This is a genomic window from Escherichia sp. E4930 (assembly GCF_005845405.1).
In the GTDB taxonomy this organism is placed as follows: domain Bacteria; phylum Pseudomonadota; class Gammaproteobacteria; order Enterobacterales; family Enterobacteriaceae; genus Escherichia.
Genome location: NZ_VCDZ01000009.1, coordinates 115,344 through 230,686, shown reverse-complemented (window position 1 = coordinate 230,686; position 115,343 = coordinate 115,344). Strand labels below are relative to the sequence as shown.

Below are 115,343 nucleotides of genomic sequence, written 5' to 3'. Positions count from 1 at the left end.
CTTGCGGGCGCGTCGGGAATTGATCCAGCTCTTTCAGCAACCAGTAAGGGTCCATTTCCGGCGACATAATCCCGGCGCGCGGTTTTACGGTGCGGTTACCGGCAATCAGTTCTTCATCACGAATCGAAATTTCAACATGTTCAAGGATATACGCTGTTGCTTTCGCCCGGCGCAATATTACCGGTTCGCCTTCGGTTTGCCGATGGCTGGCGGTATAAAGCAGCGCCCGCTCCAGCGAGATTTCACGGGTATTGGCAAACAGTGCAGTTTTGAGGCGAGAGATACGATTCGTCATGAGGAACTCCTGTGGGAAAGCGAACCCGCCCTTTACGGGCGGGATAAGAACTTAAGCGTTTTGCGTCAGGTGAGCTTCAATTTTGCTCATAATGGCGTCAGCGCGTTTAACCGCGTCGCTGATATTGACACGCACGATGGTCTTGCCTGCAAAACGCTCTTCAAATTTGATGCCGATATCTTTGGTCAGAATCACCATATCGGCGCTCGCCACGTCTTCCGCAGTCAGTTCATTTTCCAGACCAATCGAGCCCTGGGTTTCTACTTTTACTTCCCAGCCTTTCGCTTTCGCGGCACTTTCCAGCGCCTCTGCCGCCATGTAGGTATGGGCAACACCTGAAGGACATGCGGTTACTGCAATAATTTTCGTCATGGCTCGTTCCTCAATTAATTAATTTCAAAATCCAAATCCAGGTCATCTTCCTTCTCAGCAGTCGAAGACCCATTTTTACGCGCCAGACTTTTCAGCACGTTTACGCAGATTGCCGTTGCTACAGCCCCGACAGCCACTGCCACGATATACCCCAGCTTGCCGTCAACCACCGGCAGTACAATCAGACCACCCCAGCCTGCATAGCACTGCGCACCTACCATTGCAGCGGTCACCGTGCCACAGACAGTCCCCACCATAATGGAAGGAATGACACGCAACGGATCGGCGGCAGCGAAAGGAATCGCCCCTTCAGTGACGCCAACACAGCCCATTACCAGCGCCGCTTTACCGGTTTCGCGCTCTTCTGCGGAGAAATTTTTACGACCAATCAGCGTTGCCAGCCCCATGCCCAGCGGCGGAACACAGATCCCCACGGCAGCAATTGCCACCACGGTATAAACACCCTGAGCAACGCAAATCAGCATGAACGCATAGGCCACTTTGTTAACCGGGCCGCCCATATCGAACGCCAGCATCAGCCCCATGATCACCGCCAGCATCACCACGCTGCCTTGCTGCATCCCCTGAAGCCACTGAGTCAGGCTGTTGGTTAACGCACCGACAGGTTCCCCCAGCCCCCACATCATGACACCAGCGGTAATTAAGGTGCCGGCAATGGGAATAATGAAGATGGGCATCACCGAGCGCAGAACTTTATGCACCGGAATTTTCTTCAGGTAATGCACCACGATGCCGCCGATAATCCCGGCGATCAGCGCACCAAAGAAGCCCGCACCAAAGCTGTTACCAACCCAGGCACCGATAGCGCACGGGGCCAGCGCAGAGCGTTCTGCAATGGAATAACCGATGTAAGCGGCGAGGAAAGGCACCATCAGCGTCAAACCTGCAACGCCGATATCAAACAGTTTTTTCAAATTCGGATCGGCTACGGCATCCGGCACTGCGCCTTTGCCATACAACATGACGGAAACCGCCAGCAAAATACCGCCCGATACCACGAAGGGAATCATGTGTGAAACGCCCGTCATTAAGTGCTGACGAGTGTTTTTCAGGATCTGTACCAACTCATTCATAAGTCGCTCCCAGGCTTACCCAAGCCTATGTCCATATTTTTTGATGGGAGAAACAATAGGCAATCGCAAGCAGGTCAAACAGTGGATAAAAAGGCCATTTACTGGACTTTTGTAATGTCAGTACAAAAATGCGATCCGCCTCATAACTTGCGTTAACTCGGAATCATGCCGGAATGGCGCGTCTTGTGAGACGCGTCGCAAATTGGCGGTTACATTACATTTGTCCAGCTTTTGGCAGATTTGTCACATGGCAGGTCGTTGCCATGCGCTCTTATCCTGTAAACAGAAAACCGTACCGGGAGAGAGGCAATGGCCCTGATTGTGGAATTTATTTGTGAGCTGCCTAACGGCGTACATGCGCGTCCGGCAAGCCACGTTGAAACGCTGTGTAATACTTTTTCATCTCAAATTGAGTGGCATAACCTGCGTACTGACCGTAAAGGCAATGCCAAAAGCGCCCTGGCGCTGATTGGCACCGATACACTGGTGGGCGATAACTGCCAGTTACTGATTTCCGGGGCTGACGAACAAGCAGCACACCAGCGCTTGAGCCAGTGGTTACGTGATGAATTCCCCCACTGCGACGCGCCGCTGGCAGAAGTTAAATCTGACGAGCTGGAGCCGCTGCCGGTTTCACTCACTAATTTGAATCCGCGCATTATTCGCGCCCGCACCGTATGTAGCGGTAGCGCAGGCGGCATTCTGACGCCGATCTCTTCTTTAGATCTCAACGCGCTGGGTAATCTTCCCGCTGCCAAAGACGTCGACGCCGAGCAATCCGCACTGGAAAACGGCCTGACGCTGGTGATGAAAAACATTGAGTTTCGTCTGCTGGATAGCGACGGTGCCACCAGCGCGATTCTGGAAGCGCACCGATCACTGGCTGGCGATACTTCCCTGCGCGAACATTTACTGGCAGGCGTCAGTGCCGGATTAAGCTGCGCCGAAGCGATTGTCGCCAGTGCGAATCACTTTTGCGAAGAGTTCGCCCGTTCCAGCAGTAGCTACCTGCAAGAACGTGCGCTGGACGTACGCGACGTCTGCTTCCAGTTACTCCAGCAAATCTACGGTGAACAACGCTTCCCGGCACCGGGCAAGCTGACGCAGTCATCTATTTGTATGGCGGATGAGCTGACCCCCAGTCAGTTTCTCGAACTGGATAAAAATCACCTCAAAGGTTTGTTACTGAAAAGCGGCGGCACTACGTCACATACGGTAATTCTTGCTCGTTCGTTCAACATTCCGACGCTGGTTGGTGTGGATATCGATGCCCTTACCCCGCGGCAGCAACAAACGATTTATATCGACGGCAACGCCGGGGCAATTGTGGTTGAGCCTGGGGAAGCCGTAGCCCGTTATTATCAGCAAGAAGCCCGCGTACAGGACGCTCTGCGTGAGCAACAGCGTGTCTGGCTGACCCAGCAAGCGCGTACCGCTGACGGTATCCGTATCGAAGTCGCGGCGAACATCGCCCACTCCGTGGAAGCGCAGGCCGCATTTGGCAATGGCGCGGAAGGCGTTGGTTTGTTCCGTACTGAAATGCTCTATATGGATCGCACCAGCGCACCGGGCGAAAGCGAGCTGTACAACATTTTTTGTCAGGCGCTGGAGTCCGCCAACGGACGCAGTATTATTGTGCGCACTATGGACATTGGCGGTGACAAACCCGTTGATTATCTAAACATTCCGGCAGAAGCTAACCCGTTCCTCGGTTATCGCGCGGTGCGTATTTATGAAGAATACGCCCCGCTGTTCACCACACAACTACGCTCGATCCTGCGCGCCTCTGCTCACGGCAGCCTGAAAATCATGATCCCGATGATCTCCTCAATGGAAGAGATCTTATGGGTAAAAGAAAAACTGGCGGAAGCCAAACAGCAACTGCGTAACGAACACATTCCGTTTGATGAGAAGATCCAGCTCGGCATTATGCTGGAAGTGCCGTCGGTGATGTTCATCATCGATCAATGCTGCGAAGAGATTGATTTCTTTAGTATCGGCAGTAATGACCTGACGCAATATCTGCTGGCGGTGGATCGCGATAACGCTAAGGTTACTCGTCACTACAACAGCCTGAATCCGGCATTCTTGCGGGCGCTCGATTACGCCGTGCAGGCGGTGCATCGCCAGGGAAAATGGATTGGTCTGTGCGGTGAACTGGGGGCGAAAGGTTCCGTGCTGCCGTTGCTGATTGGTTTAGGGCTGGATGAGCTGAGCATGAGCGCACCGTCAATTCCGGCGGCGAAAGCGCGGATGGCGCAACTTGATAGCCGTGAGTGTCGCCAGTTGCTCAACCAGGCAATGGCCTGCCGGACTTCGCTGGAAGTGGAACATCTGCTGGCGCAATTCCGTATGACCCAACAGGACGCACCGCTGGTCACCGCCGAGTGCATCACGCTGGAAAGCGACTGGCGCAGCAAAGAAGAAGTACTCAAAGGCATGACCGATAACCTGCTGCTGGCTGGCCGCTGCCGCTATCCGCGTAAACTAGAAGCCGACTTGTGGGCGCGCGAGGCCGTTTTCTCTACCGGTCTGGGCTTTAGTTTTGCCATTCCACACAGCAAATCAGAACACATTGAGCAATCCACCATCAGCGTGGCGCGTCTGCAAGCGCCGGTGCGCTGGGGCGATGATGAAGCGCAATTCATCATTATGTTAACCCTGAACAAACACGCTGCGGGCGATCAGCACATGCGCATTTTCTCGCGCCTCGCTCGTCGCATCATGCACGAAGAATTCCGTAACGCGCTGGTTAACGCCGCCTCTGCCGACGCTATCGCCAGCCTGCTGCAACATGAACTGGAACTGTAAAAGGAAACATCATGGAACTGTATCTGGACACCGCTAACGTCGCAGAAGTCGAACGTCTGGCACGCATATTCCCGATTGCCGGGGTAACAACTAACCCGAGCATTATCGCTGCCAGCAAGGAGTCCATCTGGGAAGTGCTGCCGCGTCTGCAAAAAGCGATTGGTGATGAAGGCATTCTGTTTGCTCAGACCATGAGCCGCGACGCGCAGGGGATGGTGGAAGAAGCGAAGCGCCTGCGCGATGCCATTCCGGGCATTGTGGTGAAAATCCCGGTGACTTCCGAAGGTCTGGCCGCCATTAAGATGCTGAAAAAAGAGGGTATTACTACACTTGGCACCGCTGTATATAGCGCCGCACAAGGGTTACTGGCCGCACTGGCAGGGGCAAAATACGTTGCTCCGTATGTTAACCGCGTAGACGCCCAGGGCGGAGACGGCATTCGTACCGTACAGGAGCTGCAAGCGTTACTGGAAATGCACGCGCCAGAAAGCATGGTGCTGGCTGCCAGCTTTAAAACGCCGCGTCAGGCGCTGGATTGTTTGTTGGCAGGATGTGAATCCATCACACTGCCCTTAGATGTAGCGCAACAAATGCTCAACACCCCTGCGGTAGAGTCAGCTATAGAGAAGTTCGAACACGACTGGAATGCCGCATTTGGCACTACTCATCTCTAAAGGAGCAATTATGGACCGCATTATTCAATCACCGGGTAAATACATCCAGGGCGCTGATGTCATTAATCGCCTGGGCGAATACCTGAAGCCGCTGGCAGAACGTTGGTTGGTTGTTGGCGATAAATTTGTATTAGGTTTTGCTCAGGCAACCGTCGAGCAAAGCTTTAAAGATGCCGGGCTGGTAGTAGAAATTGCGCCGTTTGGCGGTGAATGTTCGCAAAATGAGATCGACCGTCTGCGTGGCATCGCGGAGACTGCGCAGTGTGGCGCAATTCTCGGTATCGGTGGCGGAAAAACCCTCGATACTGCCAAAGCGCTGGCACATTTCATGGGTGTTCCGGTAGCGATCGCACCGACTATCGCCTCTACCGACGCACCGTGCAGCGCATTGTCTGTTATCTACACCGATGATGGTGAGTTTGACCGCTATCTGCTGCTGCCAAATAACCCGAATATGGTCATTGTCGATACTAAAATCGTCGCGGGCGCACCTGCGCGTCTGTTAGCAGCGGGTATCGGTGATGCGCTGGCGACCTGGTTTGAAGCGCGTGCCTGCTCTCGTAGCGGCGCAACCACGATGGCGGGCGGTAAGTGTACTCAGGCGGCGCTGGCGCTGGCTGAACTGTGCTACAACACCCTGCTGGAAGAAAGCGAAAAAGCGATGCTTGCCGCCGAACAGCATGTAGTGACTCCGGCGCTGGAGCGCGTGATTGAAGCGAACACCTATTTGAGCGGCGTTGGTTTTGAAAGCGGTGGTCTGGCGGCGGCTCATGCGGTGCATAACGGCCTGACCGCTATCCCGGATGCGCATCACTATTATCACGGTGAAAAAGTGGCATTCGGTACGCTGACGCAGCTGGTTCTGGAAAACGCGCCGGTTGAGGAAATCGAAACCGTAGCTGCACTTAGCCATGCGGTAGGTTTGCCAATAACTCTCGCTCAACTGGATATTAAAGAAGATGTCCCGGCGAAAATGCGAATTGTGGCAGAAGCGGCATGTGCAGAAGGTGAAACCATTCACAACATGCCTGGCGGCGCGACGCCAGATCAGGTTTACGCCGCACTGCTGGTAGCCGACCAGTACGGTCAGCGTTTCCTGCAAGAGTGGGAATAACCTACTCCAAACTCCCGGCTTGTCCGGGAGTTTGAACGCAAAATTGCCTGATGCGCTACGCTTATCAGGCCTACGTAATCTCTACAATATATTGAATTTGCGTGCTTTTGTAGGCCGAATAAGGCGTTCACGCCGCATCCGGCACTCTGTGCCAGTAAACTAAAACTCCCACGTTGATTGGGAGTTTTTTTATCCGCTTCTGGACATTTTCTCCACAGAACAATCGTTAGCCCGGAAGGTCGAATCTGTGACTCTTATTTTCACGGATGAAACAGATGAAAGCTTCACTGGCGCTGGTCAGCCTGCTAACGGCATTTACCTGCCACTCCTTAAAATCTCCCGCCGTTCCACCAACCGTGGTACAAATCCAGGCCAACACCAACCTTGCCATCGCAGACGGTGCCAGACAGCAAATTGGCAGCACGCTATTTTACGATCCGGCGTATGTGCAGCTTACCTATCCTGGCGGTGATGTCCCGCAAGAACGCGGCGTATGTTCCGATGTGGTGATCCGCGCCTTGCGCAGCCAGAAGGTCGATTTGCAGAAACTGGTGCACGAAGATATGGCGAAGAATTTTGCCGAGTACCCACAAAAATGGAAGTTAAAGCGCCCGGACAGCAACATCGATCACCGTCGGGTGCCTAATCTGGAAACCTGGTTTACCCGCCACGATAAAACACGCCCCACCAGCAAAAACGCCGGTGACTATCAAGCGGGTGATATTGTCTCCTGGCAACTGGACAACGGGCTGGCACATATTGGGGTGGTGTCAGATGGCTTCGCCCGCGACGGTACGCCGCTGGTGATACATAACATTGGCGCAGGCGCGCAGGAAGAAGATGTACTGTTTAGCTGGCGGATGGTGGGGCATTATCGGTATTTTGTTAAATAAGCGATCGCCCCATATGAAGAAAAAATTCAGATCCTTTTTACACTGACGGCTTCTTTTTTCTTACGGCTCACCAGCGCCAGTGCCAGTACAATCAGCACAATACCGCTACCTTCAACCGCACCAGGATTTTCACCGAGCAGCCACCAGGAAAAGAGTACGCCGCAAACGGGAACCGCCAGAGTACTTAAGCTGGCAATACTGGCAGGCAAGTTTTTCAATACAAACAACCATAAGCTCCACGCCAGCGCCGTCGCCAGAATCGCACTGTAGGCCAGCGCCCAGAACACGGTGGGCTGCCAGTCAATTTCACGTTGCGGCACCAGTAAAGCGACCACACTCATCACCAGCGCCGCATACAGCATCTGCCAGGATGTTAACGACAATAAATCCACGCGCGGATGACGGGCATACAGACGTTTAGCAACAATCGCGCTCGCCCCCCAACTAACACCGGAGAGGATTGCCAACATGGCACTTTTCATCGAAGAGAAATCGAGTTGCCACGGCTGCAACACCAAAAATAAGCCGAAAGCGGCAATCAGAATCGCGAAATATTGCCCGCGTCGCAGGCGTTCACCGAGAAACAACGCGGCGAAAATCACCACCCAGAACGGCATGGTATAGCTCAGGATCGCCACCTTCCCCGCTCCGCCGCTGACCAGCGCCCACTGTGCCAGGCCAACCATCCCGCAGGTTTGTAACAGGGCAATGGCTAAGGTGTATTTAAACGGCGTCGGGCGCATTCCGCGACCACGTAACAAAAGAACGATGAATAAAACGAGAGCGCCGAAAATGCAGCGTAAGGCGGTGAAGTCGAAGGCACCGATGTAGCTGGTGACTTGCTTCATGAAAATCCAGCTATAACTCCAGATAAGTGTGAGCGCAACCAGGCCACTGATTGCCAGTGGGTTGCTCTTTCCTGCGGCAGACATGAGAGATCCAGTGTGTAGTTTTCCTGTGGACACTATACGCCGGTAAAGAAACTTCAGCGACTGCCTGAAAGGCAGTCGCTGAAGAAGGTCAGATTACAGCAGGTCGAAACGGTCGAGGTTCATCACTTTCACCCATGCTGCCACGAAGTCTTTTACAAATTTCTCGTGGGCATCGCTGCTGGCGTAAACTTCTGCCAGTGCACGCAGAACGGAGTTAGAACCAAATACCAGGTCCGCACGGCTGGCGGTGTATTTCACTTCACCCGTTTCACGATCACGGCCTTCGAACAGTTCTTTCGATTCGTCGGTCGCTTTCCACTCGTAACGCATATCCAGCAAGTTCACGAAGAAGTCATTGCTCAATACGCCCACACGGTCAGTGAAGACGCCGTTTTTGCTGCCATCGAAGTTGGCACCCAGTACACGCATCCCGCCCACTAGCGCGGTCATTTCCGGCGCGGTCAGCGTCAGTTGCTGTGCTTTATCAATCAGCAGTGATTCAGTGGTAGCCTCGCCCGACGCAGCGCGATAGTTACGGAAACCATCAGCAACAGGTTTGAGCAGCTCGAACATCTCGATATCCGTCTGATCCTGACGTGCATCTACGCGACCTGGTGTGAACGGAACACTGATGCTGATACCCGCAGCACTCGCCGCTTTTTCGACACCAACAACACCGGCGAGAACAATAATGTCAGCGAGTGAAGCCGTGTGTGAGGATTTATAGATCCCCTCCAGCACCGGCAATGCGCGTGCTGCTGCGGCATTAACCTCCCAGTCGCGCTGCGGAGCTAATGCCAGACGCGCACCGTTGGCACCGCCACGTTTATCCCCACCGCGGAAGGTGGAGGCAGAAGCCCAGGCAACAGAAACCAGCTCGCTCACAGAGAGACCAGACTCAGCAATCGCCGTCTTCAGGTTAAGGATATCTTCCTCGCTCGGGTTGAAGAACGCATGTGGCAGCGGATCTTGCCAGATCAGATCTTCTTTCGGCACTTCCGGTCCGATGTAACGAGATTTCGGCCCCATATCCCTGTGCGTCAGTTTGAACCACGCACGGGCAAAGGCTTCGTTGAACGCTTGCGGATCGTCAAGGAAGCGACGTGAAATCTTCTCAAACTCTGGATCAAAACGCAGCGTCAGGTCAGTGACCAGCATCGTCGGCTTACGTTTCTTCGACGGATCGAACGGATCCGGGATAATTTCCGGTGCATCTACGGCTTCAAACTGGATGGCGCCTGCCGGGCTACGAGTCTGTACCCACTCATACTTGAACAGGTTTTCGAAGAAATAGTTGCTCCACTGGGTCGGCGTCTGGGTCCAGACCACTTCCAGACCTGACGTAATGGCATCGGCACCGACACCGGAACCAAAATCACTTTTCCAGCCTAAGCCCTGGTTTTCGATCGGGGCCGCTTCAGGATCAGGACCTACGTGCGTTGCCGGGCCTGCGCCGTGAGTTTTACCTAACGTATGACCACCCGCGATCAGCGCAACGGTTTCTTCGTCGTTCATCCCCATATTGCCAAATGTCGCGCGAATAGCTGCAGCCGCAGAAAGCGGTTCGCCGCTGGCATTTGGTCCTTCCGGGTTAACGTAAATCAGCCCCATTTCGGTTGCTGCTAATGGGCGTTTTGCCAGTTCTTCCGGGTTACGGTGGGCAAGCCAGGTTTTTTCATCACCCCAGTTTACGTCGAGATCCGGTTCCCAGACGTCTTCACGACCGGCACCAAAACCGAAGGTACGGAAACCGGAGTTTTCCAGCGCCACGTTACCCGCGAGGATAAACAGGTCGGCCCAGGAGATTTTCTGACCATATTTTTGTTTGATTGGCCACAACAGACGACGCGCTTTATCCAGGCTGACGTTATCCGGCCAGGAGTTGAGCGGTGCAAAACGTTGCTGACCACGACCCGCGCCGCCGCGACCATCGATTGAACGGTAAGTCCCCGCGCCGTGCCAGGCCATACGAATAAACAGGCCAGCGTAGCTGCCCCAGTCTGCTGGCCACCACGGTTGAGACTCTGTCAGCAGATCTTTCAGATCTTTTTTCAGGCCGTAGTAATCTAGCTTGCTAAATTCTTTGCGGTAGTCGAAGTCCTCACCCAGTGGGTTAGAACGGTTAGAATGTTGGTTTAACAGGTCAACACGGAGTTGTTTTGGCCACCAGTCATGAGTGGTTGTTCCCGCACCGGCGCTCTGGTCATGACCGCCATGATGGAACGGGCATTTTCCGGCTGCTGTTGTGTTATGGATATCGTCTGACGTGCTCATCAATATACTCCCTCTACAGTGTTACCCTTACGATACACAGCGTTAGAGAGAAGTTATAATTGAATTAATCCACGGATGCGATAGTTGGGATCTTACATATCATTAGTTAAAGAGATGTAGATCAAATTGATCTTAAATAAGCCTTTTTGATTATGTCCGATTCCGGACAAATACCTTATAAAAAAGGATTTTATCCCTGTTTTCTCTCTGTTCTTTTAAGGAATGAAGGAGAAAAAGCGAGTCAATAGTTTTACTTGTCTGCCCCCTCGCTTCGAGGAGGCATTTTGTGCTTTGTTTTAATTTTGTGATCACCGTGTGATTTTTACAGAAACCAAAGCACTTATAAACCAGGTCGAACACCCAGCGTATGGCAAATCGCGTAACTCATTTCAGCGCGGTTAAGCGTATAGAAGTGGAAATCTTTCACCCCTTCACGGCTTAAAATCTTCACCATATCCATCGCAATATTCGCGCCCACCAGCTTGCGGGTTTCGGCGTCGTCATCCAGACCATCAAACATTTGCGCCATCCACGCCGGAATGCGTACGTTGGTCATGTCAGCAAATTTCTTCGCCTGTTTAAAGTTAGAGACGGGCAAAATGCCAGGAATAATTTCCACATCGATACCCGCCGAAACGCAGCGATCACGAAAACGCAGGTAGCTTTCGACATCAAAGAAGAATTGGGTAATCGCGCGATTGGCGCCGGCGTCCACTTTGCGTTTCAGGTTAAGCAAATCCGCCTGGGCGCTTTTCGCTTCCGGATGCACTTCCGGATACGCCGCCACGGAGATATCGAAATCCGCGACGTCTTTTAACAGCGTCACCAGGTCAGAGGCATACATTTCCGGCTTACCGCTTCCCGGCGGCAGGTCGCCACGCAGCGCCACGATATGGCGAATACCGTTATTCCAGTAGTCGCGGGCGATGGTCCGCAGCTCGGCAGGCGTCGCATCAATGCAGGTAAGATGCGGCGCAGCTTCCAGACCAGTACGGTCTTTAATGCCTTTAATAATACTGTGCGTGCGGTCGCGCTCGCCGGAGTTTGCGCCATAGGTCACTGAAACAAATTTCGGTTTCAGGCTACTAAGACGATCGATGGAGTTCCACAGGGTCTGCTCCATTTCACTGGTACGCGGCGGGAAAAATTCGAACGAAACATTAATCTGCCCCTGGACTTCGGCCAGGCTCTGATTCAGGGCATCCCGCTGGCTGGCGTGAAAAAAGCTCATACCTTACCTCATCAATCGCTTGTCGTTATATGTTGTGTTGTGAACATCTATCCATTTAGACGTCCAGATGTAAAGATGAAGGAAAAGCCGAGGGGCGTCAACCGAAAAATGCCCCATGATGGTGAGGAATAATCAGTGAAGATGAATTTTCTTCATTTGAATGTGGGAGTAAATGGGTTCTCTCGCATTATCGCGCGCGAAGTAATGAATAAACGGATAAGCCATCGGCTTCAAATTTATTTAAATAAGAGTTAATTAATATGCTCGTCAGTGTTAGCTGAACACTTATTTAAATAAAACAAATAGATACCATAATTTGCATTCAATACTGCATGTTTATTATTTGAACTACTTCAAACTATTAACAATTTCTCCAAAATTATGTTGCAGAGCAATTATGCATCCCCCACGATAAGTAGAACGTTCTACTAGAACGTTCTACTTATACAAAAAAAGACTAATTCGCGCAGATTTATGCGCTATTCGGGGGAAATCAGCATGAATCTGATGTCGAGTTTCGTGAAGTCACTTTCTAAATTGTCGATGATTGGTCGCGCCCTAATGCTGCCAATTTCGCTTCTGCCTGCCGCTGGGTTGTTACTGGCGTTCGGCGATAAATTCCATTTGCCTTTGATGATGAATGCAGGCGGCATTATTTTTGATAACTTGCCGATGCTTTTTGCTATCGGTTCCGCCGTAGGGCTGGCTTCTGAATCAGGAATTGCGGCGTTATCCGCAGCCGTTTCCGTTTTTGTCACCAATATCACCATCAGCACCGTACTTAGCATCACGCCAGAAATGGCCGGGCAAGGCGGCAAATACGCGATGGTGGTGGGGATCCCCACACTGCAAATGGGCGTTTTTGGCGGCCTGATATGCGGGATTCTGGCAGCGTGGTGTTACAACCGTTTTCATACCATGCAATTGCCAGAATTCCTTGGTTTTTTCTCCGGAAAACGCTTTGTCGCTATCGCGACGGCTTTTCTTTCCTTCATCCTTGGCTTGTTACTGCCCTATGTCTGGCAACATATTCAGTCGGGAATCGATGCACTATCAGTTATCGTCAATGGTGATAACCAGGCGGCATCGACCTTTATTTTTGGTGTAACTGAACGGGCGCTCATTCCGCTTGGCCTGCACCACATCTGGTATCCGTCGTTTTGGTATTCTTTTGGGGATTACACTACCCATGCCGGGCAAATGATTCACGGCGATCAGACGATTTGGTTCAAGATGTTGGAAGAAGGGGTGAAATCATTTAGCAGCGACAGTTATCATGACGCCGGTAAATTTATGCAAGGCGAATTCCCCCTGATGCTGTTTGCCCTGCCTGCGGCGTGCCTGGCGATGTACCATGAAGCGCACACAAAGAATAAGAAAATTGCCGCCGGTATTCTGTTCTCTGCCGCATTAACCTGTTTTCTGACCGGCATTACAGAACCCGTTGAATTTACATTTATCTTTGTCGCCCCTGTGCTGTATGTCTTCAATGCCATCATGGCGGGCCTTTCCTATATGGCGATGTATCTGCTGCATGCACATATTGCCAAATCCTTCTCGGCAGGGCTTATCGATTATATTTCGTTTGGCATCCTGCCATCCTTTAACGGCTACAAAACCAACTTCCTGAGCGCCATTATCGTCGGCGTGCCAATGGCGGTGATCTACTACTTCACCTTCCGCTTTGTTATTCGTCGTTTTGATGTGAAAACGCCTGGTCGTACTGAAACTACGGTTAGCGCTAATGATAAAACCGATGACGAGCTGGCAACAGAAATCATCACGCTACTTGGCGGTCAGCAAAACATTAAATCGGTAGGCTCCTGCATCACGCGTTTACGTCTGGAAGTCTCTGATAAAGAAGCGGTGGATCAGGATGGTCTGAATAATATTGGCGCCCGTGGCGTGGTTTTTGTCGGCAATAACGGCATTCAGGTCATTTTTGGCGCGCGAGCGCAATTTATCGCGCAAACCATGTCGACGATGATCGGTAAATAGCCTTAAGATTACTCAATGTCAGAGGTTCTGGTCCCTGACCAGAACCTTCTTGCTATTTAAAGAATCAACGTTGTTCAGGGAGTGAGTTTGAAGAAAGTCAGCATAATTGATGTTGCCAAAAGAGCCGGAGTTTCCGTCTCTACTGTGTCGCTAGTGTTGCGCCAGAAAGGGAAAATCTCGGAGGCGACCATCGGGAAAGTTCATGCTGCTATTGACGAACTGGGCTACGTGCATAATGTTGCCGCCGCCAATTTACGTTCCCACACTTCAAATCTTATCGGACTGATTTTACGTGATTTTAGCGATAGCTTTTCCATCAAAGTGATGGCTAGCATTGTTCAGGAACTGGAAGCCAGGGGCTATATGGTATTCCTCGGGCAACCACAGAACGAACATGAACATCTTGAACGTTGTTTACTTTCCTTCAAGCAACAAGGTGTTGCCGGAGTGATTTATCTGGCTTCCGATGCGCATCGTGAAACCCTCCCCACACTAATCCGCCAGTGTTCGCTTCCCCTTGTTGTCGCGTCACAAACGCCTATCAAAGATGAGTGCAACCTGGTGTTGCGTGACAACCAGCAGGCAGCAAGTCTTGCCACACGTTATTTAATTGAGCGCGGCCATCGTTACATTGCCTATCTCGGTGGCAGAGAAAGTGATCTTATCCGTCAGCAGCGACTGGTTGGTTTTCGCCAGACCCTGGCAAAATTTGGCATTGCTGGTCGTGACGAGTTCACGCCAGCCTGTGACGGTGACACCTGGGCTGCCAGCATGGCAACGCGCCAGCTGCTGGAAAATAACAACGCCATTACCGCCCTGCTCTGCCATTCGCCCGACGCTATGATTGGCGGCATCAACGGCATACATCAGGTGGGGCGCACCGTCGGGAAAGACGTCTTTCTGACCCAGCAGGTAGCGCTAATTGGTTTTGAAGATATGCTGCATATCAACCTGACCTCTCCTGTTTTCACCTATGTATCTTCCGCCAGTGAAGAAACCGGACGCCAGGCAGCGACCCTGATGATTCGCAAATTAAAAGACCCGGATTTGCAAACCCAAAGAATTGCGCTTTCCGGGCAACTGGTGGTGCGGGAATCGGCGTAATACAAATGCCGAATGAGATATACGTCGATATCATCATCCGGCAATAAGGTGTAAACCAACTCAATGCGTATGTTTACTTGATATCTTTCACACGCATACCGTTGAGTTGTTCATCCGTGATGGTATTGCCCGCTTTGAAGTAATCAACCACGGCGTGATAAACGTAATAACCGCCCGTTGTGTTACGCGCTTTCCCTTCGGTAAAGGCGGTGAAACCATCTCCACCATCAGCAAGGAAACTTTGAGTAGCAATAGGGTAAACCGTCGCATCTTCAATCGGTTTGCCATTCAGAGTCAGTGAGATAACCCGCTGACCAACCGGCTTACTGCTGTCGTACTTCATTTCCAGGCCTTTCGATACCTGTAAAACGCCATTACTTAAACTTGCGCCGTGTTCCATCAAACTGCGTAATTGTTTACCCGTGAGATCCATCGTCACCAGTTCGTTGGGGAACGGGAAGGTACTGATGACGCCGCCCATCGTAATCGCCCCTGCGGGGATCTCATTGCGAATACCGCCAGAGTTGGTTAACGCCAATTGGGTGTTTTTACCCGCCGCTACCAGTAAAGCGTCAGCCGCCAGGTTCCCGAGGGATGCCGATTCACCATAGGCACGTTTTAATTCAACCGGCGATTGCGCCACCGTTTGTTGCACCACTTCATCAAGCTTTTTATTCCAGCCGTCAATCACCTGTTTCGTTTGTGGATCGGGCTTCCACTCGTCGGCGTAAATGGTTTTAAGCTCGAAGCTTTTCACCGTAAATTTATGCGGCTTCTCTTTGTAGTCCAGCACCAGTTTACCCACATCAATCCCGCCGCTGTCCGTCGAGAGGATCAGCGTATTGCCGACTTTAATCGGTTCCGGTGTACCCACATGCGCATGTCCGGTGATCAAAATATCCAGCCCTTTCACCTGACTTGCCGTCTGAATATCTTTATCCAACGCGCGACGCACATCCGTGCCTCCCATACTGGACTGGCGGGCCGGAACACCTTCGTGGATCAGGGCGACGGTCAAATCAACCTTGCCTTTGAGTTCATCGATATAACGTTGTAGCCATTTAATTTCATCGCGCGCCTCAATACCCACTCGCGTGGCAGCGGATACCGTGTCATTAAAGGCAAATACTCCGTGCAAACCTATAACGCCAATTTTCACGCCGTCTTTTTCGATGATGGTATAGGGCTTATCCCAGAATGATTTACTGCTGTTCTGATAAAAAATATTGCCCTGCACAATAGGGAATTTTGCCTGACTCAACTGTAATAATGTGTTGTCCCAGCCGTGGTCAAATTCATGGTTGCCTATTGTGGCGACATCAAATGGCATGGTATTCATAATATCGATAATAGCTTTGCCTTTGGTCAGGCTGCTGATATAGGGCCCGGTAAAATAGTCACCCGCATCAAAAAACCATGTCGCTTTATTTTTTGTTTTTTCTTGTTTAACCAGCGTTGTGATATTTGCCCAGCCGCCAATATCCCGTTTACCGTCAGCGATCCACGGCACTTTATAAGGTTCTACATGTGCATGGAGATCGTTGGTATAAATGATAGTGACATCTTTGGCGCAAGCCCAGAACGGCAGTGTTAATGCGATACCCGCAGCAAGTATTTTAATTTTCATAAATAGTCCCTTTCAGTGATTTAAAGGATTGCTACATTACGTTCTGAAAGAGTTATTTATGTGAGAGTAATCACATCCACAAGGGAGCGTTGCCGGACAAAATCAACGACCTTGTGAAATCGTTGGTGATATATGTCGACTCTGTTTACGATTAATGCCTGCAAGTCGTTTGGTTGCCGTAATTTAGGACGGTCAACATCGACAGATTACAGCTGGCCTGACTATCGACTGGGTTATGCAGCATTGCACTGCCGGGCATGTGGAAGCTACCCACCGTTGTTTGACGAACAACAATTTCGTGACTGGTTGTCAGTTCACTTATCTACGTGGGCCTCTGAAAAGGGCCATTTCTGCCCGGTATGTTATGGCACAGAGACGATTTGTTATGGTCACAATCCACGAGGTTCGCAACGCATTCAATGCCGTAACTGCAAAAAGGTCTGGACGCCCAAACAATATCAGAAAGAAATAACGCCTCCCGAAATAATCGAAACGGTTGCTCTTCTGGTGCCATTTCAGGGAGCCAGCGGCGGGCAGAAACTGTATGTTTTAATGAGTTTCGATGCTATTCACGGAAATATTCTTCATCTCTCTACTAATTACACTCAGCATCAAGCTGGAGAAAGTCTGCATTACCGATTTAAAGGAAAAGCAGAATCAGAGCTATACGATAGCAATATCGTACACCGCGTTGATATGCGCGAAGCACAATTTCTACGCCGCAGTCAGTTTGATGAAATTCAGTATGGCAGCGCAGCGCTCAAGCGCAATGCCAAAGGCGCTATTCTGCGTCCGGTTATCACTGCACACGGACATTTCAGAGTACTGAATATTTTATTCCCGACAGTTAAAACTCATGTTATTTCACACGAGTGTTTTTTAAGAGGCGCAATTATTACGGTCTGGGCTGATCTGTTTCGCCAACAGCAAGGTGAAATTTGGTTCATTGAAGAGGAAATAACTGACTGTACCAATAATATGCCCTGGCGTTTTCAGGGAACAACTTATCACGGCTGGTGGAAAAATCAGTGGCAACTCTGGGAGCAGGGAAAAAATCGTAAAATGGTATGTGCATTAACGGGCGGAAAGAGTAGCAAAGCTGAAATGCTCTCTTTGGCAACCAGCAGAGAATTTATCCACTGGCTACATAAACAAGCAGTATTTACTCACAGCACCCCGCTTTCCGCAGGGCGCGTTACGCAAATACTGCTTTCTCTGGCTCAGGATTACAACAACTGCGCCAGACGGTTGATATCCGACTGAATCGCCCCGGCGGTGACATCACGCCCTGCGCCTGGACCGCGGATCACCAGCGGATTATCGCGATACCAGCGGCTTTCGATGGCAAAGACGTTATCGCACGGCAGCAAAGAAGCCAGTGGATGATCTTCCCGCACCGCTTCCACGCCTACACGCGCTTTGCCGTTGGCATCGAAACGCGCTACGTAGCGCAGCACCAGCCCCATTTCACGGGCCGCTTCCAGCCGTTGCACCATCTGCTCGTTAAGTTCATCGCCATTTTCAAAGAAGTGGTCGATGCTGCCGCCTTCGCAATGGGCAGGCACCAGCGACTCCACGCGTACCTGATCCGGTTCAATGTTGTAACCTGCTTCACGCGCCAGAATCACCAGCTTGCGCATCACGTCTTTGCCAGAGAGATCGTCACGCGGGTCAGGTTCGGTTAAGCCCTGCTGCCAGGCCTGATCCACCAGCTCGGTAAATGGCACGCTACCGTCGAATTGCAGGAACAGCCAGGAGAGCGTGCCGGAGAAGATCCCGCTGATCGACAAAATGGTATCGCCGCTGTCGATCAGATCGCGCACGGTATGGTTGATCGGCAAGCCCGCACCAACGGTGGCGTTGTATAGCCAGTGACGCCCGGTTTTTTCGAAGGCGTCGTGGATCTGGCGATATTTGTTGCTGTCGCTTGCTCCCGCCAGTTTGTTGGCACTGATGACGTGGAAACCGTGGCTGGCGAAATCGAGATACTGATCAGCAAGCTGCTGGCTGGCGGTAACGTCCAGCACCACTAAATCATCATACGGATGGGCGCGCATCCACAGGAACAGCGACTCTTCATCCTGCTCGACGGCTTCGTCGTTGAAGAAGGCTAACGCGCGGCTGGCGTCCAGGCCTTCGTAGCTCAACAGGCTGCGGCGGCTGTCCACCACACCTGCCAGCACAAATTCAAAGCCGGTGCGTGCCGAGAGCGTACTCTGCTCACGGGCGAACAGTTCCAGCCAGCGGGAACCGATATTGCCCTTACCGAACAATACCAGGCCGATGCGTTTTTCTGCGCGGAAGACGGACTGATGCAGGCCCTGAATCAGGCTTTCGGTCGGTCCGGTGCGCAGTACTGCCACCAGGCTGATGCCGTCATCAGACTGCCAGGTAAATTCGACCGGCTGGCCTTTCAGCTGCTGCCAGAAACGGTGGCAATGCAGCGGGTTACGGGTGACGCCTGCCCCGACCATCGCCACCAGTGCCAGCCCCTGACGCAGGCGCAGTTCGCCGGGTAATCCCGCTTCGTCGAGGATTTTCAGCGCACTGTCAGCGACTTCTGAGGTGTAGCAAAATTGCAGCAACTGGCGATCGTTATGCACGCCAACCGCCAGTGGACGCACTTGCGCGCGTTTCAGGATTTGGTCGATCTCTTTATGCGCCAGTTTGAAATCCTGACTGGTAGGCACCTGAAACTCAATCAAACAGACATCATCGTGGCTGGTGACAATACGCGCGCCAGTACCGGAAGCCAGCACGCGTTCAATGCGTGTGGAGCCTTGGTCTGGCGTGTAACTACAGCGCAGCTGCAGGTCGATTTCGCTACCGGATACTGGCTGTAAAGTACGGGCGTGAAGAACGGGAGCCGCCAGACGCGCCAGTTCGCTGGCTTCATCCAGACGCAGCAATGGTAACAGGCAGGCATCTTTCACTTTACGCGGGTCGGCACTGTATACCCCGGCGACGTCGCTCCAGATGGTTACGCGAGAAACACCCGCCAGCGCACCGATTTGTGTCGCGGAATAGTCGGAACCGTTACGCCCCAGCAGCACCGTTTCACCGGCGTTGTTACGGCTGATAAACCCGGTCACCACCAGACGTTTACCCGGATGTTGTACCAGTAGCTGTTGCAGCAACGGGTAAGAAAGCCCTTCATCAACCTGCGGTTGCGCAGCGCGTTCAGCGCGTAAAAACTCGCGGGCATCAAGCCAGGCCGCTGACAGCCCTTGTTGATTAAGCACCGCAGACATCAGGCGCGCCGACCACACTTCACCGTGGCCCACCACTTCCGCATACACCGCATCGTTAATACCACTGTCGAGCAACGCCGCCAGGCGTTCCAGATCGCTGACAAAAGCGCTAATGAGGCTATCGGCTTCTTCAGCGGGTAGCAGACCGCTAATCAGATCGCACTGATAGCGACGCAGCGTTTGTTGAACCTGATGCGCAGAGAGACGATCGGTCTGGCTTAGTTTCAACCAGTTAATCAACTGGTTAGTGGTGCTACCGGCGGCGGAAACCACCATCATATCGTCAGGCTGAGAGTACTCCGCCATAATGCCCGCGACACGCAAATAACACTTCACATCAGCCAGACTACTGCCACCAAATTTATGCAGCTGACGACCTTTCGCCCCTGCCTGCGCAATCACACTCATTTTTACCCCTTGTTTGCAGCCCGGAAGCCATTTTCCAGGTCGGCAATTAAATCTTCGCCATCTTCAATACCGGTGGAGATACGCAGCAGCGTCTCGGAGATCCCGGCGGCAGCACGCGCTTCTGGCGCCATGCCTGCATGTGTCATGGTTGCGGCGTGAGAGATTAAACTTTCCACTCCCCCTAACGATTCCGCCAGCGTAAACAACGACAGCCCGCCCAGGAAACGACGCAGCGTCTGCTCATCGCCATCCAGTTCAAAACTCAACATTGCGCCAAAGCCTTTTTGCTGGCGCGCGGCAATTTCATGCCCCTGATTTTCCGGCAGCGACGGGTGATACAGTTTTTTCACCAATGGCTGGGTTTGCAGATATTTCACAATCACCTGCGCGTTGCGCTGGGCCAGCTCCATACGCGGCACCAGAGTACGCAAACCGCGCAGCAGCAGATAGCTGTCAAACGCGCCGCCCGTCACGCCAATATTGTTTGCCCACCAGGCAAGTTCAGTGACAACGTCCGGGTCTTTAGCAATCACCACGCCGGCCACCACGTCTGAGTGACCGTTCAGATATTTCGTACATGAATGCAACACCAGATCGGCACCCAATGCCAGCGGATTTTGCAATGCCGGGCTTAAGAAGGTGTTATCCACCACGCTCACCGCCCCGACTTCCCTTGCCAGATGGCAGATTTTCGCAATATCCACGACGCGTAACAATGGATTACTTGGGCTTTCTACCAGCACCAGTTTAGGTTTTTCTGCCAGTGCCGCCTGCAATGCCTGCTCATCGCCTTGATCAACAAACAACACGCGATAGCAACCGCGTTTCGCCAGGCTGTCGAACAGGCGATAGCTGCCGCCGTAGCAGTCGTGTGGCGCAACCAGCAGATCGCCGGGTTTCAAAAAGACGGTAGTCACCAGGTGGATCGCGGACATGCCGGTATTTGTAAGCACTGCACCAGCGCCGCCTTCCAGTTCTGCCAGCGCCCGCTGAACCACATCGCGCGTTGGGTTGCCGCGACGCGAGTAATCATGCGCGCGCGGCTCGTTAAATCCGGTAAAGTTATAGGTGCTGGAAAGATGGATCGGTGGGACAACGCAACCATACTGTTCGTCGTCATTTAACCCGCTACGCACTGCGATGGTGGCCTGTTTACGCGTCATGTGATGAAGTTTCCTGGGCTTTGTCGGTGAAATGTCAGCCACCAGAGTAAACATTGTGTTAATGGACGTCAATACATCTGGACATCTAAACTTCTTTGCGTATAGATTGAGCAATTCCCCAATAACCGTTAAAATTACATGCATTATCACGCCGACAGGTGCATTACACGATGTCACGGTAGCGCCTGTACGGTAAACTATGCGGGTTTATGGCCATTACCCACATTAATTGTGTGGTCTGGTTTCAATTTATTGACGAAGAGGATTAAGTATCTCATGGCTGAATGGAGCGGCGAATATATCAGCCCATACGCTGAGCACGGCAAGAAGAGTGAACAAGTCAAAAAGATTACGGTTTCCATTCCTCTTAAGGTGTTAAAAATCCTCACCGATGAACGCACGCGTCGTCAGGTGAACAACCTGCGTCACGCTACTAACAGCGAACTGCTGTGCGAAGCGTTTCTGCATGCCTTTACCGGGCAACCTCTGCCGGATGATGCCGACCTGCGTAAAGAGCGCAGCGACGAAATTCCGGAAGCGGCAAAAGAGATCATGCGTGAGATGGGGATTAACCCGGAAACGTGGGAATACTAATGCGGAAAAGAGCGGCGCGGAGTGGAATCGCCTGATGCGCTACGCTTATCAGGCCTACGTCATATTGCAATTTATTGAATTTGCACGAACTTGTAGGCCGGATAAGGCGTTCACGCCGCATCCGGCATAAACAACGAGCACGTTGTCTGCGACCCACCGCTTTTTATACATGGACGTTTAACTATGAAAAACAGGCTGCTGATCCTCAGCCTGCTGGTTTCTGTACCTGCCTTTGCCTGGCAGCCGCAAACCGGCGACATCATCTTTCAGATCTCTCGCTCATCGCAAAGTAAAGCGATCCAACTGGCAACTCATTCCGATTACAGCCACACCGGTATGCTGGTGATACGCAACAAAAAGCCCTACGTTTTTGAAGCGGTCGGCCCGGTGAAAGACACCCCGCTCAAACAATGGATAGCCCACGGTGAAGATGGCAAATACATTGTTCGCCGCGTTGAAGGCGGACTGAATACCGAACAACAGCAAAAACTGGTGCAAACGGCAAAACGTTATCTCGGCAAACCGTATGACTTTAGCTTCTCGTGGAGCGATGATCGTCAGTACTGTTCGGAAGTTGTATGGAAGGTTTATCAGAACGCGCTGGGAATGCGCATGGGTGAACAGCAAAAGCTGAAAGAGTTCGATCTCAGCAACCCGCTGGTCCAGGGAAAGCTTAAAGAACGCTACGGTAAAAATATCCCGCTTGAGGAAACGGTGGTTTCGCCACAAGCCCTTTTCGATGCGCCACAACTCACTACCGTCGCCAAAGAGTGGCCGCTGTTTTCGTGGTAATGGATTACTTGTCGTTCCCGCTGCAAACGTTAATCGCGTTTTGCCATAACTCGAAATGCGCTTTACGCAACCAAACTGGTGCAAAATCGGTGATGAAAGTAAGCGAGTGGGCCAATCACATCGTGACTGGCCCTAAAACCTAGCTTTTTTGGGTCTGAAGCTCTGGTTGATACGTCTCAGCATCATTTTGACGTTGTTTTTCCATAGCGATCGCACCAAAGTGCGTTAACGTACAGAAAATGATGCAACAGATAACACCAGCAAGCAGAAGATAAAAACCACCATCCCAACCAACCTCATCGACCATAATACCAAACAGGCTTGTACCAAGCGTCGCTCCAAGAATATAGCTCATGAAACCACGCAAACCGACAGCGGAGCCCACGGCAAAACTGGGAACAATTTCCATTGTCTGAACAGAGGCCAGGAACTGCGGAACATAGATAAGGCAGCCCACGCAAGCAGCGAAAATAGTAATAGAGAGTAGAGAATCGCTTTTCCAGTACCCCAACAGGCAGAAGAAAATCAATACCATACTGATAATCGCTGGCGGCATACGGCGACCATGAAATAATTTATCACTCAACCAGCCAGCAAATAATGTCGTTGGAATAGCCGCCCATTCGAAGATTAAAAATGCCGTACTCATTTCGGTCTTCGTAAAATGCTTCACGCTTAACAGATAAATAGGTAACCAGCTGATAATTCCGAAACGCACCATATAGACAAAAACATCAACGAAAGAGACAAACCAGGCATTCTTATTTTTAAGCACATAGGTACAAAAAATTTGCCAGGCAGTCATATCTTCCGGCGCACGATCATCTTTTGCTTTAATGCTGACGTCGTCCGGAACGATTTCGTTTAATGGCGGCAAACCTTCACTTACCGGTGAACCTTTACCTGACATCAGTACCACGATAGCAATGACAACAGAGACAATCGCTGGAATAACATATGTTGCTATTTTCCAGTGTTCAGTCCCCAGCACAGCAAATGCACCGCCAACAATCGGAGCAACAATACCGCCACCCACGTTGTGCGAAATATTCCAGACCGCACCGACGATGCCCCGTTCTTTACGAGGAAACCAGTTGGCGATCGTAATAAATGACGGGCCAACACCCATTCCCTGAAAGAAACCATTCAGAATGACAAGTCCTGCAAACATCCAGAATGCGAAACTAAAACCAAGCGCCACGTTAACGAGAGCACAAAGTATTAAACCCACTGCCATATATACTTTGGGATTAGCTTTATCCGCCAGACTGCTCATTATCCCTTTACTAATACCGTAGGCTATCAGCATACAACTGCTTAACAGCCCTATTTGCGTCGCAGAAAGATTAAGCTCTTGTTTTAAATACGGTGTAGAGAGAACAAAGTTATTCCTGACAATGTAATACGAAAGATAACCGATAAATACGCTGAATAACGCCTGCATACGGTAACGATTATAGGTACTTTTCACTTCACTTTCAGGAACCTTATGTGTTGCCACTTTAGGTTTCAATAAAGAAAGCATATATCACCTTCCAGTTCATAGTGTTGTTTAATCAAATAATAATATTCATAGCAATGCTCATTACTACTCTCTGAAGAGTATTTTAAAAGCCTTTACTTAGTGAGTTTTGAAGATAGTGAAGCAAGAGAGTTTAAGTTACAATACAGGGCAAATGAGTCAAAACTGACTCAAAAAAACAAATCCCATGTTCCATTTCTTGCCCATATTTGATTTTAGAAAATGCAACATGGCTATTATTTAAACCTTAACGTGTTACAACAGGCCCAATTTAAAAAAAATTAGTTTTATTAAAATTTTCATTTTTTGAGTTCAATCACATATTTTTCCTCTATAATCGGGATCATTGAAGATACTTGTTCTTGTTATGCCAGAGAACCATGCTGCACAACATGAAAACCTTCATCACCCCACAACAAAAAACAGAGTCTGAACACCTTCAGGATACCCGTCGTAACACGCGGATTTGTAATCGAATTAAAGCTTTTTTTATGGTTTCTGAAGACTGGAACTCCGTCATAATTACTGAGGCGCTAAGTCTGCATCAGGCCACCGCAGATGACCCTATTCACGATAGTGCTTGTTATTACCATCCTCAACGGGTAAAAAAATGGGCTGAAGCCGCCAATAACAAATTTCATTTTTTACTGCTATACAGTCAGAACCTGAATCTGAGAGCGAAAATGTGGAAATTAATTAATGCACATTTCCGTAACAGTCACTTGCGGATATAGTAATGCTGGTTGCTTGCCGAATTAATGATAATTTACAAATACAAAAACATATGGCTTAAAGTTCGTTGCTTATGTTAACTAATGGATAACAACATGGATTACAGCCCAGGAATTTATCTCTTATTAATGGGATTTTTGACATGATTTGCATTATGCAAAGAGCACTAATCTGTTGGATTTTATATATCAGCGTTGCCTCAGCGCATGAATTAGTGATTGCTACAACGCTTTCTTCGGAAGCGACAGAGCACATTATCAGTCAATGGCAAAAGCAACCACAGGCAACCAAAATCCGTACGCTCAACCGAACCAGTGCATCTATTGAGCGCCTGCTGGAAAATCCATTGGGTGAAAATATTGATCTGGTACTGAGTTCATCCCCTATGTTGCTACAGCGGTTACAAAGTAAAAATCTGCTCCAGCCATTTAATAATCAAATAGAAACAAGTAGAAAGTTAGTACCGGAATCCATTCGTTCAACCACCGTTGCTGTTGCCATATCGGGCTACGGCATTCTTATCAATGTGGCGCATCTGGAAGACAAAAAAGAGCCTGTGCCAACATCATGGCAGGAATTAAGTAAGTCGCGTTATCAAGGAACGCTATTAATGAGCAGTCCTTCTCGTTCAGATACGACTCATCTGATGATTGAAGATCTTCTGCAACAACAAGGATGGAATAGCGGTTGGAGTACACTACTGAAAATAGGCGGTAATCTCGCCACCATTTCATCACGTAGCTTCGGCGTAGCAAATAAGATCAGTACAGGACTGGGGGACGCTGGTCCGGTAATCGACAATTACGCTAACGTACTGCTTAATAATTCAACTTTACGTTTCAGCTATTTCCCCAACTCGCGCGCAGCGCCTATGTTTATTGCCATTACAGAAGGCAGTAATCATCCACAAGAGGCGGGACGTTTTATTGATTTCTTGTTGAGTCAGGAAGGCCAGCAAGCACTGAGCGATTCTGATTCAGGGAAGTATCCGGTATATCCTCTGCCCTCCGGCACTCCACTCGCTGACCAACAAATGCGGTTATTTGCATCTCCTTCGCTTGATTACCCGTTGATCATGCAACGCCAAAAGCTTGTGCAATTGTTATTTGATTATGCGATTACTTTTCGCCTTACCGAGCTTCAGAAAAGCTGGAAAGCATTATATGCCGCAGAACATCGACTTAAGCGGACATTGCCAGAGGTGCGCGCACTATTAACCGCGGTTCCCGTTACTCCGCAACAGTCTGTTAATCCTACATATCTACAGCAATTCGAACTGCAATCAGGTTTTCGTGAAGCCCAGATTATGGCATGGCAGCAGTTTTTCCTGCAGCAGCAGCAATTAGTGAATACGCAACTTGAGTCATTAAAGTGAAACAACTACATACTATCGGTACGAGCTTGCGTCTCGCCTTTGTTTTTAGTGCCGTTCTTACGCTATTCGTTAGTGTAGTTAGCCTTTATTCCTGGCATGAACAAAATTCCCAGGTTCGCTACGCACTTGACGATTATTTCCCACGAATTCAGGCTTCATTTCTTTTTGAAGAAAACCTTACGGCATTGGTAAATGAATTCAATGAGCTACAACAGACAACCAACACCGATAGCCGCCTTCAGGTAAGAGAGCAAATTGAACAACGGCTACAAAAAATTCAGTCGATTAATCCCCATCTTGATTCAGTACATCAAAGTGCGCTTAACCAACAGGTCGCCAGTAGTCGCAAATTGCTTGGCAATCTCGATAAGGCATTGAATGAACACAATAAGGAAAACGGAAAACTCGACGTTATATCGTCAAGAGTTAACTGGTTGCATGACGATTTCAATAATGAACTCAACTCCCTGACTCAGGATTTAAGTTGGCAACAATCATCATTGCTCAATCAACTCAGCCAACGGAAAGATCTTCACGAAAACCAGGGGTTGCAAAATGCACTGCAATCTATTCAAAACGAGTTACAGCTCGTTTTCGAACTCTCACATATAGAAACTGAAATCGTCAGTACCTTAAAGGAGATGCTTAACACGCATAACAATGATACTGAGTCGTTAAAACAACATATTCAATACCTGGATTTTTTGAAGCATAGCATTGACGAAAATGTGCGGTCGTTAGCTTCTTATTCCAGCACTATTACATTACACCAGACAGTTTATTCCCTGTGGGAACTGGGTACACAGCAAAATTATCTACCCGGAACTCTGGCCGCCTGGCAGCAGGCTCAACAGACCCTTATGAATACCATCAGGGATAAAGAGCGTGTTTTTACGCAAATACGCGGCCAATTAGAAACGCAACTGGGTAATAGCCATCAACAGCTACAAACTTTCAATCTGCGATTAGAAAAAATAATGCAAATCAGTGGACTACTGATTTTTGCCGCTATGGTGACGGCCTTACTGTTCGTTATTCTGGTAAATTACTTCTACATTCGACCAAGGATGATCCGCCGTTTTCGCTTACTGAATGATGCCGTCGTCAAATTAAGTAACGGTGAACTCGATGCAGATATTCCAGTCTCCGGCAATGATGAGCTTGGTAGAATTGCCAACCTACTCCGCCAGACGATAGAGCAAATTAATCAGCAGCAACGTCAACTGGGGCAGGAAATCTGTGATCGAATCGCGACAGAAAAAAATCTGCGAACCGCACAAAGTGAATTGATCCAAACCGCCAAACTGGCCGTAGTTGGGCAGACAATGACAACACTGGCGCATGAAATCAATCAACCGCTTAATGCATTATCTATGTACCTGTTCAGCGCCAATCGCGCTATAGAGCAACAAGACACTGGTTTGGCGAAAAACTATATCGTTACGATGCGATCGCTGGTTGAGCGCATGGATAATATCGTTAAACGACTGCGAAACTTCGCCCGCCGACGCGATAGTGAACTCGTAGGCGGAGCAATTAATTTACAGCAGGTAATTTATTCATCCTGGGAGCTTCTGGCATTAAAACATCGACCACTGAAAGCATCTCTTCACTACCCGGATAATTTTCCTGCCGTTTATGGCGACGATGTTTTGATTCAACAAGTTTTAGTTAATTTATTTACGAATGCCCTGGAAGCCAGTCAGGAAAAACCGCCCACAATAACCATTAACTTTGAAGAAGAAGACACCACGTTAACGCTCTATATTGCTGATAATGGAAAAGGCTGGCCAGTGCTTCTGGCTGATCGACTATTAACACCGTTTACGACTGACAAAGCTGTAGGTTTAGGTATTGGTCTTTCGATTAGTCATTCTATTATGCGTCAGTGCCAGGGAGAGCTATATATTGCGTCTACCCTCGACCGCCATGCGTTGGTTATTCTATGTTTCAGGAAACTTTAAGCATGACAGATACAACTCCAACAATACTGCTCATTGATGACGACAATGATGTTCTGCAAGCCTACAGTTCTCTCTTACAGCAAGAGGGCTATGCAGTATGTACCTGTAGCAACCCTTCAGAAGCGCTGCAATTGCTGCAAGATACCTGGGAAGGAATCGTGGTATGCGACGTTTGCATGCCGGATATTTCAGGCATTATGCTGCTGGAAAAAATAATGCTGATTGATCCTAATCTTCCCATTCTGATGATCACCGGCCACGGCGATGTCCCAATGGCCGTTGAAGCGGTAAAAAAAGGCGCGTGGGATTTCCTGCAAAAACCGATTAATCCGGAACAATTTTTATCGCTTATCGAGAAAGCGCTGGCAGAGCGTGAAGATTATCTGGAACAAAAAAAATGGCGACGAGCGCAATTTAATCGGCACTTAATTGGTAACAGTGGCTGGGTTCGTCAGACGCGTCAGCAGCTTGAAACTCTGGCAGAAACCGATCTTCCCGTCTGTTTTTACGGCGAACCTGGAACCGGCAGAACATTAGCCGCCCATTATCTTCACCAATTTAGTTCTCGCAAGGAAAGGCCGTTAATTGAACGCACACTCAGCGCTAATAGTCAGCAACCGCTGGAAGAATGGGTGGAAGAAGCAAAAGGTGGCACGCTGTTATTAAAAGAACTTGAATATTTAACGCAAGAAAATCAGCGTCTCTTGATTCAACTCCAGGAACGCCCACAGGATCGATCGTTTCGTCTGATTGTTGTTAATCAAAGCCCTCTGGCTGCACTTGCCGCCACACAAAAAATTATTCCCGCATTGTATTTTCTTTTTTCACTTACCCACATCGAATGCCCACCGCTAAGTCAACGCCCGGGGGATATTGAGCCTATTTTTCACCATTATCTGACTCTCACCTGTAAACGATTAAACCGCCAACAACCGCTGCTGGGAAAAACGTTTTATAAACGACTGATGGCGCGAACCTGGCCCGGTAATATCATTGAATTAATAAATGCAGCAGAATTGGTGGCTGTGGGTGTTTTAATGCTGGACGATTCAGTCAGTTTGCAGATGATGGATGCTGATCCAACACCACTTGATGAACGTGTAGAAAGCTATGAAAGACAAATAATTATTGATGCACTCAACTTCTTCCAGGGACGTATCAACGACGTTGCCGATTACTTTCAGATCCCCAGAAAAAAGCTGTATTTGCGCATGAAAAAATACGGTATTGATAAAATGGATTTTCGCGATGTAAAGGAAAGATAAAGATCCAATACATTATCCTGCTAATGAAAGTTTTCAGGCACAAAAAAAGCGCCGTTCGGCGCTTTTTTCGGAAATCCGGTCTTATTTGCTGCCCGGGATGTTGAAACGCTTGTTGAAGCGGTCAACACGGCCACCGGTAGCAACATCACGCTGTTTGCCAGTGAAGAACGGGTGGCACTTGCTGCACACGTCGAGGTTCAGGTCATGACCAACGGTGGAGCGGATTTTCATTACGTTACCGCAAGAGCAGCTAGCAGTAATTTCTTCGTATTTCGGGTGAATATCTTTTTTCATGGGAAAACCTCGGTTTAAGGCCGCGTCGCTCTTCCAGCCCTAACGCCAGACACCACGCGATGTTTAAAGTATAGTTTCAATACGATCATTTCGTATCAAAGGCGCCGAATCATACAGAAATTAACCAGCGTATGCAAACTGATCCGCACTCCTCTACCGCAATGTGTATACTGTTCCACCGAATTTCAAGTCAGGATGATGCTATGCCCGTTGCCCACGTTGCCTTGCCCGTTCCGCTTCCCCGCACCTTTGACTATCTCCTGCCAGAAGGTATGACGGTTAAAGCCGGGTGTCGCGTGCGCGTGCCGTTTGGCAAACAGCAGGAGCGCATCGGGATTGTCGTGTCAGTTAGCGACGTCAGCGAGTTGCCGCTCAACGAACTGAAAACCGTAGTAGAAGTGCTGGACAGTGAACCCGTTTATTCCAGTTCCGTCTGGCGCTTACTGCTTTGGGCGGCGGATTACTATCATCATCCAATTGGCGATGTATTGTTTCATGCCTTGCCGATTTTACTGCGCCAGGGGCGGCCTGCGGCGAACGCGCCCATGTGGTACTGGTTTGCTACCGAACAAGGCCAGGCGGTGGATATCAACAGCCTGAAACGTTCGCCTAAGCAACAACAGGCGCTGGCGGCGTTGCGGCAAGGGAAAATCTGGCGTGACCAGGTAGCGGAACTTGAATTCAACGATGCCGCACTACAGGCGCTGCGCAAAAAAGGTCTTTGCGAGCTGGCAAGCGAAACGCCGGAATTTAGCGACTGGCGAACGAACTATGCTGTTACTGGCGAACGTCTACGGCTGAATACCGAACAAGCCACCGCCGTTGGCGCAATTCATAGCGCAGCGGATACCTTTTCCGCATGGCTGCTGGCGGGCGTTACCGGTTCCGGTAAAACAGAGGTTTATTTGAGCGTGCTGGAAAACGTGCTCGCTCAGGGCAAGCAGGCGCTGGTGATGGTGCCGGAAATCGGCCTGACACCCCAGACGATCGCCCGTTTTCGTGAACGGTTTAATGCGCCAGTGGAAGTTCTGCATTCCGGCCTGAATGACAGTGAGCGCCTTTCGGCCTGGCTGAAAGCGAAAAATGGCGAGGCGGCGATTGTGATTGGCACCCGTTCCGCACTGTTTACACCATTTAAAAATCTCGGTGTGATTGTTATCGATGAAGAGCACGACAGTTCCTACAAGCAGCAGGAAGGCTGGCGCTATCATGCCCGCGACCTGGCGGTATATCGCGCGCACAGCGAGCAAATCCCGATAATTCTCGGCTCGGCAACGCCCGCACTCGAAACGCTATGCAACGTGCAGCAGAAAAAATACCGCCTGCTGCGCCTGACACGTCGGGCGGGTAATGCGCGTCCGGCAATTCAACATGTACTGGATTTAAAAGGTCAGAAGGTGCAGGCGGGGCTGGCTCCGGCGTTAATCACCCGTATGCGCCAGCATTTGCAGGCCGATAACCAGGTCATTCTCTTTCTTAACCGCCGTGGTTTTGCGCCTGCACTGCTGTGCCACGACTGCGGCTGGATTGCCGAATGTCCACGTTGCGATCACTACTACACGTTGCATCAGGCGCAGCAGCATTTGCGCTGCCATCATTGCGACAGTCAGCGTCCAGTACCGCGCCAGTGTCCGTCCTGCGGCTCTACCCATCTGGTGCCGGTGGGTCTGGGAACAGAACAACTTGAACAGACGTTAGCGCCGCTTTTCCCTGGTGTAGCCATTTCACGTATCGACCGCGATACCACCAGCCGTAAAGGCGCGCTGGAGCAGCAGCTGGCAGAAGTGCATCGCGGCGGCGCGCGAATTTTGATTGGCACGCAAATGCTGGCGAAAGGTCACCATTTCCCGGATGTAACGCTGGTTGCATTACTGGACGTGGACGGCGCGCTGTTTTCTGCCGATTTTCGCTCGGCGGAGCGTTTTGCCCAGCTATACACCCAGGTGGCAGGCCGTGCCGGACGCGCAGGTAAACAAGGCGAAGTGGTGCTGCAAACGCACCATCCGGAACATCCTCTCTTACAAACCTTGCTGTATAAAGGTTATGACGCTTTTGCGGAACAGGCGTTGGCCGAGCGGCGAATGATGCAACTGCCGCCGTGGACCAGCCATGTGATTGTGCGTGCGGAGGATCATAACAATCAGCACGCGCCGCTGTTCCTGCAACAGTTGCGTAATCTGCTTCTCTCCAGCCCACTGGCGGATGACAAATTGTGGGTTCTCGGCCCGGTTCCGGCACTGGCACCCAAACGTGGCGGTCGCTGGCGCTGGCAGATCCTGCTACAACACCCTTCCCGCGTGCGTTTACAGCACATCATTAACGGTACGCTGGCGCTTATTAATACAATACCAGATTCACGAAAAGTGAAATGGGTGCTGGATGTCGATCCTATTGAGGGTTAAACCGCTAACGATGCGAGGCGGATCGAAAAATTAAATATTCATCACACTTTTCATGAAAATTCTGTAACCGTTTTCACGCGCTATCTGCTAAAAATGTTGCCGATATGAAGTAAACACGGATGTAGTACGCCTGACGTGCCAGGCGAGGAGTGAGTGTGAAAGTGAAGAAGCAGGAAACTGCCGCAACCATGAAAGACGTTGCCCTGAAGGCAAAAGTCTCTACAGCGACCGTCTCCCGAGCATTAATGAATCCAGATAAAGTCTCCCAGGCCACCCGTAATCGGGTTGAAAAAGCGGCCCGGGAAGTGGGTTATTTTCCGCAGCCACTGGGGCGTAACGCTAAGCGTAATGAATCCCGAACGATTCTGGTGATTGTCCCGGATATCTGCGACCCCTTCTTTAGCGAAATTATTCGCGGTATCGAAGTCACGGCGGCAAGTCATGGATATCTGGTACTGATTGGCGACTGCGCACACCAAAATCAGCAGGAAAAGACCTTTATCGACTTGATCATCACCAAGCAAATTGATGGCATGTTGCTGCTGGGTTCAAGGCTGCCGTTTGATGCAAGCATAGAGGAACAACGTAATCTGCCGCCGATGGTGATGGCGAACGAATTCGCACCAGAGCTGGAACTGCCTACGGTTCATATCGACAACCTGACCGCTGCCTTTGATGCCGTAAATTATCTGTATGAACAAGGGCATAAACTGATTGGCTGTATTGCCGGCCCCGAAGAGATGCCATTGTGTCACTACCGTCTACAAGGCTACGTTCAGGCACTGCGTCGCTGCGGCATTATGGTTGATCCGCAATATATCGCCCGGGGCGACTTCACCTTCGAAGCCGGAAGTAAAGCCATGCAACAGCTGCTCGACCTTCCGCAACCGCCAACTGCCGTCTTCTGTCATAGCGATGTAATGGCGCTCGGCGCACTTTCTCAGGCGAAACGCCAGGGGCTGAAAGTCCCTGACGACCTTTCCATAATCGGTTTTGACAACATCGACCTGACACAATTTTGCGATCCGCCGCTGACAACCATTGCACAGCCGCGCTACGAAATTGGTCGGGAAGCTATGCTGTTACTGCTTGATCAAATGCAGGGGCAAACGGTCGGAAGCGGCTCACGTTTAATGGACTGCGAGCTTATTATCCGGGGATCGACGCGCACGTTATCTTAAAGTAAACCTTTAAGGCTTCCGTGACTGGTCAAAGGCCCGCCGCTTAAGTAACATGGCGGGCTGACGAACGAATAAATACAGCGAAACGATAGTGGCACAACGAGATTATGTACGCCGCAGCCAACCGGCACCTTCGCGGCGAAAAAAGAGCACCTCACGGAAAAAGCAACGAAATATGCCTGCGGTTTCTCCCGCAATGGTCGCTATTGCTGCAGCCGTTCTTGTGACCTTTATCGGGGGTCTGTACTTCATTACGCACCACAAGAAAGAAGAGTCTGAGACGCTGCAAAGCCAGAAAGTGACCGGAAACGGACTACCTCCGAAACCGGAAGAACGTTGGCGCTACATTAAAGAGCTGGAAAGTCGCCAGCCGGGCGTGCGTGCGCCAACAGAACCGTCTGCTGGCGGCGAAGTGAAAACGCCGGATCAGCTGACCCCGGAGCAGCGCCAGCTTCTTGAACAAATGCAGGCTGATATGCGTCAGCAACCAACGCAGCTTGCCGAAGTCCCGTGGAATGAGCAGACGCCGGAACAGCGCCAGCAAACGCTGCAACGCCAGCGTCAGGCGCAGCAGTTAGCGGAACAGCAACGCCTGGCTCAGCAGTCGCGTACGACCGAGCAAAGCTGGCAGCAACAGACGCGTACGTCGCAAGCCGCGCCGGTACAGGCGCAACCGCGCCAGTCTAAACCGGCTTCTACCCAGCAACCGTACCAGGATCTGCTGCAAACGCCTGCGCATACAACCTCGCAGCCGAAGCCACAGCAGGCCGCACCAGTAGCACGCGCGGCTGAAGCGCCGAAACCAACAGCGGAGAAGAAAGATGAACGTCGCTGGATGGTTCAGTGCGGTTCATTTAAAGGTGCTGAACAGGCTGAGACTGTACGTGCGCAGTTGGCTTTCGAAGGCTTTGACTCGAAAATTACCACCAACAATGGCTGGAATCGTGTGGTCATCGGGCCGGTGAAAGGCAAAGAGAACGCTGACAACACCCTCAATCGTTTGAAGATGGCAGGCCATACAAACTGCATTCGGCTCGCCACCGGGGGTTGAAACCCTCAAAATCTCCCCCATCTATACTTGCATTATGCCCCGCACAATTGTGCGGGGCTTGAATTCTGTATTCCTAACCAAGGGGTCTGCTCGTGACAACTATAGTAAGCGTACGCCGTAATGGCCACGTAGTAATCGCCGGTGATGGTCAGGCCACACTGGGTAACACCGTAATGAAAGGCAACGTTAAAAAAGTTCGCCGCCTGTATAACGATAAAGTGATCGCAGGCTTTGCCGGCGGCACGGCGGATGCCTTCACGTTGTTCGAACTGTTTGAACGTAAACTGGAAATGCATCAGGGCCATCTGGTTAAAGCGGCAGTTGAGCTGGCAAAAGACTGGCGTACCGATCGCATGTTGCGCAAACTTGAAGCATTGTTGGCGGTCGCGGACGAAACCGCTTCGCTTATCATCACCGGTAACGGTGACGTGGTGCAGCCAGAAAACGATCTTATTGCTATCGGCTCCGGCGGCCCTTACGCCCAGGCTGCGGCACGCGCTCTGTTAGAAAACACAGAACTTAGCGCCCGTGAAATTGCTGAAAAGGCGTTGGATATTGCAGGCGATATTTGCATCTATACCAACCATTTCCATACCATCGAAGAATTAAGCTACAAAGCGTAAGGATCTCCCATGTCTGAAATGACCCCACGCGAAATCGTCAGCGAACTTGATAAGCACATTATCGGCCAGGATAACGCTAAGCGTTCCGTGGCGATTGCACTGCGTAACCGCTGGCGCCGCATGCAGCTCAACGAAGAGTTGCGCCATGAAGTGACCCCGAAAAACATTCTGATGATCGGCCCGACCGGCGTCGGTAAAACTGAAATCGCCCGTCGTCTGGCTAAGCTGGCGAACGCGCCGTTCATCAAAGTTGAAGCAACCAAATTCACCGAAGTCGGTTATGTAGGTAAAGAAGTCGATTCTATTATTCGCGACCTGACCGATGCCGCAGTGAAAATGGTACGTGTACAAGCTATCGAGAAAAACCGTTATCGCGCTGAAGAACTGGCAGAAGAACGTATTCTCGACGTGCTGATCCCACCGGCTAAAAACAACTGGGGACAGACCGAACAGCAGCAGGAACCGTCCGCTGCCCGTCAGGCATTCCGCAAAAAACTGCGTGAAGGCCAACTCGATGACAAAGAAATCGAGATCGATCTTGCCGCAGCACCGATGGGCGTTGAAATTATGGCGCCTCCGGGAATGGAAGAGATGACCAGTCAGCTGCAGTCTATGTTCCAGAACCTGGGCGGTCAGAAGCAAAAAGCGCGTAAGCTGAAAATCAAAGACGCCATGAAGCTGCTGATTGAAGAAGAAGCGGCGAAACTGGTAAATCCGGAAGAATTGAAGCAAGACGCTATCGACGCCGTAGAACAGCACGGGATCGTGTTCATCGACGAAATCGACAAGATCTGTAAGCGCGGCGAATCCTCCGGCCCGGACGTTTCTCGTGAAGGCGTTCAGCGTGACCTGCTGCCGCTGGTAGAAGGTTGCACCGTTTCCACCAAACACGGGATGGTCAAAACAGACCACATTCTGTTCATCGCTTCTGGTGCATTCCAGGTTGCGAAACCGTCTGACCTGATCCCAGAACTGCAAGGTCGTCTGCCGATCCGCGTTGAGCTGCAGGCCCTGACTACCAGCGACTTTGAGCGTATTCTGACCGAGCCGAATGCCTCTATCACCGTGCAGTACAAAGCACTGATGGCGACCGAAGGCGTGAATATTGAGTTCACCGACTCCGGTATCAAACGCATTGCAGAAGCGGCATGGCAGGTAAACGAATCTACCGAAAACATCGGTGCGCGTCGTTTACATACCGTTCTGGAGCGTTTGATGGAAGAGATTTCCTACGACGCCAGCGATTTAAGCGGTCAAACCATCACTATTGACGCAGATTATGTGAGCAAACATCTGGATGCGTTGGTGGCAGATGAAGATCTGAGCCGTTTTATCCTATAATCGCGTTCAATCATTTTCATCATTGTTTGATGGGGCTGAAAGGCCCCATTTTTATTGGCGCGTATTATGACTGAACAACAAATTAGCCGAACTCAGGCGTGGCTGGAAAGTTTACGACCTAAAACCCTCCCCCTCGCCTTTGCTGCAATTATCGTCGGGACAGCGCTGGCATGGTGGCAAGGTCACTTCGATCCGCTGGTCGCTCTGCTGGCACTCATTACCGCCGGGCTATTACAGATCCTCTCTAACCTCGCCAATGACTACGGTGATGCTGTCAAAGGTAGCGACAAACCTGACCGTATTGGACCGCTGCGCGGCATGCAAAAAGGGGTCATTACCCAGCAAGAGATGAAACGGGCGCTCATTATTACCGTCGTGCTCATTTGCCTCTCTGGACTGGCGCTGGTCGCAGTGGCGTGTCATAACCTGGCTGATTTTGTCGGCTTCCTGATTCTTGGTGGGTTATCAATTATCGCCGCTATCACCTATACCGTGGGCAATCGTCCTTATGGTTATATCGGCCTGGGTGATATTTCCGTACTGGTGTTCTTTGGCTGGTTGAGTGTGATGGGCAGCTGGTATTTGCAGGCGCATACGCTGATTCCGGCGCTGATCCTTCCGGCAACGGCCTGTGGTCTGCTGGCAACGGCGGTGCTCAATATTAACAATCTGCGCGATATCAATAGCGACCGCGAGAATGGCAAAAACACACTGGTAGTGCGCTTAGGTGAAGTGAACGCCCGTCGTTACCATGCTTGCCTGCTGATGGGCTCGCTGGTGTGTCTGGCGCTGTTTAATCTCTTTTCACTGCATAGCCTGTGGGGTTGGCTGTTCCTGCTGGCAGCACCGTTGCTGGTAAAGCAAGCCCGTTATGTGATGCGTGAAATGGACCCGGTGGCGATGCGTCCGATGCTGGAACGCACCGTCAAAGGAGCATTACTAACTAACCTGCTGTTTGTTTTGGGAATATTCTTAAGCCAGTGGGCTACATAACTGACAAATATCAATTAACAATTGATGATTTTGCCAACAACCCACATAGCGCGATATACTGAAAATTCTCGCAGCAACTGAATGTTAAGCCTATGAAATACGATACTTCCGAGCTTTGTGACATCTATCAAGAAGATGTCAACGTCGTGGAACCGCTGTTCTCCAACTTTGGTGGACGGGCGTCGTTTGGCGGACAAATCATCACGGTAAAATGTTTCGAGGACAACGGGTTGCTGTACGATCTGCTCGAACAGAATGGCCGTGGTCGTGTCCTTGTCGTCGATGGCGGTGGTTCTGTTCGTCGCGCACTGGTCGATGCTGAACTGGCGCGTCTGGCAGTACAAAATGAATGGGAAGGCCTGGTCATTTACGGCGCGGTGCGTCAGGTAGATGATCTGGAAGAACTGAACATCGGCATCCAGGCGATGGCGGCAATTCCGGTTGGTGCCGCTGGCGAAGGCATTGGCGAAAGCGATGTCCGCGTCAATTTTGGCGGCGTCACCTTCTTCTCCGGCGACCATCTCTATGCCGACAATACCGGGATTATTCTTTCTGAAGATCCGCTGGATATTGAATAACTCTCTGCCATGCGTTAAAAGGGGAATTAAATTCCCCTTTTTTATACATGGACGTATTCATGCAAAATATTATTCTTTTAATTTTATATTTATTTCTTATAGCCGTTAACCATTTCCGCTATAAATTCTTTTTATCTGGCAACACCGGTGAAATGATTTTATATTTTGCTAACGTATTTTTTAACCCACTTGCCCTATCATTTATTATCGCCACAATCATCTGTATAACGATAAAAAAAAAGAAGCGGCCGCAGCTTTATTCGCGGCACTTGTTGGTTAATGGGATTATTTCTTATCTATAGCAGCTATACGGTGTGGGAACGACACAGCACATGGGATTATACTTTCTCGGGGCCAGGTATCACCGTCACGGTTCCGAGCAAACAGTGGGTTGCCAATATAGTAAAACAAGGACCAACCCTGGTGACTCGGGATGCCCATGCTATTTTAGCTATTGTTGCCTTCTCACAAAATGAACTCGGTGTACATTCAATCGAGGAACTTACCGCGACTCAAAACGGAACTGCAGAAATGCATGTTTGTGATGTTCAGGGATTTGCCTGCGCTTATCAGGAAGGAGTGCAAACAATGAGTGATGGCAAAGTAAGACATGCTATTTTCATGACTCTACTGGATAACACTAATTTGATACAACTGGTCGCAGCCATCGACCCAGATTATTTGGACGAATATCAAGAAGAAGTAATGAAAATGATGCTTTCTGCCCGTCAATGATCTGATTGATATATTATTGATACGAGATGCATTATCTTATTAATACTATGGATATTAGTTGTTTTTCTTAGTCACCTTCAGCATAGCAATCTGTGGTACGGGGTCCCTGGCATGGCTGGAGAATATATCAGTTCAGTCTTTCTGTGGTCACTATTACGTCCCGTGCTTGTGTCAGGTCTTTTATGCGCATTCGCTCAAAAAACACAGAAGTAAAAAAATAAGGCGCCTTGCGGCGCCTCTGCGTGGAAGAGATTAAACCTCTTCCATACGACCCAGCAGGGCCTGCAGACGTTCCTGCCAGCCGTTCTGCTGTTCTTTCAGATGGTTGTTCTCACGCTCCAGCTCTTCGCGCTGATGCTGGGCATTTTGAACTTCCTGCGACAGTGAGTTGTTTTTTTCTTTCAGCTCTTCGATTTCCATCTGCAACAGAGTGATGGTATCAATCGCCTGCTGTACTTTTGCTTCCAGTTTCTCAAACACTTCTAATGACATCGTCATACCTCTCCTGAATTGCAAGGCGTTGATGGATAAAAATCCTCGTCCCGATTACCGGTGACGCCTTAATAAATACGAGCGCATTTTAGTTAGCTCCGATTGTATGAAGCCGCGCCATCGCTGTCCAGCGGCACGCCTTGTAGATTACGGTTTGCCACACTTTTCATCCTTCTCCTGGTGACATAATCCACACCAATCGAAAATGTTAACAAAATTGTTGCACGAATGATCTAACAAACATGCATCATGTATAAACAGATGAAATTAATAGCGCGATAACGCTCATTTTATGACGAAGCACACACATTTTAAGTTCGATATTTCTCGTTTTCGCTCGTTAACGATAAGTTAACAGCATGCCTACAAGCATCGTGGAGGTCCGTGACTTTCACGCATACAACAAACATTAACTCTTCAGGATCCGATTATGAGTCAAACATCAACCTTGAAAGGCCAGTGCATTGCTGAATTCCTCGGTACCGGGTTGTTGATTTTTTTCGGTGTCGGTTGCGTTGCTGCACTTAAAGTCGCTGGCGCGTCTTTTGGTCAGTGGGAAATCAGTGTTATTTGGGGGCTGGGGGTGGCGATGGCCATCTATCTAACCGCAGGGGTTTCCGGTGCACATCTTAATCCAGCTGTCACCATTGCGTTGTGGCTGTTTGCCTGTTTCGACAAGCGCAAGGTTATTCCTTATATCGTTTCACAAGTCGCCGGTGCTTTCTGCGCTGCGGCATTAGTTTACGGGCTTTACTACAATTTATTCTTCGACTTCGAGCAGACCCATCATATTGTTCGCGGAAGCGTCGAAAGTGTTGATCTGGCGGGTACTTTCTCTACTTATCCTAATCCTCATATCAATTTTGTGCAGGCCTTCGCAGTTGAGATGGTGATTACCGCTATTCTGATGGGGCTGATCCTGGCGTTAACGGACGATGGTAACGGCGTACCGCGCGGCCCTTTGGCTCCCCTGCTGATTGGTCTACTGATTGCGGTCATTGGCGCATCTATGGGTCCATTAACGGGCTTTGCCATGAACCCAGCACGTGATATCGGTCCGAAAGCCTTTGCCTGGCTGGCGGGCTGGGGCAATGTCGCCTTTACCGGCGGCAGAGACATTCCTTACTTCCTGGTGCCGCTTTTTGGCCCTATCGTTGGCGCGATTGTTGGTGCATTCGCCTACCGCAAACTGATTGGTCGCCATTTGCCTTGCGATATCTGTGTTGTGGAAGAAAAGGAGATCACAACTCCTTCAGAACAAAAAGCTTCGCTGTAATGTGACTACGGGACAATTAAACATGACTGAAAAAAAATATATCGTTGCGCTCGACCAGGGCACCACCAGCTCCCGCGCGGTCGTGATGGATCACGATGCCAATATCATTAGCGTGTCACAGCGCGAATTTGAGCAAATTTACCCAAAACCAGGCTGGGTAGAACACGACCCAATGGAAATCTGGGCCACCCAAAGCTCCACACTGGTAGAAGTGCTGGCGAAAGCAGATATTAATTCCGATCAAATTGCAGCTATCGGTATTACGAACCAGCGTGAAACCACCATCGTCTGGGAAAAAGAAACCGGCAAGCCTATCTATAACGCTATTGTCTGGCAGTGCCGTCGTACCGCCGAGATCTGTGAGCATCTCAAGCGTGACGGCATGGAAGAGTACATTCGTAACAACACCGGTCTGGTGATTGACCCGTACTTCTCTGGTACCAAAGTAAAGTGGATCCTCGACCATGTGGAAGGCTCCCGCGAGCGTGCTCGCCGTGGTGAACTGCTGTTTGGTACGGTTGATACCTGGCTTATCTGGAAAATGACTCAGGGCCGCGTTCACGTCACTGATTACACTAATGCGTCTCGTACCATGTTGTTCAACATCCATACTCTGGACTGGGACGACAAAATGCTCGACGCGCTGGATATCCCGCGTGAGATGCTGCCAGAAGTACGTCGTTCTTCCGAAGTGTACGGTCAGACCAACATTGGCGGCAAAGGCGGCACGCGTATTCCGATCGCCGGGATTGCGGGCGACCAGCAGGCAGCACTCTTCGGCCAGTTGTGCGTGAAAGAAGGGATGGCGAAGAATACCTACGGTACCGGCTGCTTTATGCTGATGAACACCGGCGAGAAAGCAGTGAAATCAGAAAACGGTCTGCTGACCACCATCGCCTGTGGCCCGAGCGGAGAAGTAAACTACGCGCTGGAAGGTGCGGTGTTTATGGCGGGCGCCTCCATTCAGTGGCTGCGCGATGAAATGAAGTTGATTAACGACGCCTACGATTCCGAATACTTTGCCACTAAAGTACAAAACACCAATGGTGTGTATGTCGTTCCGGCGTTTACCGGACTGGGTGCGCCCTACTGGGATCCGTATGCGCGCGGGGCCATTTTCGGCTTAACGCGTGGGGTGAACGCCAACCACATCATCCGTGCGACGCTGGAATCTATCGCTTATCAGACTCGTGACGTGCTGGAAGCAATGCAGGCCGACTCCGGTATTCGTCTGCACGCACTGCGCGTGGACGGCGGCGCGGTGGCGAATAACTTCCTGATGCAGTTCCAGTCCGATATTCTCGGCACGCGCGTTGAGCGCCCGGAAGTTCGCGAAGTGACTGCGTTGGGTGCGGCCTATCTTGCTGGTCTGGCGGTTGGCTTCTGGCAAAATCTCGACGAACTGCAAGAGAAAGCGGTGATTGAACGCGAGTTCCGTCCTGGCATCGAAACCACCGAGCGTAATTACCGTTACGCTGGCTGGAAAAAAGCGGTCAAACGCGCGATGGCCTGGGAAGAACACGACGAGTAATGTCAGGCACCTGAACCGATTGCCTGATGCTGATCGCCTGATGCGACGCTTACGCGTCTTATCAGGCCTACGAGCCGGATACATATCCGGCATGTCGCAGACTCTGAAATCGTGCGGGGGCAACCCCCGCACACATCAATAATCCGCTCCCTCCCCTGTGCTACACTTCGCGCCATTCCTTACTGCTTAGAGTTTGCTATGAGACGAGAACTTGCCATCGAATTTTCCCGCGTCACCGAATCTGCGGCGCTGGCTGGCTACAAATGGTTAGGACGCGGCGATAAAAATACCGCTGACGGCGCAGCGGTTAACGCCATGCGCATAATGCTCAACCAGGTCAACATTGACGGCACCATCGTCATTGGTGAAGGTGAAATCGACGAAGCACCGATGCTCTACATTGGTGAAAAAGTCGGTACTGGTCGCGGTGATGCAGTGGATATTGCTGTTGACCCGATTGAAGGCACGCGCATGACGGCGATGGGCCAGGCTAACGCGCTGGCGGTGCTGGCAGTAGGCGATAAAGGCTGCTTCCTCAACGCGCCAGATATGTATATGGAAAAGCTGATCGTCGGACCGGGAGCCAAGGGCGCCATTGACTTGAATCTGCCGTTGGCGGATAACCTGCGCAATGTTGCCGCTGCGCTCGGCAAACCATTGAGCGAACTGACGGTAACGATTCTGGCGAAACCGCGCCACGATGCCGTTATCGCAGAAATGCAGCAACTCGGCGTGCGCGTGTTTGCTATTCCGGATGGTGACGTTGCGGCCTCAATTCTCACCTGTATGCCAGACAGCGAAGTTGACGTGCTGTACGGCATTGGCGGCGCGCCGGAAGGCGTAGTTTCTGCGGCGGTGATTCGGGCGTTAGATGGCGATATGAATGGCCGTCTGCTGGCGCGTCATGATGTCAAAGGCGACAACGCAGAAAATCGCCGCATTGGTGAACAGGAACTGGCACGCTGCAAAGCAATGGGCATCGAAGCGGGTAAAGTGTTGCGTCTGGGCGATATGGCGCGCAGCGATAACGTCATCTTTTCCGCCACCGGTATCACCAAGGGCGATCTACTGGAAGGTATTAGCCGCAAAGGTAATATCGCCACCACCGAAACGCTGCTGATCCGTGGTAAGTCACGCACTATTCGTCGCATTCAGTCGATTCACTATCTGGATCGTAAAGACCCGGATATGCAGGTGCACATTCTCTGAGTTATTTGATCGATTGAGCCTTCCAGTCCTTCGGGACTGGAATTTTTTTGTTCGGAGAACGAAGATAAGGCAAGTCAATCAAAACAGGAGAAAAACATGGCTGATTGGGTAACAGGCAAAGTCACTAAAGTGCAGAACTGGACCGACGCCCTGTTTAGTCTCACCGTTCACGCTCCCGTGCTTCCGTTTACCGCCGGGCAATTCACTAAACTTGGCCTTGAAATTGACGGCGAACGCGTCCAGCGCGCTTACTCCTACGTTAACTCGCCCGACAATCCCGATCTGGAGTTTTACCTGGTCACCGTTCCCGATGGCAAATTAAGCCCGCGACTGGCGGCGCTAAAACCGGGTGACGAAGTGCAAGTGGTTAGCGAGGCGGCTGGCTTCTTTGTGCTGGATGAAGTGCCGGACTGCGAAACACTGTGGATGCTGGCAACCGGTACAGCGATTGGCCCTTATTTATCAATTCTGCAATTGGGCAAAGATTTAGATCGCTTCAAAAACCTGGTGCTGGTTCACGCCGCACGATATGCCGCCGACTTAAGCTATCTGCCGCTGATGCAAGAACTGGAAAAACGCTACGAAGGGAAACTGCGCATTCAGACGGTGGTCAGTCGGGAAACGGCTGCGGGTTCGCTCACCGGGCGAATACCGGCGTTAATTGAAAGCGGTGAACTGGAAAACGCGGTTGGCCTGGCAATGGATAAAGAAACCAGTCATGTGATGCTGTGTGGTAATCCGCAAATGGTGCGCGATACGCAACAGCTGCTAAAAGAAACCCGGCAGATGACGAAACATTTACGTCGTCGACCGGGCCACATGACAGCGGAGCATTACTGGTAAGCGGTTACTTATCGATAAACGGCACGATGAGCAGGTCCGCATTCAACTTATTGATCATCCCGCGGTATGCTGGCATCAAACGGTTGATAAATGAGTGGTGATGCCCACAGACAAGGAGGTCGCACTGCTCTTGTTGCAGAATTTCAAGCAGTGTTTCCGGCATTTCTCCGCGTTCAATACGCAGTTTGGTCTTCGGCCACTGAATATTTTTCGTCAGTTTATACAGCTTGTTATCTGACTTATCTTTCAATAGTTGAAGAATATCTTCTGTTGCAGGGAAGTAAATGCCCGGATACAACTCGCTTAAGCCATCATCAATATGAATCAATGTCAGGTGAGCGTCATTATGTCTGGCGAGATCCAGGGCTTTGTTCACCAGTAAGGCATCTTCTTCATTTCCGGAAATTGCCACGCCAATGTGTTTATAAGCCATGTTTAACTCCTTCTAAAGCGACTCCATCAAGCTAACGAACGCAGGGATAACTCAAAAATAATCATCTCGGCCTGGCATGAGAAGGTGAAGGCCGCATCAAGCTCAACTTGCCCCTCCAGATCCTTAATCTTATAGGCCACACTGGCCCCTTCATCCGCAGAGGATGCCGTGGCGGCAAGCTCTTTCAGTTTGGTCATAAAGGACTCTGCTTCTTCGCGGGTGGCAAAAAAGCGCGAAAACTTACTGGTACAGTTGTCGTTATCAATCACCGTACCGATATCAATCGCACATCCTTTAGTACTGCATTTATCTACGACATCTTTCATAGGGCACCTCTGTATATTCGCCTCTCTGTCGATTACGACTTAAGAATAATGCGCCGTTAAGAGAAGAACAAACAAGTAATGATCTTATGGATTACCATTTTTTTTGATATTGCTTAAGGTGAGGAAATGAGGAGGATTTTCCGGGCATTGTCATTTCCAGCGTGGAAATAACAATCCCGGAAAAAAATAGCAAGAAGAGATATATTAAAGGTTAATTACTTGATTTATTGTCGGCTTTATACTTCACATCCAGAGTATCTTTGCCAAATTTATTTTCGCCCTGCGTACCGACAAATGCGCCAAGATCAATAAGCATCATCACCAGAATCAACGTCGGGACAAAACGCCCCACCGTCCATTGCCAGACGCCCGGTAAAATCGCCCAATTACCCGCCAGCAGCATCCACGCTACAATCATTAAAAATGCCCATGCGCCGGAACGCCCGCGATCGTGCAGTCGTTTGACCGTTACTGCCGCGGTCGGCCAAAGTAAGCACACCAGGCAAAACGCGGCGGTCTGGATATCGAGTAAGTTTTTACCTGCCAGTGAGAAAAGCACCAGCATGCCAACGAACCAGAGGCCAATCCAAATCCAGAAATCACGGCGCCCAATACGCCCTTTAAACGAGAATAACCATTGCTGTATGGTCATGTAAGTTCCTTGATGGTTGTCTTTTCCAGGATTCTACCCTTTTGACAAGGGAGACAGATATCGTTTTAATCGGAGCCAGTCATAACAAAAGGTACTGTCGATGAAGCCAGGGTTTACGCTGTTTTTTCTCTTATGTTCTGCATCAGCCGTTAGCACAACGGTGCATGCACAAACACCAGGTACGGCGACCACTGCGCCCTATCTGCTTGCTGGCGCCCCTACCTTCGATCTCTCCATCAGCCAGTTTCGAGAAAACTTTAACAGCCAGAACCCCAACCTGCCACTGAACGAGTTTCGCGCCATCGACAGCAGCCCCGACAAAGCCAATCTGACTCGCGCCGCCAGTAAAATTAACGAGAACTTGTATGCCTCTACGGCGCTGGAGCGTGGCACTTTAAAAATCAAAAGCATTCAAATTACCTGGCTACCAATCCAGGGACCAGAGCAAAAAGCCGCCAAAGCAAAAGCTCATGAATACATGGCGGCGGTGATCCGCACACTCACCCCGCTGATGACCAAAACACAAAGCCAGAAAAAGCTACAGTCGCTCCTTACTGCGGGGAAAAACAAACGTTATTACACAGAGACAGAAGGCGCACTGCGCTATGTTGTCGCGGACAACGGCGAAAAGGGACTGACCTTCGCTGTTGAACCGATTAAGCTGGCGCTATCTGAATCGCTTGAAGGGTTGAATAAATGACAAAAAGCAAAGCCTTTCCAGTGATGAATCTCTATACTGTTTCACAGACCTGCTGCCCCGCGGGGCGGCCATCTTCCTTTATTCGCTTATAAGCGTGGAGAATTAAAATGCGACATCCTTTAGTGATGGGTAACTGGAAACTGAACGGCAGCCGCCACATGGTTCACGAGCTGGTTTCTAACCTGCGTAAAGAGCTGGCAGGCGTTGATGGCTGTGGCGTTGCAATCGCGCCACCAGAAATGTACATCGATATGGCGAAGCGTGAAGCTGAAGGCAGCCACATCATGCTGGGTGCGCAGAACGTGGACCTGAACCTGTCCGGCGCATTCACTGGTGAAACCTCTGCTGCTATGCTGAAAGACATCGGCGCACAGTACATCATCATCGGTCACTCTGAACGTCGTACTTACCACAAAGAGTCTGACGAACTGATCGCGAAAAAATTCGCGGTGCTGAAAGAGCAGGGTCTGACTCCGGTTCTGTGCATCGGTGAAACCGAAGCTGAAAACGAAGCGGGCAAAACTGAAGAAGTTTGCGCACGTCAGATCGACGCGGTACTGAAAACTCAGGGTGCTGCGGCATTCGAAGGTGCGGTAATCGCTTACGAACCAGTATGGGCAATCGGTACTGGCAAATCTGCAACTCCGGCGCAGGCACAGGCTGTTCACAAATTTATCCGTGACCACATCGCTAAAGTTGACGCTAACATCGCTGAACAAGTGATCATCCAGTACGGCGGTTCTGTAAACGCGTCTAACGCCGCAGAACTGTTCGCTCAGCCGGACATCGACGGTGCGCTGGTTGGCGGTGCTTCTCTGAAAGCTGACGCCTTTGCAGTGATCGTTAAAGCTGCAGAAGCGGCTAAACAGGCTTAAGTCTGACTGGTGCCGGATATCGCATCCGGCACTTAGCTTTCCTTAACAACTCCTCGCTTTAACGCAAAATCTCACACTGATGATCCTGAAGTTCCTCGGCTGAAGCACGATTCAGCGTCAGCAGATTGCGCTGCGTCGCCAGCAATACAAACGAGTTATCACTCTGTCGCACCATTGCCAGCGCGTAACTGCCCATATGTTCCCGAGCCTCTGGTACTTCTTCTGCCAGCATCATAAACGGACTCCGTTTTACCAGCTCGCTTTCAGTTACCCTACGTGCCAGGTATTCATGCCCACGCAGCCCACCGGGCAGCGGTAACCAACGGGTGCTGATATTCGCCAGATTATTATCCAGTTGTTCGCGCACATCAGGACGAATACAAGAGATATGGATATGAAAATGGTTTTGCGTGCGCCCGGTACGGGAGTTAATCGCCAGAGATACCGCGCGATCGGGGACTGGCTGGCCGTATTTTTTGCTCATAAAATCACGCGCCTGCCAGGCTAACCAGAAGAAATTAGGCGTTGAAGGATCGGTTAACAATGGACTTTCAGTGCCGTTAATACGATACGTTGGCATCAACAAATATTGCAGAGGACCGTTAAGGTCTTTTAAAACCACATATCCGGCATTGGGTTTGACTTCCGCACATGGCGAAGGGTTTTGGTTTTGCTGCTGGTTGGGTAAACATTGCTCAAGGGCAATCTGGCGCAACGTGTCCGACTCTTCACCGGTCAATTTCCAGTAACCAATGCCTGCGGCAGCAACAGCGATAACCATCATCGCTAAAAAAAGAAGACCTGCTTTTTTCATCTTTTTTTCCCTGTACCTCAAAGAGATGCAAGGGTAACGCAAAATCGTGACAAATAAAAAACCCGGTCGCGAGATGCCACCGGGTCTGATTGCCTTCAACAAAATTAACGTTTGCTGATTTGGTCAAACGTACCGCCGTTAGAGAAATGCTCTTTTTGCGCTTTCGTCCAGCCACCGAACTCTTCATCAATGGTGAATAACTTCAGCTTCGGAAAGGCATTTTCATATTTTTTCGCTACCTGAGGATCGCGCGGACGATAGTAGTTTTTAGCCGCAATCTCCTGGCCTTCTGGCGAGTAGAGATAGTTCAGGTAAGCTTCCGCCACCTCTTTAGTGCCTTTTTTCTCTACCACTTTATCGACAACTGACACCGTAGGCTCTGCGAGAATAGACTCGCTCGGCGTGACGATTTCAAATTTATCTTTCCCCAGTTCATTCGCCGCCAGCAGAGCTTCGTTTTCCCAGGCAATCAGCACGTCGCCAATGCCGCGCTCAACAAAGGTATTAGTTGAACCGCGCGCGCCGGAATCCAGTACTTCGACGTTTTTATACAACGACTGCACGAATTCCTGCGCTTTTGCCTGATCGTTGTTGTTGTGATGCAGGGCGTATCCCCAGGCTGCCAGGTAGTTCCAGCGTGCACCACCAGAACTTTTCGGGTTCGGGGTGATCACCGAAACACCGGGCTTAATCAAATCGTTCCAGTCGTGAATCTGCTTCGGATTCCCCTTACGCACCAGGAAGACAATGGTAGAAGTATAAGGTGCGGAGTTATCCGGCAGACGCTTGATCCACTCTTTATCAATACGACCACGTTCAGCAATGGCATCCACGTCATAGGCTAGCGCCAGCGTGACGACATCAGCTTCTATGCCATTGATTACCGACGTCGCCTGTTTACCCGAACCGCCGTGCGACTGGCGAATCACCACGTTATCGCCGGTTTGCTGTTTCCAGTGGGCGCTGAAGGCTTTGTTGTACTGCTCGTACAGTTCGCGCGTTGGATCATACGAAACGTTAAGAAGCTGAATATCCTTTGCCATAACGCTGGTCGCTGCCAGCAATAAAGTTAACCCTACGCCCCACTTGTTCATCGCCCGGCTCTCTTATGTTGTGTTGTGATGAACAAAGCGTGCCAGAAAGGGATTCAAACATTAAAGAATAAAAAAAGATTGGCTATAACTTGCGGGTATATATGGGGGAGTTAAAAAGGCGGAAGAAATCCGCCTCATATTGCTGACAAAGTGCGCTGTGTTCATGCCGGATGCAGCTTATCCGGCCTACAAAAGCTTGCAAACTCAATAGATTGCAGAATTCATGTAGGCCTGATAAGCAAAGCGCATCAGGCATTTTGCCTCTGTCATCGGTTTCAGGCTAAAGAAATCTGCCTTTTTCCGAAATCATTAATACAGTTTTTTCGCGCAGTCCAGCCAGTCACCTTTGAACGGACGCTTCATGTTTTCGATAGCATCGATGATGTCGTGGTGAACCAGCTGTTCGTTCTGGATACCTACGCAACGACCGCCGTAACCTGCCAGCAGCAGATCGATAGCGTAAGCGCCCATACGGGAAGCCAGAATACGATCGTAAGGCACCGGAGAACCACCGCGCTGGATGTGGCCCAGCACAGTTGCGCGGGTTTCACGGCCAGTTTCTTTTTCGATGAAGTGTGCCAGCTCGTCGACGTCACACATATGTTCAGTGATCGCCACAATCGCGTGTTTTTTACCTTTCGCGATACCGGCTTTGATTTCGTTTACCAGATCGTCACGGCTGAATTCAACTTCCGGAACCACAACGAATTCACAGCCACCAGCAATAGCTGCAGCCAGAGTCAGATCGCCACAGTAGCGGCCCATCACTTCCACCACGGAAATACGTTGGTGAGAAGAAGAGGTGTCACGCAGACGGTCGATAGCTTCAACAACGGTGCTCAATGCCGTGAAGAAACCAATGGTGTAGTCAGTACCTTTGATGTCGTTGTCGATGGTGCCCGGCAGGCCGATGCACGGGAAGCCCATTTCGGTCAGACGCATTGCCCCCATGTAGGAACCGTCACCGCCGATAACCACCAGCGCGTCGATACCACGTTTTTTCAGGTTTTCGATAGCCACGGCGCGGATGTTCTCGTCGCGGAATTCCGGGAAGCGCGCAGAACCGAGGAATGTACCACCACGGTTGATCATGTCAGACACGCTGTAACGGTCTAGCTGTACCATACGGTCTTCATACAGACCCAGATAGCCGTCATAAATACCCATTACTTCCAGACCTTCTGTCAGCGCAGAACGAACAACCCCGCGAATTGCGGCGTTCATGCCTGGCGCATCACCGCCGCTTGTCAACACACCGATTTTCTTAATCATGACTACCTCTGAACTTTGGAATGCAAAATGAAATCTGTTGCCGGAAGTCTTCTTGCACATCGAAGTGATCCAACGAATGTACAAATAGTATAACAATCACTTCCTGCTGAATTGATTCAGGTCAGGCCAAATGGCGGTATTTTATACACAAAATGCGGGTCTGGCTCTCTTTTGTACGGATTATGAAAGCGTAGACCGTTTACTCTCCCTGGGTACGACGGAACAAGGATCCTGATGGATAATCACATCTGAACCAGGAAAACGCCGTAAAATAGCCTGCTCTACCTGATCCGCCACCATATGTGCCTGAACCAAAGGCAGAGAGTCTTCCATTTCCAAATGAATCTGAATAAAGCGGGTCGGCCCTGACTGCCGCGTGCGAAGATCGTGAGCGCCGCTAACTCCCGGCCAGGAAGTCACGATATCAATAATTTCCTGTCGTTCGCCATCGGGCAGCGCGCGATCCAATAATGACTGGACCGCCTCATACCCCATGCGTAACGCGCTATATAAAATATAGATGCCGATTCCCAAAGCAAACAGGGCATCAGCACGATGCCAGCCGTACCAGGACAATCCCAGCGCCAGCAAAATCGCGCCGTTCATCATAACATCAGACTGATAATGTAGCATATCTGCCCGCACTGCCTGGCTTTGCGTCCGGCGAACGACCCAACGCTGAAACGAGACAAGAATAATCGTACAAATTAGCGCCACAATAGTCACGATAACCCCAACACCCGGGTCTTTCATCGGTGTCGGAGAAACCAAATGCTGAATACCGGTCAAAAACAGGAACAGCGCGGAGCCGGAGATAAACATACTTTGCGCCAGCGCGGCGAGCGACTCAGCTTTACCGTGACCAAAGGAGTGATTATCGTCGGCAGGTTGTAGTGAGTAACGCACGACCAATAAGTTAGTTAATGACGCGCCGATATCCACCAGCGAATCCACCAGCGCAGCGAGAATACTCACTGATCCGGTATACCACCATGCAAAAATTTTAATCAGTAATAACAGCGAAGCCATCGCCGTTGCAGCAATCGCCGCCCGACTGACCAGCTGCCCATAAGATTGATTCATAAATACTCCCGCTATCAACTGACGGTAGTATAACGGATGCAAATCATCTGCAATGCATCAAGTAACAGGCAAATTGCGGATAAAAAAACCCCCACATCATGTGGGGGAAGACAGGGATGGTGTCTATGGCAAGGAAAACAGGGTTTACTACTGGGAACGTGAGTTGCTACTACTCAATAGCTTCAACGATGAACTTTTTTGCCATTGCGTCACGTCGCGCAACTGTTCCATTCGTTGTTGATGTTTCTTGTTTAAAACCGCTTGCTGCTCCGGCGTTAACAGGCGATACATTTGGTTGCGGACTTTTGCCATCTCAACCTGACGAGCTATTTGCTCGTTCGCCATTTTTTCTGCCTGTGCGCGCACAGCGTTTTCATCAAAATTTTCTGCGGTGACAAGGCGATGCATTGTCTCCAGTTCGCTAACATTAACAGGTGGCTGTTCGTGCCGGGCCTGTTGCATAAGATCTCGCATCTGCTGACGCTGATGTTCGGTTAAACTTATGCCGTCGAACATATGGCTCTGCGTACTGCGCTGTGTAAGTTCTTCTCCCGGATGCCAGTTATCGCCTGAACCGACTTCAGCAGCGTGGCTTAATGAACTGACTGCCAGCGTTGAGGCCATGACGGCAGCGGTAACTATGCGCATCATTTGCTCCCAAATCTTTCTGTCGCGATTCAACGATAGAGAGTTTACGATTCAGGCTGCAAACATGCGTCAGGGGGTGTAAAACAACGTAAAGTCATGGATTAGCGACGTCTGATGACGTAATTTCTGCCTCGGAGGTATTTAAACAATGAATAAAATCCTGTTAGTTGATGATGACCGAGAGCTGACATCCCTGTTAAAGGAGCTGCTCGAGATGGAAGGCTTCAACGTGATTGTTGCCCACGACGGGGAACAAGCGCTTGCTCTTCTGGACGACAGCATTGATTTACTTTTGCTTGATGTGATGATGCCGAAGAAAAATGGTATCGATACGCTGAAAGCACTTCGCCAGACACACCAGACGCCAGTCATTATGTTGACGGCTCGCGGCAGTGAACTTGATCGCGTCCTCGGCCTTGAGCTGGGTGCGGATGACTATCTCCCGAAACCGTTTAACGATCGTGAACTGGTTGCGCGTATTCGCGCGATCCTGCGCCGTTCGCACTGGAGCGAGCAACAGCAGAACAGCGATAATGGTTCGCCGACGCTGGAAGTTGACGCCTTAGTGCTGAATCCAGGCCGTCAGGAAGCCAGCTTCGACGGGCAAACACTGGAGTTAACCGGTACTGAATTTACCCTGCTCTACCTACTGGCGCAGCATCTGGGTCAGGTGGTTTCTCGCGAGCATTTAAGCCAGGAAGTACTGGGCAAACGCCTGACGCCTTTCGACCGTGCTATCGATATGCATATTTCCAACCTGCGTCGTAAGCTGCCGGATCGTAAAGACGGTCATCCGTGGTTTAAAACATTGCGTGGTCGCGGCTATCTGATGGTTTCCGCTTCATGATAGGCAGCTTAACCGCGCGCATCTTCGCCATCTTCTGGCTGACGCTGGCGCTGGTGTTGATGCTGGTTTTGATGTTACCCAAGCTCGACTCTCGCCAGATGACCGAGCTTCTGGATAGCGAACAGCGTCAGGGGCTGATGATTGAGCAGCATGTCGAAGCGGAACTGGCGAACGATCCACCCAACGATTTAATGTGGTGGCGTCGCCTGTTCCGGGCCATTGATAAGTGGGCGCCACCAGGCCAGCGTTTATTACTGGTGACCACTGAAGGCCGCGTGATCGGCGCTGAACGCAGCGAAATGCAGATCATTCGCAACTTTATTGGTCAGGCCGATAACGCCGATCATCCGCAGAAGAAAAAGTATGGTCGCGTGGAACTGGTCGGTCCATTCTCCGTGCGTGATGGCGAAGATAATTACCAGCTTTATCTGATTCGTCCGGCCAGCAGTTCTCAATCCGATTTCATAAACTTACTGTTTGACCGCCCGCTATTGCTGCTGATTGTCACTATGTTGGTCAGTACACCACTGCTGTTGTGGTTGGCCTGGAGTCTGGCAAAACCGGCTCGTAAGCTGAAAAACGCTGCCGATGAAGTTGCCCAGGGGAACTTACGCCAACACCCGGAACTGGAAGCGGGGCCACAAGAATTTCTTGCCGCAGGTGCCAGTTTTAACCAGATGGTGACCGCGCTGGAGCGCATGATGACCTCTCAGCAGCGTCTGCTTTCTGATATCTCTCACGAGCTGCGCACCCCGCTGACGCGTCTGCAACTGGGTACGGCGTTACTGCGTCGTCGTAGTGGTGAAAGCAAGGAACTGGAGCGTATTGAAACCGAAGCCCAGCGTCTGGACAGCATGATCAACGACCTGTTGGTGATGTCACGTAATCAGCAGAAAAACGCGCTGGTGAGCGAAACCATCAAAGCCAACCAGTTGTGGAGTGAAGTGCTGGATAACGCGGCGTTCGAAGCCGAGCAAATGGGCAAGTCGTTTACGGTTAACTTCCCGCCAGGGCCGTGGCCGCTGTACGGCAACCCGAACGCGCTGGAAAGTGCGCTGGAAAACATTGTTCGTAATGCTCTGCGTTATTCCCATACGAAGATTGAAGTGGGCTTTGCGGTAGATAAAGACGGTATCACCATTACGGTGGACGACGATGGTCCTGGCGTTAGCCCGGAAGATCGCGAACAGATTTTCCGCCCGTTCTATCGTACAGATGAAGCGCGCGATCGTGAATCTGGCGGTACAGGTTTGGGGCTGGCGATTGTCGAAACCGCCATTCAGCAGCACCGTGGTTGGGTGAAAGCGGAAGACAGCCCGCTGGGCGGTTTACGTCTGGTGATTTGGCTGCCGCTGTATAAGCGGAGTTAAACTCCGTATTTGTAGGCAGGATAAGGCATTTACGCCGCATCCGGCGTCTGAGCATGATGCCTGATGCGACGCTGATCGCGTCTTATCAGGCCTACTCTTTACTGCGCAAAGGGCAACATTTGTGGCCGGATAAGGCGCTTACGCCGCACCCGGCATTTGAGCAGAATGCCTGATGCGACGCTGGTCGCGTCTTATCAGGCCTACTCTCCGGGGGTTATTTCCCCCACAACCGCCGTGAATTATCTTCAATCTTACCGCTAAGTCGGCGTTTCTGCATCGTTCGCGTCCAGCTTTTCGATAGCCCGGCTGCGGAAAGCAAACGGTGATACTGCTCATCATCAAACGGCATATGCCATGCGATAGCGGCAGCCTCTTGCACGGTCACATCGCTAACGCGGGAAACCAACTCCAGCGGCGCGTCCGCAGACACTTTCCCCGGCGCAATCACGCTATACAGCCAGCCCACTTTACCCGTGTTTTGCATCAGCTGCGCTATATCACTGATATAAAAGTGGTAATTGAGTTTGTAGCACGGAGAGCGCGGCTGGGTGACCTGAATCAACGCCTCTCCCCAGCGGAAAATATCGCCAATATAAACATTACTTTCCGTCAGACCGTCGGTTGAGAGGTTTTCACCAAACGCAGGTGCAACAAACAACTCTGCCTGTTCCGGAAATTCCCGCGCCCAGTAGAGATAATGCTCGCGAGGATAATGACACAGCGCCCTGTCCGGCCCACCGTGAATCTTTTTCTCCGCCTGCTCGTCGCCTTCCAGCCCCAGTTCTGTCAGCATCAACTCACCATCGACCTGCATTTTCGCAATTGCACTTGGACGGCTTTCCGGATAATCCCGAATTTTGCCTGTGTATACATCAACCGGATATCGCATCTGTTCCCTCTCCACCGAGAAATTTCCCCATTAGACCATATTTATTTTATGTCAGGCGCGCAAAATGAGAGCACGGTTCACATGACAAAACTGTAGACATGTTATCAATGAGATGTTTTTGAAACACCATTTCATTATGAGGAGTTTACCGCGTGGCTGATAAATTACAGTTTTCTGGCGTCTGGTGTCCTTCCATCACGCCGATGGATAAAGACGGGAATGTAGACCTTAACGGACTGAAGCAGCATCTGCAGCGACTCACTAACGCTAACATCGATGTGATATTGCTAATGGGAAGTATTGGTGAGTTTGCCTCCTTCACCCTGGAAGAGAGGCTCATGCTTATTCGTGAAGCACGAGCCATGAGCACGCTAAAAATGGTGGCCAACGTCTCGTCCACATGCACACATGATGTACTGGTTATGGCGCAAGAAGCGTATCGCGTTGGGTACGATGCGGTGATGATCCTCCCGCCTTATTACTACGGCCAGACGGCGAAGCAATTATTAAGCTATTTCCGCCATCTGGGTCGCGAATTACAGGGCAAATGGTTCGCATATAACTTCCCGGCGCGGACCGGTTGTGATTTAACCCCAGACCTGGTCGCCACACTGGCGAGTGAGTTTCCTGAGTTTGCCGGAATTAAAGATACTGTCGATTGCCAGTCACACACCCGCAGCATGATTCAGGCAACTCAGGCTGTGCGTCCTGATTTTGCGGTGCTTTCGGGGTATGACGAATATTTCATTCCTAATTTGCTGGCTGGCGGCGCGGGGATAATCTCTGGCTTAAATAACGTTATGCCAGAGCTGTTTGTCGAAGCCCGCGAAGCCTTCAAACGCGGCGACCTGGCAGCTTTACAAGATATTCAGCAACAGATTGGTACTTATATGTCCATCTACGCCATCGGTGAAGATTTTGTCACCACCATCAAGACGGTGGTATCACGTAAGTTTGGTTACTGCACAGGAGTGTCGCGCAATGCCGGTGGGGAGTTAACAGAAAGCGAATGTCGGACGATTGATGAGGTATTTGTTATTTAAGGTAAAACGCCGGATGAACGTCAATTCATCCGGCGATGATATGGAAAAAGAGAGATTATTTCACCGTACCCAGAATTTCGATCTTCGCCGCTCTGGCTTTGGCTTTACGTGACCAGACAGAGGTAAGAATTGGCACCAGAATCGAAGTCACAATTACCGCCGTCGCCACCAACGAAGTTGCCGCAGGCGCCATCGGTTTAAAGGCCGGGATCATTTCCGCAATCAGTACCGGCGTTGCCACCGCGGCCCCGGCAGAACTGGAGGCGGCAATTCCGGCAGTGCCATCGCCACCGCCAATCAATTTATCGGCAATAATCAACGGAATACCGGTCACGATAATCACCGCCACACCCAACAGGATCCCCAACAAACCTGTCTGGGCAATCACGGTTAAATCAATGGTATTGCCCAGCGCGAAGGCAAAGAACGGAATCAGCGTCTGCACCGCTTTGCTAAAAAACTCGCGCAATTCAGGATCAAGGTTCCCCAGCGCGAAGCCCACCAGGAACGGCAATACTGCGCCAACGAAAACATGCGGTTCAAACGAAGCAATCCCGGCGGTTCCCAGAATAATCATCGTCATTAGCGGACCAGATTCCAACGACATCAACACAAATGCCCCGGCCTCTTCTTTGGTGCCGTACTGTTGCATGATAGAGGCATACAGACCGCCGTTGGTCATGTCCATTGCCGCCACCAGCGCCAGCGTTGAAAGCCCGGCAAAAAATCCAACTTCGACACCGTGCTCAGGAATAATGCGCGAAGCAATGGCCGCAACCACCCACGCAACGGCAATTTTGGTTACCACCAGCGTACCGGATTTACGCAACACTGTTCCCGTCGCGCTTAATTTGATAGACGCCCCCATGCAGAAAAACCACACCGCCAGGATAGGCACCGTGCCAGTAATCATCCCGTTAGTGAATGATCCAAAATATTTCCCCGCCCCCGGCGAGAAGGTATGACACAGTGCGCCAAGGAACAGCGGGATGAGCATCATCCCCCCCGGGATTTTCTCTATCGTGCGTTTTATCTGCATTTCCATCACCTGTTGGCATATTTTTATAGGCTGATGCGACGTTCCTTAACGGAGCATCAGTGTTGATGGAAACGAAGATAGACATTCATCATGGCAATAAAAGTGATCAACACCACACCAATTGAAACATCGTTTTAATTTTATAGGATCATTGTTTTTCTTTTGAAATTGATCACAAAAAAACCACCGTTATGCACGATGGTTTGTTTTTTATGCTGACACGAGGCGTCAACGCCTCATTACAGCAGACAAGATGCGATTATTTTTTCGCCGCGAAACGTGCCGCAGCTTCATCCCAGTTCACCACGTTCCAGAACTCTTTGATGTAGTCCGGACGACGGTTCTGGAATTTCAGGTAGTAAGCGTGTTCCCACACATCCAGGCCCACAATCGGGAAGCCGGAAGCGCCAGAAATGGCTTCGCCCATCAGCGGGGAGTCCTGGTTAGCAGTAGAAACCACCGCCAGTTTATCGCCTTTCAGCACCAGCCATGCCCAGCCGGAACCAAAGCGGGAAGCTGCCGCTTTTTCAAATTCTGCTTTGAAGTTATCAACGGAACCGAAATCACGTTCGATAGCCGCTTTCAGATCGCCCTGCAGGGTGGTGCCTTTTTTCAGACCTTTCCAGAACAGACTGTGGTTAGCGTGACCGCCAGCGTTGTTGCGCAGAACGGTTTTTTTGTCTGCTGGCAGCTGGTCCAGTTTGGTGATCAGCTCTTCAACCGGCAGGTTGGCGAATTCTGGCAGGCTTTCCAGCGCCGCATTGGCGTTGTTGACGTAGGCCTGATGGTGTTTGGTGTGGTGGATTTCCATGGTCTGCTTATCGAAGTGCGGTTCCAGGGCATCGTAAGCATACGGCAGGGATGGCAGGGTATAGCTCATATTCATCTCCAGTATTGTCGGGCGGCCGATTGTTAATGCCGCGTAAGCAGTTGGTTCATTATAGTTAATTAAATGATATTGAAAATGATTATCAATGCCGCACTTTTCATAGGGGAATACCCGAGATGATTCCGGTCAGTTTTTCTACCCAGTCAATTAAAAACGCCAGCTCACGCCGGTGACAAAAGTAAAACTTTCATTACGGTCAATCATTGGGCTGTTAGTAATCTCTTCTGGCAGCTCACTGTATCCGGCACTCGCCATTAATACGACGTGTTCTCCGATGGGGTACTTTGCCGTCAGGCTGACATAAGGCACCCAGGCATCTTGCGCGGTATAACTCGCCAGACCGCTGCGACGAGACTCGCTCTCTGAAATGCCATAGTAATAGTCACTGAAATTCTCGTCATAATAGAGAACGCCAAGAGCAGGTGTCAGCGACAGGCGACCTATCTGCATTTTGTGGAATAACGATAACTCACCTACCCAACCGTTACTGTTATCCAGAACATCAGCCGCCGCAGAAGCTTTCACGGTCCCCCAACGCTCATGGTGATACCAGGCAACTCCCGCCATTGCCGTACTGTCACGCTTATCGAGTTGTTGCATAGCATGGTCGTCATTATCGGCAGGATCAAATTCCAGCGGCATCCAGGATGCGGTCAGGCTAAGTTCATTTTTTTCACTTTGCGACAGAATAAAACCTAACGTCGTCTGGCGGACATAAAAAGAATCGCCCTCATAACTGATCAGCGGAATTGCTTTGGTATTTTCATTATAACCGCGATAAGGCGATTCATTATAAACTGCACCAGCACCAACGGATAATTCTGCAGCAGTTGCACTTGCCATAAAAGGCATAAAAAATAACGCCACAATATTGCGGTTAATTAACATGTCCGACATTCCATTTTAAATTAAGATAAAAAAGAGTCGGCATAGTAATGCTTACAATTTCTCCGGTGCAAGATTCATATTTATATAGTAATATATAAAATCATATATAAATTGGACTGTTGCGATGACAAAATTACAACTCAAGTACCGGGAGTTAAAAATTATCTCGGTAATCGCTGCCAGTGAAAATATCAGCCATGCAGCTACCGTGCTTGGCATCGCGCAGGCCAATGTCAGTAAATATCTTGCTGATTTTGAATCAAAAGTGGGTTTAAAAGTCTTTGACAGAACCACACGGCAATTGATGCTGACGCCTTTTGGCACCGCGCTATTACCGTACATTAATGATATGCTCGACAGAAACGAGCAGCTTAATAATTTTATTGCAGATTATAAGCATGAGAAACGTGGTCGGGTTACCATCTACGCACCAACTGGCATTATTACCTATTTATCCAAACACGTTATCGACAAAATTAAAGATATCGGTGAAATCACCTTATCGCTAAAAACCTGCAATCTTGAGCGTAATGCCTTTTATGAAGGCGTCGAATTTCCTGATGATTGTGATGTTTTAATCAGCTACGCGCCACCAAAAGATGAATCGCTGGTTGCCAGTTTTATTACGCAATATGCAGTAACCGCCTATGCCAGCCAAACTTATCTTGGAAAACACCCCATTAGCCGACCAGACGAACTTGAACATCACTCATGTATTTTGATCGACTCGATGATGATCGATGACGCGAATATCTGGCGCTTCAACGTCGCCGGAAGTAAAGAAGTACGTGATTATCGTGTTAAGGGAAATTACGTCTGTGACAATACTCAGTCGGCGCTGGAGCTGGCGCGAAATCACCTGGGGATTGTGTTTGCGCCAGACAAAAGTGTGCAGAGCGACCTGCAAGACGGCACGCTGATCCCCTGCTTTCAGCAACCGTATGAATGGTGGCTGGATCTGGTGGCTATCTTCCGTAAACGGGAATACCAGCCCTGGCGGGTCCAGTATGTGCTGGATGAAATGCTGCGTGAAATTCGCCACCAGCTTGCTCAGTCGCAGCAACTGCGGCCTGAACAAGCGGCGGAAAACAAAGATTAATGGTCGAGATAAAGGTAATGCACCCAACTGGTCATGCGTAACAGCACTTTGCGCATAACCGAAACATGGCTGAAATGATCAGAGTAGACCGCCACCTGGGCGTAAATACCGTCTGGTAAAGCGCTCAAATCAGTATGCTCATCCAGCTCAATAGTCGCGATAACGCCATCTGAACCCGGCGCTGTGTTTAACGACTGTAAGGTGCCGGTCGACTGATAAGCCCCGCCGGGAACAGCTGGACTGATGGCTGCCAGTTTACCGCTGAATACCTTACCTGGCAGGGCATTAAACACCACTTCCGCATCATCGCCGGGAGCCAGTCGCAGCAAGGAGTTCTGACGGAACTGCGCCACAATTTGTCGTTTCTGATCGGGTATAAACACCATTACCGGACGCAGCGGCAGAGACGCGGCATACGTTCCTGGACGAATCAGTACCTGAGTCACGTAACCGTCGCTCGGCGCACGCACTACCGTCTGCTCAAGGTTATATTTTGCTTCCGCAAGCTGCGCTTTCAGGCTGGCGATTTGTGAATGTTCACCCAACACCAGGCTATCCAGTTGGCTCTGGATCTGTTTTTGTTCCGCCGCCGAAGACTTCACTGAGCTTCCTGCGCCAGATAATTTTGCCGCGCCACATCGATATCCCGTTCTGAAAACGGGTTTACTTTCGCCTGGCTGCCGCGTGCGTAACGCTGATACTCTTTAGCGAATTTATCCCGCGTGACCTTTGCCTGCTGGGTATTCGCCGCCATCTCATCTAACTCTGCGCCCAATGCCCGCTGCTTATGTTCTGCGGTGACGATATCCGCCATCAGCCGATCTACCCGTGCCTGATAACGCGTCGGGTCCAGTCGGAACAGCACCTCACCTTTTTTAATCAGCGTATTTTTCTTGTCCGTCACTTCAATTACTACCCCCGTCACCTGCGGAACAACCGGAATGGAAATAACCGCTTTTTGCGCTTTAAAGGTGTATGGATGGTTATAGTTCATTAATAGAATTAAGCCGCTGACAATAAATATGCCGCCCAGTGCCGCTGTAGGGATGGTCCATTTATTCACGGGGATTTTAAAAATCTTAAACATTGCCCATGCGAAAGCCACATAGGTCAAAATAATCAGTAAATCCATAAATATTACTCGGTAGAAGGAGCTTTCATGTCGGCGAGCTGTTTCTCCAGCCCGGCAATGCGCTGTTGCAGTTGCATAACGGATGAATCATGGCTTTGCATTCCCCATCCCCGCTCCGGGCGGTAAAGCGTGGCCCAAATCCACAAAAAGGGCCAGATAACGTGCAGCGTAAAAAGACTCACCCAACCAGCAACATGAATGGCGTCGGCATGAGGATGATTACGTTTTTTGGCAATAAGGTAGGGAATATCATGTAAAATAATGATCCCATAGAAGATCACCAGAAATACAAAAATAAGCACTCCCAGTGCAAAATAATCCAGGAACATATTTTCCTCAGAGAATATAAAAATAATTACCGTATAATAAGGAGCGTTTTTCTGAGGTGCAATTTGCTTATTTATATAACGACATATTGTTTTTTATATACTTTCTGAAATGTGCTGTCTGGTTTTTCAACAGAACGAGGCTTATCATATTGAAATAATGGAACTATTGGCCCGACTAATGAATAACTCCAGTAAAACATCCACAGTACAGATTAAGCGTATTAAACCTTCAATTATCTACCGTTTATTATTGATTGGTCTCGGAACACCAATGGTGATTTACGGCCTGGTTCACCCGCTCACCATCGAAACGCGAGATTAAACTCCTGGCAAAACACGCCCCAGAAACGCACTTCTGTTGGCGTAGTCTGGGTTATTGCGCACGTAGGTTTAAAACGTAAATTGTAACAACGTGCGCTTTGTTTATGCCGGATGCGGCGTGTACGCCTTATCCGGCCTACGGTCAGGTGTAAACATATACCCCCCGTAGGCATGATAAGACGCGCAAGCGTCGCATCAGGCAATGAATACCCAATGCGACCCGCTTCTTACATCAGAACAGCCCCAACGGTTTATCCGAGTAGCTCACCAGCAGACACTTGGTTTGCTGATAATGCTCCAGCATCATCTTATGGGTTTCGCGTCCGATGCCCGACTGTTTGTAGCCGCCAAACGCTGCGTGTGCCGGGTAAGCGTGATAACAGTTGGTCCACACGCGTCCGGCCTGAATGCCGCGCCCCATCTTATAGGCCAGATTGCCGTTACGACTCCAGACGCCTGCGCCCAGGCCATATTGTGTGTCGTTCGCCAGCTCCAGCGCCTCGTCCATCGTTTTGAAGGTGGTTACCGCCAGCACCGGGCCAAATATTTCTTCCTGGAAAACACGCATATTGTTCTGACCAAACAAAATAGTCGGTTCAAGGTAGTAACCGTCTTTCAGCTCGCCTTCCAGCAACTTGCGCCGCCCGCCGGTAAGCACATCTGCGCCCTCTTTTTTACCGATATCAATGTAATTGAGGATGGTTTCCAGTTGCCCGTGAGATACCTGCGCGCCCATTTGCGTCACGCTGTCGAGCGGGTTACCGCTACGAATACTTTCAACACGGCGGATGGCGCGTTCCATGAAGCGTTCGTAGATAGACTCCTGCACTAAAGCACGGCTTGGGCAGGTACAGACTTCGCCCTGGTTAAAAGCAAACAATGCAAAGCCTTCCAGCGCCTTATCGAAAAAGGCATCTTCTTCATCCATCACGTCAGCAAAGAAGATATTTGGCGATTTGCCGCCCAGCTCCAGGGTTACTGGAATAATGTTTTGCGTGGCGTACTGCATAATCTGCTGACCCACTTCCGTTGAGCCAGTAAATGCCACTTTGGCAATACGTTTTGAAGTCGCCAGATATTCGCCAATTTCGCCGCCCGCACCGTTGACCACGTTCACCACGCCCGGCGGCAGTAAATCACCGACAATTTCCATTAGCAGCAGTACAGAAAGCGGGGTAAGTCGTGCGGGTTTCAGCACCACGCAGTTGCCCGCCGCCAGCGCGGGAGCCATTTTCCAGCTCGCCATCAGCAGCGGGAAGTTCCACGGGATAATCTGCCCCACCACACCTAACGGTTCGTGGAAGTGATAAGCCACGGTTTCGCTATCAACTTCACTGATCCCGCCTTCCTGCGCCCGAATACACGAGGCGAAATAGCGGAAATGGTCAATCGCCAGCGGCACATCGGCAGCACTGGTTTCGCGAATGGGTTTGCCGTTATCCCAGGTTTCAGCCGTCGCTAACAGCTCGAGGTTCTGCTCCATCCGATCGGCAATCTTGAACAGAATCGCTGCGCGATCCTGCACCGAGGTATGCGCCCATTTATCTTTCACTTTATGCGCAGCATCCAGCGCCAGATCGATATCTCGTTTGCCCGAAGACGCCACTTCGCACAGCAGCTGCCCGGTTACCGGCGTCAGGTTCTGGTAATACTCGCCATCGGCGGGCGCGACCCACTCGCCGCCAATAAAGTTGTCATAGCGGGCTTTTAACTTGAGGGGGAAACCATACTCGCCGGGCTTAATCTGTGCTGAAGGGGGATTGTTGGTCATGATCGTCTCCTTGCGGTGTGAGGTATAACAAGGGTAGACGTGACTGGCGAAATCTTCGCCAGTCGGTAACAGCTTTACGACGGCTATCACGAATTTACTGGCAAGGACTACAGCGGGTAATGTGCGACGTATACTACTTGCTGGTCATTAATTTTCTTCTCTTGCGCAAATCCTTCTTTAACAATCGTCCGTAAATCAGTTCGCGCTGTATTATCAGAGACGCCCAGACTCGCGCTGGTTTCAGAAACTGTGTACTCTTTCCCCGGATTGGCGAGCATCACATTCAGAAGCGTCACCTGACGCGGATTCAGTCGCCTAAGCACACCAGAACTAAACAATAGGCGGTCAAGTTTTGCGCTTCGTTGCATAATTTCATCAATATGCTGCTGCCAGTTTTGCACAGCACGTTTAATGACACCCGCCTGATATTCAAGGAAATAAGTCAGATCCATACCATCTGATTCAGTGTACTGGTAGCTGGCGGCATATTTGACTGGTGCAACATGAAGCAAACGGCTGATGGAAATATATTTAAAGACATCGTAGCCCGATTTCAGCATATACCAGTAAAACAGCGCCCGACTGGTGCGCCCGTTGCCATCGCGAAACGGATGTTCATGGACCAGCATAAAATGCAGAATGCAGGCGCGGACCAGCGGATGAATATACCCTTCATGGCTGTTTAACCACCGGCAAACTTTTTCCAGTCGTTCCGGCAACAATGCCGCAGCGGGCGGTTGGTGCACAATATTGCCGTCATAATCGGCGATCACGACATCATCTGTTTCACGAAATTCACTCGGACGATATTTCGCGTCATTTATTCCTCCCATACCAATAGCATGTAACTGACGTATAAGCGCAGGTGTAAGCGGTTCTGTGAGTAATTGCGGAATTTCCGCCATCAGCCGGGCATTTCCCGCAATCATATGCTCGTCTTCAGTGCGCGGTGCCCGCCCTGTTTCCAGCATTTTTCTCGCCACCAGCGTCGTGGTATTCGCACCTTCCAGTTGGGAACTGGTAATCGGCTCTTCCAGGCGTAACTGGCTTAACTCGGCGCCCGCCCCGCGTAACCGTTCAGTCTGATCTTTCAGCGCCAGCGCGGTTGCATGTTTGTCGACAAGCTCGCACGCTTCTCCAATCACTGGCGTAATGTTGAATCCGGCCTGCTCACCCGCTTCATTGCAATAATTGATTCGCTGGATCGCCGCGTTGCGCGCCTGTCGGGTAAGCGTCCACGCCACTTCAATGTTTTCCCCTTTTTTGATGCGGTACTGCAACTCATCAAAAGGCAGATAACGTCCTTTTTCATCGGTAACCCGGTTAAAGCGCAAGTGGGCCTGGAGTTCCTCACCCGATAAGTGTGATAAAGGAATCAGTCTGGGAGGTGATTTGATAGCCATTTACTTATCTCAAAAAAGCGCAATATTGAGATAGTGTATAGCAGACTAAAGAAACTATCTCAAAAATCGCAAATTTTGAGATAGCGGCTGACAACACGCCAGCCGCAGGAGAATGATGATTACATTGCGGCGCGATAAATCGCCACAATTTCTTCGTGAGTTGCCTGGATCGGGTTAGTAAAGCCACAGGCATCTTTCAGGGCATTAGTCGCCAGAACCGCGAAATCTTCTTCTTTCACGTTCAGGTCGCGTAGGCCTGCCGGGATATCCACTTTCTTCGCCAGTTCACGGATGGCGTTAATGCAGGCTTCAGCACCTTCCGCGTCGTTTTTACCTGTCACGTTCACGCCCATTGCAGCGGCGCAGTCACGCAGACGTGCAGCAGCGACTTTGCTATTGAATACCTGAACGTGCGGCAGCAGAACGGCGTTACATACACCGTGTGGCAGGTTGTAGAAACCGCCTAGCTGGTGCGCCATCGCATGAACATAACCCAGAGAAGCATTATTGAACGCCATACCGGCGAGGAACTGGGCATAAGCCATTGCTTCACGCGCTTTCGCATTACTGCCATCTTCAACGGCTAACGGCAGGTTTTCGGCAATCATGGTCACGGCTTTCAGTGCACAAGCGTCAGTGATCGGCGTGGCGGCAATAGAAACATACGCTTCGATAGCGTGCGTTAAGGCATCCATACCCGTTGCGGCGGTCAGTGCCTTCGGCATACCGACCATCAGAGATGAGTCATTGACAGAAAGCAGCGGAGTTACATGTTTATCCACAATCGCCATTTTGATGTGACGCGCTTCGTCAGTGATGATGCAGAAACGGGTCATTTCAGAGGCCGTACCCGCCGTGGTATTGATGGCGATCATCGGCAGCTGCGGTTTTGCAGAGCGGTCAACGCCTTCATAATCGCGGATGTCACCGCCGTTGGCTGCCACCAGCGCAATACCTTTTGCGCAGTCGTGTGGAGAACCACCGCCTAAGGAGATCACGCTATCGCAATTATTTTCTTTAAGTAATTTCAAACCTGCGGCGACGTTTTCCGTGGTGGGGTTAGGTTGGGTGCCATCATAAATAACGCTAAAAATATTGCGTTCTTCCAGTGCTTTTTGCACATCGCCCGCCATACCTAATTTCGTTAACATACTGTCAGTGACAATCAATGTACGGCGAAACCCATATTCTGCCATCATATTCATTGCATCAGCCAATGAATCAGCGCCGATGACATTCACAGAAGGAATAAAAAAGGTTGAAGCTGCCATAACACACTCCTGAAAGTGTAAAAAAGGGCGGGCAGCTTACTGAGGATTTTCATTCGAAAATATGATCAGTATTATTGTTTGGCAAAATTAATCTAATAAAAAGCACATTGTATTCATTAAACAATGTGCTTTTTTAAATTCATAAGAATTTTGTATTAATTTATTTTAAAACTTAATTAATCATTTCCTTATTTTTCCGGAAATAATAATGCGTCACGCAATAAATGATCATTTCCCCGACGACGCGTAAAACCAATGCGGTCAAAATATTCCAGAATTTGAATTGCCAGTTTTCGACCAACACCTAAGCGATCGCGGAAATCCGCCGCGCAGGTTGAACCACTCTCCTGATCGAGATCGCGGATCATATTGGCAAACTCGACAATCCGATCGTTACGGTAATAACGATCTTTAACGATCGCCGTAATTATCCCCTGCTGCGCCGCCTGGCGTAGTGTCAGGCGCATTGCCTGTTCGTCAGTTCCCGTCTCTTTTGCCAGGTCACGCACCCACCACGGCTCGTTGCCAAACAGCGGTTCCACTTTTTGCCAGATGGCTTGCTGCTCTTCGCTAAATCCCGCTTTGTGATCCGGCAGATGCAGCCAACCATGATGGCTGTGAATGTCACCGCTTTCGCGCATCTTTTCAATCAGCAACAGCACCAGTGCTTCATCTTCCATCGGCAACGCCATGCGCCGCAGACGCTCGCGTCCTGGACCAGGTTCATCGCGATGTTGCTCATGATAAGTTGCTAATGTGTCGAGAATTTTACGTTGCCAGCGGGCGGCAACTGGAGCGTTCAACAAACTGTAACCAGCCTGAATATAGCCCGGCTGTTGCAGTAATTCGCGCATCCCTTCACCATTGAGCTGACGCGCCCAGGCGAAATCGGCAAGGTTAACCGCACCGCGCTCCAGATGAACGGTCAGTGCGTCGGCATCACTTTGTGTGCGTGCCAGTGACGCCAGCCATTGCAGATATTCCGGCTTACGTTTACCCCGACGCGGCGGGTTAAGCATCACCACGCGCGCCCCCGCCAACGTGTTGCGGGCAGAGATATCGCGCAGCACCAGGCGATCGTTATCCGCCAGCCACAGCGGCGTGTCGAACACCAGTTCGGCAAGGTTATCTTCCAGCAGCGAAACGCGTCCCGTAACGTGGCTGGCGGCGTGGTGAATATGCAGCGGCTGCCACTGGGTCAGCGGTGTATGAGTTTGAAGGTCGACAATCACCCGTGTGAACGGCTCTGGCGGCACATCGGCAAGCAGCCAGTCGCCACGGTTAATCTGTTCTTTTTCCGCATCACCCGCGATGTTAAGCGCGATACGCTGCCCGGCATGGGCGGTTTCTGTTGGCTGGTTTTGCGCATGCAGCGCACGCACGCGCATCGGTTTATTTACACCCGTCAGCCATAGTGAATCGCCTACCTTCACTTCCCCGCTTAACGCCGTACCGGTGACCACCAGCCCGGCACCTTTTACGGTAAATGCGCGGTCGATAGCGAGGCGGAAACTATGTTGGCTGGCGTGTTCGCGTTCCGGCAACTGAAGCAGATGTTCACGCAGGGCATCAATTCCCCGTCCTTCGGTCGCTGCGGTGATAAACAATTTTGCCTCAGCAAAACCGTATTCCCGCAGCACCTCCTTTACCTGGCGTTCAACCTCATCAACACGCGCTTCGTCCACGCGATCGGCTTTGGTCAGTGCCACTGTCAGCATCGGGTTACCGGTCAGCTGCAAAATCGCCAGATGTTCACGGGTCTGTGCCATCACGCCGTCATCGCACGCCACCACCAACAGCGCGTGATCGATACCACCAACGCCCGCCAGCATGTTGGAAAGAAACTTTTCATGACCGGGAACGTCGATAAAACCAGGCACGCGTCCATCTGGCTGCGGCCAGTAGGCATAGCCGAGATCGATGGTCATCCCACGCTTCTTTTCTTCCGGCAGACGGTCAGCATTTACGCCCGTAATCGCCTGTAATAACGTCGTTTTGCCGTGGTCAACGTGTCCGGCAGTCGCAATAATCATTTCAACAACATCTCCAAAAACCGTTGCTCATCTTCGAGGCAGCGTAGGTCCAGCCACAGACGCCCGTCGTAAATGCGCCCAATCACCGGAATCGGCAATTCACGCCAGCGAGCAGCTAATGACTCAAGGTGGCTACCGCGTCCGTCATGAGGCGTAAACGTCAATGCCGCGCTCGGCAGACGATCCACCGGCAGCGAACCACTGCCAATCTGCGAAAGGCATGGCATAACCTGTACCGCAAACTCCGCGCCATAGTGAGCGGCAAGGGGTGCCTGTAACCGTTGCGCCTGGATTTGAATGACCTCTGCACTGCGAGTAAGCAGACGCAGGGTCGGTAATTTTTCACTCAGTGCTTCAGGGTGTAAATAAAGACGCAACGTGGCTTCCAGCGCCGCGAGAGTCATTTTATCTGCACGTAATGCACGTTTCAGCGGGTGACTCTGCAAACGCGCGATCATCTCTTTTTTACCAACGATAATCCCTGCCTGCGGCCCGCCTAACAGCTTGTCGCCGGAGAAGCTCACCAGGCTGACGCCCGCCGCAATCAACTCCTGCGGCATCGGCTCTTTTGGCAAACCATACTGACTGAGATCCACCAGCGAACCACTGCCTAAATCAGTCACCACGGGAACATCCAGTTCTTTGCCGAGCGCCACCAGTTCCGCTTCGTCTATCGCTTTGGTGAACCCCTGAATGCTGTAGTTACTGGTATGTACTTTCATCAACAGTGCGGTATTTTCATTCACCGCCTGACGATAATCATTCGCGTGCGTGCGGTTGGTGGTCCCTACTTCGTGTAGGGTGCAGCCCGCCTGGCGCATGACATCAGGAATACGAAACGCGCCGCCAATCTCCACCAGTTCGCCGCGAGAAACCACCACTTCTTTACCACTGGCAGTTGCTGCCAACATCAGCAGCACCGCCGCCGCATTGTTATTGACGATACAGGCATCTTCTGCGCCGGTGATGCGACATAACAACTGCGCCAGCGCACGATCGCGATGCCCGCGTCCGGCGTCATCCAGATCGTACTCGAGGGTCACTGGCGAACGCATAGCCTGCGCAACGGCTTCCACCGCGGCTTCCGCCTGTAAAGCTCGCCCAAGGTTGGTATGCAGCACGGTTCCCGTCAGGTTGATCACCGGACGCAGCGCGCTCTGCGCCTCTTTCGCCAGACGAGCATCAACCTCTTGCGCCCAGTTTTCACACCATGCAGGCAGCGACTGGCTGTCACGAATCATTTCCCGCGCTTCGTCGAGCATCTGACGCAGCAGCTCCACGACACGGGTATGGCCATAAGTATCACGCAAAGAAAGGAAAGAACTATCACGCAATAAGCGATCGATAGCTGGAAGCTGACTATAGAGGGAACGCGTTTCGGTTGTCATAGGAAACCAGGCTCATCAAGGCCCTCTCGCACGGAGAAGGGCGTTTAACATAACCACGGATTGTAACGTGAGAAGCGTCAGGAGGACATATCGCGCATCAAGCCTTTGGCGGTTCGGTGCGAGCGAAGCTTTCGCGGCTAAAGAGATTCTCGACCAGTTTGACTAAGTGTGGGCGGTCGACACACCAGCCTGGCGCAACGCGGCGGAAATTGAGATATCCAACGGCGCAGGCAATGGCGATAGTCGCCAGATTGACCGTATCGGTTTTGAGCGTGCCATCGACCAGATATCCTTCCAGCACATCCAGGCTGCGGTTGATTTTCTCTCGCTGACGTAACAATTCATCTTCAGACTGCTGCGCCGCCGGACGCGCCTGTTCACGCACCGACACCAGCCCGGCATCCATAATGCCGTCGGCCAGCGCCTCAATTTTGCGCACCCGCAACGACTCCAGCGGATCGCGCGGCAACATCGCCGGAGCGACATTCATTAATTCAATATATTCAGCGATGATCGGCGAATCAAACCAGCATTCGCCATCTTCGGTCACCAGCACCGGCACTTTCCCTAACGGGTTAAATTGCGCCACGCCATTGTCCGCGTTATAGGGCAGTTCATTAATAAATTCGAAAGTTATGCCCTTTTCTAACAACAGAATAGAAAGTTTGCGTACAAACGGGCTGGTGTAGCTACCGACGAGTTTCATGCCGAGTCCTTTGTGCGAGGAAAAATATCAGTATGGCCCAGGCTCACGCAAAACACAGGTGATATAAGTCTCAATGATCCAAATAAAGATAATGCATCCAACTGGTCATTCTTAGCAGTACCTTCCGCATCACCGAAACATGGCTGAAATGGTCGGAGTAAACTGCCACCTGGGCGTAGATGCCGTCGGGTAAGGCATCGATATCATCGTTAGGATCCAGTTCAATGGTTCCCAGCACACCGTCCGTGCCGGGCACGACCGTTAATGATTGCAGTACCCCCTGCGCCTGATACGAACCGCCTGGCACGACAGGTAAAATACTGGTCAGTTTGCCGTGGAACACCTGCCCAGGTAGTGCGTTAAACACTACTTCCGCATCATCGCCGGGTTTCAGACGTAACAGCGAGTTTTGCCGAAATTGGGCGACAATTTGCCGTTTTTGCTCGGGGATGAAGACCATCACCGGACGCAGCGGCAAGGCAGCTGCGTATGTACCAGGGCGGATCAGTACCTGAGTAACGTAGCCATTGCTTGGCGCGCGAATGACTGTCTGCTCAAGATTATATTTTGCTTCAGTAAGTTGCGCTCTTAAGCTCACAATCTGCGATTGCTCGCCGTTAACCATGCTGTCGAGCTGGCTCTGGATCTGCGCCTGCTCCGCCACCGAGCCTTTCACTAACGCATCCTGCGCGAGAAAATTCTGCCGCGCATCGTCGATATCACGTTCCGAGAACGGATTCACCGCCGCCTGGCTGCCTTTCAGGTAGCGTTGATAATTTTTAAACAGCCGATCGCGCTCCGCTGAAACCTGAGTGGTGTTAGCCTGCGCTTCAGTGAGCTGCGCCCGCAGCGTTTTGATGTTATGCGTCGCCGTCATCAGATCAGCCTGAAGTCTGTCTACTCGCGCCTGGTAACGTACCGGGTCGAGCTTAAAAAGCACCTCGCCCTTCTGAATAAGCTGATTATTTTTATCGGTGACTTCAGTCACGATCCCCGTCACCTGTGGCGTAATGGGGATAGCTATCACTGCCTTTTGCGCCGTAAAAGTGTAAGGATGGTTGTAGTTCATCAACAAAATCAGACCACTCACCAAAAACACACCGCCGAGCGCCGCCGTCGCCAGCGTCCACTGATTCACCGGAATGCGGAAGATTTTAAATACTGCCCACGCCAGCGCCACGTAAGTTAAGACAATCAACAGATCCATGATTAGATCTCCGGAAACGTGGAGTAGTCAGGTTTTTTCTCGGCGGCGAGTTGATGTTCCAGCCGGGAGATACGGTCAGAAAGCGCAGCGATGTCCGGGTCAGGCCCCCTCTCTTGCGGCGTAGCATGCGACTGCATGCCCCAGCCACGCTCCGGTTGATAGAGCGTCGCCCAGATCCACAGGAACGGCCAGATAACGTGCAGAGTAAACAGGCTCACCCAGCCCGCCGTATGAATAGCGTCGGCATGGGGATGGTTGCGCTTTTTGGCAATCAGATAAGGGATGTCATGAATCGCGATGATTCCATAAAAAATCACCAGAAAGACGAAGATCAGCACTCCCAACGCGAAATAGTTTAGAAACATAGCTGCCTCGAATTCACGCTTATCAGAGTTGTTATGGGCTGGCAGCCAGAGGGGAGTCAGGCTGATTATTTGACAATAATCCGGGTTTGCGATTCTCGCCATAACACCGAAGAATAATTTTTAGATGTGATGAGTTGCTTAGTTACATAACGAATTTATGACTAAGAAATAACATGCTGTAGATCACATCAGGTGAACGCCGTAAGAAAATATCTTGTGATTCAGATCACAAAGATTCAACAAACCGTCAAAACAAAAATGTGATATTAATCACATTTAAATGCCATTTTTAGCGAAAATCACCGTCTTGTTGCTTTTTTACACAAGCATTTTGTGATGAACATCACGTCAATTACCTCTCTACCCCCTATATTTATGTGACTAACATCACACAAAAGGCCATCAACTGGACAGTTAACCGATTCAGTGCCAGATTTCGCAGTATCTACAAGGTCCGGCTACCTCTGCCGCCACATTAACAAAAAACCTCGGGCTTCCAGCCTGCGCGACAGCAAACATAAGAAGGGGTGTTTTTATGTCATCCGATATTAAGATCAAAGTGCAAAGCTTTGGTCGTTTCCTCAGCAACATGGTGATGCCGAATATCGGCGCGTTTATCGCGTGGGGTATCATCACCGCGTTATTTATTCCAACAGGGTGGTTACCGAACGAAACGCTGGCGAAGCTGGTCGGGCCGATGATCACCTATCTCCTGCCGCTGCTGATCGGTTATACCGGTGGTAAGCTGGTAGGCGGCGAACGTGGCGGCGTAGTCGGTGCCATCACCACCATGGGCGTTATCGTCGGCGCAGATATGCCGATGTTCCTCGGTTCTATGATTGCAGGTCCGCTGGGTGGCTGGTGCATTAAGCATTTCGACCGCTGGGTAGACGGTAAAATCAAATCCGGTTTTGAGATGCTGGTGAACAACTTCTCTGCCGGTATCATGGGGATGATCCTCGCTATTCTGGCATTCATGGGGATTGGTCCGCTGGTTGAAGCCCTGTCCAAAATGCTGGCTGCGGGCGTTAACTTCATGGTTGTCCATGACATGCTGCCGCTGGCGTCCATCTTTGTTGAGCCAGCGAAAATCCTGTTCCTCAACAACGCCATTAACCACGGTATCTTCTCGCCGCTGGGTATTCAGCAGTCCCATGAGATGGGTAAATCCATATTCTTCCTGATTGAAGCTAACCCAGGTCCAGGTATGGGCGTGCTGCTGGCGTACATGTTCTTTGGTCGTGGTAGCGCTAAACAGTCTGCGGGCGGTGCGGCAATCATCCACTTCCTGGGTGGTATCCACGAAATTTACTTCCCGTATGTGTTGATGAATCCGCGTCTGATTCTGGCCGTTATCCTCGGCGGTATGACTGGCGTGTTCACGCTGACTATTCTGGGCGGTGGTCTGGTTTCTCCGGCATCTCCGGGTTCTATCCTCGCGGTACTGGCGATGACGCCAAAAGGTGCTTACTTCGCTAACATCGCGGGTGTGTGTGCGGCGATGGCAGTGTCCTTCGTTGTCTCTGCTATTTTGCTGAAAACCAGCAAAGTAAAAGAAGAAGATGATATTGAAGCTGCAGCACGTCGCGTTCAGGAAATGAAAGCTGAGTCTAAAGGCGCGTCTCCGCTGTCTGCTGGCGATGTGACTAACGACCTGAGCCACGTACGTAAAATCATCGTTGCCTGTGACGCCGGTATGGGTTCCAGTGCGATGGGCGCAGGCGTTCTGCGTAAGAAAATTCAGGATGCAGGTCTGTCGCAGATTTCTGTTACTAACAGCGCGATCAACAACCTGCCGCCGGATGTGGACCTGGTCATCACTCACCGTGATCTGACCGAACGCGCTATGCGCCAGGTTCCGCAGGCACAGCATATTTCGCTGACTAACTTCCTCGACAGCGGCCTGTACACCAGCCTGACTGAACGTCTGGTTGCTGCCCAGCGTCATACTGAAAACGAAGAAAAAGTAAAAGACAGCCTGAAAGACAGCTTTGACGATTCTAACGCTAACCTGTTTAAGCTCGGTGCAGAGAACATCTTCCTCGGTCGCAAAGCGGCAACCAAAGAAGAAGCGATTCGTTTTGCTGGCGAACAGCTGGTGAAAGGCGGTTATGTTGAGCCGGAATACGTACAGGCGATGCTGGACCGTGAAAAACTGACCCCGACTTATCTGGGTGAGTCTATCGCAGTGCCGCACGGTACGGTTGAAGCGAAAGATCGCGTGCTGAAAACGGGCGTGGTGTTCTGCCAGTACCCGGAAGGCGTGCGCTTCGGTGAAGAAGAAGATGACATTGCCCGTCTGGTGATTGGTATTGCAGCCCGTAACAACGAGCACATTCAGGTTATCACCAGCCTGACCAATGCACTGGATGATGAGTCTGTCATCGAGCGTCTGGCACACACCACCAGCGTGGATGAAGTGCTGGAACTGCTGGCAGGTCGTAAGTAATCCAATCCCACCCTCTCCACATGGAGACGGTGGGGCTAATTGCCTGATGCGCTACGCTTATCAGGCCTACAAAACAAGGCGCAGTTTGTTGAATTTGCACGTTCTTGTAGGCCGGATAAGGCGTTTACGCCGCATCCGGCGCTGCCCCTCTCCTCACGGAGAGGGTTTGGGTGAGGGAAATGCCTCACCCCAGCCTCTCGGGTAAAAACATTGATGAAGGTTAATACTATGAAAGCATTACATTTTGGCGCAGGTAATATCGGTCGTGGCTTTATCGGTAAACTGCTGGCGGACGCGGGTATCCAACTGACGTTTGCCGATGTAAATCAGGTGGTGCTTGATGCCCTGAATGCCCGTCATAGCTATCAGGTTCATGTGGTCGGCGAAACCGAGCAGGTGGATACCGTTTCCGGTGTAAATGCCGTCAGCAGCATTGGTGATGATGTCGTTGACCTGATTGCTCAGGTTGATTTAGTCACTACCGCCGTTGGCCCGGTCGTGCTGGAACGTATAGCTCCTGCCATCGCTAAAGGGCTGGTGAAACGTAAAGAGCAAGGTAATGAATCCCCGCTGAACATCATCGCCTGTGAAAACATGGTACGCGGCACCACGCAGCTGAAAGGCCATGTGATGAACGCCCTGCCGGAAGACGCCAAAGCGTGGGTAGAAGAGCATGTTGGCTTTGTCGATTCCGCCGTTGACCGCATCGTACCGCCTTCCGCTTCTGCAACTAACGATCCGCTGGAAGTGACAGTCGAAACCTTCAGCGAATGGATTGTCGATAAAACCCAGTTCAAAGGCACACTGCCGAATATCCCAGGTATGGAATTAACAGATAACCTGATGGCATTTGTCGAACGTAAACTCTTCACCCTGAACACGGGCCATGCTATAACCGCGTACCTCGGAAAACTGGCGGGCCATCAGACCATTCGTGATGCGATTCTCGACGAGAAAATCCGTGCAGTGGTAAAAGGTGCGATGGAAGAAAGCGGCGCTGTGCTGATCAAGCGCTATGGCTTTGATGCTGACAAACATGCAGCATACATCCAGAAAATCCTCGGTCGTTTTGAAAATCCGTATCTGAAGGATGATGTGGAGCGTGTAGGGCGTCAGCCGCTGCGTAAACTGAGCGCTGGCGATCGTTTGGTAAAACCGCTGTTGGGTACGCTGGAGTACGGTTTGCCGCACAAAAATCTGATTGAAGGTATCGCCGCCGCGATGCATTTCCGTAGTGAAGATGATCCGCAGGCCCAGGAACTGGCGGCACTGATTACCGAGAAAGGCCCGCAGGAAGCGCTGGCGCAAATTTCTGGGCTTGATGCTAACAGCGAGGTAGTCGCCGAAGCAGTCACGGCTTATAACGCAAAATAATGGTAGACCAGGCGCAGAAAACCCTGCGCCTGAACAACAGATTGTCAGATATGCAGGCAACAATGGAACAAACCCAGGCCTTTGAAAACCGTGTGCTTGAGCGTCTGAATGCTGGCAAAACCGTGCGAAGCTTTTTGATCACCGCCGTTGATCTCCTGACCGAGGCGGTGAATCTTCTGGTGCTTCAGGTATTCCGCAAAGACGATTACGCGGTGAAGTATGCTGTAGAACCGTTACTCGACGGCGATGGTCCGCTGGGCGACCTTTCCGTGCGCTTAAAGCTGATTTATGGGCTTGGCGTGATTAGCCGCAACGAATATGAAGATGCGGAACTCTTGATGGCGCTGCGTGAAGAGCTGAACCACGACGGTAACGAATACGCCTTTACCGATGATGAAATTATTGGGCCATTTGGCGAGCTGCACTGCGTGGCGGCGATCCCACCGCCGCCACAATTTGAACCAACGGATTCCAGTTTGTATGCGATGCAAATTCAGCGTTACCAACAAGCTGTGCGTTCAACAATGGTCCTTTCACTGACAGAGCTGATTTCCAAAATCAGCTTAAAAAAAGCCTTTCAAAAGTAAGTGATTACTGCTTCTCAACCTGCTTCGGCTGATAAAGTCGGCGATAATATTCCAGACGCTGGAGATATAACGGCACGCTTTCCTCAGGTATATCGGACGGAATCGCGTTACGAGGGGGAAGTTTATTCAGATACTCCCGAAACGCCTGACTTGATGCCATGAAATCTACGGCTTTATCGATAAAAAGCGGAACGTTTTCACCTATTTTGCCCATCATAATATCTCCGTATTACCCCGCGCCGGGAATGCGCGGCCGCCAATTTTAGTTTAGATCCCGAACTGAATGACATTAAGGAAAACGTGCGAAATCCACAACGCCCTCCCCCAACAACAAAGAATACTCTTATTAATCAATAAATTATGAAATTTACGAACACAAGATTTGTTGCCCAACAAAACTATTACAACACCATCAGTTGTGAACAAAGCACCCCGTCGCGCATACTAGGGACTATAAATTTATCTTTATCAGAAGCCATCACATGAAAGAAGTCGAAAAAAACGAAATCAAACGTCTCAGCGATCGTCTGGACGCCATCCGCCACCAGCAGGCTGACCTGTCGCTGGTTGAAGCCGCAGACAAATATGCCGAGCTGGAAAAAGAGAAAGCCACGCTGGAAGCTGAAATTGCCCGTCTGCGCGAAGTTCATAGCCAGAAACTCAGTAAAGAAGCACAAAAGCTGATGAAGATGCCGTTCCAGCGCGCGATTACCAAAAAAGAACAAGCTGATATGGGCAAGCTGAAGAAGAGTGTTCGCGGACTGGTGGTTGTGCACCCAATGACCGCACTGGGCCGTGAAATGGGCCTGGAAGAGATGACCGGGTTCTCAAAGACTGCGTTTTAAGTTCCCTTCAGCGCCATGTAACCACTGTTCCCACATTTCTACAGGCTCTTGCTGGCATATGCAGGAGCCTGTTTCAAATACCAAACATTCTTACCATTGCATGCTCCATGTTGCCCGATTGCTTGCATAAGCGTCGCAAGTCAAATTCTGAAAATATGTTGCGTAATAAAAGCGTTATATATAAATATTAAATATGATTACTCATATATCAATGCTTAATTATTTGTATTTCTCAACAAAAATCACATTTATTTTCTCAAAACATCCACCATATAAATATTAACGCCTTACCCTCTTCGCTTTTACTCCGTTAACCATTTGACATTGATTGACACTGATCATTAAAATTCGCGCGATTTACTCATTATCATCGACAAAACCAAACAATTTGACATTTAATAACATATTCTCAATGCTCATTAACTCAAAAATTCTCTCATACATTTTCATTGTGAATGCGAAACATTAAATCATTCATATAAAAAATAATTATATCGTAGTCATTAACACATCAGGATTATGAAAAGGAATTCATCCTATGAGCATAAGAAAAGCACTATCAAGCATGTTAACAATATCATCACTCTGCGCATTAACGGGGTGTGACTATATTGAAAAAGTAAACTCAATCGACCAGTTTGCCAAACAGCAAGCGTTGCAACAAAGTCAAATAGACGCGCTAAAAACGCAGCAAGAGCAATATAAAAGTAAAATTGAAATTTTTGAAAAACAACAAAATAGCATCATAACCAGTACCCAAACGCTTGCCAGCGTCGTGAAATCAGTCAAGGACAAGCAGGATGAATTCGTCTTCACTGAATTTAACCCAGCACAAACACAATACTTCATTTTAAATAACGGCTCAGTCGGTTTAGCAGGACGCATATTGTCTATTGATGCCGTGGAAAATGGCAGCGTCATTCGTATTTCACTGGTCAACTTATTAAGCGTTCCCGTATCTAATATTGGTTTCCATGCCACGTGGGGAAATGAAAAACCTGCCGACGCTAAAGACTTAGCAAAATGGCAGCAATTACTTTTCAGCACTTCAATGAACTCCTCACTGAAATTATTACCAGGTCAATGGCAAGACATTAACCTGACGCTGAAAGGCGTATCACCCAATAATTTGAAATACCTGAAACTCGCCATCAATATGGCAAATCTTCAGTTCGACGACCTTCACTCTGCTGCATCTCAGCAGCGAAAAAGCAAAAAATAAATGCAGCTTCTGCGCTTATATCAAGGAATAGAGAGCATCAATAATGAACAAAATATTTAAAGTTATCTGGAATCCGGCAACGGGCAGTTACAACGTCGCCAGCGAAACGGCAAAAAGCCGTGGCAAGAAATCTGGGCGCAGTAAGCTGTTAATTTCTGCACTGGTTGCGGGTGGGTTGTTGTCGTCGTTTGGGGCGCTGGCAACAGGTAATGAACCTGGTACACCTGTTGGAACAGGAACTGGCTGGGTTACTATAGGCCAGGAGTCACGGGCAAATGCCTTTACAAGCGCCGATGGGGCCAGTACTGCTGTAGGTTATAAATCTTTCGCTGAAGGAGCCTGGAGTTCTGCTATTGGCGCAATGACCCATGCAATTGGCGATGCTTCAATGGCATTCGGCGTTAATGCCGTCTCAACAGGTCAACGAAGTATCGCTATGGGCGCATCGTCAAATGCTGGTGGGGGATTTTCGATAGCGTTCGGGCGATATGCGAATTCGGGTGGTGATTATTCGATCGCGCAAGGGGATAAATCCAATGCTGCTGGTTTGAATGCCATTGCAGTGGGGAGAGGCAGTAGTGCGGCAGGCGAGAAAGCCATTGCACTGGGAAATGCCACTAAAGCTACAGAGATTATGAGCATCGCCCTCGGTGACTCTGCCAATGCGTCAAAAAAATATTCAATGGCGCTGGGAGCAAGTAGCGTCGCATCTGAAGAAAACGCGATTGCCCTGGGACGCAGCAGTGTAGCTAGCGGCACAGACAGCCTCGCTTTAGGCAGACAATCACTTGCCAGTGCAGCGAATGCCATTACGATTGGCGCAGAAAGCGAAGCCGCTGAAAATGCGACGGCTGTAGGTACTAACGCGAAAGCTCGAGGCAAAAACAGTCTGGCATTAGGTGCAAACAGTAATTCAACAGGTGAAGGTTCTGTTGCCCTGGGATATACAGCAGCGGCTACTGGGGCAAATGCTCTTGCCTTTGGGCAAAATGCGCAAGCATCAAACACAAACACCATCGCATTAGGCCAGAACAGCAGCGCATCAACCGCAAATGCTATTGCGATCGGGACAGGAAGTTCTGCGGATGGATCAAACAGTCTTGCATTGGGAAGTTCATCCTCTGCAGGAGGGAATAATTCCGTCGCGATTGGTGCAAACTCTACAGCAGGTGAAGACAACGTAGTGTCGGTAGGCTCTGGTTCAGCACAGCGTCGCATCGTCAATATGGCGGCAGGTACAATCTCAACGGACAGTAAAGAAGCCATTAACGGTTCACAGCTTTACGCCATTAGCCGCTCGGTAGCAGACAGGCTGGGAGGCGGAGCAGATGTAGCCAGTAACGGAACAATAATGGGGATGTCTTATCAACTGAAGAAAAAGAATTTCAATAACGTTGGTGAAGCACTCCAGTACCTTGACAATGAAACCCTGCACCGGGACTCATCTAATGGGGCTTTCAGCGCCAGTTATATTGTCAAAAATGCCGATGGTACGATTGCCAGTACCGTAGCAGAAAACAAAATCATCAATGTGAAAGATGGCGTCATTTCAGAAACCAGTAAAGATGCGGTTAACGGCTCGCAATTGTATGACCTGAAGCAGGACTCTTTGCTTTGGAATGATACCAAAAACGCCTTCAGCGCAGCACACGGCACTGATGCAGAGAGCAAAATCACCAACGTCAAAGCCGGTGACCTGACGGCTAACAGTACCGATGCCGTTAACGGCTCTCAGCTGAAAACCACCAACGATAACGTGGCGACGAATACCACCAATATCGCCACTAACACCACCAATATCACCAACCTGACGGATTCCGTTGGCGACCTTAAGGATGATGCTCTTCTCTGGAAGGGTACAGCATTCAGCGCCGCGCACGGTACTGATGCCACCAGCAAAATCACCAACGTCAAAGCCGGTGACCTGACGGCTAACAGCACCGATGCCGTTAACGGCTCTCAGCTGAAAACCACCAACGATAACGTGGCGACGAATACCACCAATATCGCCACTAACACCACCAATATCACCAACCTGACTGACGCTGTTGACAGTCTCGGTGATGACTCTCTGCTGTGGAGTGATGCAGCGGGTGCATTCAGTGCTGCACACGGAACACTCAAAACCGCCAGCAAAATTACCAACGTTGCAAATGGTGACATCTTAGCCAACAGTTCTGATGCCATTAATGGCTCACAACTTTATAGTTTAGCTGATTCCTTTACGACCTATCTTGGCGGTGGTGCCGATATCAGCGATACGGGCGAATTAACCGGACCAACCTACACTATTGGTGGTAAGGCCTACACTAACGTCGGTGCTGCACTGGAAGCCATTAACACGTCATTTAGCGCTTCGCTCGGTGATGCTCTGCTCTGGGATACTACCGCCAATAAATTCAGCGCCAAACACGGTGGCACCGCCAGCGTCATTACTGACGTCGCAGATGGTGTAGTTTCTAATACCAGCAGCGATGCCATTAACGGTTCGCAACTCTACGACACCAATAAGTACATTGCTGATGCCCTGGGGGGTAACGCAGAAGTTAACGCTGACGGTTCTATCGCTGCGCCAACTTATACAATCGCGGGTGGAAGTTACAACAACGTCGGTGCAGCTCTGGATGCGCTCGATGATAATGCCCTGCTGTGGGATGACGCTGCGGGTGCCTACAGCGCCAACCATGAAGGCAAAGCCGGCAAAATCACCAATGTGGCTGATGGTCTGATTGAAGCGGGTAGCACCGACGCCGTCAACGGTTCCCAACTGAATGCCGCTAACCTGCTGATCGAGCAGAATAGCCAAATCATCAATCAGCTTGCCGGAAACACCGACACGACGTACATCGCAGAGAATGGTGCAGGTATTAACTATGTGCGTACCAACGACGACGGCTTAGCGTTCAACGACGCCAGCGCCTCTGGTATTGGTGCTACCGCAGTAGGCTATAACGCTGTTGCCTCTGGTGCCAGCAGTGTAGCTATTGGTCAGGACAGCATCAGCGAAGTTGACACGGGTATCGCCCTGGGTAGCAGCTCTGTTTCCGACCGTGTAATTGTTAAAGGTTCTCGTAACACCAGCGTAACGGAAAATGGCGTAGAGATTGGCTACGACACCACTGACGGTGAATTACTCGGCGCATTGTCGATTGGTGATGATGGCAAGTACCGTCAAATCATCAACGTAGCCGATGGTTCCGAAGCCCATGACGCCGTTACGGTTCGCCAGTTGCAGAATGCCATTGGTGCAGTCGCTACCACGCCGACTAAATACTTCCACGCTAATTCAACGGAAGAAGATTCACTGGCAGTAGGTGAAGACTCGCTGGCAATGGGCGCGAAAACTATCGTTAATGGTAATGCGGGTATTGGTATCGGCCTGAACACTCTGGTTCTGGCTGATGCGATCAACGGTATTGCTATCGGTAGCAACGCAAGTGCAAACCATGCCAACAGTATTGCGATGGGTAATGGTTCTCAGACTACCCGTGGCGCGCAGACTGGCTACACCGGTTACAACATGGATGCACCGCAGAACTCTGTGGGCGAATTCTCTGTGGGCAGCGAAGACGGTCAACGTCAGATTACCAACGTCGCAGCAGGTTCGGCTGATACTGATGCGGTTAACGTGGGTCAGTTGAAAGTAACGGACGCGCAGGTTTCCCAGAATACCCAGAGCATTACTAACCTGAACAATCAGGTCACTAATCTGGATACTCGCGTTACTAATATCGAAAACGGTATTGGCGACATCGTGACCACCGGTAGCACCAAGTACTTCAAGACCAATACCGATGGCGTCGATGCTAACGCGCAGGGTAAAGATAGCGTCGCAATTGGCTCTGGTTCCATTGCAGCCGCTGACAACAGCGTCGCTCTGGGTACAGGCTCCGTGGCAAACGAAGAAAATACGATCTCTGTCGGTTCTTCCACTAATCAACGCCGTATTACTAACGTTGCCGCAGGTAAAAACGCGACTGACGCGGTTAACGTTGCGCAGTTGAAGTCTTCTGAAGCGGGTGGCGTGCGCTACGACACCAAATCTGACGGTTCTGTTGACTACAGCAGCATTACCCTCGGTGGTGGCAGTGGCGGTACGACTCGTATCAGCAACGTTTCCGCTGGCGTGAACAACAACGACGCGGTGAACTACGCGCAGTTGAAGCAAAGCGTGCAGGAAACGAAGCAATACACCGATCAGCGCATGGTTGAGATGGATAACAAACTGTCCAAAACTGAAAGCAAGCTGAGTGGTGGTATCGCTTCTGCAATGGCGATGACCGGTCTGCCGCAGGCTTACACTCCAGGTGCCAGCATGGCCTCTATTGGTGGCGGTACTTACAACGGTGAATCGGCAGTTGCTTTAGGTGTGTCGATGGTTAGCGCCAATGGTCGTTGGGTCTACAAATTGCAAGGTAGTACCAATAGCCAGGGTGAATACTCCGCCGCACTCGGTGCCGGTATTCAGTGGTAATCATCCATTAACGAATGGGTAAACGCCAAATTGCCTGATGCGTTACGCGCATCAGGCCTACAGGAGGATGCTGCACATTCCTGTAGGCCGGATAAGGCGTTCACGCCGCATCCGGCAACAGTGCCGACTGCCTGATGCGACGCTTGCGCGTCTTATCAGGCCTACAAATTCTCGCGCCATCCGTAGGCCGGATAAGCGCTCCGGGTCAACAATCTAAGGGCAATTCTCTGATGAGGATTGTCCTTTTCTTTACCAGACATCCCCCTTCACCAAAAAATTGGCCCTACCAATTCTTCGCTTATCTGAACTCTGGTTCACAGTTCCCCAATTAAAACTCACATTAACATTGCCAATCAATAACATTTAATTAACTATTCGTTGTCATTATCCCTACACTACAAAATTGGCAGTGCCACTTTTACACAACGTGTGACAAGGAGATGAGCAACAGACTCATTACACGATGTGCGTGGACTCCAGGAGACCTGCAATGAATCTCTGGCAACAAAACTACGATCCCGCCGGGAATATCTGGCTTTCCAGCCTGATAGCATCGCTTCCCATCCTGTTTTTCTTCTTTGCGCTGATTAAGCTCAAACTCAAAGGCTATGTCGCCGCCACCTGGACGGTAGCAATCGCCCTGGCCGTGGCTTTGCTGTTCTATAAAATGCCGGTCGCCAATGCGCTGGCCTCGGTGGTTTATGGCTTCTTCTATGGTTTGTGGCCAATCGCGTGGATCATTATTGCGGCGGTGTTCGTCTATAAGATCTCGGTGAAAACCGGACAGTTTGACATTATCCGCTCGTCGATTCTTTCGATAACCCCAGACCAGCGTCTGCAAATGCTGATCGTCGGTTTCTGTTTCGGCGCATTTCTCGAAGGGGCTGCGGGTTTCGGCGCACCAGTGGCGATTACCGCCGCATTGCTGGTCGGCCTGGGCTTTAAACCGCTGTACGCCGCCGGACTGTGCCTGATTGTTAACACCGCGCCAGTGGCATTTGGTGCGATGGGTATTCCAATTCTGGTTGCCGGACAGGTAACAGGCATCGACAGCTTTGAGATCGGCCAGATGGTGGGTCGTCAGCTACCGTTTATGACCATTATCGTCCTGTTCTGGATCATGGCGATTATGGACGGCTGGCGCGGTATTAAAGAGACGTGGCCTGCGGTCGTGGTTGCTGGTGGTTCATTTGCCATCGCACAGTATCTCAGCTCCAACTTCATTGGGCCGGAACTGCCGGACATTATCTCTTCGCTGGTATCACTGCTCTGCCTGACGCTGTTCCTCAAACGCTGGCAGCCAGTGCGCGTATTCCGTTTCGGCGATCTGGGTGCATCGCAGGTTGATATGACGCTGGCTCACACAGGTTACACGGCGGGTCAGGTGCTGCGTGCCTGGACACCGTTCCTGTTCCTGACCGCCACCGTAACACTTTGGAGTATCCCGCCGTTTAAAGCACTTTTCGCTTCGGGCGGCGCACTTTATGAATGGGTGATCAACATTCCGGTGCCGTATCTCGACAAACTGGTTGCTCGTATGCCGCCTGTGGTCAGCGAAGCCACCGCTTACGCCGCCGTGTTTAAGTTCGACTGGTTCTCTGCCACCGGTACCGCCATTCTGTTTGCTGCGCTGCTCTCGGTTGTCTGGCTGAAGATGAAACCGTCTGACGCTCTCAGCACCTTCGGCAGCACGCTGAAAGAACTGGCGCTGCCCATCTACTCCATCGGTATGGTGCTGGCATTCGCCTTTATCTCGAACTATTCCGGGCTGTCGTCAACACTGGCGCTGGCACTGGCGCACACCGGTCATGCATTCACCTTCTTCTCGCCGTTCCTCGGCTGGCTGGGGGTATTCCTGACCGGGTCGGATACGTCATCTAACGCTCTGTTTGCCGCTCTGCAAGCCACGGCCGCACAACAAATTGGCGTCTCTGACCTGTTGCTGGTTGCCGCCAATACCACCGGCGGTGTTACCGGGAAGATGATCTCCCCGCAATCCATCGCCATCGCCTGTGCGGCGGTAGGTCTGGTAGGCAAAGAGTCAGATCTGTTCCGCTTTACTGTCAAACACAGCCTGATATTCACCTGCATGGTCGGCGTGATCACCACGCTTCAGGCTTACGTCTTAACGTGGATGATTCCTTAATGATTGCTACACCCAGACGCCTGTCAGACGAAGTTGCCTCCCGTGTGCGGGCGCTGATTGATGAAAAACAGTTGGAGGCGGGCATGAAGTTGCCCGCTGAACGCCAACTGGCGATGCAACTCGGCGTGTCGCGTAATTCACTGCGCGAAGCGCTGGCAAAACTGGTGAGCGAAGGCGTACTTCTTAGTCGTCGCGGTGGTGGCACATTTGTACGCTGGCGTCATGACGCGTGGTCGGAGCAAAACATCGTCCAGCCGCTGAAAACGCTGATGGCCGATGATCCGGATTACAGTTTCGATATTCTGGAAGCCCGCTACGCCATTGAAGCCAGCACCGCATGGCATGCAGCAATGCGTGCCACGCCTGGCGACAAAGAAAAGATTCAGCTTTGTTTTGAAGCAACGCTCAGCGAAGACCCGGACCTCGCTTCGCAAGCGGACGTTCGTTTTCATCTGGCGATTGCCGAAGCCTCGCATAACATCGTGCTGCTACAAACCATGCGTGGTTTCTTTGATGTTCTGCAATCCTCGGTGATGCAAAGCCGTCAACGGATGTATCTCGTGCCGCCCGTTTTTTCACAACTGACCGAGCAGCATCAGGCAGTCATTGACGCCATTTTTGCCGGGGATGCCGACGGGGCGCGTAAAGCGATGATGGCGCATCTCAGTTTTGTCCACAGCACCATGAAAAGATTCGATGAAGATCAGGCGCGCCGTGCACGTATTACCCGCCTGCCCGGTGAGCATAATGAGCATTCGAGGGAGAAAAACGCATGATTATTTCTGCAGCCAGCGATTATCGCGCCGCAGCACAACGCATTCTGCCGCCGTTCCTGTTCCACTATATGGATGGCGGCGCATATTCTGAATATACCCTGCGTCGTAACATGGAAGATTTATCAGAAGTGGCGCTGCGCCAGCGTATTCTGAAAAACATGTCCGACTTAAGTCTGGAAACGACGCTGTTTAATGAGAAATTGTCGATGCCAGTAGCGCTGGCTCCAGTGGGCTTGTGCGGCATGTATGCGCGACGCGGCGAAGTTCAGGCTGCAAAAGCGGCGGATGCGCATGGCATTCCGTTTACCCTCTCGACGGTTTCCGTTTGCCCGATTGAGGAAGTCGCACCCGCCATCAAGCGCCCAATGTGGTTCCAGCTTTACGTACTGCGCGATCGCGGTTTTATGCGTAACGCACTGGAACGAGCAAAAGCCGCGGGGTGTTCGACGCTGGTTTTCACCGTGGATATGCCAACACCGGGCGCACGCTACCGTGATGCGCATTCAGGTATGAGCGGCCCGAACGCCGCAATGCGCCGCTACCTGCAGGCGGTGACTCACCCACAATGGGCGTGGGATGTGGGCCTGAATGGTCGTCCGCATGATTTAGGTAATATCTCGGCTTATCTCGGCAAACCGACCGGACTGGAAGATTACATCGGCTGGCTGGGGAATAACTTCGATCCGTCCATCTCATGGAAAGACCTTGAGTGGATCCGCGATTTCTGGGATGGCCCGATGGTGATCAAAGGGATCCTCGACCCAGAAGATGCGCGTGATGCGGTACGTTTTGGCGCTGACGGGATTGTGGTTTCTAACCACGGCGGTCGTCAGTTAGATGGCGTGCTCTCTTCTGCCCGCGCACTGCCTGCTATTGCGGATGCGGTGAAAGGTGATATCGCCATTCTGGCAGATAGCGGCATTCGTAACGGGCTTGATGTCGTGCGTATGATTGCGCTCGGTGCCGACACCGTACTGCTGGGTCGTGCTTTCCTGTATGCGCTGGCAACAGCGGGCCAGGCGGGCGTGGCTAACCTGCTGAATCTGATTGAGAAAGAGATGAAAGTGGCGATGACGCTGACGGGCGCGAAATCGATCAGTGAAATTACGCAAGATTCGTTGGTGCAGGGGCTGGGTAAAGAGTTGCCTGCGGCGCTGGCTCCGATGGCGAAAGGGAATGCGGCATAGTCGTATCCCCCTCGCCCCTCTGGGGAGAGGGCCGGGGTGAGGGGAAAAGGCCGCACGGCTCACCAATTTTCTGCTATCCTGCCCCCGCACTAAGGGGGCAGTATGCTAAACATCGTACTTTACGAACCAGAAATTCCGCCAAATACTGGCAACATCATCCGTCTTTGCGCTAACACCGGCTTTCGTCTGCATATCATCGAACCGATGGGATTTGCCTGGGACGATAAGCGCCTGCGCCGCGCAGGGCTGGACTACCACGAATTTACCGCCGTTACGCGTCATCATGACTACAGCGCGTTCCTCGAAGCAGAAAATCCCCAGCGCCTGTTTGCTCTCACTACAAAAGGTACGCCCGCACATAGCGCCGTAAGCTATCAGGATGGCGATTATCTGATGTTCGGCCCGGAAACACGCGGCCTGCCAGCGAGCATTCTTGATGCCCTGCCCGCTGAACAAAAAATTCGTATTCCAATGGTGCCGGACAGCCGCAGTATGAACCTGTCCAATGCAGTTTCGGTAGTGGTGTATGAAGCCTGGCGGCAGCTGGGGTATCCGGGTGCGGTATTGAGAGATTAGTTACTGTAGGCCGGATAGATGATTACATCGCATCCGGCACGATCACAGGACATCAGATCCCATCCCCATACTCAAACGTATGGTTAATACCGTTGAAATGCTGGTCCATATCCATTGATGGCTTATCGCTGTCTGGTTTACCGACAATGCGTGCCGGAACGCCAGCGGCGGTAGTATGCGGCGGCACCGGTTGCAGCACCACGGAACCTGCGCCAATCTTCGCGCCGCGCCCAACTTCAATATTGCCGAGAATTTTCGCGCCCGCGCCAATCATCACGCCTTCACGAATTTTCGGGTGACGGTCACCGCTGGTTTTCCCAGTACCGCCAAGGGTGACGGATTGCAGAATCGACACGTCGTTTTCAATCACCGCCGTTTCACCAACGACAATGCCCGTCGCATGGTCGAGCATAATGCCACGGCCAATTTTTGCTGCCGGGTGAATATCGACCTGGAACGTCACAGAAACCTGGTTTTGCAGAAAAATAGCCAGTGCGCGACGGCCCTGATTCCACAGCCAGTGACCGATGCGATACGCCTGCAAGGCATGAAAACCTTTCAGGTATAACAACGGCGTTGAGTATTTATCCACCGCCGGGTCGCGGGTACGCACCGCCTGAATATCACAGGCCGCAGAGGCGATCATTTCCGGGTCGGCGGCGTAGGCTTCTTCCACCACTTCGCGGATAGCAATGGCAGGCATGATTGGCGATGACAGCTTGTTCGCCAGCATGTAGCTCAGCGCACTGCCAAGGTTTTCGTGCTTGAGTAGCGTCGCGTGGTAAAAACTGGCCAGCATCGGCTCACAGTCCGCCAGCGTTCTGGCTTCAGCTTTAATATTGTTCCAGACAATTTCCAGTTCTTCACACGACATTGCTTACTCCACACGATGAGATAATGACCGGCCCGTTCTGCGCGGGCCGGGTCATAGCGGTAACAAAGGTTCCCTGGGTTTAGTGGCTGCTGCGCTCGTCCTTGCGTGCACGACCTAGTAAAGTCAATGCTGCCTCGCGCGCGTTTTTTCCGCAATATAATACTTGATAAATTTCCTCGGTTATTGGCATTTCAACGCCGAAGCGATGCGCCAACTCGCGGACTTCTTTCGTATTGCGGTAGCCTTCCACCACCTGACCAATCTTCTCCTGCGCGCTTTGTACATCCATGCCCTGACCGAGCATCATGCCAAAACGGCGGTTACGCGACTGGTTGTCGGTACAGGTAAGCACCAGATCGCCCAGCCCCGCCATGCCCATAAAGGTGGCAGGATCGGCACCCAGCGCCGCGCCAAGACGCGACATCTCAGCCAGGCCACGGGTAATTAGCGCCGTTCGTGCATTCGCGCCAAAACCGATACCGTCGGACATCCCCGCGCCAATGGCAATGACGTTTTTCACCGCGCCGCCAAGCTGCACGCCAATGAAATCCGGGTTGCTGTAAACGCGGAAACTTTTGCCACAGTGCAGCAACTGCTGGAGATCATCGGCGAAGGTCTGGTCGGTAGAGGCCAGCGAAATAGCCGTCGGTAAACCTGCCGCCAGTTCTTTCGCAAATGTTGGGCCAGAGATAACCGCTAGCGGAATTTGATCGCCTAACGCCTCACGCGCCACGTCCTGTAACAGACGCCCGGTTTCCGCTTCCAGACCTTTAGTCGCCCACACCAGACGCGCATCAGAACGCATCAGCGGTTTAATCTGGCGCAGCACTTCACCAAAGACATGGCTGGGTACGACGACAAGAATATTACGGCTGGCTGCCAGCGCGGTGGCGAGATCGCTTTCAAGATGGAGCGTATCGGGAAAAGGCACATCGGGGAGAAACGCGGCGTTACAGCGGTCGCGTTCAAGCGTTGCGATATGTTCAGGGTCATGGCCCCAGAGGACAACCTCGTGGCCATTTCTTGCCAGGGTGATGGCAAGAGCGGTGCCGTACGAGCCGGCACCGATCACAGTCATTGAAGCATTACGTTGGTTCATCAGGCATCCTGATGTTCTTCAGTACCTTCGCCAGCCTGCTGCTGCAAATAGTTCATGAACAGCGCATCGAAGTTAACCGGCGCAAGGTTCAGTTGCGGGAATGTACCGCGGGATACCATGCTGGTGATGCATTCACGAGCATACGGGAACAGAATGTTCGGGCAGTATGCGCCCAGGCAATGTGCCAGCTGGGTGCCTTCGATACCCGCGATGGAGAAAATACCGCCCTGCTGAACTTCACACAGGAACGCAGTTTCTTCGCCCAGGGATGCCGTTACGGTAACACGCAGTACCACTTCGTAAACGTCATCTGCCAGTTGAGAAGATGCCGTATCCAGATCAAGTTTAACTTCTGGCTGCCAATCTTTCTGGAAAACGTGCGGCGCGTTCGGCGCTTCGAAAGAAATATCCTTGGTATAAATACGTTGGATCTGGAAAGTCATTTCGGTGTTGTTTTGTTCTGACATGTGTAGAAAACCCTTAAGTGTTGTCCTTAAATACTGCGCAATGTAATGCCAACGTTCACACGTTATTTCAGCAGGGGATCCAGTCCACCACGTGCATCCAATGCATACAAGTCATCACAGCCGCCAATGTGCTGTGCGTCAATAAAAATCTGGGGAACCGTGGTGCGACCGCTGCGTTTGATCATCTCTTCACGCTTAGCGGCGTTGCCATCGATCGGCAGCTCCTGAAAACTCACGCCCTTGCTGCTCAGCAGTGCTTTTGCACGATGGCAATACGGGCAGGTTTCTTTGGTATAGATTTCAACATTGGCCATAACTTAGCTCCTGTTTTTTACCCTGAAATTTCATGTTGCAGGGCGGCAGCAAAATAGAGTGTCCCCAGAAGCTTATAACAATAAGTCGCTGGGGGCATAATTGCAGCTAACGGCCTGCATCATGAAAGACGACAGGTAAATTATTTGCCGCGCACCAGAGGCAAGTTTTCGCCAGCCCAGCCAGCGACGCCGTCTTTCAGCACGAATACTTGCGCAAAACCAGCTTTCGTCAGCGCGTTTGCAGGCTCCTGGCACTGCATGCCAGAACCGTCTACCACGATAACCGGTTTGTCTTTGTGCTTCTCAAGCTCACCAACATTGTTGGCTTTGATTTCGCTCGGCAACAGATTGATAGAACCTGCGATATGGCCTTTACGGAAGTCATCACGCTGACGTAAATCCACAACCACAGCGTCTTCTTTGTTGATCAGACGCGTAGCTTCACCACGAGTAATCACCTTCACTTTCGAGGTCAGGCTCTTAAACGTAGTGACAAGAACCGCCACCAGTAACGCGATCCAGGCGATACTCAGTATGGGATGACGGCCAACAAATTGCATAATTTCTTGCATGGGGGGTAACAACTCCCGACGTAGTGATTAAAAAAACCAGGAAAGGAGTATACCTGCGCAGTGCGGCAAATACAGCCAGCGCGTTAACTGGAATGCAATTTTGCGGGGCGCTACGAAAAAAAATCGCAATTCTGGCATCGGCTTGCCGCGAGCGGTCGTATATTTTGATCTTCAGAGGCTATTTTATCGATTCAGCTGTAGTAAAATTACGCAAATTTTGACTCTTGAGTATGAGGTTGTCGCAATGTCGGTTTCTAAAAAACCTATGGTACTGGTGATTCTGGATGGCTATGGCTATCGCGAAGAACAGCAGGATAACGCCATTTTTAGTGCTAAAACCCCGGTAATGGATGCACTGTGGGCCAATCGTCCGCATACCCTAATCGACGCTTCCGGTCTGGAAGTCGGTCTGCCTGACCGTCAGATGGGTAACTCCGAAGTAGGCCACGTTAACCTGGGTGCCGGCCGCATCGTGTATCAGGACCTGACTCGTCTGGATGTTGAAATCAAAGATCGCGCTTTCTTTGCTAATCCAGTGCTGACTGGCGCGGTAGATAAAGCGAAAAACGCAGGTAAAGCAGTACACATTATGGGTCTGCTCTCCGCAGGCGGCGTACACAGCCACGAAGATCACATCATGGCGATGGTAGAACTGGCAGCTGAACGCGGCGCAGAAAAAATCTACCTGCACGCATTCCTTGACGGTCGCGACACTCCGCCGCGCAGTGCTGAATCCTCACTGAAAAAATTCGAAGAGAAATTTGCCGCGCTGGGTAAAGGCCGCGTAGCGTCCATCATTGGCCGTTACTACGCAATGGACCGCGACAACCGTTGGGATCGCGTTGAAAAAGCTTATGACCTGCTGACTCTGGCGCAGGGTGAATTCCAGGCCGATACCGCCGTTGCTGGTTTGCAAGCTGCGTATGCTCGCGACGAAAACGATGAATTCGTGAAAGCGACCGTTATCCGTGCGGAAGGCCAGCCAGACGCGGCAATGGAAGACGGCGACGCGCTGATTTTCATGAACTTCCGTGCTGACCGTGCGCGTGAAATCACTCGTGCATTCGTGAACGCTGATTTCGACGGCTTCGCGCGTAAGAAAGTGGTTAACGTCGATTTCGTGATGCTGACCGAATACGCCGCAGACATCAAAACCGCAGTGGCTTACCCACCGGCTTCCCTGGTTAACACCTTCGGCGAGTGGATGGCGAAAAACGACAAAACTCAGCTGCGTATTTCCGAAACTGAAAAATATGCTCACGTCACTTTCTTCTTTAACGGTGGTGTAGAAGAGTCGTTCAAAGGCGAAGACCGCATTCTGATCAACTCGCCGAAAGTCGCTACCTACGACCTGCAGCCGGAAATGAGCTCCGCAGAGCTGACCGAAAAACTGGTTGCGGCAATCAAGAGCGGCAAATACGACACCATTATCTGTAACTATCCGAACGGCGACATGGTAGGTCACACCGGGGTGATGGAAGCGGCGGTTAAAGCGGTAGAAGCGCTGGATCACTGTGTTGAAGAAGTGACAAAAGCCGTTGAGTCCGTGGGTGGACAACTGCTGATCACCGCTGACCACGGTAACGCTGAACAGATGCGCGATCCGGCAACGGGTCAGGCACACACGGCACACACCAACCTGCCAGTTCCGCTGATTTACGTTGGTGATAAGAACGTGAAAGCGGTTGAAGGCGGTAAACTTTCTGACATCGCACCGACCATGTTGTCGCTGATGGGGATGGAAATCCCGCAAGAGATGACTGGTAAGCCGCTGTTCATCGTGGAATAATCCCTCCCCATGAGGGGAAAGGCGATTAATACCATGACACGGGCCACGAAACCGCGCAGGTTTGCAGTCAGGCCCATCATTTACGCCAGCGTTCTTAGCGCTGGCGTATTGTTGTGCACGTTTTCCGCCCACGCGGATGACCGCGACCAACTCAAGTCTATTCAGGCCGATATCGCCGCGAAAGAGCGCGCGGTACGCCAACAGCAGCAACAACGCTCAAGCCTGCTTGCTCAGCTGAAAAAGCAGGAAGAGGCGATCTCCGAAGCCACCCGCAAGCTGCGCGAAACGCAAAACACGCTCAATCAACTGAATAAACAGATTGATGAGATGAACGCGTCGATTGCCAAACTGGAGCAGCAAAAAGCCGCCCAGGAACGCAGCCTCGCCGCGCAACTGGATGCCGCGTTTCGTCAGGGTGAACATACCGGTATTCAGCTGATTCTCAGCGGTGAAGAAAGCCAGCGCGGTCAACGATTGCAGGCTTACTTCGGCTATCTCAACCAGGCGCGACAAGAAACCATCGCCCAGTTGAAGCAAACGCGTGAAGAAGTCGCCATGCAGCGTGCTGAACTGGAAGAGAAACAAAGCGAGCAACAAACGCTGTTATATGAGCAGCGCGCCCAACAGGCGAAACTGACTCAGGCACTGAACGAGCGTAAAAAGACGCTGGCGGGGCTGGAATCTTCCATCCAGCAAGGTCAGCAGCAGCTAAGTGAACTGCGTGCCAACGAATCCCGTCTGCGTAACAGCATTGCCCGTGCAGAAGCGGCAGCGAAAGCGCGTGCTGAACGTGAAGCGCGCGAAGCCCAGGCGGTTCGCGACCGTCAGAAAGAAGCGACGCGTAAAGGCACCACCTACAAACCGACTGAAAGCGAAAAATCGCTGATGTCCCGTACCGGTGGTCTGGGCGCGCCGCGCGGTCAGGCATTCTGGCCGGTTCGCGGGCCAACGCTGCATCGCTATGGCGAACAGCTACAAGGCGAACTGCGCTGGAAAGGGATGGTTATCGGTGCTTCTGAAGGTACTGAAGTTAAAGCGATTGCCGACGGTCGGGTGATTCTGGCTGACTGGCTGCAAGGCTACGGTCTGGTAGTGGTGGTTGAGCACGGTAAAGGCGATATGAGTCTTTACGGCTATAATCAGAGCGCACTGGTGAGCGTTGGTTCGCAGGTTCGCGCGGGCCAGCCAATTGCACTGGTGGGCAGCAGTGGCGGTCAGGGTCGGCCTTCACTCTATTTCGAAATTCGCCGCCAGGGTCAGGCGGTCAATCCACAGCCGTGGTTGGGAAGATAAGTTTTGTTTCCATTTCGTCGTAACGTTCTTGCATTTGCCGCGCTGTTGGCGCTCTCCTCCCCCGTAATTGCTGGCAAACTAGCCATCGTCATTGATGATTTTGGTTATCGCCCGCACAACGAAAACCAGGTGCTGGCAATGCCCTCCGCTATCTCCGTTGCGGTATTACCCGACTCACCGCACGCCAGAGAGATGGCGACCAAAGCGCATAACAGCGGTCACGAAGTGTTGATCCATCTGCCAATGGCACCGTTGAGTAAACAGCCGCTGGAGAAAAACACGCTGCGCCCGGAGATGAGCAGCGACGAAATTGAGCGCATTATTCGTAGTGCGGTCAATAACGTGCCCTATGCCGTGGGGATCAACAACCACATGGGCAGCAAAATGACCTCTAACCTGTTTGGTATGCAGAAAGTGATGCAGGCGCTGGCGCGTTACAATCTTTACTTCCTCGACAGCGTAACCATCGGTAATACCCAGGCGATGCGCGCCGCACAAGGCACTGGCGTGAAGGTTATTAAACGGAAGGTGTTCCTCGACGATTCGCAAAATGAAGCGGATATTCGTGTACAGTTTAATCGTGCAATTGACCTGGCGCGTCGCAACGGTTCGACCATCGCCATTGGTCATCCACATCCCTCAACGGTACGCGTATTGCAACAAATGGTTTATAACCTGCCGCCAGACATTACGCTGGTGAAAGCCAGCAGCTTGCTGAATGAACCACAGGTCGATACATCTACACCGCAGAAAAATACTGTGCCCGACGCACCGCGTAATCCGTTCCGTGGCGTGAAGCTGTGTAAACCGAAAAAACCGCTGGAGCCAGTTTATGCGAATCGCTTCTTTGAAGTATTAAGCGAAAGCATCAGCCAGAGCACGCTGATCGTTTACTTTCAACATCAGTGGCAAGGCTGGGGCAAACAGCCCGAAGCGGCGAAGTTTAACGCTAGCGCAAATTAAAGGCGCTACGCGTAATGCGATGGTGCGATCGTGTTTTGTCGCGCCATTGCCATAAGCGGAAAGACCACAGTAATGCCTGATAACCCACCTTTACGCTGCGGACATTAGTAATCAGGCGCTTATACATGCCGGAAGTAAATATCTCAGCAATCATCCGTTGGCGAGTAATAATATCCGGCTCTTTGCGCACCGCATGGCAAACACGCAATGCTTCGTAAGTTATTTGCTGATGAAATTCCGGATAAATTGTAATTTTGTCGGCATAATTTCGATTTAATTTCTCCAGCAGGCGGGTAATCTTAATATAGTGACGTTGATAATTAAGGTTTTTATTCCCTTGTCTATTCAACCGACTCACTGACGTATTATGCAGATAATATTTATATAACGATTGCTCAGTATATCGCGCACGCAGCGCGTTAAACATAAATTCTGTTGTCCAGACAATATCCTGATGATGTAATCCGGCAATAAATTTAATGTTATTTTTTACAATAACATCGCGGCGATAAACACCCATCCAGACAACGTGAGTCCAGCGGCGAGAAGAAAGTCCCATCCGCAGCCAGTCCGGGCCGGTTAATACGCCGGTTGAGCGTATGCGATCGGTGGGAATGGATTGCCAGGTTTCCCCCGTTTCACGAAAACACCAGTCAGCGTTGCACTGCGCCACGTCGAGATCGTCCTCTAACGCCATAGTCATCAGCGTTTCATACATGGTGGGATAGACTTCATCATCAGCATCGACAAAAGCAACATATTTGCCCGTCGCTGCCTCGATCCCGCGATTACGCGCCACCGATGCGCCAGCATTCGCCTGATGCAGCAAGCGAACATGTGGATGTTTTTCTGCGTAATGCTTTGCTATTTCAACAGAATTATCCGTTGATCCATCGTTAATAATAATAATTTCCAGAGCAGTCCAGGTTTGCGCAATTAAAGATTCCATGCAAGCGTTGAAATCATCTCCCGCATTATATAACGGGATAATAACACTTAGTTTATTGGTGCTGTTCATCATAAATTACCGACGACCTCTGAAGTTACCCTAACGTTGTACAGGCTTTGTATTAAGAAACCATTAAGCTTGTGAAATATTATTTTTACGGGTGAGAAAGTAACTTCAGGCTAGAGAGATAATGAAAGCAGCTATATAAGATAACAGCGCAATTACGATATCTTTATTACACTGACAGGATTTTACATATTTAACGGATTATCCTCAGGAGAAAGGGCTGGAATACCAGCCCTTGTTCGTGTTAATCCCAGCTCAGAATAACTTTCCCGGACTGGCCAGAACGCATGGCATCAAAGCCTTTCTGGAAATCGTCGATGGAGAAACGATGGGTAATGATTGGCGAGAGATCCAGACCAGACTGAATCAGCGCCGCCATCTTGTACCAGGTTTCAAACATCTCACGACCGTAAATACCTTTAATGAACAGGCCTTTAAAGATCACTTTTGTCCAGTCGATAGACATATCAGACGGCGGGATACCCAGCATCGCAATACGACCACCGTGATTCATGGTGTCCAGCATCGTGCGAAACGCTGACGGTGCACCAGACATCTCCAGACCAACATCAAAGCCTTCAGTCATGCCCAGCTCGGCCATTACGTCGTTGAGATTCTCTTTCGCGACGTTAACCGCACGAGTGATGCCCATTTTGCGCGCCAGCCCCAGACGGTATTCGTTAACATCAGTGATCACCACGTTGCGTGCACCAACGTGTTTCGCTACCGCCGCGGCCATAATACCAATTGGGCCTGCACCAGAAACCAGAACATCTTCGCCGACCAGATCAAACGATAGCGCCGTATGCACTGCATTTCCGAACGGGTCAAAAATTGCGGCTAAGTCATCGGAGATGTTGTCGGGGATTTTGAAGGCGTTGAATGCCGGGATCACCAGATATTCGGCGAAGCAGCCCGGGCGATTAACACCAACGCCTATCGTGTTGCGGCACAAATGGGTACGACCACCACGACAGTTGCGGCAATGACCACAGGTGATATGGCCTTCGCCAGAAACGCGATCGCCGATCTTGAAGCCTTTCACTTCCTGACCGATGCCAACCACCTCACCAACATATTCATGGCCTACAACCATCGGTACTGGGATGGTTTTTTGCGACCACTCATCCCAGTTATAGATGTGAACGTCAGTCCCGCAGATGGCTGTTTTACGGATTTTAATCAGCAGATCGTTATGTCCGAGTTCCGGTTCAGGAACGTCGGTCATCCAGATGCCCTCTTCCGCTTTCAGTTTGGATAACGCTTTCATCTCACATCCTCACTCAGGCGATTACGCCCAGTTGTTTACCAATACGCGTGAACGCTTCTACCGCACGCGTAATTTGCTCAGGAGTATGCGCCGCAGACATCTGGGTACGAATACGCGCCTGACCTTTCGGAACGACCGGATAGAAGAAACCGGTGACGTAAATGCCCTCTTTTTGCAGCTCACGAGCAAATTTCTGCGCCACTACCGCATCGCCAAGCATGACCGGAATAATGGCGTGATCGGCTCCCGCCAGGGTAAAGCCCGCCGCCGACATCTGCTCACGGAACTGACGCGCATTCGCCCACAGACGGTCACGCAGCTCGCTACCCGCTTCAACCATCTCCAGCACTTTGATGGAAGCGGCGACAATCGCTGGTGCCAGCGAGTTAGAGAACAGGTACGGGCGAGAACGCTGGCGCAGCCACTCAACCACCTCTTTGCGCGCCGCGGTATAACCACCAGAAGCCCCGCCCAGCGCTTTACCCAGCGTGCCGGTGATAATATCGACACGGCCCATCACATCGCAGTATTCATGGGAGCCACGTCCGTTTTCGCCGACAAAACCGACCGCGTGGGAGTCGTCTACCATCACCAGGGCATCGTATTTATCTGCCAGATCGCAAACGCCTTTCAGGTTGGCAATCACGCCGTCCATCGAGAACACACCATCGGTGGCAATCAGCACATGACGCGCACCGGCTTCACGCGCTTCTTTCAGACGTGCTTCCAGCTCCTGCATATCGTTGTTGGCATAGCGATAGCGTTTAGCTTTACACAGACGCACACCATCAATAATAGACGCGTGGTTCAGTGCGTCGGAGATAATGGCGTCTTCCGCGCCCAGCAGCGTTTCAAACAGGCCACCGTTAGCATCAAAGCAGGAAGAGTAGAGAATCGCATCTTCCATCCCCAGGAATGCCGCCAGTTTTTGTTCAAGCTCTTTATGGCTGTCCTGAGTGCCGCAGATAAATCGCACCGAAGCCATGCCGAAACCGTGAGAATCCATTCCCGCTTTTGCCGCCGCAATCAGTTCCGGATGATTCGCCAGTCCGAGATAGTTATTGGCACAAAAGTTAATGACGTGGCTTCCATCAGCCACAGTGATATCTGCTTGCTGCGCAGACGTAATAATGCGTTCTTCTTTAAACAACCCTTCCGCCCTTGCGGTTTCCAGATCGTTAGTTAACTGCTGATAAAATTCTCCACGCATTGCGATTCTCCAGACAGGGCAATTTCCAGCACATATTACCCAAACTTATAGTTCGCGACGAGATGACGCGTTAACACTTCTGTAAAATTTAGAATAAATAACGTCCATCCCCCTCACTTTCGGCGAATGGCTGAAGCCAACGCCGTGTAGTGATATGATAGAAGTATTCGTGTCTGAGATTGTCTCTGACTCCATAATTCGAAGGTTACAGTTATGATCATCGTTACCGGCGGCGCGGGCTTTATCGGCAGCAACATCGTTAAGGCCCTGAATGATAAAGGCATCACCGATATTCTGGTGGTGGACAACCTGAAAGACGGCACCAAGTTTGTGAACCTGGTGGACCTGAACATCGCGGACTATATGGATAAGGAAGACTTCCTGATCCAGATTATGGCGGGCGAAGAGTTCGGCGATGTCGAAGCGATTTTCCACGAAGGCGCGTGCTCTTCCACTACCGAGTGGGACGGCAAGTATATGATGGATAACAACTATCAATACTCCAAAGAGCTGCTGCACTACTGTCTGGAGCGCGAAATCCCGTTCCTGTACGCCTCTTCCGCAGCCACTTACGGCGGTCGCACCTCCGACTTTATTGAATCCCGCGAATACGAAAAACCACTGAACGTCTATGGTTATTCGAAGTTCCTGTTTGATGAATATGTTCGTCAAATCCTGCCAGAAGCGAACTCGCAGATTGTTGGCTTCCGTTATTTCAACGTTTATGGGCCGCGTGAAGGCCATAAAGGCAGCATGGCGAGCGTCGCTTTCCATCTCAACACTCAGCTTAACAACGGTGAATCACCGAAACTGTTCGAAGGTAGCGAGAACTTTAAACGCGACTTCGTCTACGTGGGCGACGTGGCAGATGTAAACCTGTGGTTCCTGGAAAATGGCGTTTCCGGCATCTTCAACCTCGGCACCGGTCGTGCGGAATCCTTCCAGGCAGTAGCAGATGCTACGCTTGCTTATCACAAGAAAGGCCAAATCGAATACATTCCGTTCCCGGATAAACTGAAAGGCCGCTACCAGGCGTTTACTCAGGCAGATCTGACTAATCTGCGCGCTGCGGGTTACGACAAACCGTTCAAAACCGTTGCTGAAGGTGTAACGGAATACATGGCCTGGCTGAATCGCGACATCAACGTAAATTCACAAAATCATTCGAGCGGTATCAAGGCGGCAACTAAGTGAATCTCCGGGAGCTTACAAAAGTAAGTGACCGGAGTGAACGCAGGCAGCCGCCGCAGAGACAGCTTGAAGGATGAAGTGAATGAAAATATTGGTGATCGGCCCGTCTTGGGTTGGCGACATGATGATGTCGCAAAGTCTCTATCGCACGCTCCAGGCGCGCTATCCCCAGGCGATAATCGACGTGATGGCACCGGCATGGTGCCGTCCATTATTATCGCGGATGCCGGAAGTTAACGAAGCTATCCCTATGCCTCTCGGTCACGGGGCGCTGGAAATTGGCGAACGCCGCAAACTGGGTCATAGTCTGCGTGAAAAGCGCTACGACCGCGCCTACGTCTTACCCAACTCCTTCAAATCCGCATTAGTGCCTTTCTTCGCGGGTATTCCTCATCGCACCGGCTGGCGCGGCGAGATGCGCTACGGTTTACTCAACGATGTACGTGTGCTCGATAAAGAAGCCTGGCCGCTAATGGTGGAACGCTATGTGGCGCTGGCCTATGACAAAGGCGTGATGCGTACCGCACAAGATCTACCAAAACCGTTGTTATGGCCGCAATTGCAGGTGAGCGAAGGTGAAAAATCGTATACCTGTAACCAATTTTCGCTCTCATCAGAACGTCCGATGATTGGCTTTTGCCCGGGTGCAGAGTTTGGCCCGGCGAAACGCTGGCCACACTACCACTATGCAGAGCTGGCAAAGCAGCTGATTGATGAAGGTTATCAGGTGGTTCTGTTTGGCTCTGCGAAAGATCATGAGGCGGGCAATGAGATTCTTGCCGCTTTGAATACCGAGCAGCAGGCATGGTGTCGGAACCTGGCGGGGGAAACACAGCTTGAGCAGGCAGTCATTTTGATTGCCGCCTGTAAAGCCATTGTCACGAACGATTCTGGCCTGATGCACGTTGCTGCGGCGCTCAATCGTCCACTGGTTGCTCTGTATGGGCCGAGCAGTCCGGACTTCACACCGCCGCTTTCCCATAAAGCGCGCGTGATCCGCCTGATTACCGGCTATCACAAAGTGCGTAAAGGTGACGCTGCAGAGGGTTATCACCAGAGCTTGATCGACATTACTCCCCAGCGCGTACTGGAAGAACTCAACGCGCTATTGTTACAAGAGGAAGCCTGACGGATGCGGGTTTTGATCGTTAAAACATCGTCGATGGGCGATGTTCTCCATACGCTGCCCGCACTCACCGATGCCCAGCAGGCAATCCCGGGGATTAAGTTTGATTGGGTGGTGGAAGAGGGATTCGCACAGATTCCTTCCTGGCACGCCGCCGTTGAGCGGGTTATTCCGGTGGCGATACGTCGCTGGCGCAAAGCCTGGTTCTCGGCCCCCATAAAAGCGGAACGGAAAGCGTTTCGTGAAGCCCTTCAAGCAGAAAACTATGACGCAGTTATCGATGCCCAAGGGCTGGTAAAAAGCGCAGCGCTGGTGACACGTTTAGCACATGGCGTTAAGCATGGAATGGACTGGCAAACCGCTCGCGAGCCTTTAGCCAGCCTGTTTTACAATCGCAAACATCATATTGCGAAACAGCAGCATGCCGTAGAACGTACCCGTGAACTGTTCGCAAAAAGCCTTGGGTATAGCAAACCGCAGGCCCAGGGCGATTATGCTATTGCGCAGCATTTCCTGACAAATCCACTACCGGATGCTGGGGAGTATGCTGTATTCCTTCATGCGACCACCCGCGATGATAAACACTGGCCGGAAGAGCACTGGCGAGAATTAATTGGTTTACTGGCAGGTTCAGGGATTCGAATTAAACTACCGTGGGGAGCGCCGCATGAAGAAGAGCGGGCAAAAAGGCTGGCGGAAGGCTTTGATTATGTCGACGTACTGCCGAAGATGACTCTGGAAGGCGTTGCCCGCGTGCTGGCTGGAGCTAAATTTGTTGTGTCAGTCGATACAGGATTAAGCCATTTAACTGCGGCACTCGATAAACCCAATATCACAGTTTATGGGCCTACAGACCCGGGATTAATTGGCGGTTATGGGAAGAATCAGGTAGTTTGCATGGCACCGGGGAAAAGTTTAATTAATCTCAACGGTCAAGCAGTTTTTGAAAAATTATCATCATTATAAAGGTAAAACATGCCAACCTTCATTAAACTTCATTCATGGAAACCTTACACTCTGAAATCATCTATGATTTTAGAGATAATGACTTATATATTATGTTTTTTTTCATTGATAATTGCATTCGTCGATAACACATTCAGCATAAAGATATATAATATCACTGCTATAGTTTGCTTATTATCACTAATTTTACGTGGTAGACAAGGCAATTATAATATACAAAACCTTATTCTCCCCCTTTCTATATTTTTTATAGGACTGCTTGATTTAATTTGGTATTCTATATTTAAAGTAGACAACTCTCCATTTCGTGCTACTTACCACAGTTATTTAAATACTGCCAAAATATTTATATTTGGTTCTTTTATTGTTTTTTTGGCACTAACTAGTCAGCTAAAAGCAAAAAAAGAGAGTGTGTTATACATTTTATATTCCCTGTCATTTATAATTGCTGCATATGCAATTTATATTAATAGCATTCATGAATATGACCGCATTTCTTTTGGTATAGGCGCGGCAACAGGAGCGGCATATTCAACAATGCTAATAGGGATAGTGAGTGGCGTTGCAATTCTTTATACTAAAAAAAACCATCCTTTTTTATTTTTATTAAATAGTTGCGCGGTACTTTATGTTCTGGCACTGACACAAACCAGAGCAACTCTACTCCTTTTCCCTGTAATTTGTGCTGTTGCACTAATTACATATTACAACAAATCCCCAAAAAAATTCACTTCCGCTATCGTTCTACTAATTGCCATATTGGCCAGTGTTGTAATTATATTTAATAAACCAATTCAATATCGCTATAACGAAGCATTAAATGATTTAAACAGTTATACCAATGCTAATAGCGTGACTTCTTTAGGTGCAAGACTGGCAATGTACGAAATTGGTTTTGATTTATTCAAAGAATCGCCTTTTTCATTTAGATCTGCAGAGTCGCGCGCTGAAAGTATGAATTTGTTAGTCGCAGAAAACAATAGACTAAGAGGAGCATTGGATTTTGCTAACGTACACTTACATAATGAGATAATTGAAGCAGGGTCACTGAAAGGTCTGATGGGGATTTTTTCCACCCTTTTCCTCTATTTTTCACTATTTTATACAGCATATAAAAAACGCGCATTGGGTTTGTTGATATTAACGCTCGGCATTGTGGGGATTGGACTCAGTGATGTGATCATATGGGCACGCAGCATTCCAATTATCGTTATATCCGCTATAGTCCTCTTACTCGTTATTAATAATCGCAACAATACTATTAATCAAGAATAGACAAGTTTAAGAAGTGAGTTAAAACTCACTTCTTATCTATACAACTTAATCTCTTTACTGAATCAGTTAAAGTTTCAGTATCGATATCTTTTATTGTAAATGTTGGGGATACTATTTGTATAGATTGATGATTATTCGGAGCCCAAATTAAATGTGAGGGATATTCCGGAGTACGTGAATTAGGATAAAATGCAAGCGTTGGTTTATGATAAGCCGCAGCGATATGAACAAGAGCTGTATCAACAGAAATGACAAAATCACTATACCGGGTCAACGCAACAGTATAAATAAACTCGTCAAATGGTAGTGTTTCAATTTCAGGTATTGGTATTGTCAATAAATCTTGCGGTAACCCGGTAAATATCACTCGATAATTTTCAAACTGTGCTTTCACTTCTTGATATATAATTTTTATTTGCTCAAACGTAAGTCGGCATATTTTTTTTGCACCTAATGGGTTAATGATGACTATTCTTGTATTTCCAATAAAATCTTTTATTTTATTTTCAACATCTACAGGTAAATGCAAGTCGTAGTCGGTGGAAAATTCACCCTCACCATAAATATGCTTCAGTATTTCTGTTGCTCGTGTACTCATATGTTCTTTTAAACATTCATCGTGGGGATGGTAAAATGAATAGTAACGCTTATACCATTGATCAAAACCCAGAATGTAAGAATCTTTTAAACTTGATAATATTAAACTATGCTTAAATGAGGGCATTGTTTCAAAGGGATCTAATACAATATCGAACTGTAAATCCCGCAGATGCTTACATAGAGTAAGCATTTTAAGGGAACCCGTAGATTCTTTGATACAGAACTCAAATATATTTTTATTATTAGAGAGAAACTCCCCACCCTTTCTATTTGTGAGAATGGTTATTTTAACTCCTTTACTATAAAGCTCACGATAAATCGAACTTAATACAATTAGATCACCGAGTTTATTATTATCATGAATGATTAGGCATGATTTAATTTGTGCTGGTTCTGTAACTTGGTCATTGATTTTCTTACGAAATAAAAAAGAAAGGAAATTAATTTTGATTTTGTTTATATAAAATCTTTTCTTTTTGTGAAAAGTTCCTAAACGCATTTTTATACCATATTATTTTAGTTTCAGGATGACTAATTAGCATAAGAATCAGTTGAAGCTTTATATTGCATTTTTTTTCTTGTCTTATCCTTTGACTCTTCTGTACTGATATCTTGAAGTTTAATAAATGGAATTACATCGTAAGAAATAGCCGTATCATCCGACAAATTATAAATATTAATATCATCTATATTATCACGCATAAAACGGAAAAATGGCAAAATTTTAAATAAATCTCTACTCAATTCCGAGGGCATAGGATTCTTATTTTCATCATAAAAACGAGAACAGCTACCCGTTAAATCAAGACCAGAACAAATAATTCTCGCATATTTAAGTGAATATGCTATTTGAATTGCAGCGAAGGCAATAGTATGGCATGAGCAATAACCAAGACTAATGTCCTTGCAAAATCCGACCAGACGACCTTTTTTAGACAACGGTACAGAGATCAGCAGTTCTTTGTGAATCTGGCTCAAAATATTAAATTTAATCTTCTTTATCAAACCGCCTTTTTCTCGGCGGTAAAAGGATCGTAATACGAGGCAGTTCTGGAGGATATATAGTTTATCTTCTTTGGAAGCGTGTTCATAAACGTCAACGTTTACTATGGTATAACGACTTCTCTGGCTAAATTTATAAAAATCATCACGACGCTGATGTAAAAAGCGGACATCTGTAAGTACATAAATGAAAGGAACGATATTATGACTTAACAAATATTGCGCAGAACCATTGACAGCAATAATATCCTTTGTTCGTAATGCTGACAAAGGTGTTTTTTGCGATGTAGGGCCAGAAAGAAAAATAATAACATCATCAGATGTTCTATTTTCAATCAGGTTTTCAACATCTTTTTTGTCAATGTATCTAATATTCTTCATGATAAACCTGTGAAATAAATAACTCCGCTTAAAACTGTCCGGGTGAAGACACGTAATTGTGGGTATTTCTATTTTAGCGCGCTGGTTTCCCTTTCAAACGCCGCATAAAATTGCGCATTTTTTTACGATATACTAAAAGATAATAGCCTAGATCTTTAATCTCATTTTTAATACCGTAATGACGCTCTAAGTCAATACGATCTTTCGCTTTACGCTGCGCTGAAGCACGTTTTCCGGAGAGATCAATAATTCGAACCTCACCATTTTTTATAATGAAGTTACCACGATGGGGGTCGCCAGAAACCATGCCATGTTGATGTAAGGAATTAATTGATTGCTGAATTTTATTTTTTAGCACATCATCAATATCAGGCATATCACACAACTCTATGCCATCAATATACTCGATGATCATGATATAAGTATGGACAAATCGTAAGGTTTTCCGTTCAGCCAATAAATAAAAATCATTGAGTGTATTTAACCCTTCATTTCGTACTTTTTGGGTTTGCTCAAAAAGGCGTTCGTAATAATCACCTTTTAACAGAGACTTAAAGAAACGTTCGTTACGCTTAACTTTCGGAGAAAAAACCTTAAGAATCAATTTACCGTAATCGGTATCAATAAGCATAACTTTTGTATCATCAATAGAACGAAAAACCTTGATGATATTTATATTATAAGACAAGAAGTCATTTAATACATTGAGATACTTTGAATTGTTTTCATCGGTAAAAACAACCAAGTCTTTGATCTTGCTCTTCTGAATCATAATAAACCAGTTAAATGTTATTTACGGTAATATTTTCGGCCAAGATAACAGACTCCTGCTATAATTCCTGAGATATATTTATGCTGCACTAAAAGATGTTTATATCGTTTTTTAAATTCAATAATTGATTTTGCATCTCGCGGAGAGTCATCTTTCCACGGTGAATTTTCTAAAGCTATTTTATAGTATTTTACCGATGGATAAATTGCCCATTTGTGCCACGGTTTAGTTGCACCTGTATAATGAATAAGCAGAGTACTTTCTGTAATCAGCTTTTTATAGTTTTGATGTGTTTTGTCTTTTAATTCACTTTTAATTGTATAAATTGTATTATACTCACGAGGCAAAAATATTGTCATCCCTTTCAGTAAGATATTCATAACATCCTGATCAGGGTATTTATAAACATTATCTTTACTCATAAGAATAGACAACGCTTTTTCTGTTAGTTTTGCGTCAGCCCATTTTTTTAAGTCTAAATAAACGACGCCGGAATTAAAGTACTGCCCAAGTAATTCAGGATCGGACAACCTGGATACCGCCTTTTCCTGCATTGGCTCAACATCTTTAACAACAGCAGCGACCGCTCCGTTTAAATCCAGATGCAATAGTTGGCTAATATCGCCTTTACAAACAACATCTGCATCAAGATAAAGCAAACGATCAAGCGTTAAACCCAATAATTGAAATGCAAATAAACGGAAGTACATTGCTCTTGACCAGACCTGTGTACAAGGCAAGCACTGGAGCTTATCAGTGTTAATTCTATATAACGTGATTCTTAATTGGTATTGCTCTGCAAGCTTTGCGACTTTTTGAAAAAAACCATCATTATAAACGTCAGCAATAATATAAAAATCAAGATTAATATGTCGATTGTTTAGGACAATTGATGTGATGGAAACACCTACACCATCAAGATAATTAGCATCGACACCATAGGCAACATTTAAACATTCAGAAGTATTTATATTAACTAGCCGATAATCCCAGGCTTTAACTTTATCTATCTCTATGGCAGGAAATGCGTCCACAATGCTACCCTTATATCATTACTTTATAGTTTCCCAGTTTTAATGCTTTATCTTTTCAATAAAATAAAAAAGATAATTGCTAAATCCTTTTAGATATCTATGCTTTTTAAGCATATGTTTTGCGCTATATCTTAATTGATTGCTATTGTTCGGTTTCAGCAACGCCGTACTCTTCCATGGCGAAGCATTTTTTGCCTCCATAAAGGCTTGTGATACAGGATAATCCCAGGCCCAATCATGCCAGGGCTTGGTTGGACCGATATAGTGGATAAAAATAGTATCGTTGGTTACTGGGTTTGTAAAACTTTCTTTGAGTTGATAGTTTAAGCTAAACTGGGTGTTATATTTTATATCAGCAAAAATAAGTCTGTCTGCCAGCAACATATTTAATACATCCTGATCAGGATGTGTTATTTTTTTGACTATTTCTGGATCATTTAGCATTGCAATGGCTCGTGCAGAAACCTGCTGAGCAGCCCATTGGTCAGTATTAATCAATAAAAAACCGGAGTTAAAGTAACCTTTAGCAATTCCCGCAACACCTAACGAATGTGCGCGTTTTTCCCACCAGTCAGTTTGCCCTTCTGTAACAACCATTGCGACTTTATTGTCAGGAAATGAGAAATTAATTAGTGGCTCAATACTCCCCTGACAAATGATATCTGCATCCAGATAAAGGACTTTAGACGCCTTATTAATAAAGTAATCTGCAATAACAAAGCGAAAATATATTGCATGAGTCCAGTTCTTAGTGCTAGGCAATGAGCGGAGTCGATCAGCATTAATCAGATATATTTTAATTCTGGTTTTATACTGCAGCGCCAGGGCATCAAAATACTTACGATCATCATCACCAAAATAGTCAGTAAAAATATGGAAACACAATCGACTTCCTTCATTATACTTTAATATTGAAGCAATCGAAATTCCGCAACCAAATAGAAAATTTTTGTCAGTTCCATAAGCGATGTCCAGACAAAGATTTTCTGTTTCTACTTTATGATTATAATCAATAACTGAATTAAGAAACTCAGTTTCCTGGAAAAACACCTGCTGCATTATTTCCTCCGGGAAATAGCAGAAATAATTATCTTATGTAATCTATCGTAATACTTCGATTGGTAAAATTTATCGATCGACGCAGGAATTTTTTCATGTTCGATATAAATTTCACCTGCTATATATTTATTGAGAAGAGATACAAAACCAGCAATATCTCCCGGTTGATACAGATGACCATTAACATCAGGTTGAATAATGTCAGCAGGCCCGGAGACACAATCGGCGCTGATGCAAGGAATTCCCCATGACAAGGCTTCAAGTAGGGTCATTGGGAAACCTTCAAAAGATGACGTGAGCAATAATGCACTCACTTTATTAATATCTTGCTGGACCAATTCCCAGGGATGTTGTTGCCAACCATACCAGACTATTCGATCATCAATATTTAATTCTCTACCATAAGCCTGGCATTTTTCGAAATCGGAACCATCACCCAATACATGGAGTTTCCAGTTACCTTGCGCTTGTGATAAGCCATCAAGGAGGTCTTTAACCCGCTTCTGGCCCTCGAATTTCATACGCCCAACATAAATGAACGTTGCCGTTTCGCCTTCCTCAGGCGCAGGAATGACTGTGCCTTTAGCTTCGACTGGATTAAAAATAACATTTATCGTCGATTCTGGTACACCCCGATTAATCATTTGCTGTTTAATGCCAGAGCTGATTGCTAAATGATAGTCGGCACAGGTGATATATTCAGCATGTTTTTTGTGATCTAAAGAAAAATGCGGCCATGAAAATACTGGCACATCAATTCCTGATTTTTTACGTGCTTTGGCCGCATACAAACACGAGATAACGTCAATACAAATAACAACATCTGGCTGATAATTCTGAAGCCATTTGCTTAAAGCATGAATATGTTTCGCCCGACGCAAAAAACCTAAGCGAATATTGGAAAATGAACACGAGTACTTAATACCTTCCAGCCATCCCTTATCCATTTTATCATTACGACAAAAGAAAAACATTTCACTTTGGATATGTTGTTGCCTGAAGGTAGTAATAACATCACGAATGACTGTTTCCATGCCGCCAAATCCAGAAACAGCTTCGCCGATAAATGCTATTTTCATTGAAACTCTCATTAATTGAGTAAAACTCACTGTTTTAACGGTTTTATTTTTCTATAAAATCAGAAACAATTGTTGACATCATTTTATCAGGGCTGAATTTATATAAACTATCATAATCCATTGGTTTAACAGATGAGTTAATAAAATACTCTAACTTATCCCAATCATCATGACCTATTATAAAAAAACGAGACTCACTATAGATTTCTGAGCCAAGTATATTTATATTATTAGTAATTAATTTTTTATTGAAAAATAGTGCCTCAAGTATACGAAGAGTCCAGCCAGATTGGTTTTCTTTAGTTATATCAACAATTATATTAGCATTTAATGTTCTTCTAATATTCTCTTCGTACGGTATTTGTTTTTCAATCAAATACTTTGAAGTCGGAGATGATGTTTTATCTTTGACAACATTAAAATCCAGTTTACATCCTAGTGTTGTTAATCTATCGGCTAATTCATTAATTATTTGAAGACGTCCTTTATCACGACCAAGAAAAAAACATATTGGCTGACTGTTATTTTTGTCAGATAAACTATAATTTCTAATTTCATCCATTCCTATAGGAAAAAATTGTTCTATTGCCTTGGTCTTTTCATTCCCTATAAATCTATGCTCAAAATCATAGATAATATCAAAATAATTAGTGTTATCAAAAATAAAATCTTCGTTGACAGTATTTCTTAGAAGTAATACCTTATGACAATTAATATTTATTAATATTTGCTTGTTAATACCTTTATTAATGACACTGTCATTAAAGATAATTATATCATCCTTTTTTACAGCATTTAGGTGATGTTTGATAAATAATCGTCCCAGCCATGCATTATCCATCCCTAATTTCGAAATTTTCTTATTAACCCAGTTGTATTTTTTTGGTGTTGTTATATTTTTTATCTTGTACTTTTTTTTCAGGTACTGGATCATTTTTAATTCATAATCTGCAACCCAGTTTATAAAATAAATAGTCATAATGAAGTTAGTTCCAGTACATACTGATAAATATTTTTATAATCCTTTACGTTGTGTTCGCTCTTTAATATGCTCGGCCTTAACACTTGCCATGTTCAATAAATTCCGCTCAAGAGATAATATATTACGTAAAGGCATCCCAAAATAAACCTTCATAAATCGCCAGATATCTCTCTGCGTCAGCCCAATATTCATTGATGAGAAATACAAACCAATTAAATCTTTATCCCGCCAACGACGCGGTACTTTTGCCCGTATCTGTGCCCGATGCAGATCGATAACCGAAATTTTTAATTCATCTTCCCGGCCAGTAAATGGCAAATGAAGCAAAAAGTGGCAAATATAACAGTCGCGGTGGTTTATCCCTGCGGCGTGCATTTTACGCACCATGGTTGCCACACGCGCGATCAGCATACGTTTAACACGTATATCTGGAGGATTAACGGCCCAATCAGCACAATAATCTTCAAGGCTAATCGTGGGAGTGAGATCTTCGGTAATAATAAATGATGTGCGAGTTAATGGATTTAACCCTTTTTCACCAAACCCAATGCCCTTCATTGTATCAACGCCAACATCACTCAGGCGATGAATAGCGTGCCACTCTCTGTCTGCGCCTAAAACGGGCATCCGCAATGAGAGCAGGTTTTTTATAATTTCTTTTAAAGTCGTCCCTTTGTGCCATTTGAGGAAATAGCTTTTCCCGGCCAGTTCAAAGCGTAATGTGCGACGCGTCTCGAGTTCACGAAAGACCTCGCCATTTAGTTTTTTGACTTCTGCAAAAGCATCTTTACCACGCCAAAGTGTGGCAAGCGGCTCTTTTAATTCAACCATCTAAACCACCTGTAATGATATCTGCGGCTTTCTCTGGCAGGCTATACAAATCCTGAGTATCGGCATAATGGCGAGCATTCTCCGCCCAGGCCATTCGTAATGGAGACTGAGTTAACGCTTTACGTAAAACTTCATTTAATTGTTCCTGGGAGAAAGGTTCAGCGATGACCGTTCCACAATTGGCATCCGCAATATAATGCGCATACCCACATACCGCAGTTGTTAAAACAGGTAATCCAGCAGTGATCGCTTCAAGAAGAACGATACCCGCGGCTTCCTGATAAGCGGGATGCAGTAATAAATCAGCGGCTGCCATTAATTCTGACACATCATTGCGGCCAGAGAAGAAATGCACATTGCTCCGCACGCCGAGTTTTTCTGCCAACGCTTCAAATTTCCGCGGTTTATCCTGACCAACAACAAATAAAAGCGTATTGTGACGTAATGATTCCGGTAACGATGCCAAAGCCTCAATTGAGCGATCCACACCTTTACGGCCAAAATCTGATCCAACCTGCAGTAATAAGTTTTGTTGCTCTTTTATGCCATTTTTCTGGCGATAAATTTCACGACTGTTTGGGATTTGCTCGCTGTATTTTCTGTCCGGATAAATCCCGGGAGGAAGAATTTGAAAACGTTCAGATTCAGTTTGATAATGCTTCTGGAAATCGGCGATTTGCTTATCGGTCAGCATCATAAGTTTCGTCGATTTACCCTGCTCGAAAGTCGCTCGCTCAAATGCGGCATAATGGCGATATCGTGATGTTAAACGATATAAAAAACCTTTTTCTTGCGCAACTTTCTCGGCGTAACAAACATCAGCGGCAAAATAAACATCCAACCCTGGCATCTTATTAAACCCAACAACGCGATCAGCGGGATGCGCTTTGAGATGATTTTGTACCCAGGCATAATATTCTGCATTGCGTCCATGGTTGGTATGGGACTTAACTGGCACCTGAATAAGCTCAAATGCTTTCGGGCAATCACCTTCCCACGACTGCGTATAGACCCGAACATGGTGGCCCCGTGCAGCAACTGTTGATGCAATGCGCATAAAGTCACGTTGAAGCCCACCAAATGGAAAATATTTATATAAACAAAACGCCACGATCATAATTGTGCATTCCTGTCAGCTGAAGGGACATCTTCTGGCAACAGCTTTTCCGTAGCGGCGATCACATCTTCCGCTGGAATAACAGAAAGATATTTTTTGTTGCGGTCAAGTTCATGCCGGGTCGGCATTTTCTGATAATTCCCCGCCCAGAACTGAATAATATTCTCGGTCCAGGGGCGCCAGAATACATGATCAGTGGCCCCAAATAGGCTAATAACTGGCGTCTTCACCGCTGCCGCAATATGCCCCGGCGCAGAATCCACGCCAATAAAAAGCACAGCATGATCAATTAACGCGCCTAATTCAGGAAAACGTGTTTTACCTGCAAGGCCAGTAATGGGTTTCGTTTCGCAACCTCGTGCAATCTCATCTACACAAGCGAGATCATCTGCCGAAGGCCCACAGGTCAGGACAACCTGATACCCTCGCTGTTGCAGCGCATCGATAACCTTAGAAAATTTATCGTTATCCCAGCATTTAAATATCTGACGCGCTGTCGGTTGGATGACAACATAATGATCTTTTACGCCCAGGGCATCTAACTCCTGGCGCATCTTCTTCCAGCAATCTTCGGCGTAACTCATTGTTGTGTCGGTGTAGAAATCGGTAATACCTAATGGCTCAAGGACCGATAAATTACGCTCAACAATATGTGTGCCGTGTATTGGTGCTAAGTGTGTGAAGCTTTTTTTCCAAATGCCATGCTGCCGATGGCCATAAAGTTGCGATATTTTCATCCGTGCGGGTAAACAACGTACCAGCAGCGCCACCATCCACTGATCCGTAAGATTAATGACCAGGTCATAATTATTCGCACGCAGAGTTTTTATCAACGAAAGCACATTTTTAATTTTATCGAATGTTCCCGCACCTTTATTGCTTATCCCGTAGAGCGCATTAATTTCCGGGTTTTCAGACAAAATAGGGATGGTATCCTGATAAAGCAGCATATCGATTTTTGCATCAGGATAATTCTGCTTGAGCGTACTGATGACAGGAGTAGTTAATAACATATCTCCATGATATCGCATCTTTATGACCAGGATTTTTCGAAATGGCTTTTCCACTAGCGACTCTTTTGTGTGATTGTCTGGTTAAGTTAAGCAGAAAAAAGCACGCTACCGCCCCAGGCTCAACAGCTACCTGAATACTGATAACGCACTTACTTGACGTGCTAGTGTATCATTTCTTTCGCAGCAATCCGACCCGAATGATTTTTATACACAAAATATGTTTTAATCATATAAATCAAATAGATAATAAATAGCATGTCGATAATGTCGGTACGGCCAATGTAGAGTTGAAAATGGGGCCGAGTTTCAATGATTCGCATAAAAATACAAAAAAAATGAAGATGTAGCGGCAGATCAGACCAAACTGAAGCTATTTAAGTCAAAAACGGGAAAAGTAATGGTAAAGCCACCGTTAAATACATAGAATCCCCAGCACATCCATAAGTCAGCTATTTATTATGCTCGAATTGCTTTACACCGCCCTTCTCTACCTTATTCAGCCGCTAATCTGGATACGGCTCTGGGTGCGCGGACGTAAGGCTCCGGCCTATCGAAAACGCTGGGGTGAACGTTACGGTTTTTACCGCCATCCGCTAACACCAGGCGGCATTATGCTGCACTCCGTCTCCGTCGGTGAAACCCTGGCGGCAATCCCGTTGGTGCGCGCGCTGCGTCATCGCTATCCTGATTTACCAATCACAGTCACGACTATGACGCCGACTGGTTCGGAGCGCGTACAATCGGCTTTTGGAAAAGATGTTCAGCACGTCTATCTGCCTTACGATCTGCCCGATGCGCTCAACCGTTTCCTGAATAAAGTCGACCCAAAACTGGTGTTGATTATGGAAACCGAACTATGGCCTAACCTGATTGCGGCGCTACATAAACGTAAAATTCCACTGGTTATCGCTAATGCGCGACTCTCTGCACGCTCTGCCGCAGGTTACGCCAAACTGGGTAAATTTGTTCGTCGCTTGCTCCGCCGTATTACGCTGATTGCTGCGCAAAATGAAGAAGATGCTGCGCGCTTTGTGACGCTAGGTGCAAAAAATAATCAGGTCACCGTCACCGGTAGCCTGAAATTCGATATTTCAGTGACGCCACAGTTGGCCGCTAAAGCAGTAACACTGCGCCGCCAGTGGGCGCCGCATCGTCCGGTATGGATTGCAACCAGTACTCATGATGGCGAAGAGAGCGTAGTGATTGCCGCCCATCAGGCGCTGTTACAACAGTTCCCGAATTTATTGCTCATCCTGGTACCCCGTCATCCGGAACGCTTCCCGGATGCGATTAACCTTGTCCGCCAGGCTGGACTAAGCTATATCACACGCTCTTCCGGAGAGGTCCCTTCCGCCAGTACACAAGTGGTGGTTGGCGATACGATGGGCGAGCTGATGTTGCTGTACGGTATTGCCGATCTCGCGTTTGTTGGCGGTTCACTGGTTGAACGCGGTGGGCATAATCCGCTGGAGGCCGCCGCACACGCTATCCCGGTGTTGATGGGGCCGCATACCTTTAACTTTAAAGACATTTGCGCGCGGCTGGAGCAGGCAAGCGGGCTGATTACCGTCACCGATGCCACTACGCTGGCGAAAGAGGTTTCCTCTTTACTCACCGACGCCGATTACCGTAGTTTCTATGGCCGTCATGCCGTTGAAGTGCTGTATCAAAACCAGGGCGCGCTACAGCGTCTGCTTCAACTGCTGGAACCTTACCTGCCACCGAAAACGCATTGAGGTTGTTATGCAAAAACGGGCGATTTATCCGGGTACTTTCGATCCCATTACCAATGGTCATATCGATATCGTGACGCGCGCCACGCAGATGTTCGATCACGTTATTCTGGCGATTGCCACCAGCCCCAGTAAAAAACCGATGTTTACTCTGGAAGAACGTGTGGCACTGGCACAACAGGCAACTGCGCATCTGGGAAACGTTGAAGTGGTCGGATTTAGCGATTTGATGGCAAACTTCGCCCGCAATCAACACGCCACTGTGCTGATTCGTGGTCTGCGTGCGGTGGCAGATTTTGAATATGAAATGCAGCTGGCGCATATGAATCGCCACTTAATGCCGGAACTGGAAAGTGTGTTTCTGATGCCGTCGAAAGAGTGGTCGTTTATCTCTTCATCGCTGGTTAAAGAAGTGGCGCGCCATCAGGGCGATGTCACCCATTTCCTGCCGGAGAATGTCCATCAGGCGCTGATGGCGAAGTTAGCGTAGCGTTTATGCCGGATGGTATGCCATCCGGCAAGCATCAATTATTTCTGGCACTGCCGACAATAAAACGTTGCCCGCTGCGCATGTTTAGTCGCCACAATCGGCGTACCGCACACCCGACACGGCTCACCTTTTCGCCCGTAAACCTGCAATTCCTGCGCGAAATAGCCCGGTTTACCGTCGCTTTGCAGAAAATCTTTCAGCGTTGTACCGCCCTGCTCAATTGAACGCAGCAACACCGCTTTAATCACTCGTGCCAACAGTTCACATTC

The 115,343-nt window shown here is 49.5% G+C and carries 101 protein-coding genes and 2 pseudogenes (2 of these 103 cut by a window edge); 49 read left to right on the top strand and 54 right to left on the bottom strand.

The genetic code is table 11. The features are described from left to right. The 3 genes in view from FFT88_RS13820 to FFT88_RS13810 are tightly spaced (at most 51 nt apart) and all read right to left on the bottom strand, a layout consistent with a single transcriptional unit that may run on beyond the window. Positions 1-295 carry the 5' end (the start) of a formate C-acetyltransferase gene (locus FFT88_RS13820; RefSeq protein WP_135403666.1) on the bottom strand. 2,003 nt of this gene lie to the left of the window's left edge, so 295 of the gene's 2,298 nt are visible here — the first part of the coding sequence; the start codon lies at positions 293-295; the stop codon falls past the left edge of the window. A 51-nt stretch (positions 296-346) separates the two neighbouring features. Beyond that, the gene (locus tag FFT88_RS13815; RefSeq protein WP_135403667.1) at positions 347-667 is read right to left on the bottom strand and encodes a PTS fructose-like transporter subunit IIB; all 321 of its coding nucleotides are present in this window, start codon (positions 665-667) and stop codon (positions 347-349) included. A 14-nt stretch (positions 668-681) separates the two neighbouring features. Beyond that, positions 682-1,761 (bottom strand): PTS fructose transporter subunit EIIC, encoded by a 1,080-nt coding sequence (locus FFT88_RS13810; RefSeq protein WP_135403668.1) that lies wholly within the window; start codon positions 1,759-1,761, stop codon positions 682-684. A 309-nt stretch (positions 1,762-2,070) separates the two neighbouring features. Between FFT88_RS13810 and ptsP the strand changes: the two genes are divergently transcribed. The 4 genes from ptsP (at position 2,071) to FFT88_RS13790 (ending at position 7,253) form a co-directional block, all read left to right on the top strand. Then, positions 2,071-4,572, top strand: coding sequence for a phosphoenolpyruvate--protein phosphotransferase (gene ptsP / locus FFT88_RS13805; RefSeq protein WP_135403669.1), 2,502 nt, complete (start codon positions 2,071-2,073; stop codon positions 4,570-4,572). Positions 4,573-4,583: 11 nt separating this feature from the next. Then, on the top strand, positions 4,584-5,246 hold the full coding sequence (gene fsa / locus FFT88_RS13800) for a fructose-6-phosphate aldolase (protein ID WP_000424845.1): 663 nt from the start codon (positions 4,584-4,586) through the stop codon (positions 5,244-5,246). A 10-nt stretch (positions 5,247-5,256) separates the two neighbouring features. Then, positions 5,257-6,360 (top strand): bifunctional L-1,2-propanediol dehydrogenase/glycerol dehydrogenase, encoded by a 1,104-nt coding sequence (gene gldA, locus FFT88_RS13795; protein ID WP_130222336.1) that lies wholly within the window; start codon positions 5,257-5,259, stop codon positions 6,358-6,360. A gap of 275 nt (positions 6,361-6,635) precedes the next feature. Next, positions 6,636-7,253: a DUF1287 domain-containing protein gene (locus FFT88_RS13790; RefSeq protein WP_135403670.1), complete on the top strand. Its 618-nt coding sequence runs from the start codon at positions 6,636-6,638 to the stop codon at positions 7,251-7,253. A 26-nt stretch (positions 7,254-7,279) separates the two neighbouring features. Here FFT88_RS13790 and yijE read toward each other — a convergent pair whose 3' ends face one another. The 3 genes from yijE to metF form a co-directional block, all read right to left on the bottom strand. Next, a complete protein-coding gene (yijE, locus tag FFT88_RS13785; RefSeq protein WP_135403671.1) occupies positions 7,280-8,185 on the bottom strand; it encodes a cystine transporter YijE in 906 nt (301 codons plus the stop codon). 93 nt (positions 8,186-8,278) lie between these two features. Further along, positions 8,279-10,459, bottom strand: a complete 2,181-nt coding sequence (gene katG, locus FFT88_RS13780) for a catalase/peroxidase HPI (protein WP_135385227.1) — start codon at positions 10,457-10,459, stop codon at positions 8,279-8,281. 340 nt (positions 10,460-10,799) lie between these two features. After that, positions 10,800-11,690 carry a methylenetetrahydrofolate reductase gene (gene metF, locus FFT88_RS13775; protein ID WP_130258331.1) on the bottom strand — a complete coding sequence of 297 codons (891 nt, stop codon included), beginning with the start codon at positions 11,688-11,690 and terminating at the stop codon, positions 10,800-10,802. A 498-nt stretch (positions 11,691-12,188) separates the two neighbouring features. Between metF and FFT88_RS13770 the strand changes: the two genes are divergently transcribed. Both FFT88_RS13770 and malI read left to right on the top strand, forming a co-directional pair. Then, the gene (locus tag FFT88_RS13770) at positions 12,189-13,688 is read left to right on the top strand and encodes a PTS transporter subunit EIIC (RefSeq protein WP_135403672.1); all 1,500 of its coding nucleotides are present in this window, start codon (positions 12,189-12,191) and stop codon (positions 13,686-13,688) included. A gap of 87 nt (positions 13,689-13,775) precedes the next feature. Beyond that, the gene (malI, locus tag FFT88_RS13765) at positions 13,776-14,792 is read left to right on the top strand and encodes a Mal regulon transcriptional regulator MalI (RefSeq protein ID WP_130258333.1); all 1,017 of its coding nucleotides are present in this window, start codon (positions 13,776-13,778) and stop codon (positions 14,790-14,792) included. A 73-nt stretch (positions 14,793-14,865) separates the two neighbouring features. Here malI and FFT88_RS13760 read toward each other — a convergent pair whose 3' ends face one another. Beyond that, positions 14,866-16,419 carry a bifunctional UDP-sugar hydrolase/5'-nucleotidase gene (locus FFT88_RS13760; protein ID WP_135403673.1) on the bottom strand — a complete coding sequence of 518 codons (1,554 nt, stop codon included), beginning with the start codon at positions 16,417-16,419 and terminating at the stop codon, positions 14,866-14,868. A 132-nt stretch (positions 16,420-16,551) separates the two neighbouring features. Here FFT88_RS13760 and FFT88_RS13755 point away from each other — a divergent pair, with 132 nt between their 5' ends. Further along, positions 16,552-17,682: a cytoplasmic protein gene (locus FFT88_RS13755; protein ID WP_130215282.1), complete on the top strand. Its 1,131-nt coding sequence runs from the start codon at positions 16,552-16,554 to the stop codon at positions 17,680-17,682. On the opposite strand, the gene metL is transcribed toward FFT88_RS13755, so the two are convergent. Together metL and metB are read right to left on the bottom strand one after the other, a co-directional pair. After that, positions 17,646-20,078 (bottom strand): bifunctional aspartate kinase/homoserine dehydrogenase II, encoded by a 2,433-nt coding sequence (metL, locus tag FFT88_RS13750; RefSeq protein ID WP_135403674.1) that lies wholly within the window; start codon positions 20,076-20,078, stop codon positions 17,646-17,648. The two genes, FFT88_RS13755 and metL, sit on opposite strands and share 37 nt — an antisense overlap. A gap of 2 nt (positions 20,079-20,080) precedes the next feature. Continuing rightward, complete coding sequence (metB, locus tag FFT88_RS13745) at positions 20,081-21,241, bottom strand: cystathionine gamma-synthase (RefSeq protein ID WP_135403675.1); 1,161 nt, start codon at positions 21,239-21,241, stop codon at positions 20,081-20,083. Positions 21,242-21,517: 276 nt separating this feature from the next. On the opposite strand from metB, the gene metJ reads away from it, so the two are divergent. After that, positions 21,518-21,835 carry a met regulon transcriptional regulator MetJ gene (metJ, locus tag FFT88_RS13740; RefSeq protein ID WP_000852812.1) on the top strand — a complete coding sequence of 106 codons (318 nt, stop codon included), beginning with the start codon at positions 21,518-21,520 and terminating at the stop codon, positions 21,833-21,835. Positions 21,836-22,018: 183 nt separating this feature from the next. Then, positions 22,019-22,627, top strand: coding sequence for a YiiX family permuted papain-like enzyme (locus FFT88_RS13735; protein WP_135403676.1), 609 nt, complete (start codon positions 22,019-22,021; stop codon positions 22,625-22,627). Positions 22,628-22,766: 139 nt separating this feature from the next. On the opposite strand, the gene FFT88_RS13730 is transcribed toward FFT88_RS13735, so the two are convergent. Next, positions 22,767-24,152 carry an MFS transporter gene (locus FFT88_RS13730; RefSeq protein ID WP_130206592.1) on the bottom strand — a complete coding sequence of 462 codons (1,386 nt, stop codon included), beginning with the start codon at positions 24,150-24,152 and terminating at the stop codon, positions 22,767-22,769. 871 nt (positions 24,153-25,023) lie between these two features. On the opposite strand from FFT88_RS13730, the gene FFT88_RS13725 reads away from it, so the two are divergent. From FFT88_RS13725 to FFT88_RS13715, 3 genes are read left to right on the top strand one after another with little or no spacing between them, the layout of a single operon-like run. After that, on the top strand, positions 25,024-26,256 hold the full coding sequence (locus tag FFT88_RS13725) for an ABC transporter substrate-binding protein (protein WP_135403677.1): 1,233 nt from the start codon (positions 25,024-25,026) through the stop codon (positions 26,254-26,256). Further along, on the top strand, positions 26,253-28,220 hold the full coding sequence (locus tag FFT88_RS13720) for an ATP-binding protein (protein ID WP_135403678.1): 1,968 nt from the start codon (positions 26,253-26,255) through the stop codon (positions 28,218-28,220). The genes FFT88_RS13725 and FFT88_RS13720 overlap by 4 nt, the downstream gene beginning before the upstream one ends. A gap of 2 nt (positions 28,221-28,222) precedes the next feature. Then, positions 28,223-29,485, top strand: a complete 1,263-nt coding sequence (locus FFT88_RS13715; RefSeq protein WP_130215272.1) for a sigma-54 dependent transcriptional regulator — start codon at positions 28,223-28,225, stop codon at positions 29,483-29,485. Between the two features lie 81 nt (positions 29,486-29,566). On the opposite strand, the gene rpmE is transcribed toward FFT88_RS13715, so the two are convergent. Further along, a complete protein-coding gene (gene rpmE / locus FFT88_RS13710) occupies positions 29,567-29,779 on the bottom strand; it encodes a 50S ribosomal protein L31 (protein WP_000710769.1) in 213 nt (70 codons plus the stop codon). Positions 29,780-29,982: 203 nt separating this feature from the next. Here rpmE and priA point away from each other — a divergent pair, with 203 nt between their 5' ends. The 8 genes and pseudogenes from priA (at position 29,983) to FFT88_RS13670 (ending at position 38,683) form a co-directional block, all read left to right on the top strand. Beyond that, complete coding sequence (priA, locus tag FFT88_RS13705; protein ID WP_135403679.1) at positions 29,983-32,181, top strand: primosomal protein N'; 2,199 nt, start codon at positions 29,983-29,985, stop codon at positions 32,179-32,181. A 155-nt stretch (positions 32,182-32,336) separates the two neighbouring features. Continuing rightward, positions 32,337-33,362 (top strand): DNA-binding transcriptional regulator CytR, encoded by a 1,026-nt coding sequence (cytR, locus tag FFT88_RS13700; RefSeq protein WP_130215268.1) that lies wholly within the window; start codon positions 32,337-32,339, stop codon positions 33,360-33,362. Positions 33,363-33,453: 91 nt separating this feature from the next. Further along, positions 33,454-34,413, top strand: coding sequence for a cell division protein FtsN (ftsN, locus tag FFT88_RS13695; protein WP_130215266.1), 960 nt, complete (start codon positions 33,454-33,456; stop codon positions 34,411-34,413). A gap of 92 nt (positions 34,414-34,505) precedes the next feature. Beyond that, complete coding sequence (hslV, locus tag FFT88_RS13690) at positions 34,506-35,036, top strand: ATP-dependent protease subunit HslV (protein WP_000208242.1); 531 nt, start codon at positions 34,506-34,508, stop codon at positions 35,034-35,036. 9 nt (positions 35,037-35,045) lie between these two features. Continuing rightward, positions 35,046-36,377 carry an HslU--HslV peptidase ATPase subunit gene (hslU, locus tag FFT88_RS13685; RefSeq protein WP_001293348.1) on the top strand — a complete coding sequence of 444 codons (1,332 nt, stop codon included), beginning with the start codon at positions 35,046-35,048 and terminating at the stop codon, positions 36,375-36,377. 66 nt (positions 36,378-36,443) lie between these two features. Next, positions 36,444-37,370 (top strand): 1,4-dihydroxy-2-naphthoate polyprenyltransferase, encoded by a 927-nt coding sequence (gene menA / locus FFT88_RS13680; RefSeq protein ID WP_135385237.1) that lies wholly within the window; start codon positions 36,444-36,446, stop codon positions 37,368-37,370. 92 nt (positions 37,371-37,462) lie between these two features. Continuing rightward, a complete protein-coding gene (gene rraA / locus FFT88_RS13675) occupies positions 37,463-37,948 on the top strand; it encodes a ribonuclease E activity regulator RraA (RefSeq protein ID WP_135403680.1) in 486 nt (161 codons plus the stop codon). 59 nt (positions 37,949-38,007) lie between these two features. Then, a pseudogene (locus FFT88_RS13670) lies at positions 38,008-38,683 on the top strand (hypothetical protein). 252 nt (positions 38,684-38,935) lie between these two features. On the opposite strand, the gene zapB reads toward FFT88_RS13670, so the two are convergent. After that, positions 38,936-39,181 carry a septal ring assembly protein ZapB gene (gene zapB, locus FFT88_RS13665; RefSeq protein WP_001296623.1) on the bottom strand — a complete coding sequence of 82 codons (246 nt, stop codon included), beginning with the start codon at positions 39,179-39,181 and terminating at the stop codon, positions 38,936-38,938. A gap of 424 nt (positions 39,182-39,605) precedes the next feature. On the opposite strand from zapB, the gene glpF reads away from it, so the two are divergent. The 4 genes from glpF (at position 39,606) to fpr (ending at position 44,034) form a co-directional block, all read left to right on the top strand. Next, complete coding sequence (glpF, locus tag FFT88_RS13660; RefSeq protein WP_130206614.1) at positions 39,606-40,451, top strand: glycerol uptake facilitator protein GlpF; 846 nt, start codon at positions 39,606-39,608, stop codon at positions 40,449-40,451. Positions 40,452-40,473: 22 nt separating this feature from the next. Then, the gene (glpK, locus tag FFT88_RS13655; protein WP_130206616.1) at positions 40,474-41,982 is read left to right on the top strand and encodes a glycerol kinase GlpK; all 1,509 of its coding nucleotides are present in this window, start codon (positions 40,474-40,476) and stop codon (positions 41,980-41,982) included. Between the two features lie 198 nt (positions 41,983-42,180). After that, positions 42,181-43,191 carry a class II fructose-bisphosphatase gene (gene glpX / locus FFT88_RS13650; RefSeq protein WP_130206618.1) on the top strand — a complete coding sequence of 337 codons (1,011 nt, stop codon included), beginning with the start codon at positions 42,181-42,183 and terminating at the stop codon, positions 43,189-43,191. Between the two features lie 96 nt (positions 43,192-43,287). Continuing rightward, a complete protein-coding gene (gene fpr, locus FFT88_RS13645; protein ID WP_130258344.1) occupies positions 43,288-44,034 on the top strand; it encodes a ferredoxin--NADP(+) reductase in 747 nt (248 codons plus the stop codon). 4 nt (positions 44,035-44,038) lie between these two features. Here fpr and uspD read toward each other — a convergent pair whose 3' ends face one another. The 3 genes from uspD to FFT88_RS13630 form a co-directional block, all read right to left on the bottom strand. After that, complete coding sequence (gene uspD / locus FFT88_RS13640; protein WP_130206622.1) at positions 44,039-44,467, bottom strand: universal stress protein UspD; 429 nt, start codon at positions 44,465-44,467, stop codon at positions 44,039-44,041. Positions 44,468-44,493: 26 nt separating this feature from the next. Next, positions 44,494-44,793 carry a DUF406 domain-containing protein gene (locus FFT88_RS13635; RefSeq protein WP_032204720.1) on the bottom strand — a complete coding sequence of 100 codons (300 nt, stop codon included), beginning with the start codon at positions 44,791-44,793 and terminating at the stop codon, positions 44,494-44,496. Positions 44,794-45,004: 211 nt separating this feature from the next. Next, positions 45,005-45,445, bottom strand: a complete 441-nt coding sequence (locus FFT88_RS13630) for a DUF805 domain-containing protein (RefSeq protein WP_064530283.1) — start codon at positions 45,443-45,445, stop codon at positions 45,005-45,007. Between the two features lie 100 nt (positions 45,446-45,545). Between FFT88_RS13630 and FFT88_RS13625 the strand changes: the two genes are divergently transcribed. Together FFT88_RS13625 and tpiA are read left to right on the top strand one after the other, a co-directional pair. Continuing rightward, positions 45,546-46,145 (top strand): YiiQ family protein, encoded by a 600-nt coding sequence (locus tag FFT88_RS13625; RefSeq protein ID WP_130206624.1) that lies wholly within the window; start codon positions 45,546-45,548, stop codon positions 46,143-46,145. Positions 46,146-46,252: 107 nt separating this feature from the next. Then, positions 46,253-47,020, top strand: coding sequence for a triose-phosphate isomerase (gene tpiA / locus FFT88_RS13620; RefSeq protein ID WP_130206626.1), 768 nt, complete (start codon positions 46,253-46,255; stop codon positions 47,018-47,020). A gap of 58 nt (positions 47,021-47,078) precedes the next feature. Here the strand turns inward: tpiA and cdh are convergent, their stop codons facing one another. The 5 genes from cdh to cpxP form a co-directional block, all read right to left on the bottom strand. Continuing rightward, on the bottom strand, positions 47,079-47,834 hold the full coding sequence (gene cdh, locus FFT88_RS13615; RefSeq protein ID WP_130215256.1) for a CDP-diacylglycerol diphosphatase: 756 nt from the start codon (positions 47,832-47,834) through the stop codon (positions 47,079-47,081). 104 nt (positions 47,835-47,938) lie between these two features. After that, positions 47,939-48,928 carry a sulfate/thiosulfate ABC transporter substrate-binding protein Sbp gene (sbp, locus tag FFT88_RS13610; RefSeq protein ID WP_130215254.1) on the bottom strand — a complete coding sequence of 330 codons (990 nt, stop codon included), beginning with the start codon at positions 48,926-48,928 and terminating at the stop codon, positions 47,939-47,941. Positions 48,929-49,237: 309 nt separating this feature from the next. After that, the gene (gene pfkA, locus FFT88_RS13605; protein WP_032185626.1) at positions 49,238-50,200 is read right to left on the bottom strand and encodes a 6-phosphofructokinase; all 963 of its coding nucleotides are present in this window, start codon (positions 50,198-50,200) and stop codon (positions 49,238-49,240) included. Between the two features lie 180 nt (positions 50,201-50,380). After that, positions 50,381-51,283 carry a CDF family cation-efflux transporter FieF gene (gene fieF, locus FFT88_RS13600; RefSeq protein ID WP_064530279.1) on the bottom strand — a complete coding sequence of 301 codons (903 nt, stop codon included), beginning with the start codon at positions 51,281-51,283 and terminating at the stop codon, positions 50,381-50,383. Positions 51,284-51,430: 147 nt separating this feature from the next. After that, positions 51,431-51,931 carry a cell-envelope stress modulator CpxP gene (gene cpxP / locus FFT88_RS13595; protein ID WP_130206850.1) on the bottom strand — a complete coding sequence of 167 codons (501 nt, stop codon included), beginning with the start codon at positions 51,929-51,931 and terminating at the stop codon, positions 51,431-51,433. Between the two features lie 148 nt (positions 51,932-52,079). Here cpxP and cpxR point away from each other — a divergent pair, with 148 nt between their 5' ends. After that, positions 52,080-52,778 carry an envelope stress response regulator transcription factor CpxR gene (gene cpxR, locus FFT88_RS13590; protein ID WP_130206632.1) on the top strand — a complete coding sequence of 233 codons (699 nt, stop codon included), beginning with the start codon at positions 52,080-52,082 and terminating at the stop codon, positions 52,776-52,778. Beyond that, positions 52,775-54,148, top strand: coding sequence for an envelope stress sensor histidine kinase CpxA (gene cpxA, locus FFT88_RS13585; protein WP_000580416.1), 1,374 nt, complete (start codon positions 52,775-52,777; stop codon positions 54,146-54,148). Before cpxR ends, cpxA begins: the two co-directional genes overlap by 4 nt. Positions 54,149-54,362: 214 nt before the next feature. Here the strand turns inward: cpxA and yiiM are convergent, their stop codons facing one another. Continuing rightward, positions 54,363-55,037, bottom strand: a complete 675-nt coding sequence (gene yiiM / locus FFT88_RS13580; RefSeq protein ID WP_135403681.1) for a 6-hydroxyaminopurine reductase — start codon at positions 55,035-55,037, stop codon at positions 54,363-54,365. Positions 55,038-55,189: 152 nt separating this feature from the next. Between yiiM and FFT88_RS13575 the strand changes: the two genes are divergently transcribed. Then, entirely contained in the window at positions 55,190-56,080 is an 891-nt protein-coding gene (locus FFT88_RS13575; RefSeq protein ID WP_135403682.1) for a dihydrodipicolinate synthase family protein, read from the top strand. 55 nt (positions 56,081-56,135) lie between these two features. Here the strand turns inward: FFT88_RS13575 and kdgT are convergent, their stop codons facing one another. From kdgT to FFT88_RS13560, 3 genes are all read right to left on the bottom strand, one after another. Continuing rightward, on the bottom strand, positions 56,136-57,119 hold the full coding sequence (kdgT, locus tag FFT88_RS13570) for a 2-keto-3-deoxygluconate transporter (protein WP_130215248.1): 984 nt from the start codon (positions 57,117-57,119) through the stop codon (positions 56,136-56,138). A 259-nt stretch (positions 57,120-57,378) separates the two neighbouring features. Next, the gene (gene sodA / locus FFT88_RS13565; RefSeq protein ID WP_135403683.1) at positions 57,379-57,999 is read right to left on the bottom strand and encodes a superoxide dismutase [Mn]; all 621 of its coding nucleotides are present in this window, start codon (positions 57,997-57,999) and stop codon (positions 57,379-57,381) included. A 156-nt stretch (positions 58,000-58,155) separates the two neighbouring features. Then, positions 58,156-58,896: a MipA/OmpV family protein gene (locus FFT88_RS13560; RefSeq protein ID WP_130206640.1), complete on the bottom strand. Its 741-nt coding sequence runs from the start codon at positions 58,894-58,896 to the stop codon at positions 58,156-58,158. A 124-nt stretch (positions 58,897-59,020) separates the two neighbouring features. On the opposite strand from FFT88_RS13560, the gene FFT88_RS13555 reads away from it, so the two are divergent. Further along, positions 59,021-59,995 carry a LysR family transcriptional regulator gene (locus FFT88_RS13555; RefSeq protein WP_135403684.1) on the top strand — a complete coding sequence of 325 codons (975 nt, stop codon included), beginning with the start codon at positions 59,021-59,023 and terminating at the stop codon, positions 59,993-59,995. Here the strand turns inward: FFT88_RS13555 and FFT88_RS25285 are convergent. From FFT88_RS25285 to FFT88_RS13495, 10 genes and pseudogenes are all read right to left on the bottom strand, one after another. Next, positions 59,992-61,127, bottom strand: a pseudogene (locus FFT88_RS25285) (HlyD family secretion protein). The gene FFT88_RS13555 and the pseudogene FFT88_RS25285 sit on opposite strands and share 4 nt — an antisense overlap. Before the next feature lie 5 nt (positions 61,128-61,132). After that, positions 61,133-61,456 carry a DUF3302 domain-containing protein gene (locus FFT88_RS13540; protein ID WP_130258353.1) on the bottom strand — a complete coding sequence of 108 codons (324 nt, stop codon included), beginning with the start codon at positions 61,454-61,456 and terminating at the stop codon, positions 61,133-61,135. A 553-nt stretch (positions 61,457-62,009) separates the two neighbouring features. Further along, positions 62,010-63,548 carry an aldehyde dehydrogenase AldB gene (gene aldB, locus FFT88_RS13530; RefSeq protein ID WP_000183976.1) on the bottom strand — a complete coding sequence of 513 codons (1,539 nt, stop codon included), beginning with the start codon at positions 63,546-63,548 and terminating at the stop codon, positions 62,010-62,012. Between the two features lie 107 nt (positions 63,549-63,655). After that, positions 63,656-64,951 carry a Fic family protein gene (locus FFT88_RS13525; RefSeq protein ID WP_135403687.1) on the bottom strand — a complete coding sequence of 432 codons (1,296 nt, stop codon included), beginning with the start codon at positions 64,949-64,951 and terminating at the stop codon, positions 63,656-63,658. 119 nt (positions 64,952-65,070) lie between these two features. Further along, positions 65,071-66,222, bottom strand: a complete 1,152-nt coding sequence (gene yiaY / locus FFT88_RS13520; RefSeq protein ID WP_135403688.1) for an L-threonine dehydrogenase — start codon at positions 66,220-66,222, stop codon at positions 65,071-65,073. A gap of 188 nt (positions 66,223-66,410) precedes the next feature. Then, entirely contained in the window at positions 66,411-68,255 is a 1,845-nt protein-coding gene (gene selB / locus FFT88_RS13515) for a selenocysteine-specific translation elongation factor (protein ID WP_135403689.1), read from the bottom strand. Next, positions 68,252-69,643 carry an L-seryl-tRNA(Sec) selenium transferase gene (selA, locus tag FFT88_RS13510; RefSeq protein WP_135403690.1) on the bottom strand — a complete coding sequence of 464 codons (1,392 nt, stop codon included), beginning with the start codon at positions 69,641-69,643 and terminating at the stop codon, positions 68,252-68,254. The genes selB and selA overlap by 4 nt, the downstream gene beginning before the upstream one ends. Positions 69,644-69,740: 97 nt before the next feature. Further along, positions 69,741-70,349, bottom strand: coding sequence for a glutathione S-transferase (locus FFT88_RS13505; protein ID WP_135385259.1), 609 nt, complete (start codon positions 70,347-70,349; stop codon positions 69,741-69,743). A gap of 70 nt (positions 70,350-70,419) precedes the next feature. Continuing rightward, positions 70,420-71,556 (bottom strand): HlyD family secretion protein, encoded by a 1,137-nt coding sequence (locus FFT88_RS13500; protein ID WP_000364939.1) that lies wholly within the window; start codon positions 71,554-71,556, stop codon positions 70,420-70,422. 2 nt (positions 71,557-71,558) lie between these two features. Then, entirely contained in the window at positions 71,559-71,921 is a 363-nt protein-coding gene (locus FFT88_RS13495; protein WP_135403691.1) for a DUF3302 domain-containing protein, read from the bottom strand. Between the two features lie 535 nt (positions 71,922-72,456). Between FFT88_RS13495 and mtlA the strand changes: the two genes are divergently transcribed. From mtlA to mtlR, 3 genes are all read left to right on the top strand, one after another. Next, positions 72,457-74,370, top strand: a complete 1,914-nt coding sequence (mtlA, locus tag FFT88_RS13490) for a PTS mannitol transporter subunit IICBA (RefSeq protein WP_135403692.1) — start codon at positions 72,457-72,459, stop codon at positions 74,368-74,370. Positions 74,371-74,598: 228 nt separating this feature from the next. Beyond that, positions 74,599-75,744 (top strand): mannitol-1-phosphate 5-dehydrogenase, encoded by a 1,146-nt coding sequence (gene mtlD / locus FFT88_RS13485; protein WP_130206670.1) that lies wholly within the window; start codon positions 74,599-74,601, stop codon positions 75,742-75,744. Beyond that, on the top strand, positions 75,744-76,331 hold the full coding sequence (mtlR, locus tag FFT88_RS13480; protein ID WP_130206672.1) for a mannitol operon repressor MtlR: 588 nt from the start codon (positions 75,744-75,746) through the stop codon (positions 76,329-76,331). The genes mtlD and mtlR overlap by 1 nt, the downstream gene beginning before the upstream one ends. A 4-nt stretch (positions 76,332-76,335) precedes the next feature. On the opposite strand, the gene yibT is transcribed toward mtlR, so the two are convergent. Next, positions 76,336-76,545 (bottom strand): protein YibT, encoded by a 210-nt coding sequence (gene yibT / locus FFT88_RS13475; RefSeq protein ID WP_130215337.1) that lies wholly within the window; start codon positions 76,543-76,545, stop codon positions 76,336-76,338. A 268-nt stretch (positions 76,546-76,813) separates the two neighbouring features. Between yibT and FFT88_RS13470 the strand changes: the two genes are divergently transcribed. The 7 genes from FFT88_RS13470 (at position 76,814) to trmL (ending at position 87,557) form a co-directional block, all read left to right on the top strand. Then, a complete protein-coding gene (locus tag FFT88_RS13470) occupies positions 76,814-77,176 on the top strand; it encodes a YibL family ribosome-associated protein (RefSeq protein ID WP_000665676.1) in 363 nt (120 codons plus the stop codon). A gap of 538 nt (positions 77,177-77,714) precedes the next feature. Next, positions 77,715-78,398, top strand: coding sequence for a DUF3251 domain-containing protein (locus tag FFT88_RS13465; protein ID WP_135403693.1), 684 nt, complete (start codon positions 77,715-77,717; stop codon positions 78,396-78,398). 43 nt (positions 78,399-78,441) lie between these two features. Beyond that, positions 78,442-82,872: a YadA-like family protein gene (locus FFT88_RS13460; RefSeq protein WP_135403694.1), complete on the top strand. Its 4,431-nt coding sequence runs from the start codon at positions 78,442-78,444 to the stop codon at positions 82,870-82,872. A 490-nt stretch (positions 82,873-83,362) separates the two neighbouring features. After that, on the top strand, positions 83,363-85,018 hold the full coding sequence (gene lldP, locus FFT88_RS13455) for an L-lactate permease (protein ID WP_130215198.1): 1,656 nt from the start codon (positions 83,363-83,365) through the stop codon (positions 85,016-85,018). Further along, complete coding sequence (gene lldR / locus FFT88_RS13450) at positions 85,018-85,794, top strand: transcriptional regulator LldR (protein WP_130261179.1); 777 nt, start codon at positions 85,018-85,020, stop codon at positions 85,792-85,794. The genes lldP and lldR overlap by 1 nt, the downstream gene beginning before the upstream one ends. After that, positions 85,791-86,981, top strand: coding sequence for a quinone-dependent L-lactate dehydrogenase (gene lldD, locus FFT88_RS13445; RefSeq protein ID WP_130206682.1), 1,191 nt, complete (start codon positions 85,791-85,793; stop codon positions 86,979-86,981). The genes lldR and lldD overlap by 4 nt, the downstream gene beginning before the upstream one ends. A gap of 102 nt (positions 86,982-87,083) precedes the next feature. After that, positions 87,084-87,557 carry a tRNA (uridine(34)/cytosine(34)/5-carboxymethylaminomethyluridine(34)-2'-O)-methyltransferase TrmL gene (trmL, locus tag FFT88_RS13440; protein WP_000932351.1) on the top strand — a complete coding sequence of 158 codons (474 nt, stop codon included), beginning with the start codon at positions 87,084-87,086 and terminating at the stop codon, positions 87,555-87,557. A 52-nt stretch (positions 87,558-87,609) separates the two neighbouring features. On the opposite strand, the gene cysE is transcribed toward trmL, so the two are convergent. The 5 genes from cysE to FFT88_RS13415 form a co-directional block, all read right to left on the bottom strand. Further along, on the bottom strand, positions 87,610-88,431 hold the full coding sequence (gene cysE, locus FFT88_RS13435) for a serine O-acetyltransferase (protein ID WP_001277565.1): 822 nt from the start codon (positions 88,429-88,431) through the stop codon (positions 87,610-87,612). 79 nt (positions 88,432-88,510) lie between these two features. Next, positions 88,511-89,530: an NAD(P)H-dependent glycerol-3-phosphate dehydrogenase gene (gene gpsA, locus FFT88_RS13430; protein WP_112914747.1), complete on the bottom strand. Its 1,020-nt coding sequence runs from the start codon at positions 89,528-89,530 to the stop codon at positions 88,511-88,513. Then, a complete protein-coding gene (gene secB, locus FFT88_RS13425; RefSeq protein WP_130206686.1) occupies positions 89,530-89,997 on the bottom strand; it encodes a protein-export chaperone SecB in 468 nt (155 codons plus the stop codon). The genes gpsA and secB overlap by 1 nt, the downstream gene beginning before the upstream one ends. Positions 89,998-90,059: 62 nt before the next feature. Further along, the gene (grxC, locus tag FFT88_RS13420; protein ID WP_000024392.1) at positions 90,060-90,311 is read right to left on the bottom strand and encodes a glutaredoxin 3; all 252 of its coding nucleotides are present in this window, start codon (positions 90,309-90,311) and stop codon (positions 90,060-90,062) included. 140 nt (positions 90,312-90,451) lie between these two features. After that, entirely contained in the window at positions 90,452-90,883 is a 432-nt protein-coding gene (locus FFT88_RS13415) for a rhodanese-like domain-containing protein (RefSeq protein WP_130215194.1), read from the bottom strand. Between the two features lie 244 nt (positions 90,884-91,127). On the opposite strand from FFT88_RS13415, the gene gpmM reads away from it, so the two are divergent. The 3 genes from gpmM to FFT88_RS13400 are packed head-to-tail and all read left to right on the top strand — an operon-like array spanning position 91,128 to position 94,928. Continuing rightward, on the top strand, positions 91,128-92,672 hold the full coding sequence (gene gpmM, locus FFT88_RS13410) for a 2,3-bisphosphoglycerate-independent phosphoglycerate mutase (RefSeq protein WP_064526112.1): 1,545 nt from the start codon (positions 91,128-91,130) through the stop codon (positions 92,670-92,672). Between the two features lie 33 nt (positions 92,673-92,705). Further along, positions 92,706-93,965 (top strand): murein hydrolase activator EnvC, encoded by a 1,260-nt coding sequence (envC, locus tag FFT88_RS13405; RefSeq protein WP_001626259.1) that lies wholly within the window; start codon positions 92,706-92,708, stop codon positions 93,963-93,965. Between the two features lie 3 nt (positions 93,966-93,968). Then, positions 93,969-94,928 carry a divergent polysaccharide deacetylase family protein gene (locus tag FFT88_RS13400; protein WP_135403695.1) on the top strand — a complete coding sequence of 320 codons (960 nt, stop codon included), beginning with the start codon at positions 93,969-93,971 and terminating at the stop codon, positions 94,926-94,928. Here FFT88_RS13400 and waaH read toward each other — a convergent pair. From waaH to kbl, 3 genes are all read right to left on the bottom strand, one after another. Continuing rightward, complete coding sequence (waaH, locus tag FFT88_RS13395; protein ID WP_135403696.1) at positions 94,915-95,949, bottom strand: UDP-glucuronate:LPS(HepIII) glycosyltransferase; 1,035 nt, start codon at positions 95,947-95,949, stop codon at positions 94,915-94,917. The genes FFT88_RS13400 and waaH overlap by 14 nt on opposite strands. Positions 95,950-96,187: 238 nt before the next feature. Then, complete coding sequence (tdh, locus tag FFT88_RS13390) at positions 96,188-97,213, bottom strand: L-threonine 3-dehydrogenase (protein ID WP_130206693.1); 1,026 nt, start codon at positions 97,211-97,213, stop codon at positions 96,188-96,190. Positions 97,214-97,226: 13 nt separating this feature from the next. Continuing rightward, positions 97,227-98,423, bottom strand: coding sequence for a glycine C-acetyltransferase (gene kbl, locus FFT88_RS13385; protein ID WP_059215292.1), 1,197 nt, complete (start codon positions 98,421-98,423; stop codon positions 97,227-97,229). A 213-nt stretch (positions 98,424-98,636) separates the two neighbouring features. Here kbl and rfaD point away from each other — a divergent pair, with 213 nt between their 5' ends. The 4 genes from rfaD (at position 98,637) to FFT88_RS13365 (ending at position 102,981) form a co-directional block, all read left to right on the top strand. Further along, positions 98,637-99,617: an ADP-glyceromanno-heptose 6-epimerase gene (rfaD, locus tag FFT88_RS13380; protein ID WP_000587766.1), complete on the top strand. Its 981-nt coding sequence runs from the start codon at positions 98,637-98,639 to the stop codon at positions 99,615-99,617. A gap of 79 nt (positions 99,618-99,696) precedes the next feature. Next, positions 99,697-100,743 carry an ADP-heptose--LPS heptosyltransferase RfaF gene (gene rfaF / locus FFT88_RS13375; RefSeq protein WP_130215184.1) on the top strand — a complete coding sequence of 349 codons (1,047 nt, stop codon included), beginning with the start codon at positions 99,697-99,699 and terminating at the stop codon, positions 100,741-100,743. 3 nt (positions 100,744-100,746) lie between these two features. Continuing rightward, positions 100,747-101,706, top strand: a complete 960-nt coding sequence (rfaC, locus tag FFT88_RS13370; protein WP_135403697.1) for a lipopolysaccharide heptosyltransferase RfaC — start codon at positions 100,747-100,749, stop codon at positions 101,704-101,706. Positions 101,707-101,715: 9 nt separating this feature from the next. Next, the gene (locus FFT88_RS13365; RefSeq protein WP_135403698.1) at positions 101,716-102,981 is read left to right on the top strand and encodes an O-antigen ligase; all 1,266 of its coding nucleotides are present in this window, start codon (positions 101,716-101,718) and stop codon (positions 102,979-102,981) included. Between the two features lie 25 nt (positions 102,982-103,006). On the opposite strand, the gene FFT88_RS13360 is transcribed toward FFT88_RS13365, so the two are convergent. From FFT88_RS13360 to rfaQ, 10 genes are all read right to left on the bottom strand, one after another. Next, positions 103,007-104,080 (bottom strand): glycosyltransferase family 9 protein, encoded by a 1,074-nt coding sequence (locus FFT88_RS13360; RefSeq protein WP_130258367.1) that lies wholly within the window; start codon positions 104,078-104,080, stop codon positions 103,007-103,009. Positions 104,081-104,112: 32 nt separating this feature from the next. After that, on the bottom strand, positions 104,113-104,964 hold the full coding sequence (gene waaZ / locus FFT88_RS13355) for a 3-deoxy-D-manno-oct-2-ulosonate III transferase WaaZ (RefSeq protein WP_130258368.1): 852 nt from the start codon (positions 104,962-104,964) through the stop codon (positions 104,113-104,115). A gap of 73 nt (positions 104,965-105,037) precedes the next feature. After that, a complete protein-coding gene (rfaY, locus tag FFT88_RS13350) occupies positions 105,038-105,736 on the bottom strand; it encodes a lipopolysaccharide core heptose(II) kinase RfaY (protein ID WP_130206705.1) in 699 nt (232 codons plus the stop codon). Positions 105,737-105,753: 17 nt separating this feature from the next. Further along, positions 105,754-106,770 carry a lipopolysaccharide 1,2-glucosyltransferase RfaJ gene (gene rfaJ, locus FFT88_RS13345; RefSeq protein WP_135403699.1) on the bottom strand — a complete coding sequence of 339 codons (1,017 nt, stop codon included), beginning with the start codon at positions 106,768-106,770 and terminating at the stop codon, positions 105,754-105,756. Between the two features lie 39 nt (positions 106,771-106,809). Further along, entirely contained in the window at positions 106,810-107,829 is a 1,020-nt protein-coding gene (gene waaO / locus FFT88_RS13340) for a lipopolysaccharide 3-alpha-galactosyltransferase (RefSeq protein WP_130222430.1), read from the bottom strand. Continuing rightward, a complete protein-coding gene (gene waaB, locus FFT88_RS13335) occupies positions 107,829-108,908 on the bottom strand; it encodes a lipopolysaccharide 1,6-galactosyltransferase (protein WP_135403700.1) in 1,080 nt (359 codons plus the stop codon). The genes waaO and waaB overlap by 1 nt, the downstream gene beginning before the upstream one ends. A gap of 43 nt (positions 108,909-108,951) precedes the next feature. Beyond that, positions 108,952-109,887, bottom strand: coding sequence for an LPS core biosynthesis protein RfaS (gene rfaS / locus FFT88_RS13330; RefSeq protein ID WP_135403701.1), 936 nt, complete (start codon positions 109,885-109,887; stop codon positions 108,952-108,954). Positions 109,888-109,923: 36 nt separating this feature from the next. Continuing rightward, entirely contained in the window at positions 109,924-110,721 is a 798-nt protein-coding gene (gene rfaP, locus FFT88_RS13325) for a lipopolysaccharide core heptose(I) kinase RfaP (RefSeq protein ID WP_130222434.1), read from the bottom strand. Then, positions 110,714-111,838, bottom strand: coding sequence for a lipopolysaccharide glucosyltransferase I (rfaG, locus tag FFT88_RS13320; protein ID WP_130215164.1), 1,125 nt, complete (start codon positions 111,836-111,838; stop codon positions 110,714-110,716). Before rfaG ends, rfaP begins: the two co-directional genes overlap by 8 nt. Continuing rightward, positions 111,835-112,905: a lipopolysaccharide core heptosyltransferase RfaQ gene (gene rfaQ / locus FFT88_RS13315; protein WP_135403702.1), complete on the bottom strand. Its 1,071-nt coding sequence runs from the start codon at positions 112,903-112,905 to the stop codon at positions 111,835-111,837. The genes rfaG and rfaQ overlap by 4 nt, the downstream gene beginning before the upstream one ends. Before the next feature lie 404 nt (positions 112,906-113,309). On the opposite strand from rfaQ, the gene waaA reads away from it, so the two are divergent. Beyond that, complete coding sequence (gene waaA / locus FFT88_RS13310) at positions 113,310-114,587, top strand: lipid IV(A) 3-deoxy-D-manno-octulosonic acid transferase (protein WP_130215160.1); 1,278 nt, start codon at positions 113,310-113,312, stop codon at positions 114,585-114,587. Between the two features lie 7 nt (positions 114,588-114,594). After that, the gene (gene coaD, locus FFT88_RS13305; protein WP_135403703.1) at positions 114,595-115,074 is read left to right on the top strand and encodes a pantetheine-phosphate adenylyltransferase; all 480 of its coding nucleotides are present in this window, start codon (positions 114,595-114,597) and stop codon (positions 115,072-115,074) included. Between the two features lie 38 nt (positions 115,075-115,112). On the opposite strand, the gene mutM is transcribed toward coaD, so the two are convergent. After that, positions 115,113-115,343, bottom strand: the final stretch of a protein-coding gene (gene mutM, locus FFT88_RS13300; RefSeq protein WP_135403704.1) for a bifunctional DNA-formamidopyrimidine glycosylase/DNA-(apurinic or apyrimidinic site) lyase. It continues 579 nt past the right edge of the window; 231 of the gene's 810 nt are visible here — the last part of the coding sequence; the start codon falls outside the window, past its right edge; it ends in the stop codon at positions 115,113-115,115.

Excerpts from the sequence above, each read along its gene's own strand:
- FFT88_RS13815 (WP_135403667.1), bottom strand. The coding sequence starts at position 667 with ATGACGAAAATTATTGCAGTAACCGCATGTCCTTCAGGTGTTGCCCAT.
- FFT88_RS13810 (WP_135403668.1), bottom strand. The coding sequence starts at position 1,761 with ATGAATGAGTTGGTACAGATCCTGAAAAACACTCGTCAGCACTTAATG.
- ptsP (WP_135403669.1), top strand. The coding sequence starts at position 2,071 with ATGGCCCTGATTGTGGAATTTATTTGTGAGCTGCCTAACGGCGTACAT.
- fsa (WP_000424845.1), top strand. The coding sequence starts at position 4,584 with ATGGAACTGTATCTGGACACCGCTAACGTCGCAGAAGTCGAACGTCTG.
- gldA (WP_130222336.1), top strand. The coding sequence starts at position 5,257 with ATGGACCGCATTATTCAATCACCGGGTAAATACATCCAGGGCGCTGAT.
- FFT88_RS13790 (WP_135403670.1), top strand. The coding sequence starts at position 6,636 with ATGAAAGCTTCACTGGCGCTGGTCAGCCTGCTAACGGCATTTACCTGC.
- yijE (WP_135403671.1), bottom strand. The coding sequence starts at position 8,185 with ATGTCTGCCGCAGGAAAGAGCAACCCACTGGCAATCAGTGGCCTGGTT.
- katG (WP_135385227.1), bottom strand. The coding sequence starts at position 10,459 with ATGAGCACGTCAGACGATATCCATAACACAACAGCAGCCGGAAAATGC.
- metF (WP_130258331.1), bottom strand. The coding sequence starts at position 11,690 with ATGAGCTTTTTTCACGCCAGCCAGCGGGATGCCCTGAATCAGAGCCTG.
- FFT88_RS13770 (WP_135403672.1), top strand. The coding sequence starts at position 12,189 with ATGAATCTGATGTCGAGTTTCGTGAAGTCACTTTCTAAATTGTCGATG.
- FFT88_RS13760 (WP_135403673.1), bottom strand. The coding sequence starts at position 16,419 with ATGAAAATTAAAATACTTGCTGCGGGTATCGCATTAACACTGCCGTTC.
- FFT88_RS13755 (WP_130215282.1), top strand. The coding sequence starts at position 16,552 with ATGTCGACTCTGTTTACGATTAATGCCTGCAAGTCGTTTGGTTGCCGT.
- metL (WP_135403674.1), bottom strand. The coding sequence starts at position 20,078 with ATGAGTGTGATTGCGCAGGCAGGGGCGAAAGGTCGTCAGCTGCATAAA.
- metB (WP_135403675.1), bottom strand. The coding sequence starts at position 21,241 with ATGACGCGTAAACAGGCCACCATCGCAGTGCGTAGCGGGTTAAATGAC.
- metJ (WP_000852812.1), top strand. The coding sequence starts at position 21,518 with ATGGCTGAATGGAGCGGCGAATATATCAGCCCATACGCTGAGCACGGC.
- FFT88_RS13735 (WP_135403676.1), top strand. The coding sequence starts at position 22,019 with ATGAAAAACAGGCTGCTGATCCTCAGCCTGCTGGTTTCTGTACCTGCC.
- FFT88_RS13730 (WP_130206592.1), bottom strand. The coding sequence starts at position 24,152 with ATGCTTTCTTTATTGAAACCTAAAGTGGCAACACATAAGGTTCCTGAA.
- FFT88_RS13725 (WP_135403677.1), top strand. The coding sequence starts at position 25,024 with ATGATTTGCATTATGCAAAGAGCACTAATCTGTTGGATTTTATATATC.
- FFT88_RS13715 (WP_130215272.1), top strand. The coding sequence starts at position 28,223 with ATGACAGATACAACTCCAACAATACTGCTCATTGATGACGACAATGAT.
- rpmE (WP_000710769.1), bottom strand. The coding sequence starts at position 29,779 with ATGAAAAAAGATATTCACCCGAAATACGAAGAAATTACTGCTAGCTGC.
- priA (WP_135403679.1), top strand. The coding sequence starts at position 29,983 with ATGCCCGTTGCCCACGTTGCCTTGCCCGTTCCGCTTCCCCGCACCTTT.
- hslU (WP_001293348.1), top strand. The coding sequence starts at position 35,046 with ATGTCTGAAATGACCCCACGCGAAATCGTCAGCGAACTTGATAAGCAC.
- menA (WP_135385237.1), top strand. The coding sequence starts at position 36,444 with ATGACTGAACAACAAATTAGCCGAACTCAGGCGTGGCTGGAAAGTTTA.
- rraA (WP_135403680.1), top strand. The coding sequence starts at position 37,463 with ATGAAATACGATACTTCCGAGCTTTGTGACATCTATCAAGAAGATGTC.
- zapB (WP_001296623.1), bottom strand. The coding sequence starts at position 39,181 with ATGACGATGTCATTAGAAGTGTTTGAGAAACTGGAAGCAAAAGTACAG.
- glpF (WP_130206614.1), top strand. The coding sequence starts at position 39,606 with ATGAGTCAAACATCAACCTTGAAAGGCCAGTGCATTGCTGAATTCCTC.
- glpK (WP_130206616.1), top strand. The coding sequence starts at position 40,474 with ATGACTGAAAAAAAATATATCGTTGCGCTCGACCAGGGCACCACCAGC.
- glpX (WP_130206618.1), top strand. The coding sequence starts at position 42,181 with ATGAGACGAGAACTTGCCATCGAATTTTCCCGCGTCACCGAATCTGCG.
- fpr (WP_130258344.1), top strand. The coding sequence starts at position 43,288 with ATGGCTGATTGGGTAACAGGCAAAGTCACTAAAGTGCAGAACTGGACC.
- uspD (WP_130206622.1), bottom strand. The coding sequence starts at position 44,467 with ATGGCTTATAAACACATTGGCGTGGCAATTTCCGGAAATGAAGAAGAT.
- FFT88_RS13635 (WP_032204720.1), bottom strand. The coding sequence starts at position 44,793 with ATGAAAGATGTCGTAGATAAATGCAGTACTAAAGGATGTGCGATTGAT.
- FFT88_RS13630 (WP_064530283.1), bottom strand. The coding sequence starts at position 45,445 with ATGACCATACAGCAATGGTTATTCTCGTTTAAAGGGCGTATTGGGCGC.
- FFT88_RS13625 (WP_130206624.1), top strand. The coding sequence starts at position 45,546 with ATGAAGCCAGGGTTTACGCTGTTTTTTCTCTTATGTTCTGCATCAGCC.
- tpiA (WP_130206626.1), top strand. The coding sequence starts at position 46,253 with ATGCGACATCCTTTAGTGATGGGTAACTGGAAACTGAACGGCAGCCGC.
- cdh (WP_130215256.1), bottom strand. The coding sequence starts at position 47,834 with ATGAAAAAAGCAGGTCTTCTTTTTTTAGCGATGATGGTTATCGCTGTT.
- sbp (WP_130215254.1), bottom strand. The coding sequence starts at position 48,928 with ATGAACAAGTGGGGCGTAGGGTTAACTTTATTGCTGGCAGCGACCAGC.
- pfkA (WP_032185626.1), bottom strand. The coding sequence starts at position 50,200 with ATGATTAAGAAAATCGGTGTGTTGACAAGCGGCGGTGATGCGCCAGGC.
- fieF (WP_064530279.1), bottom strand. The coding sequence starts at position 51,283 with ATGAATCAATCTTATGGGCAGCTGGTCAGTCGGGCGGCGATTGCTGCA.
- cpxP (WP_130206850.1), bottom strand. The coding sequence starts at position 51,931 with ATGCGCATAGTTACCGCTGCCGTCATGGCCTCAACGCTGGCAGTCAGT.
- cpxR (WP_130206632.1), top strand. The coding sequence starts at position 52,080 with ATGAATAAAATCCTGTTAGTTGATGATGACCGAGAGCTGACATCCCTG.
- cpxA (WP_000580416.1), top strand. The coding sequence starts at position 52,775 with ATGATAGGCAGCTTAACCGCGCGCATCTTCGCCATCTTCTGGCTGACG.
- yiiM (WP_135403681.1), bottom strand. The coding sequence starts at position 55,037 with ATGCGATATCCGGTTGATGTATACACAGGCAAAATTCGGGATTATCCG.
- kdgT (WP_130215248.1), bottom strand. The coding sequence starts at position 57,119 with ATGCAGATAAAACGCACGATAGAGAAAATCCCGGGGGGGATGATGCTC.
- sodA (WP_135403683.1), bottom strand. The coding sequence starts at position 57,999 with ATGAGCTATACCCTGCCATCCCTGCCGTATGCTTACGATGCCCTGGAA.
- FFT88_RS13560 (WP_130206640.1), bottom strand. The coding sequence starts at position 58,896 with ATGTTAATTAACCGCAATATTGTGGCGTTATTTTTTATGCCTTTTATG.
- FFT88_RS13555 (WP_135403684.1), top strand. The coding sequence starts at position 59,021 with ATGACAAAATTACAACTCAAGTACCGGGAGTTAAAAATTATCTCGGTA.
- FFT88_RS13540 (WP_130258353.1), bottom strand. The coding sequence starts at position 61,456 with ATGTTCCTGGATTATTTTGCACTGGGAGTGCTTATTTTTGTATTTCTG.
- aldB (WP_000183976.1), bottom strand. The coding sequence starts at position 63,548 with ATGACCAACAATCCCCCTTCAGCACAGATTAAGCCCGGCGAGTATGGT.
- FFT88_RS13525 (WP_135403687.1), bottom strand. The coding sequence starts at position 64,951 with ATGGCTATCAAATCACCTCCCAGACTGATTCCTTTATCACACTTATCG.
- yiaY (WP_135403688.1), bottom strand. The coding sequence starts at position 66,222 with ATGGCAGCTTCAACCTTTTTTATTCCTTCTGTGAATGTCATCGGCGCT.
- selB (WP_135403689.1), bottom strand. The coding sequence starts at position 68,255 with ATGATTATTGCGACTGCCGGACACGTTGACCACGGCAAAACGACGTTA.
- selA (WP_135403690.1), bottom strand. The coding sequence starts at position 69,643 with ATGACAACCGAAACGCGTTCCCTCTATAGTCAGCTTCCAGCTATCGAT.
- FFT88_RS13505 (WP_135385259.1), bottom strand. The coding sequence starts at position 70,349 with ATGAAACTCGTCGGTAGCTACACCAGCCCGTTTGTACGCAAACTTTCT.
- FFT88_RS13500 (WP_000364939.1), bottom strand. The coding sequence starts at position 71,556 with ATGGATCTGTTGATTGTCTTAACTTACGTGGCGCTGGCGTGGGCAGTA.
- FFT88_RS13495 (WP_135403691.1), bottom strand. The coding sequence starts at position 71,921 with ATGTTTCTAAACTATTTCGCGTTGGGAGTGCTGATCTTCGTCTTTCTG.
- mtlA (WP_135403692.1), top strand. The coding sequence starts at position 72,457 with ATGTCATCCGATATTAAGATCAAAGTGCAAAGCTTTGGTCGTTTCCTC.
- mtlD (WP_130206670.1), top strand. The coding sequence starts at position 74,599 with ATGAAAGCATTACATTTTGGCGCAGGTAATATCGGTCGTGGCTTTATC.
- mtlR (WP_130206672.1), top strand. The coding sequence starts at position 75,744 with ATGGTAGACCAGGCGCAGAAAACCCTGCGCCTGAACAACAGATTGTCA.
- yibT (WP_130215337.1), bottom strand. The coding sequence starts at position 76,545 with ATGGGCAAAATAGGTGAAAACGTTCCGCTTTTTATCGATAAAGCCGTA.
- FFT88_RS13470 (WP_000665676.1), top strand. The coding sequence starts at position 76,814 with ATGAAAGAAGTCGAAAAAAACGAAATCAAACGTCTCAGCGATCGTCTG.
- FFT88_RS13465 (WP_135403693.1), top strand. The coding sequence starts at position 77,715 with ATGAGCATAAGAAAAGCACTATCAAGCATGTTAACAATATCATCACTC.
- FFT88_RS13460 (WP_135403694.1), top strand. The coding sequence starts at position 78,442 with ATGAACAAAATATTTAAAGTTATCTGGAATCCGGCAACGGGCAGTTAC.
- lldP (WP_130215198.1), top strand. The coding sequence starts at position 83,363 with ATGAATCTCTGGCAACAAAACTACGATCCCGCCGGGAATATCTGGCTT.
- lldR (WP_130261179.1), top strand. The coding sequence starts at position 85,018 with ATGATTGCTACACCCAGACGCCTGTCAGACGAAGTTGCCTCCCGTGTG.
- lldD (WP_130206682.1), top strand. The coding sequence starts at position 85,791 with ATGATTATTTCTGCAGCCAGCGATTATCGCGCCGCAGCACAACGCATT.
- trmL (WP_000932351.1), top strand. The coding sequence starts at position 87,084 with ATGCTAAACATCGTACTTTACGAACCAGAAATTCCGCCAAATACTGGC.
- cysE (WP_001277565.1), bottom strand. The coding sequence starts at position 88,431 with ATGTCGTGTGAAGAACTGGAAATTGTCTGGAACAATATTAAAGCTGAA.
- gpsA (WP_112914747.1), bottom strand. The coding sequence starts at position 89,530 with ATGAACCAACGTAATGCTTCAATGACTGTGATCGGTGCCGGCTCGTAC.
- secB (WP_130206686.1), bottom strand. The coding sequence starts at position 89,997 with ATGTCAGAACAAAACAACACCGAAATGACTTTCCAGATCCAACGTATT.
- grxC (WP_000024392.1), bottom strand. The coding sequence starts at position 90,311 with ATGGCCAATGTTGAAATCTATACCAAAGAAACCTGCCCGTATTGCCAT.
- FFT88_RS13415 (WP_130215194.1), bottom strand. The coding sequence starts at position 90,883 with ATGCAAGAAATTATGCAATTTGTTGGCCGTCATCCCATACTGAGTATC.
- gpmM (WP_064526112.1), top strand. The coding sequence starts at position 91,128 with ATGTCGGTTTCTAAAAAACCTATGGTACTGGTGATTCTGGATGGCTAT.
- envC (WP_001626259.1), top strand. The coding sequence starts at position 92,706 with ATGACACGGGCCACGAAACCGCGCAGGTTTGCAGTCAGGCCCATCATT.
- waaH (WP_135403696.1), bottom strand. The coding sequence starts at position 95,949 with ATGATGAACAGCACCAATAAACTAAGTGTTATTATCCCGTTATATAAT.
- tdh (WP_130206693.1), bottom strand. The coding sequence starts at position 97,213 with ATGAAAGCGTTATCCAAACTGAAAGCGGAAGAGGGCATCTGGATGACC.
- kbl (WP_059215292.1), bottom strand. The coding sequence starts at position 98,423 with ATGCGTGGAGAATTTTATCAGCAGTTAACTAACGATCTGGAAACCGCA.
- rfaD (WP_000587766.1), top strand. The coding sequence starts at position 98,637 with ATGATCATCGTTACCGGCGGCGCGGGCTTTATCGGCAGCAACATCGTT.
- rfaF (WP_130215184.1), top strand. The coding sequence starts at position 99,697 with ATGAAAATATTGGTGATCGGCCCGTCTTGGGTTGGCGACATGATGATG.
- rfaC (WP_135403697.1), top strand. The coding sequence starts at position 100,747 with ATGCGGGTTTTGATCGTTAAAACATCGTCGATGGGCGATGTTCTCCAT.
- FFT88_RS13365 (WP_135403698.1), top strand. The coding sequence starts at position 101,716 with ATGCCAACCTTCATTAAACTTCATTCATGGAAACCTTACACTCTGAAA.
- FFT88_RS13360 (WP_130258367.1), bottom strand. The coding sequence starts at position 104,080 with ATGCGTTTAGGAACTTTTCACAAAAAGAAAAGATTTTATATAAACAAA.
- waaZ (WP_130258368.1), bottom strand. The coding sequence starts at position 104,964 with ATGAAGAATATTAGATACATTGACAAAAAAGATGTTGAAAACCTGATT.
- rfaY (WP_130206705.1), bottom strand. The coding sequence starts at position 105,736 with ATGATTCAGAAGAGCAAGATCAAAGACTTGGTTGTTTTTACCGATGAA.
- waaO (WP_130222430.1), bottom strand. The coding sequence starts at position 107,829 with ATGCAGCAGGTGTTTTTCCAGGAAACTGAGTTTCTTAATTCAGTTATT.
- waaB (WP_135403700.1), bottom strand. The coding sequence starts at position 108,908 with ATGAAAATAGCATTTATCGGCGAAGCTGTTTCTGGATTTGGCGGCATG.
- rfaS (WP_135403701.1), bottom strand. The coding sequence starts at position 109,887 with ATGACTATTTATTTTATAAACTGGGTTGCAGATTATGAATTAAAAATG.
- rfaP (WP_130222434.1), bottom strand. The coding sequence starts at position 110,721 with ATGGTTGAATTAAAAGAGCCGCTTGCCACACTTTGGCGTGGTAAAGAT.
- rfaG (WP_130215164.1), bottom strand. The coding sequence starts at position 111,838 with ATGATCGTGGCGTTTTGTTTATATAAATATTTTCCATTTGGTGGGCTT.
- waaA (WP_130215160.1), top strand. The coding sequence starts at position 113,310 with ATGCTCGAATTGCTTTACACCGCCCTTCTCTACCTTATTCAGCCGCTA.
- coaD (WP_135403703.1), top strand. The coding sequence starts at position 114,595 with ATGCAAAAACGGGCGATTTATCCGGGTACTTTCGATCCCATTACCAAT.